This window comes from Pseudomonas sp. JE3303 (genome assembly GCF_056312565.1).
Map to the genome: position 1 here is coordinate 1 of NZ_JBWGIF010000003.1, position 111,626 is coordinate 111,626.

Here is a 111,626-nt window from a genome sequence, read left to right on the forward strand (position 1 = left end):
GAAGACAGCGCTCCGGTCGCGGTATTGACCCTGGAGGCGCTGCGCGAGCGCCTGCCATCGTTGAAAGTGCCGGTGGTCGAACTGGACCGTCAGGACTGGCCTGACAATCCGCACAACCCGGCGGTCTCATCCCCGGACCAGCTGGCCTACGTGATCTATACCTCGGGGTCCACAGGCCAGCCGAAGGGCGTCATGGTCGAACACCGGACACTCAACAACCTGGTGGACTGGCATTGCCAGGCCTTCGACCTGCACGCCGGCAGCCACACCGCAAGCGTCGCGGGCTTCGGCTTCGATGCCATGGCCTGGGAAGTCTGGCCTGCACTGTGCGCGGGAGCGACCTTGCACCTGCCGCCCGAGCACATCGGCAACGAGCAGCTCGATGCGTTGCTCGACTGGTGGCTGGCCCAGCCGCTGCAAGTGGCCTTCCTGCCGACTCCCGTGGCCGAATATGCCTTCAGCCGCGACCTGCGCCACCCGACCTTGCAAACCCTGCTGATCGGCGGTGACCGCCTGCGCCAGTTCCATCGCGATCCAGGCTTTGCCGTGATCAACAACTATGGCCCGACCGAAGCCACCGTCGTCGCGACCTCGGGCCCGCTGCGACCGGGCGGTGCCCTGGACATCGGCAAGCCGGTCGCCAACACCCGTGTCTACCTGCTCGATGAGCAACGGCAACTGCTACCCCTGGGCGTCACCGGAGAGCTTTACGTCGCCGGTGCCGGCGTTGCCCGTGGCTACCTCAATCGCCCCGAGCTCACCGCCGAGCGCTTCCTCGACGATCCGTTCACGCCGGGCGAGCGCATGTACCGCACCGGCGACCTGGCGCGCTGGAACGCCGATGGCACCCTTGAGTACCTGGGCCGCAACGACGACCAGGTGAAAATCCGCGGCATGCGTATCGAGCTGGGCGAGATCGAAAGCCAGCTCTCCCAACTGCCCGGCATCGAAGAGACACTGGTGCTGGCGCGCGAGCACGAACCCGGCCAGCCGCGTCTGGTCGCCTACTTCACCTGCAGCAGCGGGGCACAGCCCCTGACGGTCGACGAGCTGCGCGCCGCGTTGCTGGCCCATTTGCCGGGCCATATGGTACCGAGCGCCTTTGTCGGCCTTGAAAGCTGGCCACTCACCGCCAACGGGAAGGTCGACCGCCGCGCGCTTCCGCTGCCTGCGCGCGACGCGCAGTTCGGTACGGCCTACCATGCGCCGCAAGGCCCCGTGGAGGAGGCCCTCGCCTCGATTTGGGGCGAACTGCTGCAGGTCGAGCGGGTGGGGCGGCACGACAACTTCTTCGAACTGGGCGGACATTCGCTGCTGGCGGTCACGCTGGTCGCGCGTATGCGTTCGCTGGGCCTGGAAGCCGATATCCGCGTGCTCTTCGCCCAGCCCACGCTGGCAGCCCTGGCGGCCGCCGTGGGCAGCGGTGCGAGCGTGTCGGTACCGGCCAACCTGATCGAAGCGCATTGCACGCGCATCACGCCAGAGCTGTTGCCGCTGGTGGCACTGGACCAGGACGCCATCGACCGGATCGTTGCCAGTGTCCCTGGCGGCGTTGCCAATGTGCAGGACATCTATCCGCTCGGGCCTTTGCAGGCGGGCATCTTCTACCATCACCTTTCGGCCGGTATCGAGGATCCGTACCTGTTGCAGGCGCAGTTCGCCTTTGCCGACCCTGCGCGGCTGGAAGCCTTCTGCGCGGCGTTGGAACAGGTGATCGCGCGTCACGATGTCCTGCGCACCGCGCTGTTCTGGGATGCGCTGGAGGCGCCGGTGCAGGTGGTCTGGCGGCAGGCCCCGCTGCAGGTCGAGCAGCTGTCCGCTCAGGACCTCGCCGATGCACCGGCACTGGACCTGACCAGGGCGCCGCTGCTGCGCATGCTGCATGCGGACGATCCCGAGCAGCCGCGCATCCTGGCAGTGCTGCAGTTCCATCACCTGGTCATGGACCATGTCGCCCTCGAACTGCTGGCCCACGAGCTGCAGGGCATTCTGTCTGGCCAGCAGGTGCAGCTACCGGTGCCCGTGCCTTATCGCAACTACATCGCCCAGGCGCTGCAAGGGCCAGGGATACCAGACCATGAGGCGTTCTTCACCGCGCAGTTGCGGGATATCGATGAGCCGACCCTGCCTTATGGCCAATTGGTTCTCGCCGACCAGGGCCAGCCTGATGAGGCCCGCTTGCCACTGGCCCCGGCGCTGAGCGGGCGCGTTCGAACGCAGGCACGGCTCATGGGCGTCAGCGCCGCGAGCCTGATGCACCTCGCCTGGGCGCAGGTGATCAGTCGACTCAGCGGGCGCGACAGCGTGGTCTTCGGCACGGTGCTGGTCGGACGGTTGCAAGGCGGCGAAGGGGCCGAGCGGGCCTTGGGGGTCTTCATCAACACCTTGCCATTGCGCATCGACCTGGGCGAGCAGCCGGTCCGCGAGGCGGTGCTGGACACCCACCGGCGACTGACCGGGTTGCTTGCCCACGAGCACGCACCGTTGGCCCTGGCACAGCGTTGCAGCGGACTGCCTGCGGGAGCGCCGCTGTTCAGCGCGCTGTTCAACTACCGGCATAACGCGCCGGCCATGGTCGAAGAATTCCCCGCCACGCTGGCATGGGAAGGCATCGAACTGCTGCGCGCTGACGAGCGCAGCAACTATCCGCTGACCCTGAGCGTCGATGACGATGGCCAGGATTTCAGCCTGACGGCGCACACGGCGCCGGGCATCGATGCGGGTCGGGTGTGCGGCTACCTGGAGTGCACCCTCGGGCAACTGCTCGATACGCTTGAGCAATCGCCCCAGCAGCCGGTTGGACGGCTAGGCATCCTGCCGCTGGCCGAGCGGGCCGAGCTGCTGGAGGGCTTCAATGCCCACATCACAGATACACCGGCGCCCCTCACCCTGCACCAGCGCATCGAACAGCAGGCCGTGCAACGTGCCGACGCGGTGGCCGCCCAGGTGGGCGAAGCGCGCCTGAGCTACGGGGAATTGAACCGTCGGGCCAATGCATTGGCGCATCACCTGATCAGCCTGGGCGTACGTCCGGACGACCGAGTGGCAATCATGACGGGGCGGGGGCTGGATACGCTGGTCGGTCTGCTGGCGATCCTGAAAGCCGGTGCCGGCTACGTGCCGGTCGATCCCGCGCACCCCGATGAACGCCTGCGCTACCTGCTCGAGGACAGCGCACCCGTGGCGGTGCTGATCCGCCATGACCAGTCGGGACGCTTGCCCCCATTGGCTATGCCGGTGATCGCGCTGGACCGGCCGGAGTGGCCCGAGCAGGGCGAAAACCCCGTCATCGAAGGCCTGGGCCTGGGTCACCTGGCCTACGTGATCTATACCTCGGGGTCCACCGGCCAGCCCAAGGGCGTGATGGTCGAGCACCGTACCCTCAACAACCTGGTGGACTGGCATTGCCAGGCCTTCGACCTGCAAGCCGGCAGTCACACCGCCAGCGTCGCGGGCTTCGGCTTCGACGCCATGGCCTGGGAAGTGTGGCCCGCGCTGTGTGCCGGGGCGACGCTGCACCTGCCTCCTGCCGAGGTCAGCAACGATCAGCTCGACGCGCTGCTCGACTGGTGGCTGGCACAGCCCCTGCAGGTGGCCTTCCTGCCGACACCGGTGGCCGAGTATGCCTTGAGCCGCGACCTGCGCCACCCGACCTTGCGCACGCTGCTGGTCGGCGGTGATCGCCTGCGCCAGTTCAATCGCGACCCGGGCTTTACCGTGGTCAACAACTACGGGCCTACCGAAGCCACGGTGGTTGCCAGCTCCGGTGTGATCGAGCCGGGCGGCATGCTGCATATCGGCAAGCCCGTGAGCAACGCCCGGCTCTATGTGCTGGACCAGCGCTGCCAGCCGGTGGCGCTCGGGGTGCCTGGCGAACTGCATGTCGGGGGCGCCGGGGTCGCCCGTGGCTACCTCAACCGTCCCGGACTGACCGCCGAACGCTTTGTCGACGACCCGTTCAGCCCGCTGCCCGAGGCACGCATGTACCGTACCGGCGACCTCGTTCGCTGGCTGGCCGATGGCAACCTGGAATACCTGGGACGCGACGACGACCAGGTGAAGATCCGCGGTGTGCGCATCGAGCTGGGCGAGATCGAACAGCAACTCGCATTGTGCCCAGGTGTCGGTGAGGCTGTGGTCATGGCGCATCAGCAGGACCAGGGTGCGTTGCGCCTGGTTGCCTACTTCACCCGGCGCGATGGGGCGCTCGATGGCGCGGCCCTGCGTGCTCACTTGCTAGCGCATTTGCCGGAATACATGGTGCCGGCTGCCTATGTGGGCCTGGATGTACTGCCACTGACCGCCAATGGCAAGGTCGACCGCCGTGCGTTGCCGATGCCGAGTATCGAGGCGCTGGCGGCTGCGCGCTTCGAGGCGCCCGCGACGCCGCTGGAAGAGCGCCTGGCCGGGCTCTGGGCGCAGGTGCTAGAGGTCGAGCGAGTAGGGCGGCACGACAGCTTCTTCGAACTGGGCGGGCATTCCCTATCGGCGATCCGCCTGGTCAGCCTGATCCAGAAGGCCGGGGACGTGCTGTCGTTGGCCGACCTGTTCCAGCATCCCAGCGTTGCCGCGCTGGCCACCGTGCTTGATGAACGTGCGGTAGCGCCGTCGGGCGTGCCGCAGCTCGTGACGGTTCGCGAGGGTGGCGGCGAGCCTGCGCTTTTCCTGGTGCATGACTTCACTGGCCTGGATGCCTATTTCCCGGTGCTCGGGCAGCACTTGCACGGCGATTTCCCGATTATTGGCCTGCCCGGCACGGGCCCAGGCGAAGTGCCCCCGCGCACGCTGGAAGGCCTGGCGGCGCGGCTGGTCGAGCAGATCCGTACGGTACAGCCCCATGGCCCGTATCGATTGGCTGGCTGGTCGTTCGGTGGCGTGCTGGCCTACGAAGTGGCGGCGCAGTTGCTGGGCATGGACGAGCCGGTCGGTTTCCTTGGCCTGATCGACACCTACGTGCCGCGCCTGACCGACCGCGGCAAGGCCCGCTGGCAAGGCCCGGCACTGCTCGAGCGGCAGTTGCTGTCACATTGCCGCGACCACGCCGCAGCATTGGGCGAGTCAGGCATGACGGCGATGGCTGCGGTGGAGGCCGGGCACCAGTTGCATGGGCTGGACTTCGACGCGCTGCTGCGGATGTGCCGCGAGCAGCAGGTCCTGCCCGAGCAGCTGGGGGAGGTAAGCGATGCGCAATTGCGGCATTACCTGGAGCGCGAAGTGGCCCACGGTCACGCCCTGGCGCATTACCGGCTCGAACCCCTGGGCGTGCCGGTGCACCTGTTCCGTGCCGGGCAACGGGTGCCTGAGCAGGCTGCGGGCAGCATGACCCTGGGCTGGAGCGAGACGTTGCCGAGTCAGGCAGTGAACTGCGTCGAGGTGCCGGGCGATCACGTGAGCATGATGCAGGCGCCCCATGTGCAGGTGCTCGGCAAGGCGATCTGCGAGGCGTTGTCGAGCTCAGTCCCCTGCGTGCAGCCGGCCTGGCAGCCGCTGCTGGCGATCCAGAGCGGGCAGGCGGGGCGCACGCCCTTGTTCTGCATGCCGGGGGCCGGTGACAGCGTCACTCGCTTCATCACGCTGGCCGAGGCGCTCGGGCCGGACATGCCGGTCTATGGGCTGCAGTCCCGGGGACTTGAGGGCACGGGCGTGCCGCACAGCCGGGTGGAGGCGGCGGCCGAATGCCATGTCAGGGCCATCGAGGCGGTGTATCCGCATGGCCCGCTCAACCTGGCCGGGCATTCCTTTGGCGGCTGGGTGGCCCATGCGATGGCGGTGAAGTTCGAGGCCCGGGGGCGGGAGGTTGCGTCGCTGACGCTGATCGACAGCGAAGCCCCGGACGGGCGCGGCACCTGCGGCCAGCCCTACACCCTGACCGCGGCACTGGAACTGTTGGCCGAAGCGTTGCAGCGCTCGAGCGGCAAGGACCTGGGACTCGAGCGCGAGGCATTTGCCGAGACCGATGACGCCAGTCAACTGCGGCTGTTGCAGGCGGCCATGGTGCGGGTGGGGCTGTTGCCGGAGCGCGCGGCGCCGCGGGTATTACAGGGGCTGGTCCGCAGTTTCGCCAGCGCGCTGCGGACCGTGTACCTGCCGCGCCAGGACTACAGCGGGCCGGTGAGCCTGGTGCTGCTGGCCGATCCTGAATCGGATACGGCCAGCAACGAGCATGAGCACGCCGCCATGATCGCCGGTTGGCAAAAGCTGATGCCGCAACTGCAGACGTGGCATGGGCCTGGGGACCACTTCAGCATTCTCAAGACGCCGGATGTATTCAGTCTGGCGGCGTGGTGGTTCGACACTCAGGCTGCGTGTTCCGGTGCACCGTACATCCAGCGCATCAGCGAGTGACGACCGCTGATGCCCAGCTTGACAGCCGCGCGCTTGAGGTAGCTGTCGACGGTGCTGGCTTTCAGTTGCAGGCGTTCGGCCAGCTCCGGCGCGGTGTGCCCGGCCAGCAGGCCGACGCACACCTGCAGCTCGCGTTCGGACAGCGTCAGGCCCGCATGGTCCAGGCGCTCTGCGAAGCGTGTCTGCAAGCTCTGCTGTACCGGAGCATGCCTGGCGGGAGTCGGCAGTACGCAAGCGGCTGGCTGGAGGGCGCGGAGGTGCTTTTCGAGCATCGGCAGCAGCAGGGGAGAAATCTCCTCCAGCAGGTTGCGCTCACGGGAGGAAAATCCCTGCGGCGGATGGGCACGGTACACGCTGATCTCGTATCGGAAACCATCCTTGCGGCGGGCCAGGTCCAGGCGGGCAGGACCCTCCTGGGCACAAGGCTGCGCGTGAGGTTCGCAGAACAGCGTTTCGCTGAGCAGGGTGGTGTCGGGGCCGAGGGGTGCTTGCTGTTCGACCCGTACCTGGCGCAGGTGCGTGGCATCCACGGTGAGCTGTGTGCGGATCAGGTCATGCAGCATTCGAGGAAAATGCCGGCTGCCGGTGCTGGCAACTACCTTGCCGATTTGCGCAAAGAGACTGTGTGCGTTCATTGATTCATCCATGAGGTCCGGTTTGGCGGCGCTCCCGTATTGCCTTGGGAGCCGGTGGTTATCCTAGTACAACGTTTGCATGACTGTTAAATGAACCTGGAGGGTCGCATACCAATATCAAGTGCTCGCTTCATGACGCGGGAAGCTCCGGTTCGCGCGCTGCCGAGTCGGGTATGATGCCTGTCTTTTTCCCTGATCGAGGCCTCTTCCATGACCCTGACCCGCGAACAGATTGCCGAATACCGTGCGTTCGCCGAGCAACTCGCCGATACCGCGGCCGCCGCGATCCAGCCGTATTTTCGTGCCAGCCTGGAGGTCGAGGACAAGGGCGGGCGTTTCTACGATCCGGTGACCGTCGCCGACAAGGCCGCCGAAGAAGCCATGCGCGCGCTCATCCAGGAGCGTTATCCAGAGCATGGCATCCTCGGTGAGGAGCAAGGCGTGGCCACTGGCAGCAGCCCATTGACCTGGGTGCTCGACCCGATCGACGGCACTCGCGCGTTCATCACCGGGCTGCCGCTGTGGGGCACGCTGATTGCCCTCAACGATGGCGAGCGTCCGGTGGTTGGCGTGATGAACCAGCCGTTTACCGGCGAGCGTTTCATTGGCACGCCGGAGGGCGCCTGGGCCCGAGGCACGCCCTTGAAGACCCGCGCTTGCACCGAGCTGAGTGCCGCGACCTTGATGTGCACCACCCCCGACATGTTCGATACCCCTGGCCGCAAGAGTGCCTTCGAGGCCGTCGCGGGCCAGGCACGACTGATGCGCTACGGTGGTGACTGCTATGCGTATTGCATGCTCGCCTCAGGCTTTGTCGACGTGATCGTCGAAGCCAGCCTGCAGCCGTATGACGTGCAGGCCTTGATGCCGATCATCGAAGGCGCTGGTGGAGTGATCACCGCCTGGGATGGCGGCACCGCCCAGCATGGCGGGGCGGTCGTCGCGTGCGGTGATCCTGTGCTGCATGCCAAGGTGGTCGAGATGTTGCGCCACGCCATGTAGCGCCGCTGTGTGGTGGATGAGATTCAGCTCGAATGGGCCACGCTGTCCTCTGGCAGCTCATCCTGCAGTTCCTCATCCTCCGCCAGACGCGTGATCACGCTGAAATCACTGATCTCCACCGATCCGGCCCCATACCCCAGCAGGTGGAAGGAAAACGCCTTGCGAACCTCCGGGTTGTCGAAGCGGAATTCGAACTCCAGCGGCCGGTCGGCGGTGACTACCATCTCGCGTGGCAAGCCGACCTGCACATCCTGCTCGAACTCCTTGGCCTTGAGCTGGATGTAGGCGTTGTGCTCGGGATCGAGCGTGCGTACTTTCAGGCGCACGCGGGTGTACGAGCCCTTGGGCATTTCCAGGTACTGCGCGCCGATCAGGTTGTCGGTCCAGTCGTCCCGCACGTTCTGGTGCAAGGGCAGCACATCCGCGCTGCCAAACTGGTAGCGCTGGTTCAGCGGTGAGCCGAGCAAGGACCGGTCGAGTGCTTCGGCGCGGGCGGTCATGCGGCGGGCGCCCACCGTGCTTTCGCGGCCAAGGTAGCTGGCCTGCTCGGAGATGAAGCCTGCGCTGGCATAGCGACGGCAGCGCTCCTGGAAGTCGCACTCGGTAAACGTGCCCTGGCCATCGTGGTAGCGCAGCTTGCCGTTGGTGAACGACATCATCTCGCGCCCGCTGGCATAGTCGCGCAGCAGCGACCGGCCGCTCATGGCCTCGGGAATGGGCAGCGCGAAATAGTCGAGCAACGAGGCGCTGAGGTCGACATGGCCGTATACCCCCGTTTTCAAGCGGGGCAGTTGCTCCTGCTCAGGCGCGAGCATCAGGTTGAAACCCCATGACGACGCAAGGCGCACGCCTTCGATGCCGTGGGATTCGTCCGAGGTCACCACCACCAAGGTGTCCTTCAGCACGCCGCGTTTCTCGAGCTCGTCGAGAAACGCGCCGACGGCGTCGTCCAGATAGGCGACCGCCGCCTGCTTGCTGGTGTCATACCGGTCCAGGTATTCCTGGGGGGCGGAGTAAGGCTGGTGGGTACCGACGGTCAACAGGGTGAGCATCCAGGGCTGGTCTTGCCTGTTGATCTGCCCGACATAGTCCAGGGCACCCTCGAAGAACGCCTTGTCGTCCTTGCCCCATGCAAAATCGAGGTAGTTGGGGTTGCTGAACCACTCCACGCCGTGGGTCGAGTCAAAGCCGATGTGCGGCATGATCTTGTCCTTGGCCATGAAGCGCAGGCCTGCTCCCTGCAGGAAGTGGGTAGCGAAGCCGTGCTGGCGTAGCTGGGCCGGCAGGCAGTCCTGGTTACGCGCTTGCTGGGTCAGCAGCTCGACGCCCTTGGGGGTGCCGTTGTCGAACTTGTCATAATCGCCACAGAGCATCGCGTAGAGGCCGCGGATGGTCTGGTGGGAGTGCAGGACGTAGTCCGGGGTGTTCATGCCACGCTCGGCCCAGCCGCTGAGCCTGGGCATGAGGTCTTCATCGAAGTAGCTGTGCAGCGCCTCGCGATTGGGTCGCACGTAGGCGCCCGGGATGCCTTCGAGGGTGATGATCAACAAGTTGCGCGCGCGCCCCGGAGCGCTCAGCAGTTTTTTGCCACCCAGGTCCGAGCGCGTCAGCCCGGCCATCACCGGAGGTTCCTGTGGCGCATCACCCAGCCACCAGTCCTCGGCCTGGCGTTGAACATCGCCGACGCCTGCCGCCATCAGCTGGTGCGGCAGGTTGAACTGGCGCCATTGGTCTGCATCGCTGGGCGCCAGGTGCTCGGCACCCCAATGGGTTACCAGCAACAGCAGCGGTGCGGCCCAGGCCGCGCGGGGCAAGGGACGGATGGGCCGGGCCCGGTTGACCCACCGGATCACGGCCCAGCCCCCCAGGCCCACTGCAAGCAGGCCGCCCAGCCAGGCATGCGCCAGGCCGCCACCAGTGGAGTTTTCGACGAAGCTTGGGTCGAGCAGGTAATGCAGGTCGGACACCGCGGGCAACCTGCCCACCGCGCTGACCAGCTCGGCGGTGGCGACCGTCAGGCCCGCCCAGAAAAGCAGTACCAGGAAGGCCAGCCAGCCAGGGCGGCGATGCAAGAGCAGCACCAGCAGGCTGCCCATGGCGAGGTCCGAAAGATAACCGTGCGGATCAGACCAGCCCAATGCCAGCCGCACGCAGGCAGGCAGCACCAGGACCAGGCCGGCAATGCTGGCCAGCCGTGCATGGGGGTGTCGAATCCAGCCAGAAAAACCTTTCACAAAAATTAACCTTCCCGCCATCAAACCATCACATAAGTATGAGGGATGATAACAGGCACGGTTCCAAGGCGCGGCGCCAATGGCCGCAGGGCCTCAGTCGAGCAGTTCTCGCACCGCGGCGAAGGCCTGTGCGCGCCGCTGCGCCCAGTCCCCCTCGACTACCTGAACAGGCTGGCCATGCTGGTGCAGCCACTGCTGGGTGTCGTCGAAAAAGCCAAGGCGCTCGTCCAGTCTCGGCTGGCAGCGTTGGCCGTCACCTATCCAGTCGACCCCAGACGGGCTGAGCAGCAGATGCAGGTCGTAGTGCCGCTCCAGCAGGGCCTGCTCGATCCACGCCGGACAATCCCCGAACAGCACTCGGCTCCAGAGCATATTGCTCAGCAAATGGGTGTCCAGGATCAGCAGGCGCGGCGCCTGCTCGCGGGCGTGGTCCTCCCACTCCAGCTGGCCCCGGGCGATGGGGGTGATATCGGCGTAGCAGGTGTCCCGCTGGTGCTGGTCGATGAAGTGACGCACATATTCCCCCACCACCTCGCCGCCGAAATGCACCTGGATCTCGGCGCTCAGCCAGCTCTTGCCGCTCGACTCCGGCCCGCACAGCACGAGCACCTTCATGCCGTCACCAACGCGCGATCACGCCGCCATTGCTGCCAGCCGCGCAATGCGATCAGGGTGAACAGGGCATACAGCGCGGCGGTCAGGTACAGCCCTTTATAGAGGAACAGCCCGACAAAGATCACATCCAGCAGCGCCCACAACGGCCAGCATTGCACGCGTTTCTGCGCCATCCACACCTGGGCGACCAGGCTGAAACCGGTAAGGGCGGCATCCAGCCAGGGCTGCGCGGCGTCGGTCCAGGTCGCCATGGCAGCGCCCAGCGCCAGGCTCGTCACCAGCCCGATGAGCAACCCGCCGAGCATCGGCGCTGCGCCCAGGTGGCTGACCTGGCGGGCATCCTCGACCCGCTCGGGGCGAGTCCACTGCCACCAGCCGTACAGCTGCAGCAGCGCATAGACCAGTTGCAGGAGCATGTCCGAGTACAGCTTCACCTCGAAGAATATCCAGCTGTAGAGCAGCACCATCACCAAGCCGACCGGCCAGCACCAGGGGTTCTGCTTGACCGTGAGCCACACGGCGATCACGCCGAGCACGGCGGCGAAGAGTTCGAGGCCGGACATCGGCGTTCCTTGGCAAGCGAAGAAGGCCGCGATGCTACAAGCTTGGAGCAGCGCGCTTCAAGCCGTGTCGCACGGGTTCCTGAAGCGCCGCTGAGGATGTAGCGGTCAGCGCGAGCCATTGCCAGAGCTCTCTGGTAGGATCTCGGCCGCATCAATCAATACACAACGGACCTGCACTGCGCAGCGTTTCATGGGGGAAGAATGGATTTTTGGAGCGCCTTGCAGGCAGTCATACTGGGTATCGTCGAGGGCTTGACCGAGTTCTTGCCGATTTCCAGTACCGGCCACCAGATCATCGTGGCCGACCTGATCAATTTCGGTGGTGAACGGGCCATGGCCTTTAACATCATCATCCAGCTGGGTGCGATTCTCGCGGTCGTGTGGGAGTTTCGGCGCAAGATCTTCGACGTGGTGCTTGGCCTGCCGCGCGAACGTACCGCGCAACGTTTTACTGCCAACCTGCTGATCGCGTTCATGCCGGCAGTCGTGCTCGGTGTGCTGTTCGCCGACCTGATCCACGAGTACCTGTTCAACCCGATCACCGTGGCTGCCGCCCTGGTGGTAGGTGGCGTGATCATGCTCTGGGCCGAGCGCCGCGAGCACCGTGTCGAGGTCGACCATGTCGATGAAATGAACTGGAGCCATGCCTTGAAGATCGGTTTCGTGCAGTGCCTGGCGATGATTCCAGGCACCTCGCGTTCCGGTTCGACGATCATCGGCGGCTTGCTGTTCGGCCTGTCGCGCAAGGCGGCGACCGAGTTCTCGTTCTTCCTCGCCATGCCGACCATGGTCGGTGCGGCGGTGTACTCGGGCTACAAGTACCGCGATCTGTTCCAGCCGAGCGATTTCCCGGTGTTCGCCATCGGCTTCGTGGTGTCGTTCATCTTCGCCATGATCGCGGTGCGTGCCTTGCTCAAGTTCATCGCCAACCACAGCTACGCGGTGTTCGCCTGGTACCGCATCGTGTTTGGCCTGCTGATCCTGGCGACCTGGCAGTTCGGCTGGGTCGACTGGGCCACGGCGCAGGGCTGACCGTGGCACGCAGCCCCTCCACCGCGCGCAGCGCGTCCAGCAAGGAAGTTACGCTGCGGCATCCCCGCAGCAAGTTGCTGGCCTTTGCGGGCTTGTGCGCGCTGCCGGTGGGCGGGGCGGCGCAGCTGGGCCTTGGCGGGCACTCATGGCTGGCACTGCTGGCCTACGCGCTGCTCAGCCTGGTGACCCTTCTGCTGTACTGGAAGGACAAGCGCCAGGCCCGCCAGCAGGGCCAGCGCACGCCAGAAAAGGTCCTGCATGCCGCCGAGCTGTTCGGTGGCTGGCCGGGCGCCTTGCTGGCCCAGCAACTGTTCCGGCACAAGACACGCAAGGTGTCTTACCAGGCGACTTTCTGGGTGATCGTCGTTGTGCACCAGGTGGTTTGGGCTGACTACTTGCTGCTGGATGGGCGCTGGGCGAGTAGGGTACTGGCGCCGCTGCTTCCAGGCTGAACAAGCGCAGCGTACTTTACATCTGCACGTCTGGCCTGGGTGGGAAGCGCCCCGCTCCGATGCCACCTTGGCTGTCGCTGCATGCCGAGATACATTACAGCACTGCCTCCCGGCAGGTTCGGATACGAGAGCACGGATAACGTGTCGGCTTGGTGTGCAGGCCAAGGCCACGTCATGTGTCATCTCACTCGATTGGCGGCGTGCTCGTTGCCTTTCCCCATTGCCAGGACATGAGGTCCATTCAATGAACAACCGTCTCCTGATGTGCGCTGTTTGCGCTCTGTTTGCCGGCCCCGTAGCGCTCGCCAGCATCCCTCCCGCCATGGCTGCGGTCACTACCAGCGCGGGTGCCATGGCGGTGGACATGCGTCACGCCCAGCCGATGACGATACGGAACACCGTCATCGGCCAAGGCGCTCCCAAGACCATCGTGCCGACCACTGGCGCAACGGCCGAGCAGGTCCTCGCCCAGGCGCGCGCCATTGGCGCCAATCCCGGTGTCGACGTGATCGAATTGCGCGTCGACTATCTCGATTTCGCCACCGACTCGGCCAAAGTGGCCGCGCTCGGCAAGCAGGTTACCCAGGCCGTACACGGCAAGCCGTTGATCCTGACCTTCAGGACCAAGGCCGAGGGCGGCGTCAAGGCCATCGCTGATGTCGACTACGGAACGCTGTACACAGCGTTGATCATGGAAAGTTTCATCGACTTGCTGGACGTGGAGATGTTCCGCGATCCGCAGGTGATCCAACAGGTCGTGGCTGAGGCTCACAACGCTGGCATCAAGGTCGTCATGTCCAGCCATGACTTCAAGGGCACCCCGTCCACCGAAGAAATCGTCGCACGCCTGCGCAAGCAGGACAGCATGGGGGCCGATGTGCTGAAAATCGCAGTCATGCCCAGGAACCCCGCCGATGTGATCAAGCTGCTCGACGCCACGGCGCAAGTGCGTGCCAACTACTCGCTCAAGCCACAGCTGAACATGTCCATGGGCGGGCTGGGTGCCATCTCGCGTCTTGGCGGCGAGGTATTCGGCAGCGACCTGACCTTCGGCATGATTGGCGAGCCGTCTGCGCCCGGCCAGGTCGAGGTCAATGAACTGCGCCAGGTGCTGGACGTGATTCACGCTTCGCTGAACGGCACGAAGTAGGCGCCTGCAGGCGTTGGCGGTAACGGACGCAAAGTGCCGGCCGACGCACCGCGCTGTTGTTGGGTATGTGCTGAATCAAGCCGGGGGACGGTTCAAAGCCAAAAAGGGGAGTGCACGCGTGCTCTTCTCTTTCAAGCGAGCCTCTCCAGGTAGCTAGGTACTTCAGGCTCTGGAAGAACTGAGAGCACTTTGAGCCGTTGGAGCGTGCGCTCGCGGGCCTTGGAGATGTGGTCGCGCAGGCACGAACAGGCAGATTCGACCGTTCCGTACAACAAGGCTTCGAAGATCAAGCGATGTTCCACCAGCATCGCTTCGTCGTTGCTGGAATGGAGTGCTTCATGCAGTACGCGCCCGACATTCATAGGGATCTGACACTGGCGAATGACTGCAGCCATGCGGGTATTGCTCACCCCGGCTATGCAGGTCACGTGCAGATCCTGTTCAAGTTGTTCGATGTCAGCCCGCTGAACATGGCGACCTGCTTCCTGGGCTTGAATGACACGCTTCAGCATCGCTTCAAGATCGCTGCGAGACACTTGCCCGACGGCTTGGCGCAGGGCATCCGGTTCCAGGAGCATCCGTAATTCATAGTCTTGCTTCACGGCCTGGGCGGTCAATGGCCCGGCCAGCCACTGTGAGTACGGCTCTTTTTCTACCAGGCCTTTGTCCCGTAGTCGCATCAATGCTTCCCTGACCACGTTTCTGCTGACATTCAGCTCTTCAGCGGCAATCAACTCATCGATGCGGTAGTGACCAAATACCATGAAACGGACGACCGTCTCCGCGAGGTGGTCGTAAATACGCTCACCCAGCGGACGATAATCGATGAGGTCTTCTTGCGGCTCTAATCCCAAGAGCTTGCGAGTCAAGGGCACACGGAGAGGGGCTTCAATCGTGCCCTGGGGGTCGATCAGAAAACCCCGGCCATCAAATCGGCGGATAAGGCCTTCTTCATGGAGCAGATTGAGGGCCTGACGAACAGGTACGCGGCTGGTGCCGAAGAGCTCCGCTAACGGCCCTTCTACCAATACGAGTCCAGGAACTGTCTGCCCACCGAGGATCGCATCGCGCAGGGTGTTGCGGATTGTCTCGTAGCGTGAAGCTGGACGGTCTTCCAGTGGCTGTGGGGCAGACATCAAGGGATTCTCATGAAGCGTGATGGGTAAGTTTCTCATAAGCGAAGCGAGATGTGATCCAACACCAGTAACACTCCGGTGAACGATTTTGGGGCAGCCTGTTACCGAAAACCCCAAAATGAATCATTTTTCAAAATATACATCTTTTGGGCCAAATAGATTTTTGCGAGGGCCATCAGCCTTCCTCCCAAGGCATAGAGCCTTTCGAGGACCGCACACCACTGACCGCGATGACTTGGCACGGTCGATGCTTTAGGAAATGTATGTATTCTGAAAATGTACATTCTAGAGGTGTGCCATGCTTGTCGATGCCCATTCCTTGGCTCAGCGATTCGCCGATGGAGCGACCGACCCTGTCGCCGTCCTAAAAGATGCGCTTCAAGGGGCGGAGCAGATTCCCGAAGCATTTATCACCTTGTGTGAAGAGCGAGCGCTGCGGGAAGCGGTTGCCGCCAAGGCGCGCTGGCAAGCAGGCCAACCCTTGTCTCCCTTCGATGGCGTAACAGTGGCCTGGAAAGACCTCTACGATCTGGCTGGCTACGTAACCACGGCTGGCGCAAAAATACGCTTGCACGACCAACCTGCTCCGCGCGATTGCGCACTGGCGACAATGCTCAGTCGGGCGGGCATGGTGAGCATCGGAAAGACCAACCTCAGCGAATTGGCTTATTCAGGCCTGGGGCTCAATCCCCATTTCGGAACCCCAGCCAACACAAGCTTTAACGGCGAAGTACGTGCACCAGGAGGATCGTCCTCCGGCTCGGCTGTAGCCGTTGCACAGGGAGTCGCTTCTATTGGGATGTCCACTGACACTGCGGGCTCCATTAGAGTCCCGGCAGCCTTCAATGGCCTGGTGGGTTACCGAAGCAGTACCAAGCGTTACTCGTTCGCGGGTGTCACCCCGCTTGCACGCTCTCTTGATTCGCTGGGGCCTATTACCAATAGCGTTCGCGATGTCATCGTCCTCGATAACCTTCTGCGAGGGGATCAGGATGGCATGCCGCTGGACACGACTGGTCTTTCCATTGCTGGGCTCAAGCTGTGCGTGGACGTTGAGCTGCTGAGTGATTCGCGCATTCAGCCAGAAGTCAGTGCAAATCTTCTCGCGGCGCTTGAGCGATTGGCTTCGGCAGGAGCAGTGATCGAGCGAAAAAAGGTCAAAGCATTTCAACAGGCATTGGACGTCATCGAGCAGGTCGGTTGGCTTGGAAGTGCAGAAGCTTTTGCCCTCTACCAGGCGCTTCTCGATAGCTCGGATGCCGAACAACTAGACTCGCGCGTTCGTAAGCGGCTTGAAGCCGCACGAGCGTATCCAGCCAGTAAGCAGGTTCGTTTGTACCAAGCCGCCGAGGCCCTGAAAGCACAGATCGCACGTGAGCTGGATGGGGCGTTCCTGGTGACCCCTACGGTTGGTCATGTAGCTCCTCTTCTGGCACCGCTCGAAGCAGATACCAACCTTTTTGTTGCTACTAACCTGGCAACTCTGAGGCTGACCATGCCTGGCAGCATGTTGGATATGCCCAGCGTTGCGTTGCCAAGTGGAGTAGGGGAAGCAGGACTTCCCACGAGCCTTCTTGTTTCAAGTTTTAGTGGAGATGATGAGCAACTACTCCGTGCTGCCCTTGCCATCGAGCCTTTCGTTCGAGGTGTGAAGTAACAGGTCATCCGGAGGGTAGGCAGTTTTGCTTGCGATTATTTGAATAACAAAGAGGTATAGATCATGGCGAAAGAAATTTTTGTATCAATTGGTGTTGACGTCGATGCGGTAGCAGGTTGGCTCGGCTCCTATGGTGGGGAGGATTCTCCTGACGATATCTCTCGTGGTCTTTTTGCTGGCGAAGTCGGCGCCCCACGCCTGCTCAAGCTCTTTGAAAAGTACGACCTGCGCACGACGTGGTTCATCCCAGGTCACTCGGTGGAAACCTTCCCCGAACAAATGAAGGCTGTGGTTCAGGCCGGTCATGAAATTGGCATTCATGGTTATAGCCATGAGAACCCGATTGCGATGACGCCAGAACAAGAAGAGATCGTCCTGGACAAGTCGATTGAGATCATCACTAAGCTCTCTGGCAAGCGGCCCACCGGCTACGTGGCACCTTGGTGGGAATTCAGCAATGTCACCAACGAGTTGCTTCTGAAGAAGGGTATCAAGTACGACCACAGCTTGATGCACAACGACTTCCACCCTTACTACGTTCGGGTAAAGGATAGCTGGAGCAAGATCGATTACAGCCAGCACCCCGATACTTGGATGAAACCATTGGTTCGTGGGGAAGAGACCGACTTGGTTGAGATTCCAGCCAACTGGTACCTCGATGACCTTCCTCCGATGATGTTCATCAAGAAGTCTCCTAACAGCCACGGCTTTGTAAATCCTCGTCATCTGGAAGAGATGTGGCGCGATCAATTTGACTGGGTCTATCGCGAGAATGACTACGCGGTATTCCCTATCACAATTCATCCTGATGTTTCCGGTCGACCTCAAGTACTGCTCATGCTTGAGCGATTTATCGAGCACATGAAAAGTCATGAAGGCGTGAAGTTCGTCACTATGGACGAAATCGCGGACGATTTTATCCGGCGCCAACCGCGTAAGCGTTGACTAGGACGCTTCGGTTGGAAAGTTTATAAACGCAATAGAAAAACAAGAGAAATGCCGATATGACCAGTACGCAAGCCACCACGACGACACCCGTCACCGAGCCTGGTGCATGGAAGCCAGTACAACTTGAGTCCAAAGACGTCAAATATGCGACTTGGATTGCCTTCTTTGCTTGGGTATTTGCAGTTTACGACTTTATCTTGTTTGGTACTCTGCTGCCGGTCATGGGCGGACATTTCACTTGGAGCGAAGCTGAGCAGGCGGGGATCGCCACATGGGTGGCGGTCGGCGGCGCGGTCGTCGCGTTCGCCGTAGGCCCTCTCGTGGATAAAATCGGGCGACGTGGCGGGATCATCTTCACCATCGGCGGTACTGCACTCTGCTCAGCACTCACTGCAGTGTGCGCTGGGATGGGTAAAGGACCATTGATTGCGGTTCGCTCAGTCGCAGGCTTGGGGTATGCCGAGGAAGGGGTCAACGCGACGTACCTTACCGAGGTGTATGCAGCGTCGACCGATCCGAAGCTGATCAAACGCCGGGGGTTTGTCTATAGCCTGGTACAAAGTGGATGGCCAGTAGGGGCGTTGATTGCTGCAGGTCTTACTGCGCTGCTGCTGCCTCACATTGGCTGGCAGGGTTGCTTCATCTTTGCTGCGGTGCCTGCGCTGGTTGTAGCGATACTGGCTCGCAAACTCAAAGAAAGCCCTCAGTTCCAAGTGCATCAGCGGATCAACCAGTTGCGCAAAGCGGGTGATGAATCCGCAGCTCGCAGCCTGGCTCGTGAGTACCACGTTGATTATGACGAGCATGCCAAGGCTGGCGTTGCAGCAGCCTTTCGCGGCGCAGCACTGCGGCCGACATTGGTCTTGAGCCTGGCGGTTCTCCTCAACTGGTCGGCCATTCAAGTCTTCAGCGTTTTGGGCACGTCAGTCATCGTGAGCGTTCACAAGCTGTCGTTCGAGAACTCGCTGTGGATCCTTGTCCTGTCCAACCTGGTCGGTTTCATCGGCTACCTGGTTCACGGTTGGCTGGGCGATCGGATTGGCCGCCGCAATACTGTTGCTCTTGGCTGGATGTGTGGTGGATTGGCTTTCTTCGCCATGATTCAAGCGCCAAGTGATCTGATCACCGTCGTCGTCTTGTACAGCGTGGGCCTGTTCTTCCTGACCGGCCCGTACTCCGCAATGTTGTTCTTCATGGGTGAAAGCTTCCCCACCAGTATCCGTGCAACCGGGGGAGCGATCGTGCATGCCATGGGGCCTATCGGCGCCATTGTGGCTGGGCTGGGGATCACCAGCGTGTTGTCCACCGGTGGTGAATGGCACAGCGCTGCCCTCTGGTTTGGAGCACTGCCTTGTTTCCTGTCGGGCTTGGTAATGTTTGCAGCCCGTCACGTTGAACCCCATACAGTCAAATAACAAGGAGCTGTAGCTATGTCTGAACCCGTAGCGTTGATCACCGGAGCTGCCAGTGGTATTGGCCAAGCGGTTGCAATCGCGTATGCGAAGAAAGGTGTGCGTGTGGTTGGGGGGTACCTGGCAGGAGACCCGCATGACCCATCCCACACCCAGCGGCTCGTAGAGGAGGAAGGCGGCGAGTGCTTGATGGTAGCGATGGACGTAACCAATAGCGCCTCGATGGACGCCATTGCCGCAGCGGCAGTCGAACATTTCGGACGGCTCGACTATGCCGTCGCGAACGCTGGGCTATTGCGTAAAGCTCCGCTGTTGGAGATGTCGGATGAGCAGTGGACTGAAATGCTCAATGTCGACCTTACTGGCGTGATGCGCACCTTCCGAAGCGCGAGCCGCCATATCGGTGAAGGCGGGGCCATGGTTGCAATTTCGTCGATTGCGGGTGGTGTCTACGGGTGGCAAGACCATTCTCATTACGCTGCTGCCAAGGCCGGCGTTCCAGGTCTCTGCCGCTCTCTTGCAGTAGAGTTTGCGGCTAAAGGCATCCGTTGCAATACCATCATTCCCGGTCTGATCGAAACTCCTCAATCGCTGGACAGCAAGAATTCGCTAGGGGCGGATGGTCTGGCCAAAGCAGGGAAAGCGATTCCTCTGGGGCGGGTAGGGCGAGCAAGTGAAGTTGCTGACCTGGTTTGCTATCTGACCGGTCGAGAGTCGAGCTACATCACTGGACAGAGCATCATCATCGATGGCGGTCTCACCGTGCGCTGGCCTGAGTAAAAAATCAAAACGCCGCCAGGTCTCTTTTGCGACCGCGAGGAAAACAAGAATGAAGCTATTGCAGAACCGACGCGCTGTTATTACTGGTGCAGGGAGCGGTATCGGCGCGGCGATCGCGTATGCGTATGCCGATGCAGGCGCCAAGCTTGTGTTGTGTGACCGAGACTCCGAACGCTTGACCGTTGTTGCCAACCACTGTCGTGACCGTGGCGTCCTGGTGATCGAATGTGTCGCTGATGTGGGCAGTAGGGAAGGCGCTCAAGCCGGCGTGGATGCCTGCGTAAATGCGCTCGGTGGCATCGATATTCTAGTGAATAATGCCGGTATGCTGACTCAGGCGTCCTGCGTGGATCTCACTCAGGAAATGTGGGATGAGATGCTGTGGGTGGATCTGACCAGCGTATTCGTTGCAAGCCAGCGTGCACTGCCTCATATGCTGGAACAGAAATGGGGCCGCATCATCAACATCGCCTCTCAGCTCGGCATCAAAGGTGGCGCTCAACTGACTCACTATGCTGCAGCGAAGGCAGGGGTGATCGGCTTCACCAAGTCCTTGGCACTGGAGGTGAGCAAGGACAATGTCTTGGTGAATTGCGTTGCTCCAGGTCCGATTGAAACCCCGCTTGTTGAAGGGATCAGTCAGGAGTGGAAGGCTGCCAAGGCCAAGGAGTTGCCGTTGGGACGATTCGGGAAGGCTGAAGAGGTGGCACCGATCGCTGTGCTGCTAGCCTCCGAGCCTGGCGGGAATCTGTTCGTCGGCCAAACACTCAACCCGAATTCAGGCGACGTGATGCCTTGAGGTGAGATATGTGTGGACTTTGTGGCCTTATCGGTGAGGGCGTTCACTGGAGCGATCCCATAGACATGAGCCTTCCCGGTCGCCGCGAGCGCTTGCGGCGAATCGCTTCGATCAACACGGTGGTAGCACCCTTCAGGCTCAAAGTCAGCGACGTCCAAGGCGCTTCTTATCTGGTTCAGGGCCCTACAGGAAAACAAGATATTGCTACAGGCCTGGAGCAGCTCTGGCAGACAGCCGAGGAGATTCTGGGACGCAAGCTTGATCCTCTTGATCCGAGAATTCTCGATCACCTGGAGGCGCCGGCATGAGCCTTCAAATCAATGTGCTGACCGGCTTTCTGGGCAGTGGAAAAACAACCTTGTTGCAGCGGGTGCTAGCCAACGAGGACATGGGTGAGACGGCTCTGCTCATCAATGAATTCGGCGAGATCGGGATCGATAACCTTCTCGTGCAGGAAATCGCTCCCGACACGGTCCTGCTGCCAAGTGGGTGTGTCTGTTGCTCGGTAAGGGGAGACTTGAAGCAAGCGCTCGTCGACCTGCATGACAAGCGAAGTCGTGGGGAAATCCCTGCTTTCCGTCGAGTGTTGCTGGAAACGACAGGCCTCGCGGATCCGGCCCCTATCCTTGCTACTTTGCAGCGTGATCCCCAACTGCGAGGTCGATACCACGTTGGCCTGATGGTGACGGTTGTCGACGCCCAGCACGCCTCGCTCCAAGAACGGATTCATCCTGAGTGGTTGGGCCAGGTGACAGCTGCTGATCGTCTTCTGGTGAGCAAAGGGGATCTGGTTGGCGCAGAGGTTCTTGACCCGTTGGTGGATCATCTGAAAACCCTTAACCCGTCTGCCTCGGTAGCGCTGGCAAGTGCCGTAGGAGAAGGCGATGAGCAGCTTCTTGGCGAAGGGCTCAGAAGCCTTGAGCCAGATGATGAGGTCGCCAAGTGGCAGCTCTTCGCACCTACAAAGCAACCTCGGCACGGCGGAGCCCAGGTCTGCGCACTTGAGTATGACAGGCCGCTGGATTGGCTTGCCTTCGGGGTATGGCTGTCGATGCTGTTAAGATGCCACGGAGAACGAATTCTCCGGGTCAAAGGGATCTTGAACGTGATCGACTCTGAACAACCTATCGTGATCCACGGTGTGCAGCACTGCCTTCATTCGCCGGTGCATCTTACCAACTGGCCTGGTGGGGAGCGGCAATCCCGTCTGGTGATCATCGTGCGCGATCTGGACACCAAGCTCCTGCGTAGATCGTTCGAAGCCTTCCTGCACCGTCTAGGACGTGCTGCATGAGCGGCCCCGTCACTTTGAGAGTACTGGGTACGTCTGTGACCTTGCTCGAATCTATCCGCTTGCGAGCGGAGCAAGAGCTGGGCATTCGAATTGAATACCAGATTCACGACGTTCAAACGGTTCAGCGCATTGCGTTGATGCACCCCGAAAGCTATGACCTTTACGATCAATGGTTCCATAGCATGGATTTTGTCTGGCCAGCCGGCGCTATCCAACCCATTGATATCAGGCGCGTCGCTTTGTGGAACGAGATCAATGACTTGGCCAAACGGGGCAGGCTTCACGCTGACGATGAGCTAGCGGGCGGTAGTCTGCCTTGCGACCGTTTGTACGTTCAACATGATCGTAGCTTGGCCAATCGCCCGACTGACTCCATCAGCATGCTACCGCTCACGCACAATGCAGACAGCTTTGCCTACAGACCAGACCTTCTTCCTCCAGGGTTTGCCATCGAGAACGAGAGTTGGTCTTGGCTTGTTGACCCCAGCTGGTGCGGTCATGTGGCTTTGCAGAGCGATGCAGCCATTGGAGCGCTAGACGCGGCGTTGGCAGTGCAGGCAAAGGGCTTGGCCAAGTTCGACGTAATTGCCAACCTTCGGCTGGATGAGATCGATGAGCTTGCTGATGTACTCATCAAGCTCCAGCGCCAAGGGCATTTCGCGGCCTTCTGGTCTGATGATCGTGATGCGGGCAAGCTCATGCTTGGCCCGAACGTTCACATTGAGAGTGTCTGGTCTCCAGCGCTGATGCAGTTGCATCGCGAAGGCATTCAGTATCGCCAAGCAGTCCCTAAGGAAGGCTACCGGGGCTGGTTCGGCGGCTTGTCGTTGTCTCGTGCTGTCGACGGGGCGGTGAAAGATGCGGCTTACGCTTATCTGAACTGGTGGTTGGCAGGTTGGCCAGGGGCGATGATGGCGCGACAAGGCTTCTACATTTCCAATCCACTGCGCGCTCGCGATCACCTGTCGGCTGCGGAGTGGGATTACTGGTACGAAGGCAAGCCAGCCAGCGAACAGTTGCTTGGCAGTGATGATGAACCGCTCATCGAGCCTGGGGAAACAAGGGAAGGTGGCTCCTATGCCGAGCGAGTGAGCCGAATCAGCGTCTGGAACTCGGTGATGGATGAACATAACTACCTTGTCCGCAAATGGGCTGACTTCCTCAGAGCTGGCCGCTCGAAGGAGCCGTAATCCACATGGCGGCCTAGCTGATGGCCGCCAGGTTGCCTCTGCCAGAATTTCTCCTGGCTGCTCCACAGTGATTATGGGAGAGCGGCGGATGCTGTGATAATGGGGGCAATCACAAGGGCCATGCCATGCTGACCATCTCCAATAGTAAAAGGCGAGCATCGCTCGCCCTTCACCTTGCTCAAGCGCCTAACGCACCGGGCCTGACATCATCCCGTGCGCCACATCCTCGACCAGCGCCTTCGCCATCCCGCTGAGGTAATGCGCTCCCCAGACCATATCGCCGTTGTGCTCGACGCCGGCTTCCAGGGTCATCTGGTAGACGCAGTTCAACAGTACCGACGCCTGCTCCAGGGCATATTCGGCATCATGCCCTGGCAGGACCTTGAACAATCGGTCGGCGTGTTTCCCGCTGACGCCCTCGCCAAAGGTGGCGACGCCAGTCGTCTTCAGCACTTTCGTCTTGATAGTGGTGCTCATGCGTAATCTCCGGTTTGACAGTCAGTGGCGGACCTGAAGCCGGCTCAATGCCATTTCAACAAGGCTGTGAGCGTTCTCGATCTCATGCATCGCGGCCAGGGTCATGACCTGTCCGGCGGGCTTGGGGTTGAGGAGCACCGTCTGTTTCGCGACGGTCAGGGCGCATACCAGGTATTCGGAGGTCTGGAGAAGCAAGGCTTCAATGGTGGGAGGGGTATCGGTTGTTTCGGGTGGATCTGGGACGATCTTCAACATGGCATACCTCTATTTTTTCGAGAGGAGCTGCCAGAATCTGCTGTCAAACAGAAGGGTGGCAGCTATACGCGGGTTGACAGACCGGGAAAAATAGAAAAAACCGGCGCACCTAGGTGCCCCACGCATAGCCGCCATAACACAGGGCGGACATGGTCTATTAATTCACCAGCCTGTCAAAGCCGGTCGTTGATGAGCAACGACTGGCCGAGACTAGTCCGGCAAATAGACCACTGCAAGCTCCAGGAGGCTGTAGCAAGATAATTCGGAAATGTCCTACAAGATAGAGGCGAAGTCTGAAGTTTTACTGCAGTTTTATCGCTTTTTTAAACACTTTGTGTACTGTTTGATCAATTACTATCTACGAGCCGGCGCTGTTACGCCTCGACCGTTGATAGCGGGTAAGCCCGATCTGGACGGCTGCCGCGACCAGGCACAGCAGGCCTACTTTGAGATTCGTGTCGAGACCATAGTGCTCGCAGAGCTTTCCGACCAGGAGAACACTAGCAAAGATAGCGGCAGGTAAAACGAGTCGGTTCATCTTGGCTTCCGGGGCAAAAAGGGCAGGGTACTTGAGTGCCCCGATCAGCGCCATGACTTGAGGCTGGCGTGGCCAGCGAAGGTACACACTGCACGCGGTATGACCAGCGGCGAGGCCCCGGAGCTAGCCGGACGACCCTCAGACGTAGCGGTCCCCGCACGCCTCGAACGAAGCCGCCAGATGATCGATCCACACCCGTACCGCGGGCAACACCCCGCGTCGATGGGTGTACACGGCCTGCAGGTAACCGCCCGGCAGTGACCACTCCGGCAGCAGGTGCACCAGCTCGCCACGCTCCAGTTCTGCTTCGCAGTACATGATTGGCAAGGCAGTAAAACCCAGCCCCGCCATGGCAGCAGTCTTGCGTACCACGAAATCATCGATGGACAGCCGTGCTTCCACTGCGAGCTCTTGCTGCTGGCCGTCGGGGCCGTGCAAGCGCAAGTGGATCAAGCGGTCGGGCTCCGCCGCGCCAAGCGCCGGCAGCTGGGCAAGCTGGGCAGGCGCTTGCACGTGATCGGCGAAGCCCGGTGCGGCGACCAGTTGCATCTGCGCCTGGCGCAAGCGGCGGGTGACCAGGGACGGGTCTTCATCGCCCAGCTCGCGGACCCGCAAGGCCACGTCGACGCCTTCGCCAACCAGATCGACCCGGCGGTTGACCAACAGCATGTCCAGCTGCACCAAGGGGTACTGTTCAAGAAAGCGGGTGATCACCTGCGGCAGGAAGGTCGTTGCCAGTGCCACCGGGCACGAGACCCGCAACCGCCCGCGAGGCTCGCTGGTCATGCTGGCGACCGCTTCGTCCGCCATTTCCGCTTCCAGCAGCATGGCCTGGCAGTGACCCAGGTAACGCTCGCCCACTGCGGTGAGCTTGAGCTGACGGGTCGTGCGCTGTAGCAATCGCGTGCCCAGGCGCTCTTCGAGTTCGGCGATGCGCCGCGACAGGCGCGATTTGGGGATTCCCAAGGCTCGGCCGGCTGCGGCGAAACCGCCGGCTTCGACTACGCGGGCGAAATAGAACAGATCATTGAGGTCTTGCATCGAGAAGGTCCATTGTCCTGCCTATGGGACAAAGTAATACATTTTTATTGTCTTTTCAGCTATTCGGCAGGTCGGTAGGATTGTCGCCATCGTCACCGCCCAGCTGCGGTCCTCATTACAGGAGCTACCCATGAAACTGCTGCATATCGATTCGAGCATCCTCGGCGTCAATTCCGCCTCCCGCCAGTTGAGCGCCAGTGTCGTTGAAGCCTGGAAGGCGGCGGATCCGAGCGTTGAAGTGGTCTACCGCGACCTGGCTGCTGACGCCATCAGCCACTTCTCCGCGGCTACCCTGGTTGCCGCTGGGACCCCGCAGGATCTGCGCGATGCTGCCCAGGCCCATGAGGCACAGTTGAGTGCAGAGACGCTCGCCGAATTCCTGGCCGCGGACGCGGTCGTCATCGGAGCGCCGATGTACAACTTCAGCGTGCCCACCCAGCTCAAGGCCTGGATCGACCGCGTGGCGGTTGCGGGCCAGACCTTCCGCTACACCGAGGCGGGTCCTGAGGGGCTGTGCGGCGACAAGAAGGTGGTCATCGTTTCCACGGCAGGTGGCTTGCATGCCGAGCAGCCGACAGGTGTAGGGCATGAAGATTTCCTGAAGGTGCTGTTCGGGTTTATTGGTGTGACCCAGCTGGAAATCGTACGTGCCCACGGTCTGGCCTATGGACCGGAGCAACGCGTGCAGGCTATCGAGGCTGCGCAGGCCGTGATTGCCAACGAGCTGTTCGTGGCGGCTTGAGCTTGAGCGTGTAAATGCGGGACTGGGCCGCGGCGCGGCCCTTTCGCAACACCTGGCGCCGGTATGCATATCTCTCTGCGATCAAGATGCCGGCGCAGCACCAGGTTTATTAATCACCCGCCCGCGCCTCGACAACACCAGCGTCAACCCCACCCCCAGCAACGCCAGCAACGCCGCAACGCAGAAGATCGAGCCATACCCCAGGCGCACGGCCACCGCTCCCATCACCGGACCCGCAATCGCCAGCGCCAGGTCGAAGAACACTGCATAAGCCCCAAGCGCCGCGCCCCGGCTGCTCCCAGGGACTCGCTTGATTGCCTCGACCCCCAGCGCCGGATAGACCAGCGACAAGCCAAAACCCGTCAACCCCGCACCCGCCAGTGCCCAGGTCGGGGAGGGCGCGAGCCACAGCAGCGCCAGGCCCAACACTTCGGTAGCCATGCACGCAACGGCCACGTTGTACCCGCCAAAGCGGTTCACGGCATTGACGAACAGCAGCCGGGAAACGATGAAGCACACGCCAAATGCACTCAGGCACAACGCGGCCCCAAGCCAGCCGCGCTCCAGATAATAGAGCGTGACGAACGTGGTCAGTGTGCCGTAACCGATCGACGCCAGCGTCAACCCCATCCCGCAGGGCGCAACCCGCACGAACGCGGACCAGAACGGCAGGCGCTCACCGCGCACCACCGCGGCTTCCTTGCCCTTGCGCAGCATGGGCAGCGCCAGCAGTGCAAGTACCAGCAAGGCCGGGCCGAGCACGCTGAAATCGAGGGCATCCACCAGCAGTACGCCCACTGGCGCACCAATGGCGATGGCGCCATAGGAGGCGATGCCGTTCCATGAGATCACCCGCGCCGTGTGTTCCGCACCCACCTGGCCGATTCCCCAGCTAAGCGTCGCGACACCAATAAGACCCTGGGCGATACCCAGCAGCAGGCGCCCTGCGAGCAAAAAGCTCAGGCTGAGCACCGGTAGGCTGAGCGTCCAGGCCGAGAGCAGCGTCACCACCCCGCAGGCAGCGATGCCATACAACCCGTAGCGGATCGCCCGCTTGCCGCCCAGGTTATCCACGATTCGCCCAGCGAAGGGACGGCTGACCAGTGTCGCCAGGTATTGCAGGCCGATGGTTACCCCGGCGATTACCGCGCCAAAGCCCAGCTGGTCGTGCACATAGGCAGGCAGTACGGCTATCGGCAGGCCGATGCAGAGAAAGGCAATGAAGGTGTAGAAGACTATCGACAGGATCTGCAGAGTGATCGAGGAGGTGCTGACGGAGGCAGGCTGATGCGCAGTCATGGGGCTCGTTCGCGGGTGGGCGTAGGACCATGATGGCGGGTGTAGCGGGGAAATGAAAGCAGGCTAACGGTTTGTTCGTCGGGTTGGCGAGGCAGCGTTCCACTCGCGGGCGCGCCCGCGAGTGGAGGCTGGAGGCCTTGCTTAGACTACAACGCCTTGGCTACGAAGGTAGTCATCGTAGGTGCCGCTGAAATCGACCACGCCGCTTGGGCTCAGCTCGATGATGCGGGTGGCCAGGGACGATACGAACTCGCGGTCATGGCTGACGAACAGCAGCGTGCCCGGGTAGTTCTCCAGCGCCAGGTTGAGCGCTTCGATCGACTCCATGTCCAGGTGGTTGGTCGGCTCGTCCATCAGCAGCACGTTCGGCTTCTGCAGGATCAGCTTGCCGAACAGCATGCGGCCTTGCTCACCACCGGAAATGACCTTGACCGACTTGAGGATCTCGTCGTTGGAGAACAGCATGCGTCCCAACGTGCCACGGATCACTTGCTCGCCCTGGGTCCACTGGCCCATCCAGTCGAACAGGCTCACGTCGTCCTCGAAGTCGTGGGCGTGATCCTGGGCGTAGTAGCCCACTTCCGCGCTATCGGTCCACTTGACCGCGCCGCTGTCTGGAGTCATCTCACCGAACAGCGTACGCAGCAACGTGGTCTTGCCGATACCGTTGGGGCCGATGATCGCAACGCGCTCGCCGGCTTCGACGGTGAGGCTGAAGTCCTTGAACAGCACCTTCTCGTCGAACGCCTTGGAGATTTTCTCCAGGGTGACCGCCTGGCGGTGCAGTTTCTTGGTCTGCTCGAAGCGAATGAACGGGCTCACCCGGCTCGACGGCTTGACCTCGGCCAGCTGGATCTTGTCGATCTGCTTGGCCCGCGAGGTGGCTTGCTTGGCCTTCGAGGCGTTGGCCGAGAAGCGGCTGACGAAGGTCTGCAGCTCGGCGATCTGCGCTTTCTTCTTGGCGTTGTCCGAGAGCAGCTGCTCGCGGGACTGTGTCGCCGCGGTCATGTACTCGTCGTAGTTGCCCGGGAACAGGCGCAGCTCGCCGTAGTCCAGGTCGGCCATGTGGGTGCAGACGCTGTTCAGGAAGTGCCGGTCGTGGGAAATGATGATCATGGTGCTGTTACGCGCCGTGAGAATGGTTTCCAGCCAGCGGATGGTGTTGATGTCCAGGTGGTTGGTCGGCTCATCGAGCAGCAGCACATCCGGATCCGAGAACAGCGACTGGGCCAGCAGCACGCGCAGTTTCCAGCCCGGAGCGACTTCGCTCATCGGGCCAAAGTGCTGTTCCAGCGGGATACCCAGGCCGAGCAGCAGTTCACCGGCACGCGATTCGGCGGTGTAGCCGTCCATCTCGGCGAATTCGGTCTCGAGTTCGGCAACGGCCATGCCGTCGTCCTCGGTCATCTCGGGCAGCGAGTAGATACGGTCACGCTCGGCCTTGACCTTCCACAGCTGCTCGTGGCCCATGATCACCGTGTCGATGACGGTGAATTGCTCATAGGCGAACTGGTCCTGGCGCAGCTTGCCCAGGCGGGTGTTCGGCTCGAGCATCACCTGGCCGCCCGAGGGCTCGAGGTCGCCGCCGAGGATTTTCATGAAGGTCGACTTGCCGCAGCCGTTGGCGCCGATCAGGCCATAGCGGTTGCCGTTGTTGAACTTGACCGAGACGTTCTCGAACAGCGGCTTGGCGCCGAATTGCATCGTGATGTTAGCAGTAGAAATCAAGTGCTTGTCCTGCGGGGGTTCTAGAGGTGTATTTAGGCGCCCAGCAACATCTCGACGCCAGGCCCGAGCGGAGTCGCGATGAACGCGGGGCTCATCCCAGCCATGAGGCACAGGTTGCGTAGGTGTGGCGGTGGTGTACTGCGGCGTTCACAGATGCCCAGCGCTTCACGCGCGGGTTTGAAGCGGCGGATTGTAACACTTGACTGCATGATCCACAGCCTCCCTTTGCTTGTCTCGGAAGTGATCACCATCATCCGCTTCGCCAGCAGGCGTTTCCTGCCACTCGTCGAGACCGGGGCACTTCCCTCCCATCCACCTTCTCAGAACCGTATGCGCAGATGTCCTGCGCCAAAAGGGGAGAGTCGTCATGGCGATTGAAAACAACGGACCCGAAGCCGCTTATCCTGGACCGGCAGAGAAGCCTGCGGATACTGGGGAGGGTCACGGTTCCGGCATCGAGCAAGCCAAGTCCGAACCCAAGCAGGGCACCGAACAGCCGCAAACCGAGAAGAGACCCGAGGACTGGAATCCTCCTCCGGGAAACCCAGGCTCGGACCAGGACGCCCTCACGAAACGGGACAACGGAAGTGCCCGCACGGACAGCCTGATCGACGCGGAGTAGGCGCTGTGCAAGACCGGGAGGGAGGAATGTGGAATGCTGCTTGACTCCCCCTGCAAGCATCAGCACTATCGCGCGATCCTGTCATTCCCGTGCGTATGGAGGAGTGGCGTGAAGTCCGACCTGTGTCGGACTTTCTCGTTTTTGGGGCAGGACATATAGGGTTGGACGTACTGATTGCCGCGATACATCAGAAGAAAGGTTTCAAGACTGGTCCGCAAGTGGTTCGTCTACATCTCGGTCGCAAGTGTCATGGGCAACTCCCACCGCATCCTGGAACACATCACCGCGCTCAAGCCCTGGCCGCTGGTAAAGCGGGTGCTCGCGTTCCTGGTCATTCAGTAGTCGGGGAACAACCGCTGACCTGCCATGTGCATTTTTAGCGCGTGCTGACGCGCTTGCGGCACATGCTGCTCAGTGCACGGTCGGAGGCTTGATCATCGGAGCCAGATTTTCCAGTACCTGCTCGATCTCGGCAATGATCTGCGCGAGCCTGTGATATTTAAGAAGCTCACCTTCCGCTTTGAGGGAGTCGCGTTTCAGGCGCAAGGTGACGAGCTGTTCTTGAAGGGCAACTGCGTAGGCGTAGAACTGGTCCATTGGCTTCTCTTGGCTAAGGCGTCCATGCCGCTAACGAGGCTGGTTACCTTATCCTTGGACCGTCGCCCAGTTATTGCTCTGGGACAAGTACCGCCGCATTGTCGAGAACCTGCGGCGAGCAGCGCAAACTGGGTTGGCCCGGCTGGTACTGCTCGCCGTGTTCTCCGTCAAGGTGCCTGCGGCCGTTCACCGTACAGAGCAGGTCCATTTATGGTTGCATCGGTAGGGCGCCCGTATGAAGGCCACGTCCGATACTCGTTTGAGGCCGCGTTTTTCAAGGGCCTCGGTGAGCTGGGCGAGTGTCTCTGCTTCGATAGTCATCACTGTTACCTCGTCAGATTGCTGTGCTCAAGGTTCTTGACTTGTCCCCCATGTCAGGAATTCACTTTGATTTCCAGGCGATGTGCCATCCGGTTGGATCGGATGAGCGGTAGGCAATCCAGTCGAACCACCGCCAGATCACCCGCCTCCAAGGTGTACAGGTCCGGTACGCACAGGAGCGCAGTAATGAAGACAATTCCCGAAGTTGAAGCTGTTTCCCCAGATGATCCTGCACCATTTTCGCCTGATCCCCTTAGCCCTGGCCGTACCGATGTAAATCCTTCCCGCGAGCCTGGCGTGGAGGAGTTGCCCGACACTGAAGGCCAGCGTCCACTGGATGACCAGAGCACCGGCCTCGATCCGGAGCGTGTCCGCGAGGAAACCGACAACGGTGAGCTGGACGACCAGCCCAACCCGCGCTGACCGGAGCCGATCATGATCAGTCCTGCGTCCCCAGGAACACAGCCGGCCAGTCCTGAGCCGGTAAGCCCCATGAATCCTGCAGAGAAGCCTGCGCCAGAATCGATACCTCGTGGCTTGCCTGATGAGCCTGAGCAGTACCCTGCTGAAAAGGACATGCCGCTGCCTAACGATTAACCCTCGAATTGTTGCAAGCCTGCTCTTTTTTGCCCGCCGCAAGGCGGGCTTTTTTATGTGCTCTCCGATTGCCCGCAAGAAACCGGATGCGCCCCCGCTTCAATCTCAGTACCTTGTTCGTCACTTACCCCTGCCGGCCAATGGAGCGTACCCATGTCCAATGCCTTCGCCGTTCTCCCTTCACCCGTCGGCGCCCTGACGCTGGTGGCGCGCGGCGACAAGCTGGCGGCTGTGTTATGGGAGGAGGAGCGCGCCAACCGAGTACGCCTGGGAGATCTGCACGCTGACGCAAGCCATCCCGTACTGCTGGAAACAGCTGTGCAGTTGAATGAATATTTTGCCGGCCAGCGTGTGCACTTCGACCTGGACCTGGACTTCGTGGGCACTGACTTTCAGCGCGAGGTGTGGGCCGCGCTGCTCACCATTCCGTTTGGCGAGACCCGCAGCTACGGCGAGATCGCACGATTGGTGGGAAAGCCCGCAGCAGTTCGCGCGGTGGGAGCGGCCAACGGACGTAATCCGATTTCCATTATCGCGCCGTGTCACCGGGTGATCGGCGCATCCGGTGGCCTCACTGGCTTTGCTGGCGGATTGCAGGCAAAACAGTTCCTGCTGGCGCTCGAAGGCAGGCAAAGCCTGGCATTGGCATTCTGAGGCTCGGGCAGAGACTGGCAGCGCTTCTGGGTTGTCGTCCTTGGCACTGGAGTTTCAGGAGGAGGGCGCAGCACCGAAACGTTCTCGGAACCAGTCGCCCAGCATGGCTTTTTCCGCATAGAGCCTGTCATTGCTGGTCTGGCGGCCTGGGCGGCTGAGGTACATCTTGTCGCTGACGCGTTCCTCGGCCTGCTGTGCAGGGTGCCCGGGTTGCGACAGAGTGTAGTGCAACTCGATCACCGGCCAGGTGATATCGCGCATGAACCGCACATCGTAGGCGCGGCTGTGCCATGGCTCGTAGCGCCCGGCCAGGTCGATGTCGCGGATGTCGATGGTCAATTGCTGGCCAGGCTTGAGGTAGCGCGCTCCAAGTTTCTGCAGGTGCAGGGTGAGCGTCTTCATTACCTCGTCATCAGCACCGCGCTCGTAACCCTGGCTGCCGAGGCTGGCATCACGGAATTTCTCCGGATGGTCGAAACGCACCTCGACCGGTGAAGGCGTGCTGGTTTGTGCCATGCTGTTGCATGCCATCAGCAACAGCGCGGCGCAGGTCAGGATGGGACGCATGATGGACCTCCGGGAAGGGACTGCTTGCTTGTCCATTCTACGCCTGTCGCCTGTGTCGTAGCAGGAGCACGTCATGAGCCGGATCGAGCGGTTTACCGCCAACTCCCGCGGGCGAGACTTGGCCGTGGGTGACATACATGGGCATTTCCAGCGCTTGGAGCGTTGTCTCGAGCAGATTGCATTCGATGCACGGTGCGACCGTCTGTTCAGCGTCGGTGACCTGGTGGACCGGGGGCCGGACAGCGTTCGGGCACTCGAGTGGCTGGCGCAGCCCTGGTTCCACGCGGTGCAAGGAAACCATGAGGCGCTGGCCGTCAATCACGTGATGGGCGGTCGCCTGGACCCGGAGCTGTACCGAGCGGCAGGGGGTGGCTGGTTTCTTGACTTGGCACCCGACGAGCAACGGCGCTTCGCCGAGCGCTTCGCGGTCATGCCTATCGCGTTAGAGATAGAGACCGGGGATGGCCTGATCGGTATCTTGCACGCTGATTGTCCATTTGCCGATTGGCACGAGCTGACGCAACAGTTTCAGTCGGGCCTGGACGAGGCGGTGCAGGAATTCTGCCAGTGGTCCCGTCGCCGCCTGCAGCAGGAAGACGTCGGCAGGATTGGCGGCTTGCGCGCCTTGGTCGTAGGACACACGCCGTTGCGCGAGGTGAAAGTCCTGGGCAATGTCTGGCACATCGACACCGCGGGCTGGGCAAGCGGCCATTTCAGCGTGCTGGATCTCCCCAGCCTGAGCCTGGTCAGTGCCACGCCCGGTGAATGAGCACGCCCAGAGTCGATCCAGGACAGGGCAGGGTCGCGCCAGATTTGTCCTGCGCTGATGCTCCACTCAATCGCGGTAGAAAACCTGCACCAGGTGAAAACCGAACTTCGACTTGATGGGGCCATGCACCACCCGCAACGGTTTCTTGAAGATCACCTGGTCGATGGACCCGACCATCTGCCCAGGCCGCACTTCGCCCAGGTCGCCGCCACGCTTGCCGGAAGGGCAGATGGAAAATTTCTTGGCCAGCACGTCGAAGGCTTCGCCATTGGCGATGCGCTGCTTGAGCTTTTCGGCTTCGTCACCGGTCTTGACCAGGATGTGGCGAGCTTGTGCTTTCATGAGGTACCTGTGGGACGGGGCAAAAGCCGCCATTATGCCTGATCACGCAGCTCCGCGCGGTCACGGAACTGCTCCAGCGCCTCGGGGTTGGCCAGCGCGTCGGTGTTCTTCACAGGCAGGCCATGCACGACGTTGCGGATGGCCAACTCCACCAGTTTGCCGCTGAGAGTGCGTGGAATGTCGTCGACCTGGACGATCACGGCCGGCACATGCCGAGTTGTGGTGAACTGGCGGATCACCTGACGAATGTGCATCTGCAAGGCATCGTCCAGTACCAGGCCCTCGCGCAGCCGAACGAACAGCACCACGCGCACATCGTCCCGCCATTGCTGGCCGATGGCGACGGACTCGATCACCGCCTCGACCTTCTCTACCTGGCGGTAGATCTCCGCCGTGCCGATCCGCACACCGCCCGGGTTGAGCACGGCGTCGGAACGGCCATGGATCGCCAGCCCGCCCTCGGGGTGTTCCTCGGCATAGTCGCCCTGGGCCCAGACGCCCGGGTACTGGCTGAAGTAAGCCTCGTGATAGCGCGAGCCGTCCTCGTCGCCCCAGAAGCCCAGCGGCATGACCGGAAACGCACGGGTGCACACCAGTTCGCCTTTTTCGCCTGTGACGGGCCTGCCTTGGGCATCCCAGACTTCCACTGCCATGCCCAGGCCCTTGCACTGGATCTCGCCGCGGCGCACCGGCAGGGCCGGGTTGCCAAGCACAAAGCACGAGACGATATCGGTGCCGCCCGACATCGAGGCCAGGCACACGTCAGCCTTGATGTCGCGGTAGACATAGTCATAGCTGTGCGGCGACAGGGGCGAGCCGGTGGACATGATCAGCCGCAGGTTGTCCAGTCGATGGCTCTCGATAGGCTTGAGGCCCGCTTGCTCGAGTGCGGCCAGGTACTTGGCGCTGGTGCCGAAGGCATGGATACCTTCGGCGTCGATCAGGTCAACCAGCCGCCTGGGGCCGGGATGGAACGGCGAGCCATCGTAGAGCACTAGGGTAGCGCCGACGGCCAGGCCGCTCACCAGCCAGTTCCACATCATCCACCCGCAGGTGGTGTAGTAGAACAGCACGTCATCGGCCTTCAGGCCGCTGTGCAGGCCATGTTCCTTCAGGTGCTGCAACAGCACGCCACCGGCGCGGTGGACGATGCACTTGGGCACGCCGGTGGTGCCGCTGGAGTAGAGGATATACAGCGGATGGTCGAACGGCAGCGCCGTGAATCGTGGCTCGCCGCCTGGCTGGTAGAAGTCGTCCCACAGGCTCACCTGCGCAGCCTTGAACTCGTCGCTGCGGGTGCCGGTTCGGGTATGGGGCACCACGATCAGGTGCTGCACGCTGGATAAGCGGGACAGCACATCGTTGATTTTTTCAACTTGCTCGATCGACTTGCCGGCGTATTCGTAGCCTGCGCAGGCGATCAGCACCCTGGGTTCGATCTGGCTGAAGCGGTCAATGATGCCGTGGGTGCCGAAATCGGGGGAGGAGCTCGACCAGATCGCGCCCAGGCTGGCACAAGCGAGCATCGCCACCAGGGTCTGCCAGGTGTTGGGCATGACCGCCGCGACCCGGTCGCCAGGCTGGATGCCGATTGCTTGCAGTGCCGCTTGCAGCCCGGCGACGTGGGCGGCCAGTTCCGCGTGGCTGAGCACCTGGCGGCTGCCATCTTCGCGCACGGCGATCAGGGCAGGGCTATCATCGCGCCGTTGCAGCAGGTGCTCGGCGAAGTTGAGCCTGGCACCTGTGAACCAGCGCGCGTCCGTGATCAGTGCGCCCTCGTCAAGCACCCGGTCAGCCGGCGCATGCCAGCGCACCTGGAAGTATTCGGCGATCGATTGCCAGAATGCGGCACGCTCCCCGATGCTCCAGCGATGCAAGTCCGCATAGTCAGCCAGCTGCAGGGTGAAACGCAGGTTCACCCAGCGACGGAAATCCTCCATCCGTGTCGCCTCGATCTGCGCCGCCGTGGGGTACCAGAGCACATCGTTCATGCCGCGTTCTCCTTCTGCTGTTACTGGACTTTAGCCTGTCACTGCGCCAGCCACCCGCCATCGACGTTCCAGGCCGCGCCGCGCACCTGGCTGCCGGCTTCGCTACAGAGAAACAGCACCAGCTCACCCAGGTGCCCGGGCGTCACGAAGGCCAGCGAGGGTTGTTTCTCGGCCAGCAGGTCATGTTGCGCCTGCTGCGGGTCGATTCCTGCGGCGGCACGGTCATCGATCTGCTTCTGCACCAGCGGCGTGAGCACCCAGCCGGGGCAGATGGCGTTACAGGTGACATTGCTCGTGGCGGTCTCCAGGCCGACTACCTTGGTCAATCCGATCACTCCGTGCTTGGCGGCCACATAGGCGGCCTTGCCGGCGGAGCCCACCAGGCCGTGCACCGAAGCGATGTTGACGATGCGTCCCCAGTTGCGCGCGCGCATGCCCGGCAGTACGAGCCGGCTGGCATGGAACACCGCGGACAGGTTGAGGGCGATGATCTTGTCCCAGGCCTCCACCGGAAACTGCTCGACCGGGGCTACGTGCTGGATCCCTGCGTTGTTGACGAGAATGTCGACCGCGCCGAACTGCTCTTCTGCATAGGCGAACAGCGCCTCGATCTGTGCCACATCGGCGAGGTCCGCCGGATGATGGGCAACCTTGCCGCCCAGGCGCCCGACCTCGTCGAGCGCGCCCTGGGCATCGCCAAAACCATTGAGCACGATGTTCGCCCCGGCCTTGGCCAGCACCTTGGCGATGCCCAGGCCGATACCACTGGTGGATCCGGTGACTACCGCTGTCTTGCCTTGCAGACTCATGGATGACTCCTTGGATGTGCCGCTGACAGAAAAGAGTTCAGGCGCGCGGATCGAAAGCCTCGCGCAGGGCATCGCCGATGAACACCAGCAGCGAGAGGATAAGCGCCAGCGCGAAAAAGGCAGTGAATCCGAGCCAGGGTGCTTGCAGGTGCTGCTTGCCCTGGGTGACCAGCTCGCCCAGCGAGGCGCTGCCGGCCGGCATGCCGAAGCCCAGGAAATCCAGGGCGGTGAGGGTGGTGATGGCGCCTGTGAGCATGAACGGCACCAGTGTGAGGGTGGCGTTCATGGCATTTGGCAGGATGTGCCGCAGGATCACCTGGCTGTCCGGCAGGCCCAGCGCCCTCGCGGCCTTGACGTATTCCAGGTTGCGCCCCCGCAGGAACTCGGCCCGCACCACATCCACCAGAGTCAGCCAGGAAAACAGTGCCATGATGCCCAGCAGCCACCAGAAATCGGGCTCCACGAAGCCGCTCAGGATGATCAGCAGGTAGAGCACCGGCAAACCCGACCAGACCTCCAGCAGGCGCTGGCCGATCAAGTCGACCCAGCCGCCGTGGTAACCCTGCAGCGCGCCTGCGGTGATGCCGATGAACACGCTGATCACAGTGAGCGCAAAGGCAAACAGCAGCGACACCCGGGTGCCGTACAGCACCCGCGCCAGCACATCCCGGCCCTGGTCGTCGGTACCCAGCCAGTTGGCCGCCGAGGGCGGGCTGGGGCTCGGTACCTGCAGATCATAGTTGGGGGTGTCGGCACTGAACGGGATGGGCGCAAAGAGCATCCAGCCGCCCTGGCCCTCGATCAGCTGGCGCACGTACTGGCTGCGGTAGTCTGGCTGGAATGGCAACTGCCCGCCAAATTCCTGCTCGGTATGGCGCATGAGCGCCGGCATGTACAGCTCGCCCTTGTAGCCAAGCAGCAGTGGCTTGTCGTTTGCCACCAGCTCGGCGCCCAGGCTCAGCACCAGGAGCACGCCAAACAGCCACAGCGACGTCCAGCCCAGGCGGTTGCGGCGAAAGCGTTGCAGGCGGCGGCGCGAGAGGGGCGAGAGCATCAGTGTGCCCTCGTGCTGAAATCGATGCGTGGATCGAGCACGGTGTAGCAGAGGTCGCCGATCAGGCGGATCAGCAGGCCCGCAAGGGTGAAGATGAACAGTGTGCCGAACACCACCGGGTAATCCCGCGACACGGCCGCCTCGTAGCTCATGCGCCCGAGCCCGTCGAGGGAGAAGATCACCTCGATCAGCAAGGAGCCCGCGAAGAACACCGTGATCAGCGCCTGGGGCACGCCCGCTACTACCAGCAGCATCGCATTGCGCAGCACGTGCCCATAGAGCACACGGCGTTCGCTCAGCCCCTTGGCGCGGGCCGTGACTACGTACTGGCGGGCTATCTCGTCGAGGAAGGCATTCTTGGTCAGCAGGGTCAGGGTGGCGAAGCCGCCGATCACCAGCGCGCTGACCGGGAGCACCAGGTGCCAGAAGTAGTCCGCGAGCTTGCCCAGCAGGTTGAGCTGCTCGAAGTCATCCGACACCAACCCGCGGACAGGAAACCAGTTCAGCGACGTGCCGCCGGCGAACAGCACGATCAACAGCAAGGCAAACAGGAACGAGGGCAGGGCATAGCCGACGATGATCAGCGCGCTGCTCCAGGTATCGAAGCGGCTGCCATGGCGGACCGCCTTGCGAATGCCCAGCGGAATGGACACCAGGTAGGTGATCAGAGTGGCCCAGAAACCCAGCGAGAGCGTCACGGGGAGCTTCTCGAGGATCAGGTCGGTCACTTTGGCGCCGCGGAAAAAGCTGTTGCCAAAGTCCAGCCGGGCGTATTGGCCCAGCATCAGCCACAGGCGCTCGGAGGCGCTTTTGTCAAAGCCGTACTGGTGCCTGATTTCCTCGATCAGCTTGGGGTCGAGCCCGCGGCTTGACCGCGATTCCCCCTGCAGCACCTCGGTCCGTGCACCCGGCGCGGCGCCGCCAAGGCCCTGGAGACGCGCGACGGCTTGCTCCACCGGGCCACCGGGCGCGGCCTGGACGATGGCGAAGTTGACCAGCAGGATGGCGAGCAAAGTCGGGATGATCAGCAACAGCCGACGCAGGATGTAGGCGGTCATGGCGTGTCCTTGAGGCGCTCGGCCATCTGCGCATTGGTCAGCGCCGTCGGGCTGATCTCCCACCAGGTGTCCAGGCCTTCGTCATACGCGGCCTGGACCCGGGGCATGCCGAAGCGGTTCCACCAGGCCGTGGAGCTGCCTGGCGGATAATAGTTGGGTATCCAGTAGTAGTTCCATTGCAGCACACGGTCCAGGGCGCGGGCGTGGCGCTGCATGCCCGCCTGGCTGTCGGCACGCACCAGGCCATCGAGCAAGCGGTCCACGGCTGGATCCTTGAGCACCATCAGGTTGTTCGAACCAGGATCGTTGGCGGCCGCGGAGCCGAAATAGTTGTACAGCTCGGTACCCGGCGAGAGCGTGACCGGGTAGCCGGTCACGACCATGTCGTAGTCACGGCTCATCAGGCGGTTGATGTATTGCGCGGAATCGACGTTGCGGATCTGCAGGGTGATACCAATCTGTGCCAGGTTTCGCTTCCAGGGAAGGATCAGCCGTTCAAGGCCGGACTGGCCGTTGAGGAAGGTAAAGCTCAGCGGCTCGCCCTGGGCATTGACCAGGTGGTCGCCCTGGGGCGTCCAGCCTGCCGCCTGCAGCAGCGCCAGGGCCTGCAGCTGTTGGGGACGGATGATGCCAGAGCCGTCGGTCACCGGGGCCGTGAACACCTGGTTGAACACTTCCTCCGGCACCTTGCCGCGCAGGGGTTCGAGCAGCTTGAGCTCGGCGGCGTCGGGCAGGTCGCGGGCAGCCAGGGGCGTGTTGGAAAATACGCTCTGTTGGCGGATGTACAGGTTGCGCATCATCTGCCGGTTGCTCCACTCGAAGTCCCACAGCATCGCCAGGGCCTGGCGCACGCGACGGTCCTTGAACACCGGGCGGTCAAGGTTGAACACGAAGCCCTGGGCGTTCTGCGGTTTTCGACTGCCCAGGTGGGCGCGTTGCAGGCGGCCGTCGTCCAGGGCAGCGCCGGCGTAGCCGAGGGTGAAGGCGGTGGCGGAAAACTCGCGGTTGTAGTCGAAGCCGCCGCCGCGCAATACCTGGCGTGCGACTTCGGTATCGCCGAAATACTCGACGCGGATGCGCTCGAAATTGAACCGCCCGCGGCTGACCGGCAGGTCCTTGGCCCACCAGTTGGCATCGCGCTCAAAGGTCAGGCTGCGGCCATTGTCGACCTGGTCGATGCGGTACGGACCGCTGCCCACCGGCTTGCCGAAGCCTGCTCCGCTGGCGAAGTCGCGGTCCACCCAGTCGTGTTCCGGCAACACGGGCAAGCTGGCAAGGTCCAGGGCCAGTGTGCGGCTATGCGGCTGCTTGAAATCGAAGCGCACGCGACGGGGGCCTTCGACTACTACCGAAGCTACGTCGGCGAACTGGGTGCGATAGCTGAGGCTGCCCTTGCTCATCAGGGTGTCGAAGGTAAAGCGCACGTCTTCGGCGCGCACCGGCTTGCCATCGGCGAAGGTGGCGCGCGGGTCGAGCTCGACGCGAAGCCAGGCGTCATCCGGTCCACGCTCCAGGCGATGGGCGATCAGGCCATAGACGGTGTACGGCTCATCGAACGATCGGACGGCCAGCGGGGCATAAAGCCAGCCGTTGATTTCGCTGACGCCGATGCCTTTGTCGATGTAGGGCAGGATGTGGTCGAACTGACCGATTTCGAGGGCCGAACGGCGAAGGCTGCCGCCCTTGGGGGCGTCAGGATTTACGTATTCGAAGTGGTGGAAGCTTGCTGGGTAACGCGGGGCTTCACCGTAGACGGTGAGGGCATGCGACGGATCAGCGTTGACCGTGCAGGGCAGGCCAAGCAGGCAGAGCAGCAGGAACATGCGCAAAGGATGTGCAAACTGCAGGAGCGGCCGGTTGGCAGCTCCTGCGGATAGTGCGCCGTCCTTGGCTGTCATGGATCAGTCCTGGCGGCTGGTCACTTCAAGCAGGTGGTAGCCGAACTGGGTCTTGACCGGGCCCTGGACCACGTTCAGTGGCGCGCTGAAGACCACGGTGTCGAATTCCTTGACCATCTGGCCTGGGCCGAACGAACCCAGGTCGCCGCCTTGGCGGCTGGATGGGCAAGTGGAGTTTGCCTTGGCAACTTCGGCGAAATCGGCGCCGGCTTCGATCTGGGACTTGAGCTCGTTGCACTTGTCCTCGGTGGCGACCAGGATGTGACGGGCAGTGGCTTTTGCCATGGGTAAGTACTCCTTCTTGAAAACGCCAAGACTATCGCAAATGCGGGGGTGGTGTCTCGGGGTGCATGGGCTGATGGCTACATCGCCGAACCCGCGGCCCGGCGCAGCAGCGCTTCGGTGGATTCCCATCCCAGGCAGCCATCGGTAATCGACACCCCGTACTTCAGCGTGCCCTTTCCCAGAGCCTGGGAACCGTCGAACAGATGGCTCTCCAGCATCACTCCCACCAACGAACGATCGCCCGCCGCACGCTGCGCCAATACATCCTCGAGCACTGCCGGCTGACGGGCCGGGTCCTTGCCGCTGTTGGCGTGGCTGCAGTCGACCATGATCCGTGCCGGCAACCCGGCCTTGGCCAGTCCCTGGCGCGCTTGCCCAACGCTCGCTGCATCGAAGTTCGGTCCCTGATGACCGCCACGCAGCACCAGATGTGTATCGCCGTTGCCAAGGGTCTCGACGATGGCCGGGTAGCCTTGGGCGTCGATACCGAAATGCCGGTGCGGATGGCTTGCACTGCGAATGGCATCACAGGCGATCGCGACCCCGCCGTCCGTGCCGTTCTTGAAGCCGACCGGCAGGCCCAGCCCGCTGACCATCTCGCGGTGGATCTGCGACTCGGTGGTGCGCGCGCCGATGGCCGCCCAGCTGAGCAGATCGTCGAAGTAGCCAGCGGCCATCGGCTGCAGCAGTTCCGTGGCGATTGGCAGGCCGCGCTCGAGCATGCCGAGCATCAGCCCACGGGACAGGGCCAGGCCCGCGTGCATGTCATCGCTGCCGTCCAGGTGCGGGTCGTAGGCCAGGCCTTTCCAGCCCACCGTGGTGCGCGGCTTTTCGATGTAGGCGCGCATCACCAGCAGCAGCTGGCCGCTCACTTCGGCGGCGAGGGCGGCCAGGCGGTCGGCGTATTCCAGGGCCGAGCGGGGGTCATGGATCGAGCAGGGGCCGACGATGACCAGCAGGCGCGAGTCGCGGCCTTCGAGGATGGCACGCACCGCCTGGCGATGGGCTTCGACTTGATGGGCGAGGGCAGTGGAAAGCGGCATCTGCTGCTTGAGCAGGTGCGGGCTCGGCAGGCGCTGGCTGACGACGCTGTTGGCGGCCTGGGGCTGGGTCAGGGGCAGAGCGAGGGAAGACGATTGCATGGCGTTCGGTATCCTTGGGCGGACGGCGGGTTCAAGCCCGCGCGGTCGGCCCTATCGAGGTGTTCGACACATGGCCGGGTTGGCATTGGGTGTTGTGTTGCCACCTTGGATGAACCGGTCGGAGGCGGCAGGCTGGCCCGAGCGGGATTGGCTAAATCGCCATGCATAGGTGCTTGGGTAGGTAAAGGTCGCGTAGTTCATGGATAAATCCTCGTGATGAATGTGTTTGCGCCGGCCGGAAAAACAAAACCCCCGGTCGGGGAGCCGACCGGGGGTTGAGTATTCTCGTATCGGCGGCCCCTCGAAAGTGGGCGCCGGTCTGGGTATCAGCGGCGCCTGTGGCTAAACCAATACCCAAAATAGAAGCTGGCAGGAGCAACCGCCTGGCAACCGGCCACAGCCAGCACAGGGCACGGTGTGCGACCGGTGTGACGAGCGAGGTTGAGGGTGGTGTCGGACATGTTGCTCTCCAGTTGATGGACCCGAGCTTACTGCAGGACGCAAGTTTGTTACAACGGGTAAATGCAGATCACAGCGGATAGTTGCGCAACTCGCGCGCGATCAGCATCCGCTGGATCTCGCTCGACCCCTCGTAGATCTGCGTGATCCGTGCATCCCGGTAGTACCGCTCGACCGGATAATCCTCCAGGTACCCATACCCGCCATGCACCTGGATCGCCATCGAACACACCCGCTCGGCCATCTCGGAGGCGAACAGCTTTGCCTGGGAGGCTTCGCTCAGGCACGGCTTGCCCGCCGTGCGCAGGCGGGCGGCATGCAGGATCAGCAGGCGCGTGGCGTTGACCTGCACCTGCATGTCGGCCAGCAGGTTGGCAATGCTCTGGTGTTCGTTGATCGGCTTGCCGAACTGGATGCGCTCGCGTGAATACACCAGCGCGGCCTCGAATGCGGCGCGCGCGATGCCCAGGGCCTGGGCGGCGATGCCGATGCGTCCGCCTTCAAGATTGGACAGGGCGATGGCAAGGCCCCTGCCACGCTCGCCCAGCAGGTTGGCCGCCGGGATGCGGCAGTTGTCGAACGTCACGGCGCAGGTGTCGGAGGCGCGGATGCCCATCTTGTGCTCGCTGCGGTCGACCACGAACCCCTCATTGTCGGTCGGCACCAGAAAAGCCGAGATTCCCTTTTTACCCAGTTCGGGGTCGGTAACCGCGAACACGATGGCAAGGCCGGCACGGCGCGCATTGCTGACGAACTGCTTGGCCCCGTTGACGACCCACTGGTCATCGTGCAACTCGGCGCGGGTCCGCAGGTTATGGGCTTCGGAGCCGGCCTGGGGTTCGGTGAGGCAGAAGCAGCCGATCACCTCGCCGCTGGCCAGGCGCGGCAGCCACGCCTGCTGTTGCGCGGGGCTGCCATAGGCCAGCAGCGGCCCGCAGCCCACCGAGTTGTGAATACTCATCAGTGCCCCAGTGGCGCCGTCACCGGCGGCGATTTCCTCGACGGCCAGGGCATAGGCGACGTAATCGGTGTAGCTGCCGCCCCATTGCTCGGGCACCACCATGCCGAGCAGGCCCAGCTCGCCCATCTGCCTGACCACGGCATCGTCGATCCAGGCGGCCTTCTCCCAGGCCTGGGCATGGGGCGCGATCTCGGCGCGGGCAAAATCCCGGGCCATGTCGCGGATCATGATCTGTTCTTCGCTCAGTTCGAGGTCTTGCATCTGTAGACTCCCTTGCTCACAGGCCTTCGAAGAAGTGCTCGACGCGCCGGCGGTCCAGACCCGCAAGCGTTGGAGGGTTCCAGCGTGGCTGCTTGTCCTTGTCGATGATCAGCGCCCGGACGCCTTCGATGATGTCGCCGCGTTCGAACCATTGGCGGTCCAGGTGCAGCTCCATGGCAAAGCAGTCATCCAGGTTCAGGTGACGGGCGCGGCGCAGCATCTCCAGCGTAACCGCCATTGCCAGGGGCGAGCGCGTTTCCAGCTGATCGGCCGTCGCCAATGCCCACGCGTGACTGTCAGCCACCGTCACCGCGCGCAGTTGCTCGACCATGCTGGGGACATCGGGCAGGCCGAAGAAGTGGTCGATCACCGGGCGCAGCTTGCTCAACGGGGCATCGTCCAGGGTCTGGCTGCCGAGCGTGGCCAGCAGGCCCTGGAGGTCCTTGAGCGGCTGCTTGCCGAAGCTCAGCTGGTCGAAGCCTGCATCCAGCGCGTCCAGCTTGTCACTGCACAGGTACCAGTCAGCCAGGCCGCAATAAAGCGCATCGGCTGCCTGGATCTGCGCGCCGCTGACGCCGAGATAGGTGCCGAGCTCGCCTGGAATGCGTGAAAGGAAATAGCTGCCGCCCACGTCCGGGAAGTAGCCGATGCCCACTTCCGGCATGCCCAGGCGGCTGCGCTCGGTGACCACGCGCAGGTCGGCACCCTGGGCCAGGCCCATGCCGCCACCGAGCGTGAAACCGTCCATCAGCACCAGCACCGGCTTGCGGTAACGATGGATACACAGGTCGAGGGCGTATTCTTCTTCGAAAAAGTCACGGTGCAGCGAGGTGCCAGCCTTGAAGCTGTCGTGCAGGGAGCGGATATCGCCGCCTGCGCAGAAGCCCTTGGGGCCTTCGCCACGCAGCACCACTGCGTGTACCTGCGGGTCTGCGGCCCAGCGGTCGAGATGGCGCCGCAGGCTGCGGACCATGTCGAGGGTAAGGGCATTGAGACCGGCGGGGCGGTTGAGGGTGAGGTGTCCAACATGGTTGCGGACATCGGCCAGTACGGCGGCCAGTGCCTGGGTGTCAGCATGCGCGTTCATCGCGGTATCCCTGCTTTGTTATTGATTTCCAAGTCAACGTTGGATGCGCCGAAGGATGGCGGGATCCTAGCAGCGCAGTTTTGCCAGGTTCAATTGGCAAAACTGCAGGCGCCGACTGCATTTTTACCTTAGCAGTCGTGCGGCAGCCTTCCGCTGACGTAGTGGGCGACATCGTTGTAGCCCGGGGTGGAGGCGTGGCCGGGGGTAACCAGCGAATCGATGAACGCTTCGTCTTCGGCAGTGATCTTCACCTCCAGTGCGCCGCTGTAGGTATCCCACTGCGCCTCGGTGCGCGGGCCAACGATGGCCGAGCTCACCAGGCGATTGTTGAGCACCCAGGCAATCGCGAACTCGACGATACCGACACCCTTGCCTTCGGCGTAGGCGTGGATCTGCTGGGCGATGGCCAGGGATTCCTGGCGCCATTCGGTCTCCATGATGCGCTTGTCCTGGCGGCCCGCGCGGCTGCCGGCATCGGGCGTGGCGCCGGGTGCGTACTTGCCGCTGAGCACGCCACGCGCCAGCGGGCTGAAGGGCACGATGCCCAGGCCATGGTGAGCCGCGGCAGCGAACTGCTCGGGCTCGGCCTGGCGGTTGACGATGTTGTACAGCGGCTGGCTGACGACAGGCTTGTCGACACCCAGGCGCTCGGCGACGTTGCAGATTTCGGCGATGCGCCAGCCGCGGAAGTTGGACACGCCCCAGTGGCGGATCTTGCCTTGGCGCAGCAGCTCGCCGATGGCGCTGACCGTGACCTCGAGCGGGACCTTGTGGTCTTCGCGGTGCAGATAGTAGATGTCGAGGTAGTCAGTACCCATGCGCGCAAGCGTCGCCTCGATGGCATTGAAAATGTGCTTGCGCGACAGGCCGCTGCGATTGGGCAGGCCTTCGGCCGGGCCAAAGCCGACCTTGGAGGCGACAATCCAGTCCTGACGGTTGCGGGCGACGGCCTCGCCGACGATTTCTTCCGAGCGCCCACCGTTGTAGACGTCGGCGGTGTCGATGAAGTTGATGCCCTGGTCCCAGGCCTTGGCGATGATGCGCAGCGAATCTTCGGTGCTGGTCTGCTCACCGAACATCATGCTGCCCAGTGTCAGCGCGGAAACCTGCAGGCCGCTCTGGCCGAGAGGACGGTAGATCATGCTCGAACATCCCTTTTTGCAATGATGGGGAGGTTCGTTTTACACAGATCCACCGGGCATTGAAAGCCATGAAAAGGAGCGGCGCGGCCCAGGCAGGGCGCGCCGCTGCCGGTTCAGGCCGCGCGGGCGAGCGCCGCCGGGCGTGGGCGCGAGACGCGCAGGGCGACCAGGCTGCCGACGACGATCAATGCCGCCAGCGAGTACAGCGCGGCATCGGTCGAGCCGGTCTGGTCCTTGATGAAACCAACCAGGTAGGGGCTGAGGAAACCCGCCATCTGCCCGACCGAGTTGATCACCGCCAGGCCCGCCACCGCGGTGCCAGCGCTGAGCAGCGCGGTCGGCATCGGCCAGAACATCGGCAGGCCGGTCAGTGCGCCCATGGTGGCGATGCTCAGGCCGAGAATGGCGATGACCGGGCTGCTGGCGAAGTTCGCCGCGATCAGCAGGCCGATCGCGCCCATCAGCATCGGCACCACGAGATGCCAGCGGCGTTCGTTGCGCAGGTCCGCCGAACGGCCGACCATCAGCATGAACACACCTGCCAGCAGATACGGGATGGCGCTCAGCCAACCGATCAGCAACGCGCTGTCGAAGCCCAGGCTCTTGATGATCGATGGCAGCCAGAAGTTGATGGCGTAGACGCCGCTCTGGATACAGAAGTAGACGAAGCCGAAGGTCCAGATCAGCGGGTTGGTCAGTACCGAGAGCACGCTGTCACTGGTAGTGGCCGGCTTGCTCGCCGCGTCCGCAGCCAGGTCCGCGGCGATCATCTGGCGCTCTGCCGGATTCAGCCAAGGGGCTTTTTCATAACCGTCGCTGAGCAGCTTGATCGCCAATACGCCAAGCAGCACGGTGGGCACGCCCTGGATCAGGAACATCCACTGCCATCCCGCCAGGCCATGCTGGCCCGCAGCGAAGTGTTCCAGGATCCAGCCCGAGAAGGGCCCGCCCAGCAAGCCCGATACCGGGATGGCCGACATGAACAGGGCCATGATCCGGCCCCGGCGATCGCCCGGGAACCAGCGCGAGAGGTACAGCACCACGCCTGGGAAGAAGCCCGCTTCGGCAGCGCCGGTGAGCAGGCGCAGTGCGTAGAACTCCGTGGGCGTGGTGACGAACATCAGGCAGGTGGACAACGTGCCCCAGGCAATCATCATCAGCGCGATCCAGCGGCGCGGGCCGAAGCGATTGAGCGCCAGGTTGCTGGGCAGGCCGCAGAGCACGTAGCCGATGAAGAAGATACCGGCACCGAGGCCGTAGACGGTTTCGCTGAACTTCAATGCGTCGAGCATCTGCAACTTGGCGAAGCCGACGTTGACGCGGTCCAGGTAGTTGAACAGGTAGCAGATGAAGATGAACGGAATCAGCCGCAGGGTGATACGCCGGTAGAGCGCGTCACGGGTAGTGTCTCGGCCGTGGTCAGGGGCAGGGGGGTGTGCCATGATTCAATCTCTTTTGTTATGTGGGCGCCGCGCAGCCTGCTGGAAGCTGCCTCCACGAGTCTCGGCGAGCCGGCCGGGGCTGTCTTTGTGCTTTTGCACAAGCTGAACCATCGCTTGCTGTGCCTGGGAACAATGCCTGGGGACACCCCCTACGACTCCAAGGACCCCTTCCATGTTCGAACTGGACCATGACCTGGCACAGGACATCGTCGACCGGGCGATGGCCATTCTGCCCTATAACGTCAACGTCATGGACAGCCAGGGGCTGATCCTGGGCAGCGGCGAGCCCGACCGCATCAACACCCGCCATGAGGGCGCGCAGCTGGTGCTGGCCAATGGGCGCGTCGTAGAGCTCGACAGCGAGGCCGCGAAGTGCCTCAAGGGCGTGCAGCCGGGCATCAACCTGCCGCTGTTTCTCGATGGACGGCTGATCGGTGTGCTCGGGCTCACCGGCGAGCCGGAGCAGTTGCGCACCTATGCCGAACTGGTGCGCATGACCGCCGAGATGCTCCTGGCGCAGCGCCATCTGCAGGTGGAGCAGCAATGGCGGCGGCAGCGCTGTGACGACTTGCTGGCTCTGCTGCTGGGGGCGAGCGGGGATTCGCCACGGCTGGTGGACGAGGCGCAGCAGTTGGGGCTCAAACCGCAGCTGGCGCGCACTCCCTGTCTGTTCGAACTTGACGCTGGGCCCGAAGCGCAAGCCTTGGCTGTCTGGCTGATGAGCCGCTATCCCGACAGCTGGTGCGTGAGCCCGGCGCGCCAATCGCTGCTGTGGTGCAGGCCGGCGGGCGTGGCTCTCGATGAAGAGCGCTTGCTTGAACGGCTGCACCGGCATGGCTGGCAGGTTCAGCGACTGGCCATGGGAAGTGTTGCGCAAAGCCTCGGGCAACTGCGCCGTGGTTACCGTCGAGTGAGGGATCTGCTGGCCTATGGGCGTGAAGTGCTGCCTGGCGAGAGGCTGCTGAGCCTGGCGCGCTACCGTTTGCCTGCGATGCTCTGGCGGCATCGCAGCGATGACGCACACGATGAGCTGCTCGAGCCGCTGCAGCGGATCAAGGCCCGGGACAGCAGCGGTCAGTTGCTGATCACGTTGCGAGCGTGGTGTGCGCATGATGGACAGAGCCAGGCGTGTGCCGATGCGCTGGGTATTCATCGCAACAGCCTGCGCTACCGGCTGGAGCGGGTGGCCGAGCTGGGGGAGGTGGATCCATTGAAACTGGAAGGGATGCTGAGTCTTTATCTGGGTCTGCAGCTGCTGCCAGCTGAGTAGAACGGCCTCTGCGCTGTGTTGGTCCGGGGCATTTGCCCAATCAACCTCTCCCACCTATTGTGCATTCGACAGAAGCCCCGTCTTGCGGCAGGTGTCAGCATGGCCTGTATCTTGACCAGGAGAATTACAATGAAAATCGTCATCGCGCCCGACTCGTTCAAGGACAGCCTCGACGCCGCAGGTGTCGCCCGTGCCATCGCCCAGGGCCTGGCCGGCGTGCTGCCCAAGGCCGAGCTGATCGAGTGTCCGATGGCCGACGGCGGTGAAGGCACCATGGACGCGATCCTGGCGGCCAGCGCGGGCGAGCTTCGACGCGAAACCGTGCGGGGTCCTCTGGGTGAGCCGGTCGATGCCGGTTGGGGCTGGCTGGCCGAGAGCCGCACGGCAATCATCGAAATGGCCCAGGCCAGTGGCTTGCAGCTGCTGTCCACCGCGCAGCGTGATGCGTGCCGCAGCAGCACCTGGGGCACAGGCCAACTGATCGGTGCGGCGCTTGATGCGGGTGCCCAGCGTATCGTCCTGGCAATCGGCGGCAGCGCCACCAATGACGGCGGCAGCGGCATGCTGCGCGCGCTCGGGCTGCGTTTGCTGGACGCCGACGGCCAACCCTTGGAAGAGGGCGGCCTCGCCCTGTTGCGCCTGGCGGCCCTGGACGCCAGCGGGCTCGATCCGCGCCTGGCCACCGTGCAGGTCGAGGTCGCGGCCGACGTCGACAACCCCCTGTGCGGTCCGAACGGCGCCTCGGCGATCTTTGGCCCGCAGAAAGGCGCGAGCCCCGGCCAGGTTGCCGAGTTGGACCAGGCGCTGGGTCATTTCGCGGATCACAGTGCCCAGGCACTCGGGGAGGACGTGCGTGACTTCCCGGGTTGCGGTGCAGCCGGTGGCATGGGTTTCGCGGCCCGCGCCTTCATGGGGGCGCGTTTCCGTGCGGGGGTCGAGGTCGTTGCCGAACTGGCGGGTCTCGAGGATGCAGTCCGGGGCGCCGACCTGGTGATCACCGGCGAAGGCCGGTTCGATGCGCAGACGTTGCGCGGCAAGACACCCTTTGGCGTCGCGAGGGTCGCCAAGCGTCATGGAGTGCCGGTGGTGGTGATCGCGGGAACCTTGGGCTCGGGCTACGAGGCCTTGTATGAACACGGCATCGATGCGGCCTTCGCCCTGGCCAGCGGGCCGATGACCCTGGAGCAGGCCTGCTCCGATGCTCCCGCGCTGCTCAGAGCGCGGGCCGGCGATATTGCCCGCCTGTGGACCTGCGCCCGCAACGCCAGGTAAGGCGCTATTCGATCCTGGCCAGCACGTCCTGCCCGGTGCCAGCGGGCAGGACCGCCAAGTCCCCGAAGCTCTGCGCTGCATCGATATAGCGCAGCGCCGACTTGGCATCCTTCCAGCCCACATAGCTCATCAGGGCCTTCAGTTCCCAGCCGTTGGCGGTCGCCCAGGTCGCGAAGCCCCGGCGCAACGAGTGCCCTGTGTACAGCGACGCCGGCACGCCGGAACGTTCGAGCATGCGCCGCAGCAAGCCGATGAGGCTGTTGCTGTTGAGCGCATCGTCGCCCAGGTTGCCCCAGCGATCCAGCTTGCGGAACACCGGCCCTTGGGCAATTCCGGCCACTTCTATCCACTCCAGGTAGGCTCGTACAGGACACAGCGCTTTCAGCGCTGGAGCACGGTGCTGCACGCCTTGCGCCTGGCGGTCGCCCTTGCTGAGCGGGAGGAAGAGTGTCATCCCGACGCCCGCCTGCGCCTGGATATGCTCGACCCGCAGCCGTGCCAGTTCATCACCGCGAAAACCGCGCCAGAAGCCCAGCAGCAGCAACGCCGCATCGCGCCGCGCGCGCATCAGCCCAGGCAGGTCGTCGTGCTCGCGGGCGGCCTGGGCCTCCCGTTCGAATCCGGCAACCGCTGTCTGCAGGTGCTGCAGCAACAGCGGCGCGGCCTGTTTGGGCAGCGCCGGATGCAGGGTGCGGATACCGCGCAGCACCTGCCGCACCAGCGGCGCCTTGGTCGGGTCGGGAAACCCCTGGCTGACATGCCACTGGCTCAGCCCGGCCAGGCGTTGCTTGAGCGTGCTTACCGCGTGCTGCCCGGCATGATCGGACAGGTAGCGCGCCACGCTTTCGGCGGTTGCCGGCAGAAAGCCGCCCCAGTGCGTTTCGAAATGCTCGACGGCGGCCTGGTAGCTGCGGCGGGTGTTCTCGCGGGTGGCGGCTTGTACGTAGCGCTCTAGGGTGCTCATTGCGGGGTACCAGCGGGTGGGGCATGTGGTGTGGTCAGCTCGGTTCTGCGTGGATGTTAACTCAACACGGCCATTGGACAGGGTTGTTTGTGGGCCTGTGCCATCCCTTGGTGGGATGGCCAGCCGGGACGCCGGACTGCCAGGGGGCTCAATAGCCCCGGCGTGTATCCACCAGGTTCGCCAGCGGCAACCCTTCGCGGTATCGGTGGAAGTTGGCGATAAAGGCTTCAAGAAACGCAGGATACCCCTCCTCGGAGATCGCCGAGGTGTGCGGAGACAGGAACATCCGAGGGTGATGATAAAGCGGGTGCCCGCTGGGCAGCGGCTCCGGATCGGTCACATCGAGGCTGGCACGGCCGATCAGGCCGCTGTCCAGGGCTTCAAGCAGCGCTTCCTGATCCAGCAGCCCGCCCCGGGCGATATTGATCAGGTGCAGCCCCGGCTTGGCATGGGCCACCACGTCCCGGCCGACCAGCCCGCGCGTTGCTGGCGTCAGCGGGGCGGCGATGACCAGATGGTCGCTGCCAGCGAGCAGCTGGGCGAGGTCATCGACTCGCTCCACCCCCGGCACCTCGGCGATCGGTTGTCCCGGTCGGCTCAGCGCGAGTACGCGCATGCCCAGGGCGGTGGCCTTGCGCGCCAGGCTCTGGCCAATGCTGCCAAAGCCGAGAATGCCCAAGGTGCGGCCGCGCACAGGAGCCAGCGGAGTAAGACGCCAGTCGGCATCCTTGACCCACAGGCCTGGCAACTGCTTGGCGGCGCTGAACACCAGCGCCAGGGCGAACTCAGCGACCTGCTCGGCATTGGCGCCCTTGCCGCTGGTGACCGGTGGCCCCTGGAACAGCCAGTCGGGGTAGGCATCAATCCCGGACGACACCACCTGCACCCAGCGCAGCGACCCCGGCCAGCCGGGCGGTGGCGTGTCCACCCGGTTACCGCGGATATTGACCGGGCGCACGATGAAGACGTCCGCAGGCACTTGCAGGTGCAACTCTCCCAGCGCGATGTCGATGACCTCATGGTCCGGGAGATGGTCGCGCAGATGCTGGTTTGCTTGGGGATCAAGCTGACTCGCGATTACGGAGTGGCTCATGGGTATTCATCCTTGATGTGGGTTGGGCAGGCGGGGCGCTGCCGCATGAAGCGGGTTGGCTCATGACGGTAAGGTCCTGGCAAGGTCGTCTGGGGGAGGGCCTATGCCTAAGGAAAAGTGTGGTCAGAACAATATGCTACGTTTTAATGGATTAGAAATGCTGTTTAGTTATAAGGAAATTATGTGTTTCAGGCATGAAGAGACCTTTAAAAATGATTCTTTGTTATTTAACGGCGCGAGGAGCCAACGCGTAGCAGCCTGCTCAGAAAGAGCACCAGGCTTTGTAGGAGAAATTACACCACCCCTGTATGACAGTGAGTGTCGATATTCCCCATCGCCTGGCACGGGCTACGCCCGTGTTGGTTGACAGGATGGGGAGGGCGTGGCGCGTGGACCGTTACGCTAAGCGTAACGATTAGCGAGCGCGGTTGATTGATGCGGCCTGACGTGAATTCTACTGTGGACTCACTACAGCGAAGAGGCGTGGAGTGAGCATGACAACCACAACAACAACCGACCCGCGCTGGTCGCGTCGCCGCACCGCCAAGCAGCAGCGATTGGAAAACGTGCGGGCGCTAGCCGATGGCGTGGTACTGCCAACCGAGCGGATAGTCGAAGCCCTTGAAGCGCTGATGCAGCCAGGCGACCGGGTGGTGCTCGAAGGCAACAACCAGAAGCAGGCTGATTTCCTGTCGCGCTCGCTGGCCAAGGTCGACCCCGGCAAGCTGCATGACCTGCACATGATCATGCCCAGCGTCGGGCGGCGGGAACACCTGGACCTGTTCGAGCGCGGTATCGCGCGCAAGCTCGATTTCTCCTTTGCGGGGACCCAGAGCCTGCGCATCAGCCAGCTGCTCGAAGACGGTCTGCTGGAAGTTGGGGCGATCCATACCTACATCGAGTTGTACGCCCGGCTGGTGGTCGACCTGATTCCCAACGTGGTGCTGTCGGCCGGGTTCATGGCGGATCGCCAGGGCAATATCTACACGGGTCCCAGCACCGAGGACACTCCCGCGCTGATCGAGCCGGCCGCGTTCAGCGATGGCATCGTGATCGTTCAGGTCAATCAACTGGTCGACGATGTCAGCGACCTGCCGCGGGTGGACATCCCCGCGTCATGGGTCGATTTCGTGGTGGTGGCCGACAAGCCGTTCTACATCGAGCCGCTGTTTACCCGCGACCCTCGGCACATCAAGCCGGTGCACGTGCTGATGGCGATGATGGCGATCCGCGGCATCTACGAGAAACACAACGTACAGTCGCTCAACCATGGCATCGGCTTCAACACGGCCGCGATCGAGCTGATTCTGCCGACCTACGGCGAGTCCCTTGGCCTCAGGGGCAAGATCTGCCGCAACTGGACACTCAACCCGCACCCGACGCTGATACCCGCCATCGAAAGTGGCTGGGTCGAGAGCGTGCATTGCTTCGGCACCGAGCTTGGCATGGAGCATTACATTGCCGCGCGTCCGGACGTGTTCTTCACGGGACGCGATGGCTCGTTGCGCTCGAACCGGATGATGTGCCAGCTGGCTGGCCAATACGCCGTGGACCTGTTCATCGGCGCCACCCTGCAGGTGGATGGTGATGGTCATTCTTCCACCGTCACCCGCGGACGCCTGGCAGGTTTCGGCGGTGCGCCGAACATGGGTCACGACCCCCGCGGCCGTCGCCATGGCACCCCGGCGTGGCTGGACATGCGCCAGGATCAAGGGGATGCGCCCGAGGCCTTGCTCGAGCGTGGCAAGAAACTCGTGGTGCAGATGGTCGAGACCTACCAGGAAGGCGGCAAGCCGACCTTCGTGCCGACGCTGGACGCCATTGAGGTGGCGAAGAAGTGCGGGATGCCGCTGGCGCCGATCATGATCTACGGCGATGACGTGACCCACCTGCTGACCGAAGAGGGCATCGCCTACCTGTACAAGGCACGCTCGCTGGAGGAGCGCCAGGCGATGATCGCTGCTGTGGCCGGTGTAACCGCCATTGGCCAGCGACACAATCCCAAGGACACCGAGCGCATGCGCCGCGAAGGCCTGATCGCCTTGCCCGAGGACTTGGGCATTCGCCGTACCGACGCCACGCGCGAGCTGCTGGCGGCCAAGAGTGTCGCCGACCTCGTCGAGTGGTCAGGTGGCCTGTACAACCCGCCCGCCAAGTTCAGGAGCTGGTAATGCACGCATTCAATCTGCAGACCCGTCCGGTCAGCACGAGCGAACGGCTGGCCGACTTCGCCGTCGAGGCCTTGATCGACGAAGCCGACCTGTCGCCCAAGCCTGCGCTGGTGGACAAGCGTGGCAGCGGCGCGCACAGCGACCTGCACCTGGGCCTGATGCACGCGTCGGCCTTGTCGCTCTGGCCGTGTTTCAAGGAGATGGCCCACGCGGCTGAATCGATAGGAGCCGTCAATCTGCCCCTGCGCGAAACCATAGGCCGCCTGGGCCGGGAAGGCGAACAGGCCATGCTGGTGACCACCGGCGGGGTGAACACCCACCGCGGCGGTATCTGGGCGCTGGGCTTGCTGGTATCCGCCGCCGCGCTCGACACTCACGATCTCACCGCTTCAGGCCTGAGCCTGCGGGCGGCGCGCCTGGCGCTGCTCGATGACCGTTTCGCCCCGCAGACCGCCAGCCATGGTGCCCAGGTCGCGCGGCAGTACGGCGCACGCGGAGCTCGCGAAGAGGCACAGTTGGGCTTCCCGTCGGTGCTGCTGCGCGGCCTTCCGCAACTCAAGCGCAGCCGCGCCGCAGGCCACGGCGAACAGAACGCCAGGCTCGACGCCTTGCTGGCGATCATGGCCGATCTCGGCGACACCTGCGTGCTCTACCGCGCAGGCCTGGCGGGGCTGCAAGCCATGCAGGCCGGGGCCCAGGCGGTGCTGGATGCAGGTGGCAGCGCCAGCCTGCCGGGGCGTCGCCGGCTGCTCGAACTGGACCGACAACTGCTGCAGCTCAATGCCTCGCCCGGTGGCGCTGCCGACCTGCTGGCGGCATGCCTGTTGATTGATCGTCTGGAGCAAGGCGGCCTGAGCGCCGAGGGAGCGTACTGATGGAAACCCTGAATTTTGAATTTCCCGCTGGCCTGCCGGGCCGAGGGAAGGCGCTGGTGGGCTGTGTCGGCTCCGGCGACCTGGAAGTACTGATAGAGCCTGGCCAGGCCGGCAAGCTGACCATCGCCGTGCAGACCTCGGTCAACGGCGCCGCCGCACGCTGGCAGCAATTGTTCGAGCGTATTTTCGAGGAGCGCATGCCACCTGCACTGAACATCGACATCCATGACTTCGGCGCGACGCCTGGCGTTGCGCGGTTGCGCCTGGAGCAAGGCTTCGAGGAGATCGACCATGACTGACACCGCGCGCTTGCTCAGCAAGCAAAGCTTCGTCGAACTCGGTGCCCGCCAACGGGCCAAGGCCCTGCTCGATGCCGACACGTTTCGCGAGTTGATCGACCCGTTCGAGCGGCTGATGTCGCCCTGGCTGGCTCGGCAGGGCGTAGTCCCCCAGGCCGACGACGGCGTGGTGATCGCCAAGGGCTTGATCGAGGGACAGCCCGCGGTGATCGCGGCCATCGAAGGCGCGTTCCAGGGCGGCAGCCTGGGCGAGGTCGGCGGCGCCAAGATCGCCGGCGCGCTGGAACTGGCCGCAGAAGACAACCGCAAAGGCATTCCCACCCGCGCAGTGCTGTTGCTGGAGACTGGCGGGGTGCGCTTGCAAGAGGCCAACCTGGGGCTGGCCGCAATCGCCGAGATCCACGCGGCGATTGTCGACCTGCGACAGTACCAGCCGGTGATCGGGGTGGTGGCGGGCAGCGTGGGCTGCTTTGGCGGGATGTCGATTGCCGCTGGACTATGCAGCTACCTGCTGGTGACTCGGGAAGCCCGGCTGGGCCTCAATGGCCCGCAGGTGATCGAGCAGGAAGCAGGGATCGATGAGTACGACTCCCGCGACCGGCCCTTCATCTGGAGCCTGACGGGAGGTGAACAGCGCTTTGCCAGTCATCTGGTGGATGGCTATGCCGCCGATGAAGTGACCCAGATACGCGAAAAAATCCATGAATTCCTGCGCCAGGGCGTGCCACCCGTGCACCGCAGCCAGCAGGCCGAACTGTTCCTGCAACGTCTGGGCGCACTCGACGCCGCGCCGCAAATCGACCCGGCGACGGTTCGCCGCCTGTATCAGGGAGACCGCACATGAGCACTCTTTCCCCGCGTGGGTTGCACTGGTTCCAGGCGTTGAGCGAAGGCGCCGCGCAGGTCAGCGGCTTGCCCCCATCGCTGAAAGTCGCCGATGCCCAACTGGGCGAATGGCCCGTCCGCTACCTGGCAGTGGTGGCCGACCCGGCCAACCGCTTTGCGCGGGCGCGCGACGGTGAAGTCGGCCTCCTGGAAGGCTGGTGCCTGGCCCATGCCGTGGATCAGGCCATCGCTGCCGACCGCGACCATCCGCACAAGCGCATACTCGTCGCGATCGTCGACGTGCCGAGCCAGGCCTATGGCCGCCGTGAAGAGGCGCTGGGCATCCATCAGGCCCTGGCGGGTGCTGCCGACAGTTATGCCCGTGCCCGGTTGGCCGGGCACCCGGTGATTGCGCTGTTGGTGGGCAAGGCCATGTCCGGGGCGTTCCTGGCCCACGGTTATCAGGCCAACCGCCTGATCGCGCTCCGCGACGATGGGGTGATGGTGCATGCCATGGGCAAGGCATCGGCGGCGCGGGTCACCTTGCGCAGCGTCGAGGAGCTGGAAGCCTTGGCCGCCAGCGTGCCGCCGATGGCCTATGACATCGACAGCTATGCAAGCCTGGGGCTGCTCTGGCAGACCTTGCCCGTCAGTAACGCTGAGCAACCGTCGCCGTCCGACCTTGGACGCGTCCAGGAAAGCCTGATCGAGGCGGTCAAGGACGTGCAGGCCAGTGGCCGTGACTTGAGCAGCCGCCTCGGCGCGAGCAATCGCTCGGCGTCCAGCCAGGTGCGCGACCTGCTGCGCGCGCAATGGTGAAACCATGACGACCTTCCTGCCCCACGACCTGCTCTGGATCGACCGTTGCGAAACGCTGCCCGCCGATGCGCCGGACTGGGCATGCGAAGCCTTGCGCCAGGGCACTCCGGTGGTGGTTCGTCGTGCGAGTTGTGAGGTGGATCAGGTTTCCGTAGGGGTGCGCGGGTGTCGGCGCGAGCAACGTTACGCGACGGTGGTGAGCAGATCAGCGGTGCTGCGCCATGTCAGTCCGGAGCAACTATCGCTGGCAACAGAGTCTGCCTGGCCGGCTTTGCAAGCCTTGTGCGTGCTCCAACCCGTACTGGATGCCACGGGCCTGGTCTGGGGCGTCGGCGGCAGTGCCGGTTTCGAATTGGCTACGGGGATCCGCGCGCTGCATCAGGACAGCGACCTGGACCTGATCCTGCGCACGCCGGAACCGCTCGACCGGCAGCAGGCAGCGCAGCTGCTGCAACAGCTGCAGACCCCGCTTTGCCGGGTCGATGCGCAGCTGCAAACCCCATGCGGCGGCGTGGCCTTGAGCGAATGGGCCAGTGCTGCCCGGCGGGTATTGCTCAAGGCCAACGAGGGTGCGCGTCTGGTATCAGACCCTTGGCAGCCGCTGGAGTACGCAGCATGAGCAGCTGGCTGGTCTTTCCGGGGCAGGGCGCGCAGAAGCCGGGCATGCTGCATCGTTTGCCGGAATCGGACATTGTGCGTGACTGCCTGAGCGAAGCCTCGCAGGTTCTGGGCGAGGACGTGTTGCAGCTGGATTCGGCTGCAGCATTGGCCTCGACCCGCGCCGTGCAGGTGTGCCTGCTGGTGGCCGGTGTCGCCTGCTCACGCCTGTTGTTGCAACAGGCACCAGTACCGGCGTATGTCGCCGGCCTCTCAATCGGCGCCTACCCGGCGGCAGTGGTGGCAGGGGCCTTGAGTTTCAGCGATGCCTTGAAGCTGGTGAACCTGCGCGGTGACTTGATGCAGCAGGCCTGGCCAGAGGGCCATGGCATGACTGCGGTGATCGGGCTGGACCAGGCCAGCGTCGAGCGGCTACTGGCGCAGGTACACAGCGAGCGGACGCCGGTCTACCTGGCCAACATCAATGCCGATAACCAGCTGGTGATCGCTGGCAGCGACGAGGCCATGGCGGCGGTGGGCGAGCGTGCAAAACAGCTCGGCGTGGTGGTCTGCAAGCGCCTGGCGGTCAGCGTGCCGTCCCATTGCCCGCTGCTGGAAGCTCCGGCCGCAGCGCTTGCCGAGGCGTTCGGCCAAGTGCAGGTACAGGCACCGCGCCTGGGCTACCTGAGCAGCAGCCGGGCTCGCCCCCTGCGCACCGCGGAACAGATCCGTGACGAACTGGCCTTCAACATGTGCCGCATCGTCGACTGGCGGGCCACCGTGCAAAGCGCCTACGAGCGCGGCGTGCGCCTGCAGATCGAGATGCCGCCGGGAAGTGTCCTGACTGGCCTGGCCCGGCGGGTCTTCGCACAAGGTACAACCTTGGGTTTCGACGGCGCCCGCCTGGACACCCTCGTCTCGCTCATGCAACAGGAGGATCGCGATCACGCCTAGAACCTGCAACGCTTTGCCCGTACAAAAACAATAATTGAAGGCGGTACACCCTAGAGGACAACAACAATGATTATTTACGGTGTGGCATTGCTGGCGATCTGCACGCTGGCAGGGATTGTGTTGGGCGACATGCTTGGTGTGCTGCTGGGCGTGAAGTCGAACGTGGGCGGTGTCGGTATCGCAATGCTGTTGCTGATCTTCGCGCGGCTGTACATGCAGCGCCACGGCGGCATGACCAGGGATTGCGAGTTGGGCGTCGGCTTCTGGGGCGCGATGTATATCCCGGTGGTCGTGGCCATGGCCGCGCAACAGAATGTCGTGACTGCGTTGCACGGTGGCCCGGTGGCCGTGTTGGCTGCCATCGGCTCGGTGGTGCTGTGTGGCTGCACCATTGCCTTCATCAGCCGCACCCACAAAGGCGAGCCGTTGCCGGACGAGCCGGTGGACATTACCCCATCTGCCGCAGGAGGCCGCTGACATGCTGGACCTGATCGAGAAGGGACTGGAACACAACGGGCTCGTCACCGCATTCGCCTTCGTCGGCGTGATCATGTGGGTGTCGGTGGTGCTGTCCAAGCGCCTGACGTTCGGGCGAGTGCACGGCTCGGCCATCGCGATCGTCATCGGGCTTGTCCTGGCCTGGGTAGGCGGCACCATCACCGGTGGCCAGAAGGGCCTGGCGGACCTGGCCCTGTTCTCCGGGATAGGCCTGATGGGTGGCGCGATGCTGCGCGATTTCGCCATCGTCGCCACCGCCTTCGAAGTGCAGGCCACCGAAGCACGCAAGGCCGGCATGATCGGCGCCGTGGCGCTGCTGCTGGGCACGGTGCTGCCGTTCATCGTCGGTGCCAGCATGGCCTGGGTGTTCGGTTACCGCGACGCAGTGAGCATGACCACCATCGGGGCAGGTGCGGTGACCTACATCGTAGGGCCGGTAACCGGCGCGGCGATCGGGGCGACCTCGGACGTGATGGCCTTGTCGATTGCGACCGGCCTGATCAAGGCGATCCTGGTGATGGTCGGCACACCGTTCGCGGCCCGCTGGATGGGCCTGGACAACCCGCGCTCGGCAATGGTCTTCGGCGGCCTGGCCGGGACGGTGAGTGGCGTCACGGCCGGGCTGGCAGCCACCGACCGGCGGCTGGTGCCCTACGGTGCGCTGACTGCGACCTTCCATACCGGCTTGGGCTGCCTGCTGGGGCCGTCGGTGCTCTACTTCATCGTCCGGGGGATCGTTGGGGCATAAGGCAATGGATCCTGCTCGGTCAGGACTGCGCATGCCGGGTGGCATACATCCGGCATTCGGCCAACAGCGCCAGCAAGTTGGGATCACGTTCCTTGGCCTTGAGAAACACCACCCCGATATGCTGCTGCATGCGATACCGCTCCTGCAGCGGTATCAGCTTCACGCGGTTTTCGTACACCGCCGCGATCCTGCCTGGCAGCAGCGCATAGCCCACGCCTGAGCTGACCATGCTGAGCAAGGTGAAGATGTCGTTCACCTCCATCGCCACCTTCGGCTTGAACCCGGCCTGCTCGAAGACACGCACACCGTCGCGGTGGGTGGCAAAGCCCTGGGTCAGGGTGATGAAGGTCGATTCACGAAGGTCGGTCAGGTCCACCTGCGCTTGCCCGGCAAACGGCGATTCGGCAGGCGTGGCGAGGAAGATGTCGTCACTGAACAGCGGCAGGTACTCGCAGTCCGGGTCCTGGGTGCTGTCGTCCAGCGACACGATGATCGCATCGGTCTCCAGGTTCTTGAGCTTGTACAAGAGGTCGATATTGGAGCCCAGGATCAGGTCGATGTTGAGCTCGCTGCGGCGGATCTTCAGCCCCATGATCAACTGCGGCACGGTCTTGACCGTCAGCGAATACAGCGAGCCCAGCTTGAAGCGCTCGGCGCAGAATCCGGCCGCCTCGCGGGTCACGCGGACGCTCTCGACCACGTCCTGGATGAGCTTCTGCGCGCGCTCCTCCAGCACATAGGCGCTCTCCATCGGTGTGAGGTTGCGGCCTTCATGCTTGAACAGGGGGCAGCGCAACGCGCTTTCCAGCGAGTGGATGGCGCGGTGCACGCTGACGTTGCTGGTATTGAGCTCGGCCGCCGCACGGCCCAGGTTGCCCGTGCGCATGAAGGCCAGGAAGACCTCCAGTTTTTTCAGCGTCAGTTCTTCATCGATCAGCATGCGGCTCTCTCTTGGTGGAGTCCGCAGATTGTGCCCACGCTTGGGCATATATGCCATGCAGGCACCCGTATTTCATAAGGCTCTACTGGCCCCTGGCGAGTTGAACCAGCAGTTGGCCCCAGCGCCGATGGTAGACGAGCGTCGTCCACTGCCTTGCAATTCGGTTTGCCGACACCGAATTGTGAACCTGCGTCGATAATCGACCCAAATTGATCTCCTGCCCGGGAGAAGCGTGGCACAATGCCAGCCAGCGGAGGGAGCCGTCACGGTTCAGGGATCTACGCCGAACCGCCAACACTGACAAGGATGCGTTAGATGCTGATGCTTTTGCTCGACCTCCTCACCGCCGTCTGCCTGGTCGGCGGGTTGCTTTTCAACGCCGAACTGCTGAATTTCGCAGGTGCGGATATTCCGTTGAAGCAGCTGCAGACGCTCGAGGTCTACAGCCAGGCACTGGCCTCTGTCAGCGTATGCTTGTTCGCCTGGCGTCTATGCCTTCGGGCACACCAGCGATGGGGCGGGGCTCGCCACCTCTGGCTGAGCCTTGCCCTCAGCACTGCCGTAGCGGCACCCGTGACCTGGTGGGTACAAGGCGAGGTGCCCGACCTGATCGCCGAGAAATTCCCCACCAGCCTCCGTGTGTACAGCCTCTACGCCTACGTCGCCAAAAAAGGGCTCCTCTACGAGTCTTTGCAGATCCCTGGCCTTCCGTATCAGGAGTACCGCGAAGAGGGTGAAGGGAAAGCCTTCATTGCCAATATTGGCGTCTTGATGAGTGTGCAGGGCTCTTACGTCGAGAAGATCGATGGCAACTTCCCAGGGTTCGCTACTGCTGTGTTCAAAGGGTACACACGTCGAAACGGCGATGCGCTGTATGAGCGACTGCAGTCAGAAGTGGTGCCTCATACCCTCGACATCATCCGTGCTTATGCCCAGCTCGAGGCCAAGCGTGCTACTGGCGTTCCGGGCAGTGAGTGGAAACCCATCTCGTGGCCCAGGCCAGGCGAAGAGCTCGGCTTCGAGCCCACCCTCCAGCAGTTCGCTCAATCCATCAAGCCAGGGCTTCGCAGCCAGCGGGACATCGCACGAACAACCGAGATCCTGTACCTGGCCCAGGAAGCATTGGGGCCACTGTTCGTAAAGGGGATGGATGTCCTTGCCAGTCGGGAAGAGTTCGACAAGTACCTGCCGGGGATAGCCAGCAACATGGCGTACGACGTGGCTCATACCAACATCCGGGGTGAGCAGGGCCTGAATGTGCTCAAGAACATGTGGTTCGTACCTTGGACACTGCTGAGCGGATTGTTCCTTGGAGCACTCAACCTTGTCGGCCTGATCCTCTCGGCAGGCGAGAGGAGGGGCCTGATTCAAAAACGGCGGTGGCTTGTTCGGTGCGCGGCCATTGTCGCGATCGTTCTCATCCCGCTGATGGCGGGCAACCCTCTTGTTCACTCGACTGGCTACAAAACCGCGTTCCGCAGCATTGAACGGGGCCCCACCCTCATGGCCGGTGTTTTTCACTGGGCCATGACCGCAGAGGCAATGCTCTACAACCTCACCAAACCTCTGCTGAAGGCAGAGTGACTGCTTATAAAATGGAGTTTTATCGTGCGTAAAAAGTTTGTCGCTTCGATGCTGGCAATAGCAATTGCCGGCAGTGCTGGTTGTGCCCAGCTGGGTATCAACAAGGAGCAAGCCGGTACGATCATCGGCGGTCTGGCAGGCGCTGCCATTGGAGCAACGATGGGCAAGGGCAGTGGCCAGATTGCTGCTTCCATCATCGCGGCCGGTATAGGCGGGTACATCGGCAACCGTATCGGCCACATGCTCGACGAAAAGGATCAGCAGGCCCTGGCGCTTCGCACTCAGCAGGCTCTGAGCCTTCCGGCCACAGCTACTCGCCCTGTCAGCTGGTCTTCGGAGCACTCCGGAGCGACCGCGCAAATCACCCAGGGCAAGGAGTACACCAAGACTCAGACCGTAGAGGTCAAGCGCGCACCGAAAATTCAGGCGGTGCCTTCGATGAAGTTGATAAACGAGCCCTATGTCACCAAGTCGAGCCTCAACGTCCGCTCGGCGCCGAATCTGAATTCCGACAAGGTTGGCGGCCTCCCGGACAACACAGAATTCACCGCTGTCGGTTCGACTGGCAACTGGGTTCTGGTGGGGCGCAAGGGTGTCACTGTCGGCTACGTCCACAAGGACTATGTCCAGCCCAAGGTCATGGCCGTACCAAAGCGCGCGGCTGAGGCTGTGAACCTCGATGAGATGGACGTCGCCGCGAGCAAGGAGACCCAGGCCTTTGACCTTGACTCCATCCAGTCACTACCGAGTGAGCAGATCGCGGCCGAAACCGCCTGCCGACCGGTGACCGTCAGCTTGAAATCTGCAAGTGGAAGTGCCGAAGAGCAGCAGAGCACCTTCTGCAAGCAAACCAATGGCAGCTGGGAACTGATCTAAGGATACCTATGAAACAGTGCGCACTCGCGCTGGCTGTGATCGGAGCTTTCGGCTGTCTGCCGCACGCTTCGGCTCACGAGCTGGCCTTTTCGAAGAAAGACCACATCAAGGTGGAAGTACCTGGCGATGCCACCACCTGGTGCAAGCCTGAGATCGAGCTCACTATCAGCCGTCCGGCCTGGGACAACCAAGAGCTGCTGGCTGGGCTGGTATCCAAACTGCCGTTCGTTCTAGGCAAGGATTGCTCAGCTGCCAAGGTGACCTGGAAAGCTGTGGACGCGGCGGGCAAGCTTTATGCAAGCGGGGTTGGCAACGCGGCCAACCTCGGCATCGTCACGCTGGCGGCCTCGGCAGTACCTGTAGCCGTGGCTCAACCTGCGCAGGTGCCAGTCTCACCTGTCGTAGTGGAATCTACATCCACCGCGCCCGCCAAGCCTGCCGGCGAGGCCAGCACTCCAGAGCCCGCTGCCACGGTCCCGGCGACCCCAGTCGCTGCCGCAGAAGAAACCCCGGTACCCGTCCCGGCAGCGCCAGCGTCTGCCCCGGTCCCGGTCCCGGCACCAGCACCAGCACCAGCACCAGCTCCAGCCCCAGCAGCGGTAGCCGCGACACCTAGGTCCGACTTCGGCCGCTCACTGGTGCTGGGTAATGAACAGCTTGCCCAGATCAAGGACGGGGCAGGATGCACATGGTTTATCAGCAAGTCTGCACTCGCGGAAGGTGAAAGCAGCTTCGCGTTTGGCTCGACCCCGGCGATGCCTTGTCCGGCTAGCGGGTTCAGTGAGGGTGGATACGACAAGCTGTCCTGGAAGATCCAGAACACCTACCGCGGAGATAACTGGAACAAAGTCTATGTCCATCCAAGTGGCCTGATGTTCAGCAAGAACATCGAAGACGCGGTGAAAGGCAAGGCGCTGTCCTATCTCTCGCCCCAAGCGGATCAGGCCCTGTTCATGGTCGGAGAAATCCCCGGCCGGCAGATGAAGGTCTACCTGGCTTTCCAGCGCGGCAATTATCGCGTTCTGGCCCCTTTCAACAGCGACCCCTACTATGTCGTGACAACGCCTGACGAGTCGTTTGCACTGGATAATGAACAGTACAGACAGGCGGGTCTTGAAGTGTTCCAGCTGATCAAGTCCACATCCCCGAGCACCGTCGGCCTGGCCAATTTCTTCGTTGCGAAGAATCTGGACACCCTCTATCCGGCATATGGCTACGGCGAGGAGAAACACAAGATCATTCGCAACCGCATGGGCGAGAACCGTGGTCAGTTCTTCTTCGATGTTCGTGACGGCTCCAACTGGGCGCTGCAACGCGAGAAGCAGCGGCTTCAAGAGGAGCGTCGTCAGCAAGAGCGGATGGCGCTGCTGCATGGCCGCGTCCTGGAACGTTATGAGCAGCTCAAGGCAGGCATGAAGGACTCCAAGGGTCACGAAAGTGAGGCGCTCGCGGAGCTGGCCGGCATTCGCGCCCGCTACGGCTCGCCGCTTTCCATGATGGACCCAACCAGTTCAAAGCGCGCCAGTCCGATGATGGTGCATGTGACGGGCAAGGACGGCGAGTACTACGAGATCGACTTTCCTGCCAAAGGCCGACTGCAGTCTGACCAAGAGCTTCGCAAAGAGTGGTATGTCCTCCAGGTAGCCAACATGACCCCTGTTTCTCCGCTCGTGGACGGAAGGGCCATTCCGACGTTCAAGGTGTATTCAGTCGGTGAGCCTGAAGCCTGTCAGGAAGCAAGCTGCGCCGATCGCGTTTCTTTCGGGGCTGTGCTCGGTCGCGAGTTCCCAGATGCAGGCATCGATTTCAGCTGGACCCCAGAGGTCTCTCAGAATTTTGTGAACACCTGGAACAACGCTTCCGCCCAAATCCAGTAAGGCATCGTGATGATCAAATCCATGAACAAGAAGCACCTGCTGCTTGGCGCCATCGCCGCAGTCGTGCTGGTCGGCGGTGTAACCGCCATGTTGTCGAGCTCGAGCGAAAAGCAAGCGCTGGCCTACTACGAAGACTTCAAAGAGCGCTTCTTCCTCCAGGAGGTTCTTGCCGAGGGTGACGTTTCCTACTCCGTGTTTTCAGGGAAGCTGACTGCCGAAAACCCTGAGATCCGCCTGGTCGCCGCACATACCAACGGTGCTGAGCAGTTCCTGCGCGGCTTGAGCGGGCTGTTCGGCTCCATGCGAGGCGGGACCACTGAAGAAGGCCTGGGCAGTTGGGCGAAGTACCAGGTCGGCTCTACGACTGGGCGGAGCGCTGCCGGCGTTTACCTGCGGGCCGACGCGCTGAAGCTCAGCCACTCCGGTGACAGCAAAGACGGCGAGATCCGAATCCAGTTGCTGGGTGTGGACCAGAGCAATCAATTCCTTTCCCAGAAAGGTTCCGAAGTCGTCCTGACAGCCGACGTCAGCGACGAAATCCAACCGCGGGCTGAATTGGGGCAGTACGGAGAAGTTGTCAAGTCCAACTACTCATGGGGCGCCAACATGGCAGTTCGATCCCCCGTCACTGGCGCATTCCTTATCGCAGCCACCGGCGATTTCGGTACCAAGGTGGATCTGGATTTCACCATCAAGCGATCCGCGGACGGTGAAGGGTCCATGAGGTTCGTAGTCACGCACCGCAACGATGGGAGCGAGGTCGGGCAAATCATTCGCGAGGCGGAGTTTGCGGCACTGCCGGAGCTTGATGCTGTGGAGGAGATCCTCAAGAGCTCCTTGACGGCGTTCATCGTGGGGGCGTTCAACACGTCAACCGGTGAGGCTTTCCTGGCGGATTCCGTCAGCACCTTTGCTCGCAAGACCAAGGTTGAATCCTACAACCTGTCCTACAAGGGCTTCGGTCCGCTGAAAAAGCAGTACAGTGCCTTTGAGGGTTCGGGCCGGAAGACACCGTTGGAAGCATTCTGCCTGGAAACGGGTATGTCTGCCTGGCAAAGCGAATTCGGTGCCAAAGGCAAGGGCCATAGCGATTCGGAATGTGCAATCGTCTCGAAGTTGGTTAAAGAAGGATCGTTCGAGGAGCGCTACACGTTCCGTCCAGACAAGACCCTCTTCGCCTCGCTGTTTGTCAGCAAGAGCTTTGAGCTGAAGTTGGACTGATCTGCCTGAGCAGCCCGGCGTGTGCCGGGCTGCATCCCCGGCGCAGTGTGCGCCGGGAAACCGTAACCGCCAGAAAAACTACCGCTGATTCGACTCACATGAGGCAATAGGATTCGCTGACCTCAGCCACGATCTCACGCTTGGCGTTGTACAACCTGGCCTCGGGGGTCAACGCCATCGACCGCCCCTCGAGCACATAGCGTTGGCCGGCTTCGAAATAAGCGTACTGGATCGTCAGGAAACAGGTGCGTGTGGAAGAGCCACCCATGATGCCCAAGCCGCCTCCACCACCCGAAACGTCGTAGTCGAACCGGACGATCAACTCATGGCTTCCGGGGGTGACCTCAAAGAAACGCCCATCAACCAAGCGCTCCTTGTCCAGGCGCTCAGCCAGGAGCAGCCGGTCGTTGGGAAATGGCGTCGACAGATCGACCCAGGCCTTTTGTGGATTGGCTGTTGGAATCGGAGTCTGGCAGCCAGCAACGATGCCAGCGGCGAGTAACAGCGCCAACCTGCTCATGCCGAATGCTCCAGGGGTAATGCTTTGAGCATAGCGCCTGCCAGACAGGGTGGCAGCTATCTCGTGTGCTTTGGAAAACGACACCCGTCGTTTCCATCCAAGGCTTCCCCTTGACGCTCAGCCACCGCGCTGTGGCGACAACATAGTGACGGAACAGTGGTGGCTTTGGCGTGGCCAACGCCCGCAAGCAGGTCTGCCATAGCGGAATTTTCACTGTAGAAATCCGCTTTGGCGGCGATACAACATTTTTCGGCCTCTTCGCCGGCAAGCGGATTCATACGGGTTTCGCGGATTCGGATTACTTGATCAGCGGCACGCCACTGAGCTTCTGCAACTCGTCGAAGTCGATGTAGGCGCAGCTCTCTACCACTTTCAACCCATCGGACGTCACTTCCAGCACGGCCAGGTCGGTGTAGATGCGGCTGACGCAACCGATGCCGGTCAGGGGGTAGGTGCACTCGGGCACGATATTGCTTTCGCCGGACTTGGTCAGGTGGTCCATCATTACGAACACCTGACGGGCGCCAGTGGCGAGGTCCATCGCGCCGCCTACGGCCGGGATCGAACCTTCGGCGCCTGTGTGCCAGATCCCTTCCACCGCGCTGGCGATGGACTCAAACGTTTTATTGATCAAGGCGAGCTCCTGGCTTTTCCTGGAGTATGGATTGTCGACTCGGCCAGCGCACTCCGAAGCGGTGGGGCCAGTCAGCGCCTAGGAAATGTTGCTGACTGCGCAGTAGCGTGCCGCCAGATCGTGCATAAGTAGAGAGAGGTAAGCGGAGTTGGTGCGATTATCGAACCGTTGTGCGATGTGCGAGCATTAATTTCGACTTTTTTTGAAGGGCTCCTCTGCTCAAGGGCTCGTAGTTACCCCGGGCCGTATTGGGCCCTCAACGGGGCGTCGGAGCCCGGCGGTGCTGCAAAAAGGCTCAGTAACTCATCAACCGGCAACGAATCTTGGGACATAAATGATTGCTCTAACCTTGCATACACCGGTGTTTCGATTGGATAAGGAAAATACGGCGCACAGATGTCGACGCCCTGGTGACTTGTTTTGAGACGAACGTGTCTTGGCCGAATCCAGTCAGGACTGCCAGCATCTGGTCGGTCAGTCTGTTGTCGCTGTCAATGGCTTGCTTGACAAGGATCACCTGCTGTCGCTGCTCCCTGTCGAACACAGCCCTGAGCAGCTAGGCCACGGCGGGGGGGGCTCAGTTCGTCAGCGGCTTCAACCAGCCGCTCGTTTGACAGCTACAAGAACTCTCATCGCTTAACGGGCTCTGTGAATGCTCAAGCGGGCGTGGCAGCGAGAAAATCAAAATTGTTCTTTCGGTAGATGGACGATCATGCCGTCCATGGAATCCTGAACCTTGACCTGGCAGCTAAGTCGGCTGCCGGCTTGTACCTCTGGAATGCCCTCAATGAGGAAGCTTTCGGTTTCCGACATTGGCGGGAGCTTTTCAATCCATGGTCCATCAATGAATACGTGACAAGTAGCGCAGCTGCATACGCCGCCACAGTCGCCCAGGATTCCAGGCACCAAGTTCTTCAGCGCCACTTGCATGAGGTTTTGTCCGTTGGTGCCCTCGACTTGGTGACGTGTTCCGTTGCTTTCGACGTAGATGAGTGCAGGCATGGTTGGGGCTCTCTTGTTTAATAGCTGTGAGCGAATGTTTTCGTCATTGCAAGACCGTCTGGACGGTTAATTATTCGTTGTATTTTGCAGTTTGTCTAGCCGGCTCTCCAACCGTTCCCGCAGCACATCCAGTTTTTATCACGCGGGACAGCGTGAAAACTGATGCAAGCGAGCGGTACGGCTGCGCGTGCCATATGGCCCGTTGAGGTATTGAGGGGAGAGAGTGATACGTCTTTACAAGACCGTCTGGACGGTTTATGTTGTGATTGGACACGAAATTGCCCGACCGCAACGCCTCCGCTCAGGTGGCTGGCAAGAGGATGTGGCTATCGCTAGCTCTCTGAGCGAGCTGAATTCCAACAACAAAAGAAAAGTCTGAAGGTGGTGTCATGGGTGAAATTTCAGCACGACTCAAGTGGGATGAACTGATCAAGGGCGCAAAGGGCGAATATGTGCATGGCTCGGTGTATACCAGTGCGCAGATCTTTGAAGAGGAGCTGGAAAAGATCTGGTATCGCACCTGGGTTTATGTGGGCCACGTCAGTGAAGTGCCTAACCCGAATGACTTCGTGCTGAAGTCGATCGGCCCGCAAGCGGTGATCATGACCCGTGATCGCGAGGGCCAGATCAATCTGTTGCTCAACCGGTGCCCGCACCGTGGCAACCAGGTTTGCTTGGAGCATCGTGGCAATCGCGGCTCTTTCACCTGCCCGTATCACGGCTGGACCTTCGTCAACACCGGTGCGCTGCGCGGCTATCCGTTTGCTGCCGGCTACGAAGGGGCTGATCGCAGCACGCTGGGGCTGGGTAGGGTTGCGCGTGTGGGGATCTACCAGGGCTTCGTGTTCGGCAGTTTTGCCGAGGAGGGGCCGAGCTTGGAGGAGCATTTGAGCGCGGCCCGCGGCGCTCTGGATGCCCTGGTGATGAGCTCGCCTGAAGGCGAGATCGAAATCACCGCAGGTTTCCTGCAGCACAAGGCCAAGACCAACTGGAAGTTCATCGTCGAGAACGAAACCGACGGCTATCACCCACAGTTCGTCCATGCCTCAATCTTCGATGTCGCCTCCAGTGGTATCGGTGATCTGTACAGCGCCGACTCTGCTGCCGTGGCCCGTGATATGGGTGACGGTCACACCGAGATCGACCTGCGCCCTGAATTTCGTCGCATTGGCAAACCCATGGGCTGGTTCGGCACCAGCGAAGAACGCCTGCCTGATTATGTGAGCAAGATGCGTGCGGCTTATGGCAACGAGCGCGCAAACGAAATCATGATCGACGGCACCCCACACATCATGATCTTTCCCAACCTGTTCATCGCCGAAATCCAGATATTTGTGATCCAGCCGCTGGGCGTTGATGAGACCGTTCAGCACGTCACGGCGCTGCAGTTCAAGGGCGCTCCTGATTTCAATCGACGCCTGCGCCAGCAGACTATGGGCTCGGTCGGTCCGGCCGGATTCCTGCTGGCCGACGACTCTGAAATGTACGAGCGCACCCAGCGCGGTGTGCAGATGCGCAATCCTGAGTGGAATTACATTGGTCGTGGCCTGTCACGCGAACGTCGTGACGAGGACGGACACCTGATTGGCGATGCCACCGACGAGGTGAGTACCCGGGGCATCTGGAGCCACTACCGCAAGCTGATGGAGGCCGAATGATCATGACCAGCTCAGCCATGGCGAAGGCAGCACTGATCGACGAAGTCAGCCAATTTCTCTACCGCGAGGCACGGTTGCAGGACACCCACGCCTACGACGACTGGGAGGCGCTGTGGACAGGCGATGGGGTGTACTGGGTGCCGGCCAATGGCGACGACATCGACCCGGAAACACAGATGTCGATCATCTATGACAACCGCTCGCGTATCTCCCTGCGTATTAAGCAGTTTCATACTGGCAAGCGACACACGCAGTCGCCGCGTTCGCGTCTGGGCCGGGTGCTGTCCAACATCGAGATCATCGAGGCCAGTGGCGACGAAGTGCGCGTAATGGCCAATGCCATGGTCTTCGAGTCCAGCCTGCGTGCCGACACCGTCTGGTGTACGCGCAACGAATACCTGTTGCGCCGCGAAGGGGGCGACCTACGTATGGCTCGCAAGAAAGTGGTGTTGGTCAACAACGACAAAGCCCTTTTCACGCTGTCCTTCCTGATCTGAGTAAATCCCCATGAGCGAATCCGAAGTATTGATAGGCGAAGGTGCAGTACTGCTCAACCTCCAAGAGGGTGTTGCCCATCTGCACTTGAATCGCCCCGAGGCGTCCAACGGCCTGGACATCCCAACCGTGCAAGCGCTGCAGGCGGCATTGCTGCGCTGCCACGGCGAGCGCCGGGTACGGGTGGTGCTGTTGACCGGTGCGGGTGCCAATTTCTGCGCCGGTGGTGATGTACACACATTCATCGCCAAGGGCGACGAACTACCCGAATACATCCGTCAGGCGACCCTCCTGCTACAGGAAGCGATCAGCGCGATGATCCACCTGGATGCGCCAATCATTGCCGCCGTACAAGGGTATGCCGCGGGTGGCGGTGGGATGGGGCTAGTTTGCGCGTCGGACATCGTATTCGCCGCTGCGACCGCTAAGTTCCTCGGCGGTGCCACTCGCGTGGCGATGGCTCCGGATGCGGGGCTGTCGGTGACTCTGCCGCGCCTGGTAGGCCCTCGCAAGGCTGCGGATATGTTGCTGATGAACCCCATGGTAACCGCATCTGAGGCGCTAGCGCTGGGGCTGATCAACCAGGTCGTGGCAGACGACGAACTGCAAGCCGCTGCCCTGGATTATGCCCGGCGTATGGCCCAGGGCGCACCGCAAGCGCTGGCCGCGACCAAACGTCTGCTGTGGGCCGGTGTGGGTAGCGGCGTAGACGCCGCGATGCCCGAGGAAAGTCGTACCGTGGCTGCACTTTGCCGTACCGCCGATGTACGCGAAGGCTTGATGGCAGTGATTGAAAAGCGCGCCGCGCAATTCGAGGGGCGTTGAGTATGAGCACATTGGTAGGGCAGCGAGCCTTTGTTACCGGCGGTTCCAAGGGCATTGGTGCGGCGATCGTACGGCGTCTGGCTGCGCAGGGTGCTCATGTGGTCATCGCCGCGCAAGACATGCTTAGCGCGGAGGCTCTGGCTGAAGAGGTCGGTGGTACGGCGGTGCGTCTGGACGTCAGCGATCTGGATGCAGTACAGCAAGTAGTTAGCGAGACCGGCCCGTTCGAGATATTGGTGAACAATGCTGGTATCGACCAGCACGCTTTCTTCACCAAAAGCACGGCGCAGGAGTGGCGCTACTTGTTAGCGGTCAATCTGGAAGCCGTGTTTGCCACTACCCATGCGGTGCTGCCTGCGATGCAGGCGGCAGGCTACGGTCGCATCATCAATGTCGGCTCCGAAGCTGGCCGCCAGGGCTCACGGGGCGGTTCCGTGTATGCGGCAGCCAAGGGTGGGGTGATCGCCTTCAGCAAGTCGATTGCCCGCGAGAACGGGCGCTACGGTATTACCGCCAACGTCATTGCTCCTGGACCGGTGGATACCCCATTGCTGCGCAGGGCGTTGGAGAGCGGTGGTGAACGCTTGCTCGAAGCGATGAAGGCTTCGACGCTGCTTGGCCGGCTCGGCGAGCCGGACGAAGTGGCGGCGGCGGTGGCTTTCCTGGCCAGTCCGGAGGCGGCCTTTATCACCGGTGAAACCTTGGGTGTGTCCGGCGGGATGGGTTGCTGATGAGCGCGATCGAAAGCTACGACGCGTTGGAAAAGGTAATCGCGCGCATACAGGCGGTCTATGCCGGTTGGCGGCGACACACGCCGATCGACGTTATGCGCCGCGATTGGGATGAGCTGTTCTGGGCCGACCAACTGAGCTGTGAGACTCATGATTACCTGGCCGATGGTGTGCCTGTGCGTTGGATCAAGGTGCCCGGTGCCCGCGAAGACCGGACGCTGATCTACCTGCACGGTGGCGGCTACAAGATGGGCTCGCTGGCTTCTCATCATGACCTGATGGTGCGCCTATCGCTGGCCGCCAATTGTCAGGTGCTTGGCGTGGATTACCGCCTGCTGCCGGAGTACCGCTTTCCCGAACCGCTGGTGGATGTGCTGGCGGTCTACGACTGGTTGCTTGTCCAAGGGTTCGAGCCTGGCCAGTTAGCCATTGCCGGTGATTCGGCGGGTGGCGGTCTGGCGGCTGCCACGCTATTGGCACTGCGTGACAAGGGCCAGCCGCTGCCCGCTTCAGCTGTTCTGTTATCGGCCTGGACTGACCTGACTGCCAGCGGCGCCAGTTATGTCAGTCGCGGCGGGGTCGACCCGATCCATCAGCGACCGATGATCCTGGCACTGGCTCAACAATACCTGGGGGATGAAGGCAATCCGCTCGACCCGCTGGCTTCACCGCTGCATGGCGAGTTGGCTGGTCTACCGCCTCTGTTGTTACAAGTTGGCGACCGTGAAACCGGCCTGGACGACAGCATCGAATTCGCCGCTAAGGCCCGTGCTGCCGGTGTAGGGGTAGAGCTGCAAGTCTGGCCGCAGATGATCCATGTGTTTCAGCAGTTCGCCGAGGAGTTGCCCGAGGCGCGCGAGGCCATCCGCGGCATCGGTGCGTTCCTGCAGCGGCAATGGCAACCATCATGAGGAGTGCAATGTGAGTATAGGTATCACCGGATTCGGCGCCTACATCCCGCGCCTACGCTTGAGCCGGCAAGCCGTTGTAGCAGCGAATGCCTGGTACGCCCCCGAGCTGAAAGGCAGGGGCAAGGGGCATCGGGCCATGGCCAACTGGGACGAGGACAGCATTACCATGGCCGTGGCCGCCGCGCGCAATGCGCTGGGTGGGCAGGATCGGCAGGGCATGGTACGGGAAATTCTACTGGCGTCCTGCACCCTGCCTTTCGCCGAGCGCCTCAACGCTACAGTGGTCGGTGAAGCGCTGAACCTCGGCGAGTACACCAGTGCAGTGGATATTACCGGTTCGCAATGCGCGGCATTGGCTGGACTGGCGCAGGGATTGGCCAGCGCGGCCAGCGCCCCAGGAAGTGTGTTGCTGACGGCGGCTGACAACCGGCGTGCCCGCGCTGCGAGCGCTCAGGAGCTCGATTACGGCGATGGTGCCGCCGCTCTGTTGCTCGGTCGTGACGGGGTCATTGCAGAGGTGCTCGGCCAGGTAGCGCTGAGTGTCGACTTCATCGATCATTTCCGCCTTACCGGTCGTGAGATTGACTATTACGGCGAAGAGCGCTGGGTGCGTGATGAGGGGATAAGTGGCTGCATGCCGCAGGTTATCCAGCGCGCTCTCAAGGACAGTGGAGTTCTGGCCGAGGAGGTCACGCACTTCATTTTCCCCACCACACTGAGCAAGGTGGACGCGCAAGTAGCCCAGGCCTGTGGCATCCCTCCGGAGGCGGTAGTCGATGGCCTGGCGGCTCAGGTCGGTCATACCGGCGTTGCACACGCCTTGTTGATGCTGGCGCAGGTGCTGGAAAGCGCACAGCCGGGGCAGGTTATTGTGCTTGCCCAGTTCGGCAGCGGCGCAAGGGCCTTCGTACTGCGCGTGACCGAGGCAATCCGTGACTTCGCCCCGCAACGGGCTGTTGCCGATTGGCTGGCACGAGGCTGCGAGGAAACCAGTTACTCCCGTTTCCTGGCCTACAAGGGACAGTTGCAGCTGGAGCGCGGTGTACGTGGTGAACAGGATAAGAAGACTGCGCTAAGTACCGCCTACCGCCATCGTCGGGCAATTCTAGGCCTGGTCGGCGGGCGTTGCCGGGTCAGCGGGGATGTGCATTTTCCGCCGTCACGCTACTCCTACACTCCGGATGCGCCGCAGCTGGACAGCCAGGAACCTTATCCGTTGGCCGACCGCCTCGGCCGAGTGCTGAGCTGGTCCGCCGAGTCGCTGTCGTCCTATATGGCACCACCCCATCACTACGGTCAGATCGACTTCGAAGGCGGCGGACGGATTCTCATGGAATTCACGGACGTCACCCGGGGCGACGTGGACACCGGCATGGCTGTAGAAATGGTATTCCGCATCAAGGACATCGACGATCTGCGTGGCTTCAAGCGCTATTTCTGGAAGGCCACACCCGTCCTCAATCCCTCTCAAGCAGCGGTGGAGTAATCATGCCAATAGGTATCAAAGACAAAGTTGCGATTCTGGGCATGGGTTGCAGCCGTTTCGGTGAGCGCTGGGATGCCAGCCCTGAAGATCTGATGGTCGAGGCTTACACCGAGGCGATGGCCGATGCAGGCATCAGCCCTGAACAGCTCGACGCCGCCTGGTTCTCCACCCACATGGAAGATGTCGGCACTGGTCGTGGCGGCACGCCACTGAGCCTTGCTCTGCGCTTGCCGAACATCGGCGTGACCCGCGTCGAGAACTTCTGTGCTGGCGGCTCTGAGGCGATTCGTGCGGCAGTCTATGCCGTGGCCTCGGGTGCCTGCGACATCGCTCTGGCGCTAGGTGTGGAAAAGCTCAAGGATACCGGCTACGGCGGCCTTCCGGTAGCTACCGTCGGCACCTACATTCCGCAGTGGTACCCCGGAGCGGTGGCCCCGGCCAACTTTGCCCAACTGGCCACGGCCTATCGCGCTCGGCATAACGTTGAGGCCGACCTGCTCAAACGGGCGATCTCGCATGTCTCGATCAAGAGTCACGCCAACGGCGCGAAGAACCCCAAGGCACATCTGCGTAAACCGATCAGCGAGGAGCAGTGCCTGAAGGCACCCATCATCGCCGAGCCTTTGGGTCTATTCGATTGCTGCGGCGTTTCCGATGGTGCGGCCGCTGTGATCGTTACCCGTCCGGACATTGCCCGGGCCCTGGGCAAGACCGATCTGGTGACTTTCAAGGCACTGCAGGTGGCGGTATCCAATGGCTGGGAAATGAGTGGCAACGGCTGGGATGGCGGCTATGTACATACCACACGCATCGCGGCCAGTAAGGCCTACGCCGAGGCTGGTATCAGCCGCCCGCGTGAGCAAATCAGCCTGACCGAGGTACACGATTGCTTCTCCATTACTGAGCTTGTGACCATGGAGGATCTGTTCCTGTCCGAGGAAGGTATGGCGGTGCGCGATGTGCTGGACGGCCATTTCGATGCCGAAGGTCGCGTGCCGTGCCAGATCGACGGTGGTCTCAAGTGCTTCGGTCATCCGATTGGTGCCAGCGGTATCCGGATGCTCTACGAGATATACCTGCAGTTGCAGGGGCGCGCCGGCGAACGGCAGTTGGCCGATCCGCATACCGGGCTGATCCATAACCTGGGCGGACAACCGTCGCAGAACGTTTGCTCGATTTCCATCATCGGTCGGGAAGGGCGCTGATGAGCATATCCGTTGACCAGCCGGTGGCAGGCGTTTGGCGGTTGTTGATCAACCGTCCTGACAAGCGTAACGCGATCAACCACGAGGTGCGCCAGGCCCTGCTCGAAGCACTGAATGCGGCGCTGCTGGATGAGCAGTGCGGCGCGGTGGTGATCGGTGGCGTCGGCGGCATGTTCTCTGCTGGCGGCGACATCGCCAGCATGGCCGATCTCGATGAGGCCGGTGCCCGCGAGCGTATGCGCCACATTCACCAGCTCTGCCTGCGTCTGCAGGACTTTCCGCTACCCATGGTGGCGGCGGCAGAGGGCTTTTGCGCCGGTGCCGGGGTTGGTATGGCGCTGTTCGCCGATCAAATCGTTGCTGGCCCGGCCAGCAAGTTCCTGTTTCCCTTTCTGCGTCTGGGCCTGGCACCCGATTGGGGCTCGTTACGCACCTTGCCAGCGCGCGTCGGTGTCGCGGTGGCCAAACGAATGCTGCTCCATGGTGAGGTGATCGGCGGGGAGGAGGCACTGCGCCTAGGGCTGGTCGATGAACTGGTCGAGGGCGATGTAATGGCTGCTGCGGTGAATCTGGCTGAGCGCCTGGCGGCCCTACCTCAGGGTGCCTTCGCATGCACCAAGCGCCGCTTGAGCAAGCCGGCTGCGAACTTTGGTGAAGAGCTGCAACGCGAGGAGGACGATCAGGCAGTTTTGCTGCTCGGCGCCGATTTTCGCGAGGGGTTTGCCGCATTCAACGAGAGGCGCCTGCCGCAATTCACCAGGAGAGCTGCCAATGACTAGTCCGGTGCTGATTGAGCGCGAGGGCGCGGTGGCGACCCTGCTCCTCAACCGAGCAGAGAAACGCAATGCGCTCGACCTCGGCCTACGCGCAGCCATCGCAGCGGCCATGGTCGAGCTGGAACAGGACGCCAGCATCGCGGTGATCATCATTACCGGCGGCGATCAGGTGTTCGCTGCGGGTGCCGATCTCAACCTGCTGGTCGACAAGGGTGCGCAGGAGGTCGCCGACCTGGATCTGGGGCAGTACTGGGCCCCTGTGGCGAAAAGTCAGAAACCGCTGATTGCTGCAGTCAGTGGCTTCGCCCTGGGTGCCGGCTGTGAGCTGGCAATGATGTGCGACATGCTGATTGCTGACGCTTCGGCACACTTCGGTCAGCCCGAAGCGCCGGTCGGCATCATGCCCGGTGCTGGCGGCACGCAGCGTTTGCTGCGGGCGGTGGGCAAGCCGGTGGCCAGCCTGATGCTGATGGCTGGCGAACTGCTCAGTGCCGAGCGCGCCAACCGCCTCGGTCTGGTCAGCGAACTGGTCGAGGAGGGCACTGCTCTGGAGCGGGCCAGAGTACTGGCGCAGGCCGTCGCAGGGATGCCACCCAAAGCGCTGCGTGCAATAAAACGGGTGCTCGCGCTCGGCGCGGATCAGCCGCTGGAAGCGGCCCTGGCCTTGGAAAACCGCGAGTTCCTGCTGCTGTTCGATACCCAGGACAAGACCGAGGGCATGCGTGCCTTTCTGGAAAAAAGAGCGCCGAACTATATCGGTCGTTAATACGACAGGGTACGAAGATGAGCACGATTAAGATTATTGGAGTGATCGGCGCGGGCACCATGGGCCGTGGCATCGTTCAGCTGTTTGCCGAGGCGGGCTATCGAGTACGGCTGTTCGATACCTTCACCGATACAGCGGGCAAGGCGATCGAGTACATCAGTGAAATGGTCGGCAAAGGGGTCGTCAGAGGTCGCTTCAGCGCTGAGGAGGGGCAGCGGATCCTTACCTCGATCGAAGTGGTGGTTGAGTTGTCGCAACTGGCTGGCTGTGCGGTTGTGATTGAAGCGGTGGTTGAGGACTTGCAGGTCAAGCGCAGCCTGTTCGCTGAGCTGGAGAACATCGTTGGGGACGACGCGATTCTGGCTAGCAATACCTCGTCGCTGCTGATGGCCGACATCGCGGCAGGTTGTCGTGTTCCGCAGCGGGTTGCCGGCTTGCACTTCTTCAATCCGGTGCCATTGATGAAAGTGGTGGAAGTCATCGCGGCGGTACGAACTTCTGCTCAGGTGGTTGCGGCACTGGTGGAAATTGTGGAAAGCAGCGGGCATCGCGCGGTGGTAGCCCAGGATCTGCCCGGATTCCTGGTCAATCATGCAGGTCGTGGTCTCTATACCGAAGGCTTGCGCATTGTTGAGGAACAGGTGGCGAATGTCGCGGATGTGGACCGCCTGCTGCGCGACGCGGCTGGCTTTCGCATGGGGCCGTTCGAGTTGCTTGACCTTACAGGTCTGGATGTTTCGGGCAAGGTGATGACTTCCATCTACAGTCAGTTCCTTCAGGAACCGCGTTTACGCCCCTCGCCGCTGGTGCCGCCGAGGATTGCCGCTGGGCTGTTCGGGCGCAAAAGTGGCGAGGGCTGGTATCGGTACGACGCAGAGGTACGGGTCGAGCCCGCGGCCTGTCCAGTCCCGCGCCTTCCAGAGGCGCTAACGGTGTGGCTAGCACCTGAGTGCGAGCAGTACGAAGCATTGCTGCATCGCATAAGCGCCGCAGGGTCGGCAAGCGTGGTGGAGCATGCCGGTGATGCCTCGCTCCAGATCGTGCAGCCTTGGGGCGAGGATGCCACCAGCGCTTGTCTGCGCCTGGGCCTGGATCCGCAGCGCTGCGTAGCGGTGGATCCGCTGGGCCTCCCGGGCGGTCGAGTAACGCTGATGCAAACGGTGTCCACCAGCGGCGAGGCGCGCGATTCCGCGCACGCGCTGTTTGCGACCGACGGCACGCCTGTAACCGTGATCAACGACAGCCCGGGGTTCGTGCTGCAGCGCGTGCTGGCGACCATTGTCAACATCGCCGCCGACATTGCTCAGCGCCGCATCGCTTCGGTAGCGGATATCGAAGATGCCGTGCGCCTGGGGCTTGGATACCCGCGTGGCCCGCTGGCCTGGGGCGATCAGATAGGTCCACGGCGCGTGCTGCAGATTTTGCGCGGCCTGTATGAGTACACGGGTGACCCGCGCTATCGACCGAGCCTTTGGCTGGTGCGTCGGGCCGAGGCTGGGCTGTCTCTCTTGAGCGAAGAGCCGGCGCGCGGAGCTGGAGCCGCATGATCGCCGGTGAGCATTTGCAGGGCTGGGTCGGACGTCAGCGACTGGTGGAGAATTCATTGCCGGTGTTCCCGGCGCGAGCCCTTGCGCCGCATGTCGAGCTAAGGAAGGGAGGATCCGGCAGCCTGGTATTCGTGACCCTGGAACATCTGCTGTTCCAGCAACAGGAGTGTCGCATTCGAGAATCGCAGCACCGGTAGAAAATAAGGCTTTATTTGCCGCCGAAAATGCTCTATTAAAAGACCGTCCGTACGGTCTTTTATATAAATTGATCCCACATCCAAGTCGATGCCTTTCGAGGAGTACATATGACAACAACAAACGTAGCGGCCGGGCACTATGACACTATCATCCTCGGTGCTGGCGCTGGCGGCATGTGTGCCGCCGCGCGCTTGGTCGCAGCTGGCAAGCGCGTATTGGTGGTCGAAAATCTGAACCGTGTTGGCGGCCGCGCCTCCAGCGAGGTAATCGAGGACTTCATTGTCAATATTGGTGCTATTGCCATTGAGCTGGGCAGCACGTTCGAGGAAACCTTTGCCAGCCTCGGCGTCAAGCTGGATGTGCGTGAGCCGAATCCGGCAACCGTGTTCTATATCGATGGCAAGGTGATCAACGTCGCCAAGGGGGGAGGCTGGGGCTTTTTGCTCGGTACCTTCACCAAGCAGGCGGCAAAAATCGGTGCCAAGTTTGCTGACGCCCGCGGCGGTGATCTGCCGGAAGCGCGCCTGACTACCGCCGAGTGGCTGGCCAAGTACACCAAGAACGAAACCGTGCATGCGATCTTCCGGAATCTGTGCGCTGCGATCTTCGCAGTCAACGCAGAAGAGCTGCCGGCGCGTGCCTTTCTGACTTACTTCGCTGTCAAGGGCGCGTTCAAACGCTTCGGTTTCTGCCCGCGCGGCACCATCGGCCTGTGGAATGATCTGGCGGATGCCATTCGTGCCCGTGGCAGTGAGATCTGGCTGGAAAGCTCTGCCCGAGGTCTGCGCGTGGAGGACGGTCGGGTTTGCGCCGTTGAAGTGGAGCGTAACGGCGAGCGTGCCTGGTTCAGCGCCTCCACCGTGATCAGCAATATTGGGCCACGTGCAACTGCTGCTCTGGCCGGTGCCGATTCGCTGGCAGGCGAGTACGCAACCCAGGTAGCCAATACGCTGCGCCCGGCCGCCAACATCGTGATCAACTTCGCCACCCGCGAGCGCCTGATCGACGCCCCCGGCCTGATTACCTTCGGGCCTACCCGCCGCCTGTGCAACATGGGCGAGATGACCGCGACGTGCCCGGAGATGGCACCGCCCGGCTGGCACTTGTATGTGGCTTACGCGGTGCCACGCCCGGCGATAGGTACCTTCGACAACGAGAGCGAGATTGAAGCATCGTTGCAGGACCTGCGCGATCTGTTCCCAGGCTTCGCTGATGCCAAGATGCTGTCCGTCCGGGTGATGCGTGACGAGTGGCCGGCCCAGCGCACCTGCGCCGGTTACGATATGCCGCAGGACACGCCGCTGGACAATCTGTGGCAGGTCGGCGATGCGGTGAAGGAATACGGCGATGGCGGTACTCAGGCCTGTGCTGTAACAGCGCGTAATGCGGCGACCAGGGCGCTAGCGGTGCTAGATGGGGTTCCGGCATGAGCTCCCTGGCGACGCAACTGGTGGATGCGCAGCAACTGTTGGCTACGCTGCGCGATGCATTCGCGCGGGCGACGAAGGTGCTGGCACTGCGTTGTCAGCGCGGGCAGCTCGATACCGAGCTACTGGATCGCTACCAGGTGCCCTGTTACGAGTTGGCCTTGGCCAGCGCCGATCTGTTGGCGGCCGATACCCTGGCCCGCACGCCCGGACACGAGCCTCGCTTGGCGCTGGTGTTCATCTGTGAGGCAGTGCAGACGTTGCTGACTCGTCTCGATGGGCTTTACCTGGAGCTGGAACTGGACCCGGTCGCTCTGCACGAGCTGTCCTGCAGCTCGACTTGGCGCGACCTGCGCGCCGCTGGCGGCAGCGCCCAGGCGCTGCAACAGGCGGGCCGGGAAGTATTCGAACGCGATGATGAACTGGGTGCCGAGCCGCTGGATGAAGAGCTGGCCATGGCTCGCGACAGCTTCCGGCGTTTTGCCCAAGATGTGGTCGCGCCAATGGCCGAGGAGATCCATCGGCACGATCTCACCGTACCGGAAACACTGCTGCAGCCGCTGCGTGAAATGGGGGTGTTCGGTCTTTCCATTCCTCAGCGTTTTGGTGGCACTGCACCGGATGATCGTGATGATAACGTCATGATGATCGTGGTCACCGAGGCCTTGTCACAGGCCTCTCTGGCAGCGGCGGGAAGCCTGATCACCCGTCCAGAAATCCTCTCCAGGGCTTTGCTGGCCGGTGGTACGGATGAGCAGAAGGATCACTGGCTGCCGAAAATCGCCGCTGGCGAACCGCTGTGCGGCATTGCCATCACAGAGCCGGATTATGGCTCGGATGTGGCGGGCCTTTCCTTGCGTGCGACGCGTTGCAACGGGGGCTGGCTGCTCAACGGGGCCAAGGCTTGGTGTACCTTCGCCGGCAAGGCAGGGTTGCTGATGGTGGTTGCGCGTACCCATCCTGATCGGAGCCTGGGGCATAAGGGCCTGAGCTTGTTCCTGGTCGAGAAACAGTCGAGCGATCAACATGCTTTCGAAGAGATTCAGGCCGGTGGTGGCCGTTTGGCGGGCACTGCAATTGCGACTATCGGCTATCGGGGCATGCACTCGTTCGATTTGTTCTTCGAGAACTACTTCGTCCCAGACAACTGTCTGATTGGCGAGGAAAGCGGGCAGGGCAAAGGGTTCTACTACACCATGGCCGGCATGATGGGTGGGCGTATGCAAACTGCGGCTCGCGCCTGTGGGGTCATGCGTGCGGCGTTGCTGGCGGCGGTTCGCTACTCCGGGGACCGCAAGGTGTTCGCAGCGCCGCTGGTGGATTATCCGCTGACCCAGGCGAAGCTGGCCCGTATGGCGGCCCGGTTCGTGGCCTGCCGCCGACTGACCTATGCAGTGGGCCGCCTCATGCAGGACGGCGACGGGCGCATGGAGGCCAGCCTGGTCAAGTTGCTTGCCTGTCGTTCGGCTGAGTTGATCACCCGTGATGCACTGCAAATCCACGGCGGTATGGGGTATGCAGAGGAATCTGCAGTCAGCCGTTACTTTGTCGACGCACGGGTGCTGTCGATCTTCGAGGGTGCAGAGGAAACCCTGGCACTCAAAGTGATTGCCCGTAGCCTGCTGGAGCAGGCGCTGGAGGCTGCGTGAATACGATTCTGAAAGGCATGCGGGTGGTTGAAGTGTCGGCGTTTGTGGCCGCCCCTCTGGGCGGTATGACGTTGGCCCAGATGGGCGCGCAGGTGATTCGTATCGATGGCTTGCGTGGCGGCCTGGATTACCGCCGCTGGCCAGTGACCGAAGACAACACCAGCCTGTTCTGGTGTGGCCTGAACAAAGCCAAGCACTCGGTTGCTATCGATATCGCCAGCGAAGAAGGACGTGAACTGGCCACGGCCCTGATCTGTGCGGAAGGTGCCGACGGCGGCATGCTTCTGACCAACATGCCGGCGCGTGGCTGGCTCGATTGGGAGCAACTGCGCCAGCGTCGTGCCGATCTGATTCAACTGACGGTACAGGGTGATCGCCACGGCGGCTCCGCTGTGGACTACACGGTCAATCCGTCGGTCGGGCTGCCGTTGATTACCGGTCCGCAAGCCATGGATGCGTTGGTTGTCAACCATGTACTGCCAGCCTGGGACCTGATTACCGGGCAAATGGCGGCTACAGGCCTGCTCGCGGCTGAGCGTCATCGCCGGATTACCGGCCAGGGTCAGCATGTGCAGTTGGCACTGGAGGATGTGGCGCTGGCAGTGATTGCCCACCTGGGGTTCACCGCCGAAGCGGAGCTGGGTGGCCGTCGCGAGCGGGTGGGCAATTACCTGTATGGCGCTTTTGGTCGCGACTTCGTACTAGCGGATGGGGCGCGGATCATGGTCGTTGGTCTGACTGCGCGCCAATGGAAGGGGCTTTGCGAGGCCACCGGCCTGCAAGAACCCTTGCAGGCGCTGGCACAGCAGTTGGGTCTGGATTGGGCCCGAGAGGGAGATCGCTACCATGCACGGCAAGCCATCGCGGCGCTCTTTGAGCCTTGGTTCGGCAGCCAAACGTTGGCACTGGTGGCACCACAGCTGGATCGTCACGGCGTGTGCTGGAGCCGTTATCGCGATATCGCCGAGGTCGTAGCGGCGCTGGCTGGCGACGAGGCCAATCCGATGTTTTCGCCGGTTCGGCAGCCAGGGGTCGGAACGCTTTTGACGCCGGGCCTGCCACTGCGTTTTTCCGCCTGCGAGCGCCAGGAGTCAGGTCCGGCACCGCGTCTTGGCGAGCATACCGAGAGGGTGCTGAGCGAAGTGCTGGGCTTGAGTGGGGTCGACTTTGGCAAGCTGGTTGATCGTGGCGTGGTGGCGATTGCCGGCAAGGTGGATGCATGAATTTCAAGAATGTGAGCGACGCGGTACGCAGTCGTTGCAGTGTGCGCGCCTTTACCAACGAGGCGGTACCTGCTGAAACTCTGCGCGAGATTCTGCGATTGGCTGCTCGGGCACCGTCAGGTGGCAATCTGCAGCCATGGCGGGTGTATGTATTGGCCGGTGAGGAGATGCAGCGTTTTGTCGCCACCATGCAGGCGCGCCTGCTGTCCGGGCCGGCCGACCCGGAGGAGTACTGTATTTATCCGCCGGACTTGAAGGCACCCTATCGCGATTATCGCTCTGATATCGGTGAGCGCCTTTATGGTTCGCTGGGTGTCGAGCGCGAGGACCGGCAGGGACGCAAGCGGTGGTTCGCCCGCAATTTCGCCTTCTTCGGGGCTCCGGTTGGCCTGTTTTGCTTCGTCGATCGGTCCATGGGGAAGGCCCAGTGGGCCGATCTTGGCATGTTCCTGCAAACCGTGATGCTGTTGCTGAGCGAGCGGGGTTATGGCAGTTGCCCCCAGGAAGCCTGGGCCCTGTATCACCGCACGGTGACTCAGTTCGTCAGTGCCCCCGAAGAGTTGATGCTGTTCTGCGGGATGGCGATTGGCAGACCTGATGAAAAGGCACCGGCCAACCATTTGAACAGTCCACGCATGCCGCTGGATGACTTTGCCGTTTTACGCGGATTTGAGGAGTGATGGGTATGCAACCTAAGGCCTCTGGCCCCCTTGCTGGGGTGACAGTTATAGAAATGGCAGGAATTGGCCCAGGACCTTTCTGTGGCATGTTGCTGGCGGATCTAGGTGCTGATGTGATCGTTATTGATCGCCCGCCCAAGGCTAACGCCGATGGCCATTTCGATAGCCTGCGGGCTGCGACTGCGGTGATTGGTCGCGGTCGGCGCTCTCTGGCCCTGGATATCAAGCAACCCGAGGCAGTGGAAACCTTGCTGCGCCTGGTCGATACGGCGGACGTGCTGATCGAAGGTTTTCGGCCTGGGGTCATGGAGCGTCTCGGCCTGGGCCCGCAGGTGTGCCTGGCTCGCAATCCGGCGTTGGTCTATGGGCGGATGACCGGTTGGGGGCAGGATGGTCCACTGGCGCAGTCGGCCGGTCACGACCTCAACTACATCGCGCTCTCCGGAGCTTTGTACGGTATGGGCATCCCCGAGCAGCCCCCGATGCCGCCACTGAACCTGGTCGGCGACTACGGTGGGGGTGGTCTGATGCTCGCCTTCGGCATTGTCTGTGCGCTGCTGGATGTTCGGCGCTCCGGTCAGGGCCAGGTGGTGGACGCGGCAATGAGCGATGGTTCGGCCACGCTGATGTCGATGCTCTATGGCTTGTTGGCAGAAAAGAGTTGGAGCGCCGCTCGCGGTGAAAACTTCCTCGATGGTTCTGCCCCCTTCTATGCGACCTACACCTGTGCCGATGGTGGTTATGTTGCCGTTGGTGCGATCGAGCCGCAGTTCTATCGCTTGTTACTTGAACAACTGGCGATTGATGAACCGGTCTTCCAGCAGCAATGGGACCGCAAGCAGTGGCCCGAACTGCGAGCGCGGATGGCTGGGGCCTTCCGCTCGCAGACGAGGCAGCACTGGTGCGAGCTGTTGGAAAACAGCGACGCATGCTTTGCCCCGGTGCTCGACATGCATGAGGCACCGCACCATCCTCACAACGTCGCACGGGGCACTTTTGTTGAGGTCGCAGGTTTGATGCAGCCGGCTCCCTCGCCACGCTTCAGCCGGACACCCGGGCAGATCCGCAACCTGGCTCCCAGGGTGGGTGAGGATAGCCTGGCAATTCTGCGGAGCTTGGGCCTAGAGCAGGACGGCATAGACATGCTGGTAGGGCGCGGAGCCGTTCATGTCGACTGAGCGCGGCTCCGGGGAACGTAAACGCGTCCATACCCGACAGGTGATTTGCCAGGGTTTTGAGCGCAGCGATGGTCTGTGGGACATCGAAGCAACCCTGATCGACATCAAGCCCCATGATGTGGCCCTGCTTGAGCGTCACTTGATACCGGCCAATGAGCCCATTCATGAAATTATCTTGAGGTGGGCCGTGGATCGTTTGTTGGTGATACATGAGGTCGACGTGCGTTTCTCCTACTCCCCCTATCGGGCGTGCCCAAGCATCGTGAGTGGTTATCAGCAGCTGGTCGGGATGCATATCGGCCCTGGCTTCGTTCAGGCGGCCAGGAAGCTATTCCGGAGGACCAGCGGCTGCACTCATGCGACGGAGCTGATAGGGCTTGCCGCCAGCGCGACCTATCAGACGTTGTGGAACCAGTTGGGGGCTGACGGCCCTTTCGATCCCTCCAAAAAGTTGCCTGATTTTGCGGTGGGTGGTTGTCACGCTCTGAGTGAGGAAGGGCTAATCGTCAAGCGTCACACGCGCGGCTAGGTCGATTTCGGCAGAGATGAGCTGGCTGTCCGAATACAAAAATAGATTCCCAGTAATTTATTGACCGTCCAGACGGTCTTATGTAGTGTGAGATTGCTTTCTACGTCGGCAGTCGTGTTTGCACAGCCAGGGGCGGCATGTAGTCCGCATTGAGTTTCGGATGCGGGAACAAAAATAAAACGCCTGAACTCAGGGCGGAGGAAACCATGAAGAGACGTTTTGTCGTCCCAGCCAGCTTGCGTGCGCTGCCGGATTCCCGGAAGACAGCGAGCCTGCGGCTGTTGCTTTGCAGTTCGATGCTGGGGTTCAGCCTGCTGGCGAGTAGCCTGGCGATACAGGCACAACCCCTTACCGACCGTCTTGAACTGCCCTCCCGCATATCCGAAAAGGCAGCCGAGAGTACGTTGAATGCGCTGGCGCTGGCGGATGCTCGCCTGATCGCAGCAGGTGAGCGCGGACATATCCTCTGGTCGGGTGACGGTAGCCGCAATTGGCACCAGGCCCAGGTTCCGGTCAGCTCCGATCTGACGGCCGTACAGTTCGTCGATGGTCGTCATGGCTGGGCCGTGGGGCATGACGGTGTGGTTCTGCATAGCCAAGACGGCGGCGAATCCTGGCAATTGCAACTGGATGGACACAGGATCGCCGAGTTGTTGAGCGCTCTGGCGGCGACTCTTGATCCCGCACAGCACGAGCGTGCGGTGCTCGATTTGGAGCACGCTGCCGCGCAGGGGGTGGATCAATCGCTGCTGGGCCTGCATTTCCGAGATGCGAACAACGGCATCGTCATCGGCGCGAGCAACCTGGTGTTGCGAACTCGGGACGCTGGCAAAAGCTGGCAAGTCATTTCCGACAAAATCGACAACCCTCGTCGCCTGCATCTCTACGGTATTCAAGAAGCGTTCGGCAGCCTGTTTATCGTCGGGGAGCAAGGGTTGATTCTGCGTCAGGCAGCTGGCAGTGAAACCTTCGAGTCAGTAAAGAGCCCTTATCAAGGCTCCTGGTTCGGCGCGCTTGGTAGTGCCGACAGCCTGCTGGTGTACGGCTTGTTGGGAAACGCGTGGGTCAGCCGCGACGACGGCATCACTTGGCAACAAAGCAAGCTGGACAGCTCCGTGGCCATTACCTCAGCCAGCGTCGCTGGGGCAAGCGATCTGGTCATGGTCAGCCTTGGAGGCGAGGTCTTCCGATCCAACGATGGAGGTGGCCACTTTGAGCACCAGGACATCCAGCACCGTTACCCCTTCTTTGCCGTCGTACCATCCGCCGATACAGGTTTGGTGGTGGCTGGCATTCATGGTGTGAAGCTAGTAACCAACAAGCTCGGAGTGCAGCCATGAGCGTACAGGCGAGAATTCCCGGAGGAGGGGCCGGCGATGCTTTTGATCCGGTTTCGGGCGGTCGTGTCGAGCGGATCATTTTCAACAATCGTCTGGTCGTGCTGTTGTTGTGCGCGATCATCACGCTATTTACGGCGTATGTGGTGTCTACGCATCTGACCCTTAGCGCCAGCTACGAAAAAATGCTGCCGCAAAACCACCCCTATGTTCTCAATTACCTCGAAAACAGCAGTGAATTGAGCGGTCTGGGCGGTGCATTGCGGGTAGTGGTGGCCAACCCAGATGGTGAAATTTTTGAACCGGAGTACCTGGAACGTCTGCGTCAGATAAACGATGACCTGTTCATGGTTCCCGGTGTGGATCGCGCCTGGATCAAGTCGCTTTGGACGCCCGCAGTGCGCTGGACCGAGGTAACGGAGGAGGGTTTTCGTGGTGGTCCGGTGATGCCGAGCGGCTACGATGGGTCGGAGGCCGAACTGCAGAAGCTGCAGCGCAACATTGGCCGCGCCGGAATTCTCGGTGAGCTGGTCGCCAGCGATTATCGCTCGAGCATGATCTTCGTGCCGTTGATGGATAAGGATCCCACCACCGGCGAAGCACTGGATTATGCCGTGTTGTCCAAACGGATCGCCGAGATTCGCTCACGCTATGAAGCGGATGGCAAGGTCAACATTCACATCGTAGGTTTTGCCCAGATCATCGGCGAGTTGGTTGCCGGTCTGTCTCAAGTGATGATGTTCTTTGCCGTTGCCACACTTATCGTCAGCCTGATCATCTATACCTACACCCGCTGCATGATTAGTACTCTGTTGGTGGTGGTCTGTTCGCTGATAGCGGTGTTGTGGCAACTGGGCCTGGTAGCCCTGCTGGGCTACAAGCTGGATCCGTTCTCGATTCTGGTGCCGTTTCTGGTGTTCGCCATTGGTGTCTCCCACGGTGCCCAGAAGATGAACGGCATCATGCAGGACATTGCTCGTGGCGTGCATCGCCTGGTAGCCGCGCGTCTGACGTTCCGTCGGCTGTTCCTCGCGGGGCTGACTGCACTGCTGGCGGACGTAGTGGGTTTCGCCGTATTGATGTTGTTCGACATTCCCGTGATTCGCGATCTTGCTGTCGCCGCGAGCATTGGTGTGGGTGTACTGATCTTCACCAACCTGATTTTGTTGCCGGTCCTGCTGTCTTACACGGGCGTCAGTGCTTCGGCTGCCCAGCGCAGCCTGCTTGAACAGGAAAGTGAGCCTGCCCCAGCGAGTCTGATTGGTGTACTGCTGCGGTTGAAGGTTTTTACCCAGCGTCGCTGGGCCATCTCAGCCCTGGTGGTTGGATTGTTACTGGGCGTCGCAGGCCTCATGGCCAGCTTCCAGCTAAAGATCGGCGATCTCGATGCCGGTGCTCCGGAACTGCGTCCGGATTCGCGCTACAACCTGGATAACGCGTATGTCGTGGACAATTACACGCTGTCCAGTGATCAGTTTGCGGTGATTGTCAAAACGCCTTCTGACAGTTGCATGCGCTATGACGTACTGGATGCCGTCGACCGCTTGGCCTGGGAGCTTGAGCAGTTGCCAGGTGTGCAGACCACTCAGTCGCTGGTGGGGGCGGTGCGCCAAATCACCTCGGGGAGCTACGAGGGCAACCCCAAATGGCTGACCCTGAGCCGTAACCAGGATGTGATCAACTACGGCGCTCAGGCTGCCAGCGTCAACAACCAGGATCTGTTCAACGTTGAATGTTCGGTGATGCCGGTCATCGCCTATCTGACTGACCACCGTGCGGACACCCTGAATCAAGTTGCGGCCGTGGTCGAAGACTTCGCCGCACGTCACAACAATGAGGATTACCAGTTCCTCCTGGCTGCAGGCAATGCCGGTATCGAGGCTGCAACTAATCAGGTGGTGCGCAAAGCCTGGATCGAAATGCAGATCTATGTGTACCTGGCGGTTGCGGCGCTGTGTTTTATCACCTTCCGCAGTTGGCGGGCGGTAGTCATCGCGGTTCTGCCACTGGCGCTGACGTCATTTCTGTGCGAGGCCCTGATGGTCTTCCTGGGTATCGGCGTCAAGGTCGCGACCCTGCCAGTCATTGCACTGGGGGTAGGGATTGGCGTGGACTACGCGCTGTACCTGATGAGCATCCAGCTTGCAGAACAGCGTGCCGGAGCAAACTTGGCTCAGGCCTACCACCGGGCATTGACCTTCACTGGAAAGGTTGTTGCTGTCGTTGGTGTCACGCTGGCGGTGAGTGTCATTACCTGGGCCTGGTCGCCAATCAAGTTCCAGGCCGACATGGGGATCCTGCTGGCGTTCATGTTCGTCTGGAACATGGTTGGCGCGTTGATTCTGATCCCTGCGCTATCGCACTTCCTGATGGGCGATCGCACGCGGAGCAAAAGCGCGTGCACCGAGCGGGCCGTCGTCACCAATACCATTACACCCTGATCCTCTAGAGCGATTCTCTGATGGGCTGCGGCGTACACCGTGGCCCTGCGCGATGTGTCACAACAACAAAAACAATAGCAGGGGGCTTACTGTGACGAAACAACTGGGCTTTGGGTGTGTGTATTTTCGACCAAGATCATCCGGACTGACAATGGCCATTGCCTTGGGGCTCGGCCTATCTGGTTCGGCGCACGCGTTTACCATCGATACCGGCAATCCCGACTGGAAGTTGCGCTGGGATAACACCCTGCGTGTGAACTATGTGAACCGCGTGGAGAGTCAAGACAAGGACATTCTGCAGCAGGTGAATGCCGATGACGGCGACCGCAACTTCGACAAGGGCATGGTCTCAGCCCGTGTAGACATGTTGTCCGAGGCGGATCTTGTCTACAAGCGCAATCATGGAGTGCGAGTGAGTGCGGCTGCCTGGTACGACCGTGCCTATGATGGCTCTCTGGACCATGACAACCTCGCGAGCAGCAATCATGTAACCAGTAACGGTGGTCGCGGGTTTGGCTTGGCGAACAGTGTAAAACGCTACTATCGCGGACCTTCCGGAGAGATTCTCGACGCCTTCGCTTTTACCCGATTGGAGCTGGGCAGTGTGACCACGGATGTGCGCGGCGGGCGCCATGTGGTCTATTGGGGCGAGAGCTTGCTGTCGAATGGCGTGCTGCACGGCATCACCTATGCCCAGAGCGGTCTGGACTTGGCCAAGGCTGCGGCCATTCCCGGTACAGAAGCCAAGGAACTGTTTCGCCCGCTGAATCAGATATCGATGCAACTACGTCCCAATTCAGAACTATCCATAGCGTTGCAGTATTTTCTGGAGTGGGAACCCTTCCGTATTCCAGAGGCCGGAACCTACCTGGGCACCAGTGACGTGCTGCTGGACGGTGGGGAGTCGCTGATCTCCGGTAGCAATCGCTTCATACGCGGCCACGATGTCGAACCTGACGACCGTGGCGAGTGGGGAGCGGCGGCGCGCTGGTCACCGAGCTGGATGGGAACCGGCACCATTGGATTCTACTACCGCAACTTCTCGGACAAGCTGCCACAGGTATTTCTGACGCCGGTAGACGGCCAGTATCACTTGGCCTACGGCGACAACATCGATCTGTACGGCGTCAGCCTGACCCAGCAGATTCATGGCTTGAGTATTGGGGCAGAGTTGTCGTACCGGAAAAACATGCCGCTGGTCAGTGAAGTGGCGGCATTGTCCGTCCCGCTACGCCATGGCGACGTTCCGGGTGCCCGAGGCAATACCTGGCATGGATTGGTGAACGTTATCGGTTTGATGCCCGGAACTGCTCTTTGGGATGCCCTCAACTGGTCGACCGAGTTGACGTGGAGCCGGGTCGACAAGGTCACCAAGAACGAGTCTCGGTACAAGGGTCGCAGTGGCTACCAGGGCGGCATTGACAAAGTCGATCGCGATTATGTTGGCCTTGCTCTGAGTTTGACCCCGACTTACTACCAGGTCATGAACGGCGTCGACCTGTTCGTGCCGCTCAGCGTTTCTTATGGCTTGCATGGCAACTCGGCGGTGACTTCCGGGGGTAACGAGGATGCTGGTAGCTACGCGATAGGTGTGGGTGTCGATGTACAAAGTCGGTACCGGGTGGACTTGCGTTACACCGATTACTTCGGACGTAGCTCGCTCAATAGTGCAGGAGCGCGCGTATTCAACGGTTCGAATGCCCTGCTGCAAGATCGAGGCAACGTCAGCCTCACCTTCAAGACAACCTTCTGATTATTAGGAGTACCAACATGAAGCGAATAATAGTTTCCGGGTTCGTCATGGCGCTGATGAATACTGCTGTAGCGGCGGTATCCGAGGAAGAAGCGAAGCAACTCGGCACTTCGCTGACGCTGTTTGGCGCTCAGGCTGGTGCCAGCGCCGATGGTCGTATCCCGGCCTATACCGGCGGTCTTAATACCGCTCCTGCCGGCTATGTACCGGGTTCGGGAAAATATGTGGATCCTTTTTCGAACGAAAAACCGCTGTATAGCATCTCCGCGCAGAATATGGGCGAACATGAGCAAAGTCTGACCGAAGGCACCAAGGCCCTGTTGAAAAAGTATCCGACCTTCCGCGTGAACGTCTACCCGACCCATCGCACAGCCGCTTATCCCGAGGCCGCTCTTGCCGCTACCAAGGGTTGTGCAGTCAATGCCAAACTTACCGATGTGCAGGGTTCTGGCTTTACCGGTGGATTCAATTGCGTACTGTTTCCGATCCCGCAGAACGGCATGGAGGTCATGTGGAACCACAAGACGCGCTCGCTTGGTAAATACCTTTCCGTCGTTGATTCAGAGACATACAACGTAGGCTCCAACGGCCGCGCGGTGCTGTCGTCGGCACTGGACCAGGACTTCCACAACGTCTTCTGGGATCCGGATGCACGTGACCTGTTCGACAAAGAACAATTCACCTTTATGTTTCGCGTCGACTACAAGATGCCGACTCGACGTGCAGGCGAAATGTTGCTGCTGAAAGACCCGGCAAATGATCAGGAGATAGGTCGCAAGGCATGGTCTTACCTGCCGGGGCAGCGTCGCGTGCGTCTTGCGCCCGATGTCGGGCACGACACACCTAACCCGACCTCTTCAGGTATGACTACCTATGACGATAACCAATTGGGTGGGCTCGATCGTTTTGACTGGAAGCTCGTCGGCAAGCGCGAAATGTTGGTTCCATACAACAACTACCGCGCGATTTTCTGGACCCCGAAAGCAGAGATGCTGACCCCAAACCATGCAAATCCGGATGCGGTGCGCTGGGAACTGCACCGGGTATGGGTTGTGGAGGCAACGCTCAGACCGGGCCAGCGCCACATCTACAGCAAGCGCCGTTACTATGTCGACGAGGATAGCTGGTCGGTTGCGGCAGCAGAGTCCTATGACAACCGGGGACAACTGTGGCGCGTGCCGCTGATGCTGAACGTGCAGGCCTACGACCAGAAGACGCCGTTCTCCGGATGGTCCTCGATGTACCATGATCTGAACTCTTCTACTTGGAGCATGTATTTCCTGCTCAGCGGCGCCTCGTCCAAAGTGATGTATCGCGATGGCCAGCCGACCGGTTATTTCACCGCCGAAGAGATGGCTGGCAGCGGGGTGCGTTAATCAGCTTTTTTTAATCAATATAAAGACCGTCCGGGCGGTCTTATATTGTGTCCTGTTTTACTGCGAGGATTGCTAATGAGCACTTTTGAATTCAAAGAGCCGGGAATCGTCAGCGAGGAGTTGCGCATGCTTCGCGATCAGGCGCGTCGTTTCGTGACAGAGGTAGTTGAGCCTAATGGCGAGCAATGGGAGCGCGACGGTTGTGTTCCCCGCAGTGTATTTCGTCAACTTGGCGAACTGGGGCTGCTCGGTGTACGCTTTCCGGTTGAGTACGATGGCAGCGAACTGGGACCCCTTGCGTCAGTGGTGATGGCCGAAGAGCTCTCTCGCAGTAGTTTCGGCGGCTTCGCCTCCTCCGTGAATGTGCATACGGATATGTCGTTGGCGCATATCGTGCATCGCGGTACCCATGAGCAGAAGCAACGCTATCTGCCTGCTGCGGCCGCAGGTGAGAAAATCGGTGCGATTTGTGTCACAGAACCCCATGCAGGCTCCGATGTGGCCGGGATCAAGACTCGTGCAGTGCGTGACGGCGATCATTGGGTCATCAATGGCTGCAAGACCTTCATCACCAATGGCGTTTATGGCGACATCTATATCGTCGCAGCGCGTACCAATCCAGATGTGAAAGCCAGCCGTGGCATCTCGCTGTTCATCGTGGAGAAGGGCACGCCAGGGTTGACCGTTGCTCGTGAGTTTGAAAAGCATGGCTGGCGCTCCTCGGATACAGCAGAGCTTTACTTCGATGATGTCCGGGTGCCCGCAGAGCAGTTGCTGGGCGAAGAGGGGCAGGGGTTCTACTACATCATGAGCACCTTCCAGAACGAGCGCCTGGTGGTCGGTGCGATGTGTGCCGGCCAATGCGCCAAGGCCCTGGAGCTGACTATCGATTACGTCAAGAGTCGTCGTGCGTTTGGCAAGACCCTGTGGGATCAACAGGCTGTTCGTCAGCGTCTGGGCTGGCTGTGCTCGAAGGCGGTGGCGTCGCGCGCACTGACCTACAGCTGCGCCCAAATGATTGAGGAAGGTCGTGACACGGTTGCGGAAGTTTCCATGCTCAAGGCTTTTGCTGCCGAAACCTTGCAGGAAGTGGTGCATGGTTGTTTGCAGTTGCACGGCGGTACGGGCTATATGGTCGGCACGCCGATCGAGCGCATGGTGCGCGATGCCCGCATCCTCACGATCGGCGGGGGCGCCACCGAAGTGATGCTCGAAGAAGTTGCGAAAAGGTTCTGATGCCATGAACGACTCTACATCGACCCAGGAAAAACTGGAGCTGGCCCAGCGTTTTTATCGGGCCCTGGCCAACAGCGAGCGGGCTGTGCTTGATGAGTTGCTGCATCCGCAGTTCATCGGCACCACCACCCGGGGATTGCCGTTGAACCTTGGCGGAGTCTACGAGGGTCCTGAGCAAATGCGCAGGCATTTCTGGGGTGGACTGGCCAAGCATTACCAAGCTAAAGCGCAAGTAAGCAAGACATGGTCGCTTTCCGAAGACAGGTTACAGGTGGAAGGTTTTTACACCGGTAAAGGCATCCAATCTGGCGCGCTACTGGATGCGCGATTCATTCATTTGTTGCGTTTTCAGGATGGGCAACTGATCGAACTGGAGCAGATCACCGACAGTGCGGCCTGGCAGGTAGCATTGACCCCGAAGCCCACTGTTAAGATGCAGGTGGAAAACGGAATTGCCCTGATCCAGCTGGATCGCCCTGCCGCCAACAATGGCATCGATCTGCAGATGGCTCATGATTTATTGGCCGTCGCGCGGCGGTGTGCCGCCGACAGCTCGCTGCGGGTGGTGGTACTGAAAGGCAACGGCCGCTCGTTCACGGTCGGTGGCGACATCAATTTTCTCTCGGACGTTGCTGCTGAGGAGCTGCCTGGCATGCTGGGTGACATGACCACTCCTTACCATGAGGCGCTACGCATCTTCAATCGTTTGCCGGTTCCGGTTATTGCCGCAGTGCATGGATCGAGCGCCGGTGGTGGGTTGGGCCTCATGTATTGTGCGGATCTGGTCCTGGCTGCTGTGGATAGCCGCTTTGCTCTGGGTTTTTCGGCATTGGGTTTGTCCCCGGACGGCGGCAATTCCTGGTACCTGCCGCGTCTGGTAGGGGCCCGCCGCGCCGCCGAGTTGTACTTCGAGAATCGGGTCCTCAGCGCCGAGGAAGCCAAGGAGTGGGGGCTGGTCAATCGTGTGGTGCCGGGGGATCATTTGCATGCCGAGGCCATGGCGTGTGCCGAACGCATGACTAGAGGTGCTGCGACCGGCTTCGCCGAAGCTCGCCGACTGCTGCGGCAAAGCTGGGATAAGTCGTTGTCCGATCAACTGGAAGCGGAAACGGATGCGCTAGTACGCGCGGCGGCCGAGCCCGCCGTGCAGCGGGCTCTCAAGCCATTCCGGGACAAACGCGCAAAGCGTTAAGCCGTATCGTGCCCTGCCAGGGCGATAAGTTTCTGCGCCCTGGCAAGCACTGGCGCATCAATCATCCGGCCTCACAGTTGAGGGCTTTGGCAAAAGGCTCAAGGCGATCACCCGGGACGAACAGTGCGGATCGCGCGTTGGTCATGGGAGATCCTTGTTAGAAAAGCACAGCAGACGCTGTGCCGAAGTCACTCACACAGTTACGGGCGATTGGGTGAGCAGGGATTTGAGTGCAATAGTGCAGTCGCTCAGTTGTTCGACGCTGACAGGGCTACGCTGGGTAACCAGCTTCTTGGCGAACAGGAAGTCTTGTGGGCGGTTTACCGCGTCTGCCGAGATCACGATGCCATTGGCCAGGTAGAAGGCGATAAACGATTCATCGTCCAGGCTGCCTCGTATCACCAGCCGGTCGTAGCCTTGCGACAAACCGACCATCTGCAGCTTCAGGTCGAATTGATCGGACCAGAACCAAGGCAGCGAGTTGTAGACACTGTTTTTGCCGCAGATATTGGCCGCGGCGACTCGTGCTTGTTCGGAGGCATTGGGCACGGACTCCAGGCGCATGCGTCGGCCTTCGTAGAAAAGATTTTCGTGGTAGGTGCAGTCGCCAATGGCAAAGATGCTCGGGTCGGTGGTTTGCATATGTGTATCGACGACAATGGCACTTTCAGCGATCTCGATTCCGCAGCGTTGGGCCAGTTCCACTGCGGGGATCAGGCCAATGCCGACAATCACAAGGTCCGCGTCCAGCCGACGCCCGTCGCTGAGTTCGACCTGCTCGACCTGTCCTTCGCCAAGAAATGCCTGTACGCCACAGCCGGTCAGGATCTCCACGCCTCGGCGGCGATGGGCCTGTTCGTAGAATGCGGACAGCTCCGGCGCGGTAACCCGGGCCAGTACTCTCGACATGGCCTCGACCACGCTGACCTGAAGCCCAATCTTGCAGGCCACAGCCGCAACCTCCAGACCGACATAACCACCGCCGATAATAATCAGCCGGCGGCCTGGTTGCATGTCTTGTCTGAGGCGTAGGATGTCCGCAACACTGCGGATGTAGTGGACATTATCGTGCTGGCCACCAGGGATGCCAAGGCGACGTGCCTGGCCGCCGGTTGCCAGTACCAAGTGTTCGTAGGGCAGGGTCGAACCGTCGGCCAACTGCACGGTTTTATCTTCGCGTTCGATCGCTTCGACGCGAGTGTCGATCAGGTAGCGGATACCGAACTGTTGATAGGTTTGCGCAGGCTTGATCTGGAGTTCTTCCTCGCTCATTTCTCCTAACAGAAAGGCTTTGGAGAGTGGCGGGCGACGATAAGGCAGCAGCGGCTCTTCGCCGATCAGAGTGATGGAGCCCTGATAGCCTTGTTGGCGTAGGGACGTCGCTGCGTCGCCGCCGGCTTGGCCGGCACCCACGATAACGACCCCCGCACTGGTATTCTCTTGAGTCATGGTTTGCTCCCGGCTGCGAAGCTAGCCGTGCAGGCTCCGCAAGCTATGGCGGATGGATCAGCCGACGCGACGGCTGAGATTTTTCCAGTACGGTTCGCGCAATTCGTTCTTCTGGATCTTGCCGGCCCCGGTGACCGGAAGGCTGTCGCGGAACTCGACACTGACCGGGCACTTGTAGCCTGCGATCAGGCTCTTGCAATGCGCGCGGAGCTGTTCGGCTGTCAGTTGTTGCCCGGGACACAGGACAATTACTGCATGCACAGCCTCCCCCCAGCGCTCACTGGGAATGCCGATCACGGCGGAGGAGGCAACGGCCGGATGCCGGCCAATGGCATTTTCCACCTCGCACGAGTAAACGTTTTCACCACCGGATACGATCATGTCCTTGACGCGGTCGACCAGGAACAAATAGCCCTCTTCATCCAGGTAGCCGGCGTCGCCCGAATGTATCCAGCCATTTTTGATCGTAGTGGCCGTTTCTTCCGGACGGTTCCAATAGCCGAGCATACCTCCGGGGCCTCGGCAAATGACTTCTCCTATCTCGCCCTTGGGGAGAACATTGCCGTCAGTGTCGATAATGCGAACTTCCATGCCCCAGATAGGCTTGCCGGCAGAGCGTAACCGATCAGGGTTACGGCCTTCAGGGGTATGGCAGAAGGCGGGAAGCACGGTGTAGGGGCCGCCGGTCTCGGTCATACCATAACCTTGCAGGAATTCGACCTTAGGCAACGCCTTGAAGGCGCGTTCGAGCAGGCCATCACTGATAGGCGATGCACCATAGAGAATTCGGCGCAGGCTGCTCAGGTCATATTCGGCAACCGTGGGATGATCCACCAAGCGCTGGATCATGGTAGGTACGAGCAGCGTGAAGGTGACCTTCTCCTGCTGGATGGCTTCCAGAGCGGAAAGCGTATCGAATCCATTGATGATGCTGCTACGGCAGCCGCGGACAAAGGCGCGGATCAGTATGCACATGCCCGCTTGGTGGAAGATCGGCGCGGCGGCCAAAATCACGTCATCTTCCCGATAGTCAAGCTCCAGCAGGTAAGCAAGGGCGTTACTGAGCAGATTGGTGTGGCTCAGCATGACGCCTTTGGGGAAGCCAGTCGTGCCGCCGGTGTAGAAAACTCCAGCGAGGTCATCGTCCTTGCGTTCGACATCCTCGGCAGGCTGGTGCAGAGTGAGCAACTGCTCGTAGTCCGGGAGTCCTTCAGTGACAACTCCATCACCCGCGAAGATGATCGTTTTCAGCGACTTGGAGCGATCACGCAACTCGTCGACCAGCGGTGCGAAATGCTCATCGACCAATAGAATACGGGTGTCGCAGTCATCCAGGGAATAGGCGATCTCAGCCGCACTCCAGCGGGTATTGACGGGGTTGAGTGCACCGCCTCCCCACCAGACGCCCATCATGTACTCAAGATAACGGTCGGAGTTCAGGGCTAACATGCCGACACGATCTCCCGGCTTCATCCCCTGTGCCTGAAGTGCCGCGGCCAAGCGAGCCGAACGGTCGGCAAACTCAGCCCAAGTGCGGCGCCGACCTCGATAGTGGTACGCCTCCTCGTTGGTTTTTTGCTGTTTTAGCCGATGGAGTGCTTGAGTCATCTGGAAATGCATACGGTTACCTTTGTTGTTTTTTTTAGGTGCACGCGCTTTCTAATTCACAGCGGGCACGAGTGTGCGGGCTGAGGCTAATAATAAACCGTCTAGACGGTCTGTCAATTGGAAAAATTTTAGCTTTTGTTACGCGGCTTTACGGGTTGAAATGGTGGCGATCAGGCAGGGAATTCACTGCCCTGAAAGCCCGAGAGGAACAGCTGGGATATCCGTGCTGCCAGCTCTTCAGGTGATACCGCTCCGCTCTTCTCGTACCAAGTGAAGGTCCATATCACCATCCCGAACAGCAGCATGGCATAGGGGGTACGTACTTTGACTGGTGCCATCAGACCGGGGTTGATTTCCTGAAGCAGGGAGATCAGCAGAGACACCAAATGGGTTTCCAGTTTGAGGACTTGTTTGCGCTTTTCCTCAGGAAGAAATTTGATATCGTTTACGAGCACAAGGTGCTCGTTTCGAGAGTCAGCACTGCATTTGATAAACGCGTGGACAAACAGGGAGAAGCGTTCAGCTGCAGGCGCTGGGCGACTGGCAATGGAACGCAGCTCATCATCCAGGCGTTTGACATGTTCGATGATAATGTCAAAAAGGACGTCCTCCTTGCTCGAAAAGTAGTGATAAATCCGGGACTTGGATGCACCACAGGCTTGTGCCACGTCGATCATGGTTGCGTTGCCAAATCCTTTGGTAGCAAAAAGTGCAGCGGCTTTCTGTAGGATCAACTGCTTTTTATCGTCGTAATCGTCAGCTCTGATACGGCTCAATACTGCATACTCCCTATAAACAAACGATGAATTTTTTAAGCCCGTTGAGTATAAGGCATTCGGAGTGAACTTCGTGTGGACGGCGTGCAACGACGGCGGGCATGATCCATGCAGCCAGCTTCGGTGATGCCCTGCTCGAAGCTGGCCTTGTGGCCAGTGAAGTCGTCACAGATCAGTTTGCCGACTAGCGGTTGCAGTTGCACGCCGGTTTGGCCCAGCCACTGAACTAGCGTCGAGCGAGGAAGCGCCAGGCTTGCGGGACCCACCGCGCGTTATGCTGGCGACCTCAATCCAATTCGAATAGGCCCCCACCGGGCAAAGATTGCTGAACGATGGAGTCGTGTACTCACGCCCGATGTTCTGCCTGTCTCCTTACCGCCCCGTGTCACTTCAAAGTGGGAGGGGCGGCCGCGCAGCTTGACGAGGTGTTCTCGCGAACGCTCCCCTCCAGATACCGATCTGCCCCCTCCCAAGCTTCTCTACCACCGTCATTCCTCGTTTCGAGATGTCGGTGGCTTTCATCAGCCATGTGTACCGTCCTAAGAGCATTTTACCCCCGAATACCCAGCTGACATGCGATAAGCCGTGATTATTTAATGTTATGAAGTGCTTGATTGACTTTCATAAACCATAGAAAATCAGTACGTAATTACATAGTACGTACCACAGTACAAAATCGTAGGAGCAACACGCATGGCTCGGGGCGGGATCAACAAGGTAGTGGTACAGCAGGCGCGGCAGGCGCTGTTGGCCCGCGGGGAGCACCCGAGCATCGATGCCATACGTATCGAGCTGGGAAACACGGGCTCGAAAACCACCATCCACCGGTATCTGAAAGAGCTGGAGAGCCAGGCAACGCCAGCAGCAACACTCAGCATCAGTGACCAGTTGCACAGTCTGGTGGAGCAGCTGGCGGGCCAGCTTGAGGAAGAAGGGCAGGCGCGGATCGATGCGGCGCAGGCCGAGCTTGACCGGCAGCGCGAGCAGTTGCAGGCGCAGCTGCAGATCGCCCAGCAGGCGCTCGAGGCCGCGCATCAGCAGCATCAGGCGCAGGCGCAAAGCCTGGCTGCACAAGCCGACGAGCTGGAAAGTACCCGCGCCTCGCTGCAGGCCGAGCAACTGCGTAACGCCAGCCTCACCCAGGCCCAGGGCGAACTGCATGTGCGCCTGGCGGACAAGGAAGAGCAGGTGCGTTCCCTGGAGGACAAGCACCAGCATGCACGCGATGCTCTTGAGCACTACCGCACGGCCAGTCGCGAACAGCGGGAGCAGGAACAGCGCCGCCACGAGGGTCAGGTACAGCAGCTTCAAGTCGAACTGCGCCAGTTGCAGCAGGGATTGATCGTCAAACAGGACGAACTCACCCGCCTGCACCGGGACAACGAGCGACTGGTGGTCGAGGCGCAGCAGCGCGACCGCGAGATTCGGCAACGCCAGGCCTACCTGGAGCAGCGCGACGAGCAGATCCAGGCCCTTACCACCTCGATGGCGCAGCTGCAGGGCGCCCGTGACGAGCTGTTGCGCCAGCTTGGTGAGTCACGCGCGCAACAGGATGCCCAGCGCAGGCAAGGGGAAGGGTATCAACGGCAGCTGGAGCAGCTGCAGGCCGAACTGGATACGGTGGCTGCAGCGTTGTGCGAGTGCCAGGAGCAACCATCCGAACCCGCACCTGACAAATAAATCAAACTCTGCCGGCCCGCTGCTTTCTTCTTTAATGCAGCACAGGCAAATCGCCCCGCACCCGTGGGCGATCCATCGGCAGAGGAGGCAACATGCACAATCAACACCCGGACGCTGGAGATCGCAAGGACGAGGGCCCGCATTCTTCCGATCATGCCACCCAGAAAGACGACCTGGGCTTCGACCCGGATTCGCCTGACCTGGAAGACCCTCAGGTGGACCCTCAAGGTCCTGCAAAGCCACCCAGGGATGACGACGCCTGATTCCAACCCCAGGCATGAACGACAAGGCCCCGCATATGCGGGGCCTTGTCGTTACGGGAGGGCTGGTTCAGCCCTCGAGTTTCTTCGCCTCGTCGGCGCCTGAGGATGACAGCTTGATCGGGTAGGTGATGCTGATCGCATGGTCGGCATCCACGCTGACACTGCCGTCATGGATCAGGCCCTGCTCTTGCAGGGTTTGCAGCATGCCCGCTACGGCTTTCTCCCCGCGATAGTTGTCGAGCACTTCCTTGCCGAGCCCTTGGGGGTGGGCGTGCAACAGGCGGGTCAGGACTTCTTTGCGCAGATCGTCGTTACTCATATGGGCCTCGCTTTTCAACAACGGTGATCACTTGCCGTGCTTGGCCTGCAGCTGCTTGGCATGTTGCAGGTGTTCCTCGAGCTTCGGCAGCTTCTCAGCGGCGAAGGCTTTCAGCTCAGCCTTGTCGGAGGAGTTGGCTTCCTTCTTGTACAGCTCGACCGCTTTTTCGTGAGCGTCGACCTGGTTGTTGATGTACGACTTGTCGAACGACTCTTCACGCCATTCCAGGATCACTTTCTTGACCTTGTCGGTCAGCGCAGCTTCGTCCGGCACAGTAATGTCGTTCTTCTTGGCCAGCGAACCCAGTTGCTGATTGGCTGCCGTGTGGTCGGTCACCATCTGCTGAGCGAACTTCTTGATCTCGGCGTCCTTGCTCTTTTCCTGTGCCAAGTTGCCGGTCACCACTTCGGCGATACCGGCTTCGGTAGCGGCATCCACGAAGTCATCGGACGTGGCGGCCATCGCTTGAAGAGATCCGACACCCAGCACGAACGAAAGGCCCAGTTGCTTGAGGAACAGATTACTCATGGCGTACTCCTTTGAGAGGCGCGACGTCAGTGTCGCGTACTGTTGAGGGGTGGAGTGCCCGAAAGGTTTGATTTTTTTTCAAAGCGGGGTGGCACCGGCATTCCCGTTGAACGATGCCCCCCGCCAATGCTCACACCCTTATGGACCGAACAAGGAGCCCAAGCATGAGCATCGAACGCAGTATTCCCGAGCTTACGGCCTGGTACGCCCAATACGATGACGTGAGCTATCGCAGCGAGTCGCCAGACGCCTATCACCACGAGCTGGTACGTACCGCGGAGGCGCTGCGTGACAATGGCGTCATCGACTGGGACGATTGGCTTGCACTCAAGGCCCTGGCCGATGACGCACACGTCAATGCGCTGCAGGAGGCAGTACAGGCGCATGTCAATGATCCGGACACCTGAAGGCCGCCGACGATGAAAGCCTTGAAGATCGCCACGTTCAATATCAATGGCATTCGCAGTCGCCTCCCGGCACTGCTTGACTGGCTCTCCCGTGAGCAGCCCGATATTGCCTGTTTGCAGGAGCTCAAGGCGCCAGACAAGGATTTCCCCCGCCAGGCGATCGAGGATGCGGGCTATGGCTGTCTCTACCATGGGCAAGTGTCGTGGAATGGCGTTGCCATTCTGGCCAGGGACAGCGAGCCGCTTGAGGTTCGGCGCGGTTTGCCCGGCATGGAGGAGGATACCCAGAGCCGCTACCTGGAAGCGGCGGTGCATGGCTTGCATGTCGCGTGCCTGTACCTGCCCAACGGCAATCCGCAACCCGGGCCGAAGTTCGACTACAAGCTGCGCTGGTTCGAATGCCTGGTCCAGCACGCGAAAGGCTTGTACGACAGCGATCATCCCGTGGTGATGGCAGGTGATTACAACGTTGTCCCCACTGACTTCGATATCTATGACACACGATCCTGGCTGAAGGACGCGCTGCTGCAACCGGAATCACGCGCCTGCTACCAGCATTTGCTGGACCAGGGCTGGGTGGATTCAATCCGCCACTTGCACCCCGAGGAGCGGGTCTATACGTTCTGGGATTATTTCCGCAAACATTGGGAGCGCAACGCCGGGCTGCGCATCGACCACCTTCTGCTCAATCCGGCCTGTGCACCCTATCTCAAGGCGGCCGGCGTCGATGCCTGGGTGCGCAATGAGGCGCATGCCAGCGACCACGCGCCTGTGTGGATCGAGACGGCCTCGCGCAAGCACCGGTAAAGCTGTGGTAATCAAGTGTCCTGGCCGGGGATATCAGGGAGCTGACAGGTCGAATTCATGCCAATGACAGGTAAGGGAACACCACACAAAGATGACGCTGCGGTGCTGTCGCTGCTGCGCGATGAGGGCCGGCCTTCATTGTTCGCCCTGACAGTCAGCTTCATGGCGGTGGTAATGCTGGCATTCGTGATGGTCGAGGGCTGGCGGATCTGGCGCGATTACCGGCATGCCTATGTCACTGCCCAGGATTCGGTGGCCAATCTGGCGAGGGCCACGGCCCAGCACGCCGAAGATGCCATCCGCCAGGTCGACGCGATTACCGCGGCACTCGCCGAACGGCTCGAGGGCGACGGTTTTGCCAACCTTGACCGGCCTCGTTTGCATGCCTTGCTCGCGCAGCAGGCGGCGATCATGCCGCAATTGCACGGGCTGTTCGTCTTTGGGGCTGACGGTGCCTGGATCGTGACCGATGAATCCGCTACGCCGCCCAAGGCAAACAACGCCGACCGTGACTATTTCATCTATCACCAACGCCATACGGACCGGCAGGTACACATTGGGTCCGTGGTGGAGAGCCGGACCTCCAATGACCTGGTAATCCCAATTTCCAGGCGCCTGGAATATCCCGATGGCAGTTTTGCCGGTGTCTTGCTCGGCACGATCAAGGTGGATTGGTTCGTGCGCTTCTATGGCGCGTTCAAGATCGATGAGCGGGGGGCGCTGGTGTTGGCCAAGCGTGACGGGACCATTCTGGTGCGGCGCCCCTTCGTACGGGAGGTCGTGGGAAGCAGCCTGGCCGACAGCGAAATCTTCCGCAATCATCTGCCCTATGCCAACGAAGGAATGGCCGAGACCGTGGCGGTGATCGACAATACCCCTAGGCTCTATGGCTACAAGGCGCTGGACAGTTACCCGCTCGTAGCAGAGGCCGGACTGTCGCGCGATTCGATCTTCGCGCTCTGGCGACATGACCTGATCAAGACGGTCATCATTCTGCTCTTGCTATTGGTTGGCCTGTCCAGTTTCGGCCTCGTTGTGCTGCGCCAGGTACGTCAGCGCATGGCCATCGAGCAGGCCCTGCACCAGGCGCACCGTACGCTCAGGGACCTGGCCATGACCGACAGCCTGACCGGCCTGGGAAACCGCCGGCGCCTGGACGGGGTGCTTGACCAGGAGATCCGCCGGGCGCGGCGCCAGGACTATCCGATAGCGCTGGTAATGATGGACCTGGACTATTTCAAGCTTTTCAACGACAGCTATGGCCACCCAGCCGGTGACCGATGCCTGCGGCGTGTGGGCGAGCTGTTGCAAGCGACCCTGAAGCGTCCTGGCGACCTTGCGGTGCGATACGGAGGCGAGGAATTCACGCTGTTCTTGCCGACGACCGACAGCAACGGGGCGGCTGCCATTGTCGAAGAAGTACTGCAGGCGATCCGCCGTGCAGAGATCGAGCATGCAAAGAGCCCGTCCGGGTACGTCTCCGCCAGTGCGGGAGTTGCCATCGTCCGCCCCGCGTTGCGCGACGTTACGCCTGAAGCCCTGATGACCGCGGCGGATGGCGCCCTCTACCGGGCCAAGCGGGAGGGGCGTGATCGTTCCTGCCTGGTAGAGCTGAGTCATGCAGACAGCCAGGCCCCCGAAAAGCCGCTCGGCTAGCCCTCTCAATCCACGGCGAGTGGCCGCAACTGCCAACGTACGGCGCTCACGCCTTTTTCCAGGCTGACGCGGCCGACCAGCCGCTCCAGCTGGCTGGCAGCCTCCGAATTGCCGAGCAGTTCGGCGCGCATCTCAAGGCGTGATGGATCGGGCATGTCTTCGCTGTGCAGTGACTGCAGGCGCAGCCCGGGATCGCTGAGGCTGTGCAGCATCAGGCTGCGTACCTGGATCTCGTCCTCTGCGCGGCAGACGATGCGGACCTCGAAACGTTGCTCCACTTCGCAGGCCGGAACGACTTGCTGATTGTCCAGGCGCTGGGCGATGTCGCGCAGCAGGATATTGGCGCAGAGCACCACCAGGCTGCCCAGCGCGGCTTCCAGCAGGAGGCCGAGGCTGCAGAGTATGCCGATCGCCGCAGTGCACCAGAGGGTAGCGGCAGTGTTCAGCCCGCGGACGTTGAAACCGTCGCGCATGATCACGCCGCCGCCCAGGAAACCGATGCCAGAGACGACATAGGCCGCGATCCGCGAGGCATCGGAGGGCTCCATGCCCGGGACCGACTGGGTCATGAGCACGAACAGGCAGGCACCCGTGCTGACCAGTGCGTTGGTGCGCAGGCCCGTGAGGCGCTGACGCAGCTGACGCTCGGCGCCGATCAGGGCACCAAGCACGAGGGCGATGCTGACGCGCAGCAGAAATATGTTCCAATCCATAGCAAACCTCTTCCACGGGCCTCGGGCCCGGACGAACGCCGTCGGAGAGCGGCGCGGTTGATCAAACCGGGAATGCGCAGGGCCACGCGGTCATTCGCCTGTCAAGGCAAGGGACCGGAAGGAGAGAAGGGGTGCTGCAGCCATCAAGGGGCTGATAAATGACCACCGTCTACCGTGATCGGCGAGACAGTGGCAGGAGACTGCCGGACTAGCTCGCCGTGTGGACCTGTCGCAATCGACTGGGGCTACTGTCCAATGCAGGACTCCTGTTGTGACGTGCAGAAATGCGTCGCGGAACTTACCCCCGCGGGATGGCAGGGTCAAGCATGAAAATGTGACAGGACGACTCTGGATGACGCCCGTTTCAAGAAATCCGCTTGCTCAGGTGATAAGCTTGCACCTCCCTGTGAAATCCCCCGGACTTGCTACATGCTGTTCAATCTTGCCGTGCTGGTCGGCACCCTCGTGGCCATGGAAGGGGTCGGCACGCTGGCCCACAAGTACATCATGCACGGTTGGGGCTGGTGGCTGCATCGCTCGCACCATCAACCCCAGCTGGGCATGTTGGAAACCAACGACTTCTATCTCGTTGCCCTGGCCCTGATCGCCTCCACGCTGGTTGCGCTCGGCAAGGCGGGCCATGCGCCGCTGCAATGGGTCGGTGCAGGGGTCGCCAGCTATGGCGTGCTATACGTCCTGGCGCACGACTGCTTCTTTCACCGCCACTGGCCCCGCAAACCGCGGCCTGGTCTGGGCTACCTCAAGCGTCTGCACCGCGCCCATCGGCTGCACCATGCCATCAAGGGCCGCAGCAACAGTGTCTCGTTTGGCTTCTTCTATGCGCCGCCGCTGCGCGCGCTCAAACGTCAGTTGCAGGCGCGGCGGCGGGGCTGACCTGTATCAGTTGGCCGCTTCACCTTCACGTGCTGGATCCGGAGCCGCGTGTCCCCGGCTGACCCACCAGCCGAAGGCCGCAGCGGTGAAAAACATGATCAGGCTGTAGATTGCCGCTGGCACAGCCATGGTCGCGTTGTTCAACAGGCTCGGGCTCAGCGCCAGCGCGATGGCCAGGGTACCGTTGTGAATGCCGATCTCCATGCCGATGGCGATGGCCTGGCGCTTGGGGATGCGCAGCAGGCGCGGCACCCAGTAACCCACGCTCAGGCTGAGCACGTTGAACAACAGCGCGGCCCCGCCCACCAGCGGTGCGTACTCGACCACGGTAGCCCAGTCCTTGACCAGCGCCAGGACGATAGTGAACGCCAGGAACAGCGCCGCGACCAGCTTCATCGGCCGCTCCATGCGCAGGGCAAAGCCTGGCGCATAGCGACGGATCAGCATGCCGAGGGCGACGGGCAGCAAGACGATCGCGAATACCTGCACGACCTTGGCGAATTGCAATGGGATGGCCTGATCGGACTCCATGAACCAGCCCAGCGACAGGTTGACCAGCAACGGCATGGTGAGTATGGCGATCAGCGAATTGACGGCCGTCAGAGTGATGTTCAGCGCTACATCGCCATGGGCCAGATGGCTGAACAGGTTGGCAGTCGTGCCACCCGGCGAGGCTGCCAGCAGCATCAGGCCCACCGCCAGCGCGGGCGCCAGGCCAAAACCGTTGGCGATCAGAAAGCAGATGAAGGGCAGCAGCAGGATCTGGCACGCCAGGCCGATGACCACCGGCTTGGGGTACTTCACTACCCGTGCGAAATCGGCCAAGGTCAGCGACAGCCCAAGGCCCAGCATGATGATGCCCAAGGCGATGGGCAGAAAGGCGGTGAGCAAGGGGGAGGCGGTCATCGGTGGCAGTCCTTTGGCGAATGATTCGAGCAGTCTAGCCTCAAGTAGCAAGCAGCCAGGACCGTTTCTGGATCGACAGGCTTCTGGGGCTTCTCGGCTAACATCTGGAAACAGAATTGACCGGCGGCACAAGGCAGGACGGCTAGCCTGAAACATTTCCAGGTAATTATGGGAGCTGCCCCATGCACGCACATTTTCTTGGACGCCGCGACATCCTGCGCGCCAGCGCGGCATTGGGCCTTCTGGCTGCAAGCCCTGTACTGCGCGCCGATTCTCCCTCCGGCCTGCTGACCCGCAAGATCCCCTCCACTGGTGAAGCGCTGCCGGTGATCGGGGCTGGCACCTCGGGCAGTTTCGAGGTCGAAGCCGGATCGGACCAGTACCAGCAGCTCAAGCAAGTGCTGTCCGTGTTCTTCCGGGGCGGTGGCAAGGTCATCGATACCTCGCCCAACTACGGCGGCGCCGACGCGATACTCGGGCAGTTGCTGGAGGAGGGGGGGTGGCACCGGCAGTGCTTCATCGCCACCAAGATCGCCGCCGACAGCCGCGAGGCCGCGGTTTCCCAGTGGGCCGAAAGCCTGAAGAGCCTGCGTACCGACAAGGTCGACCTGCTGCAGATTCATAATCTGCGCGACTGGCAGCGGCAGCTCCCCTACGCCCAGGAGCTTAAAAAGCAGGGCAAGACCCGCTATGTGGGCATCACCCATTACCTGGCGAGCGGCCAGGACGCTGTGGCCGATATCCTGCGCAAGCATCCGCTGGACTTCGTCCAGATCAACTACTCGGTCAACTCGCCCGAAGCTGCACGCGAGCTGTTGCCGCTAGCCGCGGACAAAGGCGTCGCGGTCCTGATCAACCGTACCTTCGACGACGGCCGGCTGTTCGCCAAGGTAAAGGACCAGCCGTTGCCAGGCTGGGCGGCGGAAGCGGGCATCAGTAGCTGGGCGCAGATGTTTCTCAAGTTCGCCCTCAGCCATTCTGCGGTGACTGCCGTTATCCCGGCGACCGGCCGGCCCGACCGGCAGCTGGATCAGCTCAAGGCCGGCGCCGGGCCGCTGCTGAGCGATGCCCAGCAGAAGGCGCTGATCCAGCAGTTCGCCTGATTCATGACTGGCTGGAGGCAGCGCCTGGGTCAGGGCTTCAACCTGCAAGCGGGCGAATGGCCTGCAGCGGCAGCGGGGCTTGGCCTGTTCTACCTGCTGTTCACCGGCTATTTCATGCTGCGGCCAGTACGCGAGACCATGGGCGTCGCGGGGGGCGTCGACAACCTGCAATGGCTGTTCACGGGCACCTTTGTCGTCACGCTGATCTGCCTGCCTCTTTTCGGCTGGCTCGCCTCGCGGGTACGCCGGCGCCATATCCTGCCGTGGACCTACGGTTTTTTCGCCACCAACCTGCTGGTCTTCGCCGGGCTCTTTGTTCGTGACCCGGACGGACTCTGGACTGCCCGCGCCTTCTATATCTGGTTGTCAGTGTTCAATCTGCTGACCATCTCCCTGGCCTGGAGCGTGCTGGCCGACGTTTTTTCCACCGAACAAGGAAAACGCCTGTTCGGCCTGATGGCAGCCGGGGCCAGCCTTGGCGGGCTCAGCGGCCCCGTTCTCGGCGCGTTGCTGGTCGAGCCCATCGGCCATGTCGGCTTGCTGGTGCTGGCTGCCGCGTTTCTGCTCGGCAGTATTGGCGCGGCCCTGTACCTGCAACGCTGGCGCGATGGGCATCCGTTGCCGCTCCACACCCAACACCCCGATTCACGGCCATTGGGCGGCAACCCTTTCGCCGGTGCCACCGCGGTACTGCGATCGCCATACCTCTTGGGCATTGCGTTGTTTGTGGTGCTGCTCGCCAGCGTCAGCACCTTCCTGTATTTCGAGCAGGCGCGAATCGTCAGTGAAACCTTCACGGACCGCACCCGGCAAACCCAGGTGTTCGGCCTGATCGACGCCGTGGTGCAAGCGCTGGCGATCATTACCCAGGTGTTCATTACGGGGCGCCTTGCCCGGCGTCTCGGCGTGGGGGTGTTGCTCGTGGCGGTTCCGTTGGTGATGGCCGCAGGATTCCTGTGGCTGGCCCTGGCTCCTGTGTTTGCCGTATTTGTGGTCGTCATGGTGGTGCGGCGGGCGGGAGAGTACGCGCTGGTCCGGCCGGGGAGAGAGATGCTCTTCACCGTGCTGCCCGCCGAGGAAAAGTACAAGGCCAAGAACTTCATCGATACGGTGGTGTACCGGGGCGGGGACGCGCTCAGCGGCTGGGTGAAGCGTGCCCTGGACATCATGGGGGATCACCCCCAGCTGGCGATGATGATCGGCGCCATCATTGCGCTGGCCTGGGGTGTGACGGGGGGATGGCTGGGACGCCAGCAGCGGCAACGGGAACGACCCCAGTAAGAGAAGAGCTGTTTACTTGGCGCGCCAAACATCTAATTCGCTTTATTTAATACCGCTTGTCCGACCCATTCGAAATAAAAACGAATATCCGCCGCTTGCCGAACTCCCACCTATGTATGGCGAGTTGTCATGCACTTCCGAAACGACTTGAGGTAAAGATCATGGCTAACAACCAGGGCAAGACCGGCAGTCAAGGCAGTGGCAACAAGAACTCCGGAAACTTTGCCAATGACAAGGAAAAAGCGTCCGAAGCCGGCCGCAAAGGCGGACAAGCCAGCGGCGGTGGAAAAACCAGTGGCGGCTCGGGATCTGATAAAAGCGGCTCCGGAAAAGGCGGTGGCCGCACCTGACTGAACGCTGCAGCGCCGGGGCGCAATACCCTGGCGCTGCAACCGGTCACTGCTGGAGATATCTCATGCGAACTGCACCCGTTATCTGTCTGTTGAGCGCGACCTTGTTGCTCGGCGGCTGCTTCAACCGCGATGACCATCCTGCCAAGGATGCCGACCCTAGCAAACCTTCCTTGCAAATGCAGAAACCCGACGCCCCTGCCTCTTCCGGAGCGCCCGCGCAGCAACCTGTGCCAGCGCCGGAGAAAAACAACTGAACGCTGGAGGCCGAACATGACGGTCATGATCCGCAACGCAGCAACTGGAGTTCCAGCACGTGCCGAACGCATGGACCTGGAGAGTCGCTACCGTTCTCTGCTTCATGGCACATGCACCGATAGCGCGCGCTGGCTGGGCGAGCAGCTGGAACATGCGGACGACCTGCCTGAAGACCTGCCACCTACACCTGAAGGTTTGACAGCCTGGACCGCACACGTGGCAAGTAAAGTTGCCGCTGGGTACGCAGATTACCTGCAGGACCGCCAGTCTGGCGGTCCCCGGCGCTACTTCGCCAACCGTGCACAGGCACTCTGGTTCCTGCAACAGGTCGCGCCCACCAAGGTGGTTGATGGCGCCTGGTTGCATGGCACCTTGCGTTACTGGCACGACCCTCGCTTCCACGGCTTGATCCGTACCTATCTCGAAGAGCTGGGGGACGGCGACGCTCGCTGCAATCACGTCCTGGTCTACCAGCGTCTGCTGAGCCATCTCGGCTGTCTGGAGCCCGTACCGCTGGCGGACGAGCGTTACCTCCAAGGCGCGATCCAGTTGGCGTTGGGGTTCAACGTCGAGCAGTTCCTGCCTGAAGTGATCGGTTATAACCTGGGCTACGAACAGCCGCCGTTGCACTTGCTGATCACCACTTATGAGCTTGCCGAACTCGGCATCGACGCCCATTATTTCCGTTTGCACGTGACGATCGACAATGCAGCCAGCGGCCATGCGCAGAAATCCGTGCAGGCCCTTGAGCTCCTGCTCCCCGAGCACGACCGCGAGCAGTTTTACCGCCGCGTGGTCCGCGGATATCGCCTGAACGATCTGGGCCTCCCCACCACCGAGCTCATCGCAAGTTTCGACCTGCACGCCGAGCTGGTCTCGGCCCTGGAGCGCAAGCGCAGTTTCGGCCAGTTCATGCATTCCGATTACTGCAAGCTCCAAGGGCGCACGATCAACCAGTGGCTGGCTGAGCCGGGCAGTATGCCGGCCTTCCTCGATGCACTGGTCGCCCAAGGTTGGATCAAACGTGACGCAGACCCGGCCCTCAGCCGCTTCTGGCGTCTTCTGGACGGTCCGACGGCGCCGATGTTCGGGGTGTTCACGCCCTTTGAATTGCAGCTGTGGCATGACTGGATCGCCGGAGAGTGGCAGGCTCCGCCGTGCAGACGCCTGCCCCCAGGCAAGTGGGAAGCCGAGACCCAGTCTCCCGCGCCTGGCCGGCTCCGTGCAGTCGATGATATTGAATCCTTGATTGAACAGATGTCCGGTAATCGCCATGCCTTGCCGGAGGGACTGCGGGCAACGCAAGCCTACGCCAAAATGACCGGATTGGCCCACGAGGGACCTTGCTGATGCAATTGAGCGACGAACAGACCCACACCGACCAGGCCCTGCTGCAGCTTGGCCGAAGGTTGCAGGCAGACGGCTACCAGTTCACCTGCGTGACGCCTGTCACACAGGCGCGTAACAATGCCCGCGCCACGGCGCAGCGGGCGGGCACGCTTCGCGACGTGTTCGGCTGGAACCGATCGTTCCCGGCGAGCCTGCTGTCGGCGGACGAAGTCGTGCAGATGCGGGAGGCTCATGTGCT

106 protein-coding genes and 4 pseudogenes (1 of these 110 running past the window's edge) are annotated in these 111,626 nt (G+C 61.7%); 70 read left to right on the top strand and 40 right to left on the bottom strand.

Annotated elements, in window-relative coordinates; all coding sequences use genetic code 11:
• Positions 1-6,345: non-ribosomal peptide synthetase (locus AC0ZZU_RS05430; RefSeq protein WP_476339504.1), on the top strand; the 6,345-nt coding region annotated here is incomplete at its 5' end.
• Here the strand turns inward: AC0ZZU_RS05430 and AC0ZZU_RS05435 are convergent.
• Positions 6,297-6,980 carry a helix-turn-helix transcriptional regulator gene (locus AC0ZZU_RS05435; protein ID WP_476339505.1) on the bottom strand — a complete coding sequence of 228 codons (684 nt, stop codon included), beginning with the start codon at positions 6,978-6,980 and terminating at the stop codon, positions 6,297-6,299. The genes AC0ZZU_RS05430 and AC0ZZU_RS05435 overlap by 49 nt on opposite strands.
• 210 nt (positions 6,981-7,190) lie before the next feature.
• On the opposite strand from AC0ZZU_RS05435, the gene hisN reads away from it, so the two are divergent.
• The gene (gene hisN / locus AC0ZZU_RS05440) at positions 7,191-7,982 is read left to right on the top strand and encodes a histidinol-phosphatase (protein WP_476339506.1); all 792 of its coding nucleotides are present in this window, start codon (positions 7,191-7,193) and stop codon (positions 7,980-7,982) included.
• Between the two features lie 23 nt (positions 7,983-8,005).
• Here the strand turns inward: hisN and AC0ZZU_RS05445 are convergent, their stop codons facing one another.
• The 3 genes from AC0ZZU_RS05445 to pnuC form a co-directional block, all read right to left on the bottom strand.
• Complete coding sequence (locus AC0ZZU_RS05445; RefSeq protein WP_476339507.1) at positions 8,006-10,237, bottom strand: LTA synthase family protein; 2,232 nt, start codon at positions 10,235-10,237, stop codon at positions 8,006-8,008.
• A 72-nt stretch (positions 10,238-10,309) separates the two neighbouring features.
• The gene (locus AC0ZZU_RS05450; RefSeq protein ID WP_476339508.1) at positions 10,310-10,831 is read right to left on the bottom strand and encodes an AAA family ATPase; all 522 of its coding nucleotides are present in this window, start codon (positions 10,829-10,831) and stop codon (positions 10,310-10,312) included.
• Positions 10,828-11,394 (bottom strand): nicotinamide riboside transporter PnuC, encoded by a 567-nt coding sequence (gene pnuC / locus AC0ZZU_RS05455; protein ID WP_476339509.1) that lies wholly within the window; start codon positions 11,392-11,394, stop codon positions 10,828-10,830. The genes AC0ZZU_RS05450 and pnuC overlap by 4 nt, the downstream gene beginning before the upstream one ends.
• A gap of 201 nt (positions 11,395-11,595) precedes the next feature.
• Between pnuC and AC0ZZU_RS05460 the strand changes: the two genes are divergently transcribed.
• The 3 genes from AC0ZZU_RS05460 (at position 11,596) to aroD (ending at position 14,028) form a co-directional block, all read left to right on the top strand.
• Complete coding sequence (locus AC0ZZU_RS05460; protein WP_158458183.1) at positions 11,596-12,426, top strand: undecaprenyl-diphosphate phosphatase; 831 nt, start codon at positions 11,596-11,598, stop codon at positions 12,424-12,426.
• Complete coding sequence (locus AC0ZZU_RS05465; RefSeq protein WP_476339792.1) at positions 12,423-12,878, top strand: DUF1294 domain-containing protein; 456 nt, start codon at positions 12,423-12,425, stop codon at positions 12,876-12,878. The genes AC0ZZU_RS05460 and AC0ZZU_RS05465 overlap by 4 nt, the downstream gene beginning before the upstream one ends.
• Before the next feature lie 244 nt (positions 12,879-13,122).
• Positions 13,123-14,028, top strand: a complete 906-nt coding sequence (gene aroD / locus AC0ZZU_RS05470) for a type I 3-dehydroquinate dehydratase (RefSeq protein WP_476339510.1) — start codon at positions 13,123-13,125, stop codon at positions 14,026-14,028.
• A gap of 131 nt (positions 14,029-14,159) precedes the next feature.
• Here aroD and AC0ZZU_RS05475 read toward each other — a convergent pair whose 3' ends face one another.
• Positions 14,160-15,164 carry a GntR family transcriptional regulator gene (locus tag AC0ZZU_RS05475; protein ID WP_476339511.1) on the bottom strand — a complete coding sequence of 335 codons (1,005 nt, stop codon included), beginning with the start codon at positions 15,162-15,164 and terminating at the stop codon, positions 14,160-14,162.
• Between the two features lie 298 nt (positions 15,165-15,462).
• Here AC0ZZU_RS05475 and AC0ZZU_RS05480 point away from each other — a divergent pair, with 298 nt between their 5' ends.
• The 8 genes from AC0ZZU_RS05480 to AC0ZZU_RS05515 all read left to right on the top strand — a co-directional run bounded on the left by AC0ZZU_RS05480 (position 15,463) and on the right by AC0ZZU_RS05515 (position 23,244).
• Positions 15,463-16,821: an amidase gene (locus tag AC0ZZU_RS05480; protein WP_476339512.1), complete on the top strand. Its 1,359-nt coding sequence runs from the start codon at positions 15,463-15,465 to the stop codon at positions 16,819-16,821.
• A gap of 63 nt (positions 16,822-16,884) precedes the next feature.
• Positions 16,885-17,766 carry a polysaccharide deacetylase family protein gene (locus AC0ZZU_RS05485; protein WP_476339513.1) on the top strand — a complete coding sequence of 294 codons (882 nt, stop codon included), beginning with the start codon at positions 16,885-16,887 and terminating at the stop codon, positions 17,764-17,766.
• Positions 17,767-17,825: 59 nt separating this feature from the next.
• Positions 17,826-19,184: an MFS transporter gene (locus AC0ZZU_RS05490; protein WP_476339514.1), complete on the top strand. Its 1,359-nt coding sequence runs from the start codon at positions 17,826-17,828 to the stop codon at positions 19,182-19,184.
• A gap of 15 nt (positions 19,185-19,199) precedes the next feature.
• Entirely contained in the window at positions 19,200-19,961 is a 762-nt protein-coding gene (locus AC0ZZU_RS05495; RefSeq protein ID WP_476339515.1) for an SDR family NAD(P)-dependent oxidoreductase, read from the top strand.
• 49 nt (positions 19,962-20,010) lie between these two features.
• Positions 20,011-20,760 carry an SDR family NAD(P)-dependent oxidoreductase gene (locus AC0ZZU_RS05500; RefSeq protein ID WP_476339516.1) on the top strand — a complete coding sequence of 250 codons (750 nt, stop codon included), beginning with the start codon at positions 20,011-20,013 and terminating at the stop codon, positions 20,758-20,760.
• Positions 20,761-20,768: 8 nt separating this feature from the next.
• Entirely contained in the window at positions 20,769-21,068 is a 300-nt protein-coding gene (locus AC0ZZU_RS05505) for a hypothetical protein (protein WP_476339517.1), read from the top strand.
• Complete coding sequence (locus AC0ZZU_RS05510; protein ID WP_476339518.1) at positions 21,065-22,054, top strand: CobW family GTP-binding protein; 990 nt, start codon at positions 21,065-21,067, stop codon at positions 22,052-22,054. Before AC0ZZU_RS05505 ends, AC0ZZU_RS05510 begins: the two co-directional genes overlap by 4 nt.
• Positions 22,051-23,244 (top strand): ABC transporter substrate-binding protein, encoded by a 1,194-nt coding sequence (locus AC0ZZU_RS05515; RefSeq protein ID WP_476339519.1) that lies wholly within the window; start codon positions 22,051-22,053, stop codon positions 23,242-23,244. The genes AC0ZZU_RS05510 and AC0ZZU_RS05515 overlap by 4 nt, the downstream gene beginning before the upstream one ends.
• Positions 23,245-23,430: 186 nt before the next feature.
• On the opposite strand, the gene AC0ZZU_RS05520 is transcribed toward AC0ZZU_RS05515, so the two are convergent.
• Entirely contained in the window at positions 23,431-23,721 is a 291-nt protein-coding gene (locus tag AC0ZZU_RS05520) for a DUF3077 domain-containing protein (protein ID WP_224789800.1), read from the bottom strand.
• A gap of 21 nt (positions 23,722-23,742) precedes the next feature.
• Entirely contained in the window at positions 23,743-23,976 is a 234-nt protein-coding gene (locus AC0ZZU_RS05525; protein ID WP_476339520.1) for a hypothetical protein, read from the bottom strand.
• 268 nt (positions 23,977-24,244) lie between these two features.
• Here AC0ZZU_RS05525 and AC0ZZU_RS05530 point away from each other — a divergent pair, with 268 nt between their 5' ends.
• On the top strand, positions 24,245-24,499 hold the full coding sequence (locus tag AC0ZZU_RS05530) for a hypothetical protein (protein WP_476339521.1): 255 nt from the start codon (positions 24,245-24,247) through the stop codon (positions 24,497-24,499).
• A 153-nt stretch (positions 24,500-24,652) separates the two neighbouring features.
• On the opposite strand, the gene AC0ZZU_RS05535 is transcribed toward AC0ZZU_RS05530, so the two are convergent.
• Complete coding sequence (locus tag AC0ZZU_RS05535) at positions 24,653-25,555, bottom strand: LysR substrate-binding domain-containing protein (RefSeq protein ID WP_476339522.1); 903 nt, start codon at positions 25,553-25,555, stop codon at positions 24,653-24,655.
• Between the two features lie 130 nt (positions 25,556-25,685).
• Here AC0ZZU_RS05535 and AC0ZZU_RS05540 point away from each other — a divergent pair, with 130 nt between their 5' ends.
• Positions 25,686-26,297, top strand: coding sequence for an FMN-dependent NADH-azoreductase (locus AC0ZZU_RS05540; protein ID WP_476339523.1), 612 nt, complete (start codon positions 25,686-25,688; stop codon positions 26,295-26,297).
• An 81-nt stretch (positions 26,298-26,378) separates the two neighbouring features.
• Here AC0ZZU_RS05540 and AC0ZZU_RS05545 read toward each other — a convergent pair whose 3' ends face one another.
• From AC0ZZU_RS05545 to AC0ZZU_RS05555, 3 genes are all read right to left on the bottom strand, one after another.
• Positions 26,379-27,596 carry an MFS transporter gene (locus tag AC0ZZU_RS05545; protein WP_476339524.1) on the bottom strand — a complete coding sequence of 406 codons (1,218 nt, stop codon included), beginning with the start codon at positions 27,594-27,596 and terminating at the stop codon, positions 26,379-26,381.
• A gap of 141 nt (positions 27,597-27,737) precedes the next feature.
• Positions 27,738-29,324 (bottom strand): ABC-F family ATPase, encoded by a 1,587-nt coding sequence (locus AC0ZZU_RS05550; RefSeq protein ID WP_476339525.1) that lies wholly within the window; start codon positions 29,322-29,324, stop codon positions 27,738-27,740.
• 32 nt (positions 29,325-29,356) lie between these two features.
• On the bottom strand, positions 29,357-29,533 hold the full coding sequence (locus AC0ZZU_RS05555) for a hypothetical protein (protein WP_476339526.1): 177 nt from the start codon (positions 29,531-29,533) through the stop codon (positions 29,357-29,359).
• A gap of 158 nt (positions 29,534-29,691) precedes the next feature.
• Between AC0ZZU_RS05555 and AC0ZZU_RS05560 the strand changes: the two genes are divergently transcribed.
• Entirely contained in the window at positions 29,692-29,946 is a 255-nt protein-coding gene (locus AC0ZZU_RS05560) for a hypothetical protein (RefSeq protein ID WP_476339527.1), read from the top strand.
• Positions 29,947-30,357: 411 nt separating this feature from the next.
• On the opposite strand, the gene AC0ZZU_RS05565 is transcribed toward AC0ZZU_RS05560, so the two are convergent.
• Positions 30,358-30,543 (bottom strand): hypothetical protein, encoded by a 186-nt coding sequence (locus tag AC0ZZU_RS05565; protein WP_476339528.1) that lies wholly within the window; start codon positions 30,541-30,543, stop codon positions 30,358-30,360.
• A gap of 507 nt (positions 30,544-31,050) precedes the next feature.
• Between AC0ZZU_RS05565 and AC0ZZU_RS05570 the strand changes: the two genes are divergently transcribed.
• On the top strand, positions 31,051-31,287 hold the full coding sequence (locus AC0ZZU_RS05570) for a hypothetical protein (protein WP_476339529.1): 237 nt from the start codon (positions 31,051-31,053) through the stop codon (positions 31,285-31,287).
• A 327-nt stretch (positions 31,288-31,614) separates the two neighbouring features.
• Positions 31,615-32,115 (top strand): methylated-DNA--[protein]-cysteine S-methyltransferase, encoded by a 501-nt coding sequence (locus AC0ZZU_RS05575; RefSeq protein ID WP_476339530.1) that lies wholly within the window; start codon positions 31,615-31,617, stop codon positions 32,113-32,115.
• 54 nt (positions 32,116-32,169) lie between these two features.
• Here the strand turns inward: AC0ZZU_RS05575 and AC0ZZU_RS05580 are convergent, their stop codons facing one another.
• Positions 32,170-32,682, bottom strand: coding sequence for a DUF3016 domain-containing protein (locus tag AC0ZZU_RS05580; protein ID WP_476339531.1), 513 nt, complete (start codon positions 32,680-32,682; stop codon positions 32,170-32,172).
• Positions 32,683-32,755: 73 nt separating this feature from the next.
• On the opposite strand from AC0ZZU_RS05580, the gene AC0ZZU_RS05585 reads away from it, so the two are divergent.
• The gene (locus AC0ZZU_RS05585) at positions 32,756-33,451 is read left to right on the top strand and encodes a metallophosphoesterase (RefSeq protein ID WP_476339532.1); all 696 of its coding nucleotides are present in this window, start codon (positions 32,756-32,758) and stop codon (positions 33,449-33,451) included.
• Positions 33,452-33,517: 66 nt separating this feature from the next.
• Here AC0ZZU_RS05585 and AC0ZZU_RS05590 read toward each other — a convergent pair whose 3' ends face one another.
• From AC0ZZU_RS05590 to AC0ZZU_RS05645, 12 genes are all read right to left on the bottom strand, one after another.
• A complete protein-coding gene (locus tag AC0ZZU_RS05590) occupies positions 33,518-33,793 on the bottom strand; it encodes a peptidylprolyl isomerase (RefSeq protein WP_476339533.1) in 276 nt (91 codons plus the stop codon).
• 32 nt (positions 33,794-33,825) lie between these two features.
• The gene (locus AC0ZZU_RS05595; RefSeq protein ID WP_476339534.1) at positions 33,826-35,784 is read right to left on the bottom strand and encodes an acetoacetate--CoA ligase; all 1,959 of its coding nucleotides are present in this window, start codon (positions 35,782-35,784) and stop codon (positions 33,826-33,828) included.
• Between the two features lie 38 nt (positions 35,785-35,822).
• Positions 35,823-36,593 carry a 3-hydroxybutyrate dehydrogenase gene (gene hbdH / locus AC0ZZU_RS05600; RefSeq protein ID WP_476339535.1) on the bottom strand — a complete coding sequence of 257 codons (771 nt, stop codon included), beginning with the start codon at positions 36,591-36,593 and terminating at the stop codon, positions 35,823-35,825.
• A gap of 37 nt (positions 36,594-36,630) precedes the next feature.
• The gene (locus AC0ZZU_RS05605) at positions 36,631-37,647 is read right to left on the bottom strand and encodes an ABC transporter permease (protein ID WP_476339536.1); all 1,017 of its coding nucleotides are present in this window, start codon (positions 37,645-37,647) and stop codon (positions 36,631-36,633) included.
• Positions 37,647-38,705, bottom strand: coding sequence for a microcin C ABC transporter permease YejB (locus AC0ZZU_RS05610; protein ID WP_476339537.1), 1,059 nt, complete (start codon positions 38,703-38,705; stop codon positions 37,647-37,649). Before AC0ZZU_RS05610 ends, AC0ZZU_RS05605 begins: the two co-directional genes overlap by 1 nt.
• Positions 38,702-40,528 carry an extracellular solute-binding protein gene (locus AC0ZZU_RS05615; RefSeq protein WP_476339793.1) on the bottom strand — a complete coding sequence of 609 codons (1,827 nt, stop codon included), beginning with the start codon at positions 40,526-40,528 and terminating at the stop codon, positions 38,702-38,704. Before AC0ZZU_RS05615 ends, AC0ZZU_RS05610 begins: the two co-directional genes overlap by 4 nt.
• 78 nt (positions 40,529-40,606) lie before the next feature.
• Positions 40,607-40,888, bottom strand: a complete 282-nt coding sequence (locus AC0ZZU_RS05620) for a peptidylprolyl isomerase (RefSeq protein WP_158458158.1) — start codon at positions 40,886-40,888, stop codon at positions 40,607-40,609.
• Positions 40,889-40,965: 77 nt separating this feature from the next.
• Positions 40,966-42,030, bottom strand: coding sequence for a 3-deoxy-7-phosphoheptulonate synthase (locus tag AC0ZZU_RS05625; protein ID WP_476339538.1), 1,065 nt, complete (start codon positions 42,028-42,030; stop codon positions 40,966-40,968).
• A 529-nt stretch (positions 42,031-42,559) separates the two neighbouring features.
• Positions 42,560-43,711, bottom strand: a complete 1,152-nt coding sequence (locus AC0ZZU_RS05630) for an acyl-CoA dehydrogenase family protein (RefSeq protein ID WP_476339539.1) — start codon at positions 43,709-43,711, stop codon at positions 42,560-42,562.
• 16 nt (positions 43,712-43,727) lie between these two features.
• Complete coding sequence (locus AC0ZZU_RS05635) at positions 43,728-44,798, bottom strand: enoyl-CoA hydratase/isomerase family protein (protein ID WP_476339540.1); 1,071 nt, start codon at positions 44,796-44,798, stop codon at positions 43,728-43,730.
• 128 nt (positions 44,799-44,926) lie between these two features.
• Positions 44,927-45,940 carry an aldo/keto reductase gene (locus AC0ZZU_RS05640; protein WP_476339541.1) on the bottom strand — a complete coding sequence of 338 codons (1,014 nt, stop codon included), beginning with the start codon at positions 45,938-45,940 and terminating at the stop codon, positions 44,927-44,929.
• A gap of 113 nt (positions 45,941-46,053) precedes the next feature.
• Positions 46,054-47,382: an MFS transporter gene (locus AC0ZZU_RS05645; protein WP_476339542.1), complete on the bottom strand. Its 1,329-nt coding sequence runs from the start codon at positions 47,380-47,382 to the stop codon at positions 46,054-46,056.
• Between the two features lie 172 nt (positions 47,383-47,554).
• Between AC0ZZU_RS05645 and AC0ZZU_RS05650 the strand changes: the two genes are divergently transcribed.
• On the top strand, positions 47,555-48,652 hold the full coding sequence (locus AC0ZZU_RS05650; protein WP_476339543.1) for a sugar diacid recognition domain-containing protein: 1,098 nt from the start codon (positions 47,555-47,557) through the stop codon (positions 48,650-48,652).
• Between the two features lie 129 nt (positions 48,653-48,781).
• Positions 48,782-49,924 (top strand): glycerate kinase, encoded by a 1,143-nt coding sequence (locus AC0ZZU_RS05655; protein ID WP_476339544.1) that lies wholly within the window; start codon positions 48,782-48,784, stop codon positions 49,922-49,924.
• A 4-nt stretch (positions 49,925-49,928) separates the two neighbouring features.
• Here AC0ZZU_RS05655 and AC0ZZU_RS05660 read toward each other — a convergent pair whose 3' ends face one another.
• Positions 49,929-50,888, bottom strand: a complete 960-nt coding sequence (locus tag AC0ZZU_RS05660) for a site-specific integrase (protein ID WP_476339545.1) — start codon at positions 50,886-50,888, stop codon at positions 49,929-49,931.
• A 148-nt stretch (positions 50,889-51,036) separates the two neighbouring features.
• Positions 51,037-51,981 (bottom strand): D-isomer specific 2-hydroxyacid dehydrogenase family protein, encoded by a 945-nt coding sequence (locus AC0ZZU_RS05665; protein ID WP_476339546.1) that lies wholly within the window; start codon positions 51,979-51,981, stop codon positions 51,037-51,039.
• A 103-nt stretch (positions 51,982-52,084) separates the two neighbouring features.
• Between AC0ZZU_RS05665 and AC0ZZU_RS05670 the strand changes: the two genes are divergently transcribed.
• The 10 genes from AC0ZZU_RS05670 to madM all read left to right on the top strand — a co-directional run bounded on the left by AC0ZZU_RS05670 (position 52,085) and on the right by madM (position 59,767).
• On the top strand, positions 52,085-52,348 hold the full coding sequence (locus AC0ZZU_RS05670; protein WP_476339547.1) for a hypothetical protein: 264 nt from the start codon (positions 52,085-52,087) through the stop codon (positions 52,346-52,348).
• Positions 52,349-52,475: 127 nt separating this feature from the next.
• Positions 52,476-54,152, top strand: a complete 1,677-nt coding sequence (mdcA, locus tag AC0ZZU_RS05675) for a malonate decarboxylase subunit alpha (protein ID WP_476339548.1) — start codon at positions 52,476-52,478, stop codon at positions 54,150-54,152.
• Positions 54,152-55,027 carry a triphosphoribosyl-dephospho-CoA synthase gene (locus AC0ZZU_RS05680; RefSeq protein ID WP_476339549.1) on the top strand — a complete coding sequence of 292 codons (876 nt, stop codon included), beginning with the start codon at positions 54,152-54,154 and terminating at the stop codon, positions 55,025-55,027. Before mdcA ends, AC0ZZU_RS05680 begins: the two co-directional genes overlap by 1 nt.
• Positions 55,027-55,326 (top strand): malonate decarboxylase subunit delta, encoded by a 300-nt coding sequence (locus AC0ZZU_RS05685; RefSeq protein WP_476339550.1) that lies wholly within the window; start codon positions 55,027-55,029, stop codon positions 55,324-55,326. The genes AC0ZZU_RS05680 and AC0ZZU_RS05685 overlap by 1 nt, the downstream gene beginning before the upstream one ends.
• On the top strand, positions 55,319-56,170 hold the full coding sequence (locus tag AC0ZZU_RS05690) for a biotin-independent malonate decarboxylase subunit beta (protein WP_476339551.1): 852 nt from the start codon (positions 55,319-55,321) through the stop codon (positions 56,168-56,170). The genes AC0ZZU_RS05685 and AC0ZZU_RS05690 overlap by 8 nt, the downstream gene beginning before the upstream one ends.
• Positions 56,167-56,970, top strand: a complete 804-nt coding sequence (gene mdcE / locus AC0ZZU_RS05695; protein WP_476339552.1) for a biotin-independent malonate decarboxylase subunit gamma — start codon at positions 56,167-56,169, stop codon at positions 56,968-56,970. The genes AC0ZZU_RS05690 and mdcE overlap by 4 nt, the downstream gene beginning before the upstream one ends.
• Positions 56,971-56,974: 4 nt before the next feature.
• Complete coding sequence (locus tag AC0ZZU_RS05700; protein ID WP_476339553.1) at positions 56,975-57,589, top strand: malonate decarboxylase holo-ACP synthase; 615 nt, start codon at positions 56,975-56,977, stop codon at positions 57,587-57,589.
• Positions 57,586-58,521, top strand: a complete 936-nt coding sequence (gene mdcH, locus AC0ZZU_RS05705; RefSeq protein WP_476339554.1) for a malonate decarboxylase subunit epsilon — start codon at positions 57,586-57,588, stop codon at positions 58,519-58,521. The genes AC0ZZU_RS05700 and mdcH overlap by 4 nt, the downstream gene beginning before the upstream one ends.
• 66 nt (positions 58,522-58,587) lie before the next feature.
• On the top strand, positions 58,588-58,998 hold the full coding sequence (gene madL / locus AC0ZZU_RS05710; RefSeq protein ID WP_476339555.1) for a malonate transporter subunit MadL: 411 nt from the start codon (positions 58,588-58,590) through the stop codon (positions 58,996-58,998).
• A gap of 1 nt (position 58,999) precedes the next feature.
• Positions 59,000-59,767, top strand: a complete 768-nt coding sequence (gene madM / locus AC0ZZU_RS05715; protein ID WP_476339556.1) for a malonate transporter subunit MadM — start codon at positions 59,000-59,002, stop codon at positions 59,765-59,767.
• Positions 59,768-59,786: 19 nt separating this feature from the next.
• On the opposite strand, the gene AC0ZZU_RS05720 is transcribed toward madM, so the two are convergent.
• The gene (locus AC0ZZU_RS05720; RefSeq protein WP_476339557.1) at positions 59,787-60,707 is read right to left on the bottom strand and encodes a LysR family transcriptional regulator; all 921 of its coding nucleotides are present in this window, start codon (positions 60,705-60,707) and stop codon (positions 59,787-59,789) included.
• Between the two features lie 315 nt (positions 60,708-61,022).
• Here AC0ZZU_RS05720 and AC0ZZU_RS05725 point away from each other — a divergent pair, with 315 nt between their 5' ends.
• From AC0ZZU_RS05725 to AC0ZZU_RS05740, 4 genes are read left to right on the top strand one after another with little or no spacing between them, the layout of a single operon-like run.
• Positions 61,023-62,291: a hypothetical protein gene (locus tag AC0ZZU_RS05725; protein ID WP_476339558.1), complete on the top strand. Its 1,269-nt coding sequence runs from the start codon at positions 61,023-61,025 to the stop codon at positions 62,289-62,291.
• Between the two features lie 24 nt (positions 62,292-62,315).
• Complete coding sequence (locus AC0ZZU_RS05730) at positions 62,316-63,167, top strand: SH3 domain-containing protein (RefSeq protein WP_476339559.1); 852 nt, start codon at positions 62,316-62,318, stop codon at positions 63,165-63,167.
• An 8-nt stretch (positions 63,168-63,175) separates the two neighbouring features.
• Positions 63,176-65,044 (top strand): hypothetical protein, encoded by a 1,869-nt coding sequence (locus AC0ZZU_RS05735; RefSeq protein ID WP_476339560.1) that lies wholly within the window; start codon positions 63,176-63,178, stop codon positions 65,042-65,044.
• A gap of 21 nt (positions 65,045-65,065) precedes the next feature.
• Positions 65,066-66,265, top strand: coding sequence for a hypothetical protein (locus tag AC0ZZU_RS05740; protein WP_476339561.1), 1,200 nt, complete (start codon positions 65,066-65,068; stop codon positions 66,263-66,265).
• A 94-nt stretch (positions 66,266-66,359) separates the two neighbouring features.
• Here AC0ZZU_RS05740 and AC0ZZU_RS05745 read toward each other — a convergent pair whose 3' ends face one another.
• The 4 genes and pseudogenes from AC0ZZU_RS05745 to AC0ZZU_RS05760 form a co-directional block, all read right to left on the bottom strand.
• Positions 66,360-66,785 (bottom strand): PA0061/PA0062 family lipoprotein, encoded by a 426-nt coding sequence (locus AC0ZZU_RS05745; RefSeq protein ID WP_476339562.1) that lies wholly within the window; start codon positions 66,783-66,785, stop codon positions 66,360-66,362.
• A 298-nt stretch (positions 66,786-67,083) separates the two neighbouring features.
• Positions 67,084-67,371 (bottom strand): annotated as a pseudogene (locus AC0ZZU_RS05750) (CoA-transferase); the annotation flags it as partial.
• Positions 67,372-67,837: 466 nt separating this feature from the next.
• Positions 67,838-67,975 (bottom strand): annotated as a pseudogene (locus AC0ZZU_RS05755) (electron transfer flavoprotein subunit beta/FixA family protein); the annotation flags it as partial.
• Positions 67,976-68,100: 125 nt separating this feature from the next.
• Positions 68,101-68,421 (bottom strand): 2Fe-2S iron-sulfur cluster-binding protein, encoded by a 321-nt coding sequence (locus tag AC0ZZU_RS05760; RefSeq protein ID WP_476339563.1) that lies wholly within the window; start codon positions 68,419-68,421, stop codon positions 68,101-68,103.
• 389 nt (positions 68,422-68,810) lie between these two features.
• Here AC0ZZU_RS05760 and AC0ZZU_RS05765 point away from each other — a divergent pair, with 389 nt between their 5' ends.
• The 23 genes from AC0ZZU_RS05765 to AC0ZZU_RS05875 all read left to right on the top strand — a co-directional run bounded on the left by AC0ZZU_RS05765 (position 68,811) and on the right by AC0ZZU_RS05875 (position 95,040).
• Entirely contained in the window at positions 68,811-70,079 is a 1,269-nt protein-coding gene (locus AC0ZZU_RS05765; protein ID WP_476339564.1) for an aromatic ring-hydroxylating oxygenase subunit alpha, read from the top strand.
• 2 nt (positions 70,080-70,081) lie between these two features.
• Complete coding sequence (locus AC0ZZU_RS05770; RefSeq protein ID WP_476339565.1) at positions 70,082-70,576, top strand: aromatic-ring-hydroxylating dioxygenase subunit beta; 495 nt, start codon at positions 70,082-70,084, stop codon at positions 70,574-70,576.
• Between the two features lie 10 nt (positions 70,577-70,586).
• A complete protein-coding gene (locus AC0ZZU_RS05775; protein WP_476339566.1) occupies positions 70,587-71,399 on the top strand; it encodes an enoyl-CoA hydratase/isomerase family protein in 813 nt (270 codons plus the stop codon).
• Positions 71,400-71,401: 2 nt separating this feature from the next.
• Entirely contained in the window at positions 71,402-72,130 is a 729-nt protein-coding gene (locus AC0ZZU_RS05780) for an SDR family NAD(P)-dependent oxidoreductase (protein ID WP_476339567.1), read from the top strand.
• Positions 72,130-73,041 (top strand): alpha/beta hydrolase, encoded by a 912-nt coding sequence (locus AC0ZZU_RS05785; protein ID WP_476339568.1) that lies wholly within the window; start codon positions 72,130-72,132, stop codon positions 73,039-73,041. Before AC0ZZU_RS05780 ends, AC0ZZU_RS05785 begins: the two co-directional genes overlap by 1 nt.
• A gap of 10 nt (positions 73,042-73,051) precedes the next feature.
• Positions 73,052-74,527 (top strand): 3-oxoacyl-[acyl-carrier-protein] synthase III C-terminal domain-containing protein, encoded by a 1,476-nt coding sequence (locus AC0ZZU_RS05790; RefSeq protein WP_476339569.1) that lies wholly within the window; start codon positions 73,052-73,054, stop codon positions 74,525-74,527.
• Between the two features lie 2 nt (positions 74,528-74,529).
• On the top strand, positions 74,530-75,732 hold the full coding sequence (locus AC0ZZU_RS05795) for an acetyl-CoA acetyltransferase (RefSeq protein WP_476339570.1): 1,203 nt from the start codon (positions 74,530-74,532) through the stop codon (positions 75,730-75,732).
• The gene (locus AC0ZZU_RS05800) at positions 75,732-76,511 is read left to right on the top strand and encodes an enoyl-CoA hydratase/isomerase family protein (protein WP_476339571.1); all 780 of its coding nucleotides are present in this window, start codon (positions 75,732-75,734) and stop codon (positions 76,509-76,511) included. The genes AC0ZZU_RS05795 and AC0ZZU_RS05800 overlap by 1 nt, the downstream gene beginning before the upstream one ends.
• Positions 76,504-77,274: an enoyl-CoA hydratase-related protein gene (locus AC0ZZU_RS05805; RefSeq protein ID WP_476339572.1), complete on the top strand. Its 771-nt coding sequence runs from the start codon at positions 76,504-76,506 to the stop codon at positions 77,272-77,274. Before AC0ZZU_RS05800 ends, AC0ZZU_RS05805 begins: the two co-directional genes overlap by 8 nt.
• 17 nt (positions 77,275-77,291) lie before the next feature.
• The gene (locus tag AC0ZZU_RS05810; protein ID WP_476339573.1) at positions 77,292-78,821 is read left to right on the top strand and encodes a 3-hydroxyacyl-CoA dehydrogenase; all 1,530 of its coding nucleotides are present in this window, start codon (positions 77,292-77,294) and stop codon (positions 78,819-78,821) included.
• Complete coding sequence (locus AC0ZZU_RS05815) at positions 78,818-79,018, top strand: hypothetical protein (protein WP_476339574.1); 201 nt, start codon at positions 78,818-78,820, stop codon at positions 79,016-79,018. The genes AC0ZZU_RS05810 and AC0ZZU_RS05815 overlap by 4 nt, the downstream gene beginning before the upstream one ends.
• 108 nt (positions 79,019-79,126) lie before the next feature.
• Positions 79,127-80,449, top strand: coding sequence for a phytoene desaturase family protein (locus AC0ZZU_RS05820; RefSeq protein ID WP_476339575.1), 1,323 nt, complete (start codon positions 79,127-79,129; stop codon positions 80,447-80,449).
• Entirely contained in the window at positions 80,446-82,095 is a 1,650-nt protein-coding gene (locus tag AC0ZZU_RS05825) for an acyl-CoA dehydrogenase family protein (protein ID WP_476339576.1), read from the top strand. Before AC0ZZU_RS05820 ends, AC0ZZU_RS05825 begins: the two co-directional genes overlap by 4 nt.
• On the top strand, positions 82,092-83,318 hold the full coding sequence (locus tag AC0ZZU_RS05830) for a CoA transferase (protein ID WP_476339577.1): 1,227 nt from the start codon (positions 82,092-82,094) through the stop codon (positions 83,316-83,318). The genes AC0ZZU_RS05825 and AC0ZZU_RS05830 overlap by 4 nt, the downstream gene beginning before the upstream one ends.
• A complete protein-coding gene (locus AC0ZZU_RS05835; RefSeq protein ID WP_476339578.1) occupies positions 83,315-83,998 on the top strand; it encodes a nitroreductase in 684 nt (227 codons plus the stop codon). The genes AC0ZZU_RS05830 and AC0ZZU_RS05835 overlap by 4 nt, the downstream gene beginning before the upstream one ends.
• A 5-nt stretch (positions 83,999-84,003) precedes the next feature.
• Positions 84,004-85,176 carry a CaiB/BaiF CoA transferase family protein gene (locus AC0ZZU_RS05840; protein ID WP_476339579.1) on the top strand — a complete coding sequence of 391 codons (1,173 nt, stop codon included), beginning with the start codon at positions 84,004-84,006 and terminating at the stop codon, positions 85,174-85,176.
• Positions 85,166-85,705, top strand: a complete 540-nt coding sequence (locus AC0ZZU_RS05845) for a DUF2889 domain-containing protein (RefSeq protein ID WP_476339580.1) — start codon at positions 85,166-85,168, stop codon at positions 85,703-85,705. The genes AC0ZZU_RS05840 and AC0ZZU_RS05845 overlap by 11 nt, the downstream gene beginning before the upstream one ends.
• Before the next feature lie 206 nt (positions 85,706-85,911).
• Positions 85,912-87,045 (top strand): WD40/YVTN/BNR-like repeat-containing protein, encoded by a 1,134-nt coding sequence (locus AC0ZZU_RS05850; RefSeq protein ID WP_476339581.1) that lies wholly within the window; start codon positions 85,912-85,914, stop codon positions 87,043-87,045.
• A complete protein-coding gene (locus tag AC0ZZU_RS05855) occupies positions 87,042-89,483 on the top strand; it encodes an efflux RND transporter permease subunit (protein WP_476339582.1) in 2,442 nt (813 codons plus the stop codon). Before AC0ZZU_RS05850 ends, AC0ZZU_RS05855 begins: the two co-directional genes overlap by 4 nt.
• Before the next feature lie 151 nt (positions 89,484-89,634).
• Positions 89,635-91,236 (top strand): DUF1302 domain-containing protein, encoded by a 1,602-nt coding sequence (locus tag AC0ZZU_RS05860; RefSeq protein ID WP_476339583.1) that lies wholly within the window; start codon positions 89,635-89,637, stop codon positions 91,234-91,236.
• A 17-nt stretch (positions 91,237-91,253) separates the two neighbouring features.
• Entirely contained in the window at positions 91,254-92,612 is a 1,359-nt protein-coding gene (locus AC0ZZU_RS05865) for a DUF1329 domain-containing protein (RefSeq protein WP_476339584.1), read from the top strand.
• A 75-nt stretch (positions 92,613-92,687) separates the two neighbouring features.
• Positions 92,688-93,848: an acyl-CoA dehydrogenase family protein gene (locus AC0ZZU_RS05870; RefSeq protein ID WP_476339585.1), complete on the top strand. Its 1,161-nt coding sequence runs from the start codon at positions 92,688-92,690 to the stop codon at positions 93,846-93,848.
• A 4-nt stretch (positions 93,849-93,852) separates the two neighbouring features.
• Positions 93,853-95,040 carry an enoyl-CoA hydratase-related protein gene (locus AC0ZZU_RS05875; protein WP_476339586.1) on the top strand — a complete coding sequence of 396 codons (1,188 nt, stop codon included), beginning with the start codon at positions 93,853-93,855 and terminating at the stop codon, positions 95,038-95,040.
• Positions 95,041-95,232: 192 nt separating this feature from the next.
• On the opposite strand, the gene AC0ZZU_RS05880 is transcribed toward AC0ZZU_RS05875, so the two are convergent.
• The 4 genes and pseudogenes from AC0ZZU_RS05880 to AC0ZZU_RS05895 all read right to left on the bottom strand — a co-directional run.
• Positions 95,233-96,489, bottom strand: coding sequence for an NAD(P)/FAD-dependent oxidoreductase (locus AC0ZZU_RS05880; RefSeq protein ID WP_476339587.1), 1,257 nt, complete (start codon positions 96,487-96,489; stop codon positions 95,233-95,235).
• A 57-nt stretch (positions 96,490-96,546) separates the two neighbouring features.
• A complete protein-coding gene (locus tag AC0ZZU_RS05885; RefSeq protein ID WP_476339588.1) occupies positions 96,547-98,109 on the bottom strand; it encodes a long-chain-fatty-acid--CoA ligase in 1,563 nt (520 codons plus the stop codon).
• 158 nt (positions 98,110-98,267) lie between these two features.
• Positions 98,268-98,873 carry a TetR/AcrR family transcriptional regulator gene (locus AC0ZZU_RS05890; RefSeq protein ID WP_476339589.1) on the bottom strand — a complete coding sequence of 202 codons (606 nt, stop codon included), beginning with the start codon at positions 98,871-98,873 and terminating at the stop codon, positions 98,268-98,270.
• A gap of 89 nt (positions 98,874-98,962) precedes the next feature.
• Positions 98,963-99,136 (bottom strand): annotated as a pseudogene (locus tag AC0ZZU_RS05895) (hypothetical protein); the annotation flags it as partial.
• Positions 99,137-99,566: 430 nt separating this feature from the next.
• On the opposite strand from AC0ZZU_RS05895, the gene AC0ZZU_RS05900 reads away from it, so the two are divergent.
• Both AC0ZZU_RS05900 and AC0ZZU_RS05905 read left to right on the top strand, forming a co-directional pair.
• Positions 99,567-100,553, top strand: a complete 987-nt coding sequence (locus AC0ZZU_RS05900; protein WP_476339590.1) for a DNA-binding protein — start codon at positions 99,567-99,569, stop codon at positions 100,551-100,553.
• A gap of 92 nt (positions 100,554-100,645) precedes the next feature.
• On the top strand, positions 100,646-100,816 hold the full coding sequence (locus AC0ZZU_RS05905) for a DUF6021 family protein (RefSeq protein WP_191623916.1): 171 nt from the start codon (positions 100,646-100,648) through the stop codon (positions 100,814-100,816).
• Between the two features lie 67 nt (positions 100,817-100,883).
• Here the strand turns inward: AC0ZZU_RS05905 and AC0ZZU_RS05910 are convergent, their stop codons facing one another.
• Both AC0ZZU_RS05910 and AC0ZZU_RS05915 read right to left on the bottom strand, forming a co-directional pair.
• Positions 100,884-101,135: a hypothetical protein gene (locus AC0ZZU_RS05910; protein WP_158458137.1), complete on the bottom strand. Its 252-nt coding sequence runs from the start codon at positions 101,133-101,135 to the stop codon at positions 100,884-100,886.
• 27 nt (positions 101,136-101,162) lie between these two features.
• Positions 101,163-101,663: a DUF4142 domain-containing protein gene (locus tag AC0ZZU_RS05915; protein ID WP_476339591.1), complete on the bottom strand. Its 501-nt coding sequence runs from the start codon at positions 101,661-101,663 to the stop codon at positions 101,163-101,165.
• Between the two features lie 164 nt (positions 101,664-101,827).
• Between AC0ZZU_RS05915 and AC0ZZU_RS05920 the strand changes: the two genes are divergently transcribed.
• From AC0ZZU_RS05920 to AC0ZZU_RS05930, 3 genes are all read left to right on the top strand, one after another.
• A complete protein-coding gene (locus AC0ZZU_RS05920; RefSeq protein WP_158458135.1) occupies positions 101,828-102,070 on the top strand; it encodes a hypothetical protein in 243 nt (80 codons plus the stop codon).
• Positions 102,071-102,082: 12 nt separating this feature from the next.
• Positions 102,083-102,877 carry an exodeoxyribonuclease III gene (gene xth, locus AC0ZZU_RS05925; RefSeq protein WP_476339592.1) on the top strand — a complete coding sequence of 265 codons (795 nt, stop codon included), beginning with the start codon at positions 102,083-102,085 and terminating at the stop codon, positions 102,875-102,877.
• Between the two features lie 63 nt (positions 102,878-102,940).
• Entirely contained in the window at positions 102,941-104,533 is a 1,593-nt protein-coding gene (locus AC0ZZU_RS05930; protein ID WP_476339794.1) for a sensor domain-containing diguanylate cyclase, read from the top strand.
• A 5-nt stretch (positions 104,534-104,538) separates the two neighbouring features.
• Here the strand turns inward: AC0ZZU_RS05930 and AC0ZZU_RS05935 are convergent, their stop codons facing one another.
• Positions 104,539-105,246, bottom strand: coding sequence for an MgtC/SapB family protein (locus tag AC0ZZU_RS05935; protein WP_476339593.1), 708 nt, complete (start codon positions 105,244-105,246; stop codon positions 104,539-104,541).
• 429 nt (positions 105,247-105,675) lie between these two features.
• Here AC0ZZU_RS05935 and AC0ZZU_RS05940 point away from each other — a divergent pair, with 429 nt between their 5' ends.
• A complete protein-coding gene (locus tag AC0ZZU_RS05940) occupies positions 105,676-106,140 on the top strand; it encodes a sterol desaturase family protein (RefSeq protein WP_476339594.1) in 465 nt (154 codons plus the stop codon).
• Positions 106,141-106,146: 6 nt separating this feature from the next.
• On the opposite strand, the gene AC0ZZU_RS05945 is transcribed toward AC0ZZU_RS05940, so the two are convergent.
• Entirely contained in the window at positions 106,147-107,046 is a 900-nt protein-coding gene (locus AC0ZZU_RS05945) for a bile acid:sodium symporter family protein (RefSeq protein WP_476339595.1), read from the bottom strand.
• 182 nt (positions 107,047-107,228) lie between these two features.
• Here AC0ZZU_RS05945 and AC0ZZU_RS05950 point away from each other — a divergent pair, with 182 nt between their 5' ends.
• From AC0ZZU_RS05950 to AC0ZZU_RS05975, 6 genes and pseudogenes are all read left to right on the top strand, one after another.
• Positions 107,229-108,149: an aldo/keto reductase gene (locus AC0ZZU_RS05950; protein WP_476339596.1), complete on the top strand. Its 921-nt coding sequence runs from the start codon at positions 107,229-107,231 to the stop codon at positions 108,147-108,149.
• A gap of 3 nt (positions 108,150-108,152) precedes the next feature.
• Entirely contained in the window at positions 108,153-109,430 is a 1,278-nt protein-coding gene (locus AC0ZZU_RS05955; RefSeq protein WP_476339597.1) for an NTP/NDP exchange transporter, read from the top strand.
• A gap of 182 nt (positions 109,431-109,612) precedes the next feature.
• Positions 109,613-109,780, top strand: a pseudogene (locus AC0ZZU_RS05960) (KGG domain-containing protein); the annotation flags it as partial.
• A 65-nt stretch (positions 109,781-109,845) separates the two neighbouring features.
• Positions 109,846-110,037, top strand: coding sequence for a hypothetical protein (locus AC0ZZU_RS05965; RefSeq protein WP_476339598.1), 192 nt, complete (start codon positions 109,846-109,848; stop codon positions 110,035-110,037).
• A 16-nt stretch (positions 110,038-110,053) separates the two neighbouring features.
• Positions 110,054-111,388: an iron-containing redox enzyme family protein gene (locus AC0ZZU_RS05970; protein WP_476339599.1), complete on the top strand. Its 1,335-nt coding sequence runs from the start codon at positions 110,054-110,056 to the stop codon at positions 111,386-111,388.
• A protein-coding gene (locus AC0ZZU_RS05975; protein ID WP_476339600.1) for a methyltransferase crosses the window boundary here: on the top strand, positions 111,388-111,626 show its 5' end (the start). Its footprint extends 718 nt past the window's final position; only the first 239 of its 957 coding nucleotides appear in the window; its start codon is at positions 111,388-111,390; its stop codon lies off the right edge, out of view. The genes AC0ZZU_RS05970 and AC0ZZU_RS05975 overlap by 1 nt, the downstream gene beginning before the upstream one ends.

Coding starts and splice junctions, on each gene's coding strand:
- AC0ZZU_RS05435 (WP_476339505.1), bottom strand. CDS start 6,980: ATGAACGCACACAGTCTCTTTGCGCAAATCGGCAAGGTAGTTGCCAGC.
- hisN (WP_476339506.1), top strand. CDS start 7,191: ATGACCCTGACCCGCGAACAGATTGCCGAATACCGTGCGTTCGCCGAG.
- AC0ZZU_RS05445 (WP_476339507.1), bottom strand. CDS start 10,237: ATGGCGGGAAGGTTAATTTTTGTGAAAGGTTTTTCTGGCTGGATTCGA.
- AC0ZZU_RS05450 (WP_476339508.1), bottom strand. CDS start 10,831: ATGAAGGTGCTCGTGCTGTGCGGGCCGGAGTCGAGCGGCAAGAGCTGG.
- pnuC (WP_476339509.1), bottom strand. CDS start 11,394: ATGTCCGGCCTCGAACTCTTCGCCGCCGTGCTCGGCGTGATCGCCGTG.
- AC0ZZU_RS05460 (WP_158458183.1), top strand. CDS start 11,596: ATGGATTTTTGGAGCGCCTTGCAGGCAGTCATACTGGGTATCGTCGAG.
- aroD (WP_476339510.1), top strand. CDS start 13,123: ATGAACAACCGTCTCCTGATGTGCGCTGTTTGCGCTCTGTTTGCCGGC.
- AC0ZZU_RS05475 (WP_476339511.1), bottom strand. CDS start 15,164: ATGTCTGCCCCACAGCCACTGGAAGACCGTCCAGCTTCACGCTACGAG.
- AC0ZZU_RS05480 (WP_476339512.1), top strand. CDS start 15,463: ATGCTTGTCGATGCCCATTCCTTGGCTCAGCGATTCGCCGATGGAGCG.
- AC0ZZU_RS05485 (WP_476339513.1), top strand. CDS start 16,885: ATGGCGAAAGAAATTTTTGTATCAATTGGTGTTGACGTCGATGCGGTA.
- AC0ZZU_RS05490 (WP_476339514.1), top strand. CDS start 17,826: ATGACCAGTACGCAAGCCACCACGACGACACCCGTCACCGAGCCTGGT.
- AC0ZZU_RS05495 (WP_476339515.1), top strand. CDS start 19,200: ATGTCTGAACCCGTAGCGTTGATCACCGGAGCTGCCAGTGGTATTGGC.
- AC0ZZU_RS05500 (WP_476339516.1), top strand. CDS start 20,011: ATGAAGCTATTGCAGAACCGACGCGCTGTTATTACTGGTGCAGGGAGC.
- AC0ZZU_RS05505 (WP_476339517.1), top strand. CDS start 20,769: ATGTGTGGACTTTGTGGCCTTATCGGTGAGGGCGTTCACTGGAGCGAT.
- AC0ZZU_RS05510 (WP_476339518.1), top strand. CDS start 21,065: ATGAGCCTTCAAATCAATGTGCTGACCGGCTTTCTGGGCAGTGGAAAA.
- AC0ZZU_RS05515 (WP_476339519.1), top strand. CDS start 22,051: ATGAGCGGCCCCGTCACTTTGAGAGTACTGGGTACGTCTGTGACCTTG.
- AC0ZZU_RS05520 (WP_224789800.1), bottom strand. CDS start 23,721: ATGAGCACCACTATCAAGACGAAAGTGCTGAAGACGACTGGCGTCGCC.
- AC0ZZU_RS05525 (WP_476339520.1), bottom strand. CDS start 23,976: ATGTTGAAGATCGTCCCAGATCCACCCGAAACAACCGATACCCCTCCC.
- AC0ZZU_RS05530 (WP_476339521.1), top strand. CDS start 24,245: ATGTCCTACAAGATAGAGGCGAAGTCTGAAGTTTTACTGCAGTTTTAT.
- AC0ZZU_RS05535 (WP_476339522.1), bottom strand. CDS start 25,555: ATGCAAGACCTCAATGATCTGTTCTATTTCGCCCGCGTAGTCGAAGCC.
- AC0ZZU_RS05540 (WP_476339523.1), top strand. CDS start 25,686: ATGAAACTGCTGCATATCGATTCGAGCATCCTCGGCGTCAATTCCGCC.
- AC0ZZU_RS05545 (WP_476339524.1), bottom strand. CDS start 27,596: ATGACTGCGCATCAGCCTGCCTCCGTCAGCACCTCCTCGATCACTCTG.
- AC0ZZU_RS05555 (WP_476339526.1), bottom strand. CDS start 29,533: ATGCAGTCAAGTGTTACAATCCGCCGCTTCAAACCCGCGCGTGAAGCG.
- AC0ZZU_RS05560 (WP_476339527.1), top strand. CDS start 29,692: ATGGCGATTGAAAACAACGGACCCGAAGCCGCTTATCCTGGACCGGCA.
- AC0ZZU_RS05565 (WP_476339528.1), bottom strand. CDS start 30,543: ATGGACCAGTTCTACGCCTACGCAGTTGCCCTTCAAGAACAGCTCGTC.
- AC0ZZU_RS05570 (WP_476339529.1), top strand. CDS start 31,051: ATGAAGACAATTCCCGAAGTTGAAGCTGTTTCCCCAGATGATCCTGCA.
- AC0ZZU_RS05575 (WP_476339530.1), top strand. CDS start 31,615: ATGTCCAATGCCTTCGCCGTTCTCCCTTCACCCGTCGGCGCCCTGACG.
- AC0ZZU_RS05580 (WP_476339531.1), bottom strand. CDS start 32,682: ATGCGTCCCATCCTGACCTGCGCCGCGCTGTTGCTGATGGCATGCAAC.
- AC0ZZU_RS05585 (WP_476339532.1), top strand. CDS start 32,756: ATGAGCCGGATCGAGCGGTTTACCGCCAACTCCCGCGGGCGAGACTTG.
- AC0ZZU_RS05590 (WP_476339533.1), bottom strand. CDS start 33,793: ATGAAAGCACAAGCTCGCCACATCCTGGTCAAGACCGGTGACGAAGCC.
- AC0ZZU_RS05595 (WP_476339534.1), bottom strand. CDS start 35,784: ATGAACGATGTGCTCTGGTACCCCACGGCGGCGCAGATCGAGGCGACA.
- hbdH (WP_476339535.1), bottom strand. CDS start 36,593: ATGAGTCTGCAAGGCAAGACAGCGGTAGTCACCGGATCCACCAGTGGT.
- AC0ZZU_RS05605 (WP_476339536.1), bottom strand. CDS start 37,647: ATGCTCTCGCCCCTCTCGCGCCGCCGCCTGCAACGCTTTCGCCGCAAC.
- AC0ZZU_RS05610 (WP_476339537.1), bottom strand. CDS start 38,705: ATGACCGCCTACATCCTGCGTCGGCTGTTGCTGATCATCCCGACTTTG.
- AC0ZZU_RS05615 (WP_476339793.1), bottom strand. CDS start 40,528: ATGTTCCTGCTGCTCTGCCTGCTTGGCCTGCCCTGCACGGTCAACGCT.
- AC0ZZU_RS05620 (WP_158458158.1), bottom strand. CDS start 40,888: ATGGCAAAAGCCACTGCCCGTCACATCCTGGTCGCCACCGAGGACAAG.
- AC0ZZU_RS05625 (WP_476339538.1), bottom strand. CDS start 42,030: ATGCAATCGTCTTCCCTCGCTCTGCCCCTGACCCAGCCCCAGGCCGCC.
- AC0ZZU_RS05630 (WP_476339539.1), bottom strand. CDS start 43,711: ATGCAAGACCTCGAACTGAGCGAAGAACAGATCATGATCCGCGACATG.
- AC0ZZU_RS05635 (WP_476339540.1), bottom strand. CDS start 44,798: ATGAACGCGCATGCTGACACCCAGGCACTGGCCGCCGTACTGGCCGAT.
- AC0ZZU_RS05640 (WP_476339541.1), bottom strand. CDS start 45,940: ATGATCTACCGTCCTCTCGGCCAGAGCGGCCTGCAGGTTTCCGCGCTG.
- AC0ZZU_RS05645 (WP_476339542.1), bottom strand. CDS start 47,382: ATGGCACACCCCCCTGCCCCTGACCACGGCCGAGACACTACCCGTGAC.
- AC0ZZU_RS05650 (WP_476339543.1), top strand. CDS start 47,555: ATGTTCGAACTGGACCATGACCTGGCACAGGACATCGTCGACCGGGCG.
- AC0ZZU_RS05655 (WP_476339544.1), top strand. CDS start 48,782: ATGAAAATCGTCATCGCGCCCGACTCGTTCAAGGACAGCCTCGACGCC.
- AC0ZZU_RS05660 (WP_476339545.1), bottom strand. CDS start 50,888: ATGAGCACCCTAGAGCGCTACGTACAAGCCGCCACCCGCGAGAACACC.
- AC0ZZU_RS05665 (WP_476339546.1), bottom strand. CDS start 51,981: ATGAGCCACTCCGTAATCGCGAGTCAGCTTGATCCCCAAGCAAACCAG.
- AC0ZZU_RS05670 (WP_476339547.1), top strand. CDS start 52,085: ATGCCTAAGGAAAAGTGTGGTCAGAACAATATGCTACGTTTTAATGGA.
- mdcA (WP_476339548.1), top strand. CDS start 52,476: ATGACAACCACAACAACAACCGACCCGCGCTGGTCGCGTCGCCGCACC.
- AC0ZZU_RS05680 (WP_476339549.1), top strand. CDS start 54,152: ATGCACGCATTCAATCTGCAGACCCGTCCGGTCAGCACGAGCGAACGG.
- AC0ZZU_RS05685 (WP_476339550.1), top strand. CDS start 55,027: ATGGAAACCCTGAATTTTGAATTTCCCGCTGGCCTGCCGGGCCGAGGG.
- AC0ZZU_RS05690 (WP_476339551.1), top strand. CDS start 55,319: ATGACTGACACCGCGCGCTTGCTCAGCAAGCAAAGCTTCGTCGAACTC.
- mdcE (WP_476339552.1), top strand. CDS start 56,167: ATGAGCACTCTTTCCCCGCGTGGGTTGCACTGGTTCCAGGCGTTGAGC.
- AC0ZZU_RS05700 (WP_476339553.1), top strand. CDS start 56,975: ATGACGACCTTCCTGCCCCACGACCTGCTCTGGATCGACCGTTGCGAA.
- mdcH (WP_476339554.1), top strand. CDS start 57,586: ATGAGCAGCTGGCTGGTCTTTCCGGGGCAGGGCGCGCAGAAGCCGGGC.
- madL (WP_476339555.1), top strand. CDS start 58,588: ATGATTATTTACGGTGTGGCATTGCTGGCGATCTGCACGCTGGCAGGG.
- madM (WP_476339556.1), top strand. CDS start 59,000: ATGCTGGACCTGATCGAGAAGGGACTGGAACACAACGGGCTCGTCACC.
- AC0ZZU_RS05720 (WP_476339557.1), bottom strand. CDS start 60,707: ATGCTGATCGATGAAGAACTGACGCTGAAAAAACTGGAGGTCTTCCTG.
- AC0ZZU_RS05725 (WP_476339558.1), top strand. CDS start 61,023: ATGCTGATGCTTTTGCTCGACCTCCTCACCGCCGTCTGCCTGGTCGGC.
- AC0ZZU_RS05735 (WP_476339560.1), top strand. CDS start 63,176: ATGAAACAGTGCGCACTCGCGCTGGCTGTGATCGGAGCTTTCGGCTGT.
- AC0ZZU_RS05740 (WP_476339561.1), top strand. CDS start 65,066: ATGAACAAGAAGCACCTGCTGCTTGGCGCCATCGCCGCAGTCGTGCTG.
- AC0ZZU_RS05745 (WP_476339562.1), bottom strand. CDS start 66,785: ATGAGCAGGTTGGCGCTGTTACTCGCCGCTGGCATCGTTGCTGGCTGC.
- AC0ZZU_RS05760 (WP_476339563.1), bottom strand. CDS start 68,421: ATGCCTGCACTCATCTACGTCGAAAGCAACGGAACACGTCACCAAGTC.
- AC0ZZU_RS05765 (WP_476339564.1), top strand. CDS start 68,811: ATGGGTGAAATTTCAGCACGACTCAAGTGGGATGAACTGATCAAGGGC.
- AC0ZZU_RS05770 (WP_476339565.1), top strand. CDS start 70,082: ATGACCAGCTCAGCCATGGCGAAGGCAGCACTGATCGACGAAGTCAGC.
- AC0ZZU_RS05775 (WP_476339566.1), top strand. CDS start 70,587: ATGAGCGAATCCGAAGTATTGATAGGCGAAGGTGCAGTACTGCTCAAC.
- AC0ZZU_RS05780 (WP_476339567.1), top strand. CDS start 71,402: ATGAGCACATTGGTAGGGCAGCGAGCCTTTGTTACCGGCGGTTCCAAG.
- AC0ZZU_RS05785 (WP_476339568.1), top strand. CDS start 72,130: ATGAGCGCGATCGAAAGCTACGACGCGTTGGAAAAGGTAATCGCGCGC.
- AC0ZZU_RS05795 (WP_476339570.1), top strand. CDS start 74,530: ATGCCAATAGGTATCAAAGACAAAGTTGCGATTCTGGGCATGGGTTGC.
- AC0ZZU_RS05800 (WP_476339571.1), top strand. CDS start 75,732: ATGAGCATATCCGTTGACCAGCCGGTGGCAGGCGTTTGGCGGTTGTTG.
- AC0ZZU_RS05805 (WP_476339572.1), top strand. CDS start 76,504: ATGACTAGTCCGGTGCTGATTGAGCGCGAGGGCGCGGTGGCGACCCTG.
- AC0ZZU_RS05810 (WP_476339573.1), top strand. CDS start 77,292: ATGAGCACGATTAAGATTATTGGAGTGATCGGCGCGGGCACCATGGGC.
- AC0ZZU_RS05815 (WP_476339574.1), top strand. CDS start 78,818: ATGATCGCCGGTGAGCATTTGCAGGGCTGGGTCGGACGTCAGCGACTG.
- AC0ZZU_RS05820 (WP_476339575.1), top strand. CDS start 79,127: ATGACAACAACAAACGTAGCGGCCGGGCACTATGACACTATCATCCTC.
- AC0ZZU_RS05825 (WP_476339576.1), top strand. CDS start 80,446: ATGAGCTCCCTGGCGACGCAACTGGTGGATGCGCAGCAACTGTTGGCT.
- AC0ZZU_RS05835 (WP_476339578.1), top strand. CDS start 83,315: ATGAATTTCAAGAATGTGAGCGACGCGGTACGCAGTCGTTGCAGTGTG.
- AC0ZZU_RS05840 (WP_476339579.1), top strand. CDS start 84,004: ATGCAACCTAAGGCCTCTGGCCCCCTTGCTGGGGTGACAGTTATAGAA.
- AC0ZZU_RS05845 (WP_476339580.1), top strand. CDS start 85,166: ATGTCGACTGAGCGCGGCTCCGGGGAACGTAAACGCGTCCATACCCGA.
- AC0ZZU_RS05850 (WP_476339581.1), top strand. CDS start 85,912: ATGAAGAGACGTTTTGTCGTCCCAGCCAGCTTGCGTGCGCTGCCGGAT.
- AC0ZZU_RS05855 (WP_476339582.1), top strand. CDS start 87,042: ATGAGCGTACAGGCGAGAATTCCCGGAGGAGGGGCCGGCGATGCTTTT.
- AC0ZZU_RS05860 (WP_476339583.1), top strand. CDS start 89,635: ATGGCCATTGCCTTGGGGCTCGGCCTATCTGGTTCGGCGCACGCGTTT.
- AC0ZZU_RS05865 (WP_476339584.1), top strand. CDS start 91,254: ATGAAGCGAATAATAGTTTCCGGGTTCGTCATGGCGCTGATGAATACT.
- AC0ZZU_RS05870 (WP_476339585.1), top strand. CDS start 92,688: ATGAGCACTTTTGAATTCAAAGAGCCGGGAATCGTCAGCGAGGAGTTG.
- AC0ZZU_RS05875 (WP_476339586.1), top strand. CDS start 93,853: ATGAACGACTCTACATCGACCCAGGAAAAACTGGAGCTGGCCCAGCGT.
- AC0ZZU_RS05880 (WP_476339587.1), bottom strand. CDS start 96,489: ATGACTCAAGAGAATACCAGTGCGGGGGTCGTTATCGTGGGTGCCGGC.
- AC0ZZU_RS05885 (WP_476339588.1), bottom strand. CDS start 98,109: ATGCATTTCCAGATGACTCAAGCACTCCATCGGCTAAAACAGCAAAAA.
- AC0ZZU_RS05900 (WP_476339590.1), top strand. CDS start 99,567: ATGGCTCGGGGCGGGATCAACAAGGTAGTGGTACAGCAGGCGCGGCAG.
- AC0ZZU_RS05905 (WP_191623916.1), top strand. CDS start 100,646: ATGCACAATCAACACCCGGACGCTGGAGATCGCAAGGACGAGGGCCCG.
- AC0ZZU_RS05910 (WP_158458137.1), bottom strand. CDS start 101,135: ATGAGTAACGACGATCTGCGCAAAGAAGTCCTGACCCGCCTGTTGCAC.
- AC0ZZU_RS05915 (WP_476339591.1), bottom strand. CDS start 101,663: ATGAGTAATCTGTTCCTCAAGCAACTGGGCCTTTCGTTCGTGCTGGGT.
- AC0ZZU_RS05920 (WP_158458135.1), top strand. CDS start 101,828: ATGAGCATCGAACGCAGTATTCCCGAGCTTACGGCCTGGTACGCCCAA.
- xth (WP_476339592.1), top strand. CDS start 102,083: ATGAAAGCCTTGAAGATCGCCACGTTCAATATCAATGGCATTCGCAGT.
- AC0ZZU_RS05930 (WP_476339794.1), top strand. CDS start 102,941: ATGACAGGTAAGGGAACACCACACAAAGATGACGCTGCGGTGCTGTCG.
- AC0ZZU_RS05935 (WP_476339593.1), bottom strand. CDS start 105,246: ATGGATTGGAACATATTTCTGCTGCGCGTCAGCATCGCCCTCGTGCTT.
- AC0ZZU_RS05940 (WP_476339594.1), top strand. CDS start 105,676: ATGCTGTTCAATCTTGCCGTGCTGGTCGGCACCCTCGTGGCCATGGAA.
- AC0ZZU_RS05945 (WP_476339595.1), bottom strand. CDS start 107,046: ATGACCGCCTCCCCCTTGCTCACCGCCTTTCTGCCCATCGCCTTGGGC.
- AC0ZZU_RS05950 (WP_476339596.1), top strand. CDS start 107,229: ATGCACGCACATTTTCTTGGACGCCGCGACATCCTGCGCGCCAGCGCG.
- AC0ZZU_RS05955 (WP_476339597.1), top strand. CDS start 108,153: ATGACTGGCTGGAGGCAGCGCCTGGGTCAGGGCTTCAACCTGCAAGCG.
- AC0ZZU_RS05965 (WP_476339598.1), top strand. CDS start 109,846: ATGCGAACTGCACCCGTTATCTGTCTGTTGAGCGCGACCTTGTTGCTC.
- AC0ZZU_RS05970 (WP_476339599.1), top strand. CDS start 110,054: ATGACGGTCATGATCCGCAACGCAGCAACTGGAGTTCCAGCACGTGCC.